The 115,343-nt window shown below is 61.4% G+C and carries 90 protein-coding genes (1 of these 90 running past the window's edge); 52 read left to right on the top strand and 38 right to left on the bottom strand.

What is annotated here, in order from left to right:
* Positions 1–27: the start of a glycosyltransferase family 2 protein gene (locus tag VB618_RS08830; protein ID WP_329796514.1), read on the bottom strand. The gene continues 708 nt to the left of window position 1, outside the view; 27 of the gene's 735 nt are visible here — the first part of the coding sequence; its start codon is at positions 25–27; its stop codon lies beyond the left edge, outside the window.
* 47 nt (positions 28–74) lie between these two features.
* Positions 75–1,784, bottom strand: coding sequence for an ArnT family glycosyltransferase (locus VB618_RS08825; RefSeq protein WP_442931720.1), 1,710 nt, complete (start codon positions 1,782–1,784; stop codon positions 75–77).
* A 194-nt stretch (positions 1,785–1,978) separates the two neighbouring features.
* Between VB618_RS08825 and VB618_RS08820 the strand changes: the two genes are divergently transcribed.
* Entirely contained in the window at positions 1,979–2,272 is a 294-nt protein-coding gene (locus VB618_RS08820) for a hypothetical protein (RefSeq protein ID WP_329796256.1), read from the top strand.
* A gap of 88 nt (positions 2,273–2,360) precedes the next feature.
* On the opposite strand, the gene VB618_RS08815 is transcribed toward VB618_RS08820, so the two are convergent.
* On the bottom strand, positions 2,361–2,792 hold the full coding sequence (locus VB618_RS08815; protein ID WP_329796255.1) for a hypothetical protein: 432 nt from the start codon (positions 2,790–2,792) through the stop codon (positions 2,361–2,363).
* A 223-nt stretch (positions 2,793–3,015) separates the two neighbouring features.
* Positions 3,016–3,735, bottom strand: a complete 720-nt coding sequence (locus VB618_RS08810) for a sigma-70 family RNA polymerase sigma factor (RefSeq protein ID WP_329796254.1) — start codon at positions 3,733–3,735, stop codon at positions 3,016–3,018.
* A gap of 193 nt (positions 3,736–3,928) precedes the next feature.
* Here VB618_RS08810 and xylB point away from each other — a divergent pair, with 193 nt between their 5' ends.
* The 3 genes from xylB to VB618_RS08795 all read left to right on the top strand — a co-directional run bounded on the left by xylB (position 3,929) and on the right by VB618_RS08795 (position 7,748).
* Positions 3,929–5,413: a xylulokinase gene (gene xylB / locus VB618_RS08805; protein ID WP_329796253.1), complete on the top strand. Its 1,485-nt coding sequence runs from the start codon at positions 3,929–3,931 to the stop codon at positions 5,411–5,413.
* A 113-nt stretch (positions 5,414–5,526) separates the two neighbouring features.
* Positions 5,527–6,477, top strand: coding sequence for a carbohydrate kinase family protein (locus VB618_RS08800; protein WP_329796252.1), 951 nt, complete (start codon positions 5,527–5,529; stop codon positions 6,475–6,477).
* Between the two features lie 17 nt (positions 6,478–6,494).
* Positions 6,495–7,748 carry an AGE family epimerase/isomerase gene (locus VB618_RS08795; RefSeq protein ID WP_329796251.1) on the top strand — a complete coding sequence of 418 codons (1,254 nt, stop codon included), beginning with the start codon at positions 6,495–6,497 and terminating at the stop codon, positions 7,746–7,748.
* Here VB618_RS08795 and VB618_RS08790 read toward each other — a convergent pair.
* Entirely contained in the window at positions 7,739–8,680 is a 942-nt protein-coding gene (locus VB618_RS08790; protein ID WP_329796250.1) for a ribokinase, read from the bottom strand. The genes VB618_RS08795 and VB618_RS08790 overlap by 10 nt on opposite strands.
* Before the next feature lie 405 nt (positions 8,681–9,085).
* Here VB618_RS08790 and VB618_RS08785 point away from each other — a divergent pair, with 405 nt between their 5' ends.
* Positions 9,086–9,820: a PhoH family protein gene (locus VB618_RS08785; protein WP_442931718.1), complete on the top strand. Its 735-nt coding sequence runs from the start codon at positions 9,086–9,088 to the stop codon at positions 9,818–9,820.
* A gap of 45 nt (positions 9,821–9,865) precedes the next feature.
* Here VB618_RS08785 and VB618_RS08780 read toward each other — a convergent pair whose 3' ends face one another.
* Entirely contained in the window at positions 9,866–10,450 is a 585-nt protein-coding gene (locus tag VB618_RS08780; protein WP_329796249.1) for a cold-shock protein, read from the bottom strand.
* 893 nt (positions 10,451–11,343) lie between these two features.
* On the opposite strand from VB618_RS08780, the gene VB618_RS08775 reads away from it, so the two are divergent.
* Entirely contained in the window at positions 11,344–11,727 is a 384-nt protein-coding gene (locus VB618_RS08775) for a response regulator (RefSeq protein WP_329796248.1), read from the top strand.
* A gap of 93 nt (positions 11,728–11,820) precedes the next feature.
* Here the strand turns inward: VB618_RS08775 and VB618_RS08770 are convergent, their stop codons facing one another.
* Positions 11,821–13,197: a cytochrome P450 gene (locus tag VB618_RS08770; protein ID WP_329796247.1), complete on the bottom strand. Its 1,377-nt coding sequence runs from the start codon at positions 13,195–13,197 to the stop codon at positions 11,821–11,823.
* Between the two features lie 208 nt (positions 13,198–13,405).
* Here VB618_RS08770 and VB618_RS08765 point away from each other — a divergent pair, with 208 nt between their 5' ends.
* Complete coding sequence (locus VB618_RS08765; protein ID WP_329796246.1) at positions 13,406–13,837, top strand: SET domain-containing protein; 432 nt, start codon at positions 13,406–13,408, stop codon at positions 13,835–13,837.
* A 3-nt stretch (positions 13,838–13,840) separates the two neighbouring features.
* Here the strand turns inward: VB618_RS08765 and VB618_RS08760 are convergent, their stop codons facing one another.
* The 6 genes from VB618_RS08760 to uxaC are packed head-to-tail and all read right to left on the bottom strand — an operon-like array spanning position 13,841 to position 20,833.
* Positions 13,841–15,319 carry a mannitol dehydrogenase family protein gene (locus VB618_RS08760; RefSeq protein ID WP_329796245.1) on the bottom strand — a complete coding sequence of 493 codons (1,479 nt, stop codon included), beginning with the start codon at positions 15,317–15,319 and terminating at the stop codon, positions 13,841–13,843.
* 7 nt (positions 15,320–15,326) lie between these two features.
* The gene (locus VB618_RS08755; RefSeq protein ID WP_329796244.1) at positions 15,327–16,169 is read right to left on the bottom strand and encodes an ABC transporter permease; all 843 of its coding nucleotides are present in this window, start codon (positions 16,167–16,169) and stop codon (positions 15,327–15,329) included.
* 4 nt (positions 16,170–16,173) lie between these two features.
* Complete coding sequence (locus VB618_RS08750; RefSeq protein WP_329796243.1) at positions 16,174–17,085, bottom strand: ABC transporter permease; 912 nt, start codon at positions 17,083–17,085, stop codon at positions 16,174–16,176.
* Positions 17,085–18,170 carry an ABC transporter ATP-binding protein gene (locus VB618_RS08745; protein WP_329796242.1) on the bottom strand — a complete coding sequence of 362 codons (1,086 nt, stop codon included), beginning with the start codon at positions 18,168–18,170 and terminating at the stop codon, positions 17,085–17,087. The genes VB618_RS08750 and VB618_RS08745 overlap by 1 nt, the downstream gene beginning before the upstream one ends.
* Before the next feature lie 21 nt (positions 18,171–18,191).
* A complete protein-coding gene (locus VB618_RS08740; RefSeq protein WP_329796241.1) occupies positions 18,192–19,379 on the bottom strand; it encodes an ABC transporter substrate-binding protein in 1,188 nt (395 codons plus the stop codon).
* Between the two features lie 50 nt (positions 19,380–19,429).
* Positions 19,430–20,833: a glucuronate isomerase gene (gene uxaC / locus VB618_RS08735; protein ID WP_329796240.1), complete on the bottom strand. Its 1,404-nt coding sequence runs from the start codon at positions 20,831–20,833 to the stop codon at positions 19,430–19,432.
* Between the two features lie 119 nt (positions 20,834–20,952).
* On the opposite strand from uxaC, the gene VB618_RS08730 reads away from it, so the two are divergent.
* Both VB618_RS08730 and uxuA read left to right on the top strand, forming a co-directional pair.
* On the top strand, positions 20,953–21,681 hold the full coding sequence (locus VB618_RS08730; RefSeq protein ID WP_329796239.1) for a GntR family transcriptional regulator: 729 nt from the start codon (positions 20,953–20,955) through the stop codon (positions 21,679–21,681).
* Between the two features lie 44 nt (positions 21,682–21,725).
* Entirely contained in the window at positions 21,726–22,922 is a 1,197-nt protein-coding gene (uxuA, locus tag VB618_RS08725; protein WP_329796238.1) for a mannonate dehydratase, read from the top strand.
* A 14-nt stretch (positions 22,923–22,936) separates the two neighbouring features.
* Here the strand turns inward: uxuA and VB618_RS08720 are convergent, their stop codons facing one another.
* Positions 22,937–24,085 carry an amidohydrolase gene (locus VB618_RS08720; protein ID WP_329796237.1) on the bottom strand — a complete coding sequence of 383 codons (1,149 nt, stop codon included), beginning with the start codon at positions 24,083–24,085 and terminating at the stop codon, positions 22,937–22,939.
* A 199-nt stretch (positions 24,086–24,284) separates the two neighbouring features.
* On the opposite strand from VB618_RS08720, the gene VB618_RS08715 reads away from it, so the two are divergent.
* The 11 genes from VB618_RS08715 (at position 24,285) to VB618_RS08665 (ending at position 35,762) form a co-directional block, all read left to right on the top strand.
* Positions 24,285–25,166, top strand: a complete 882-nt coding sequence (locus VB618_RS08715; protein ID WP_329796236.1) for an SDR family oxidoreductase — start codon at positions 24,285–24,287, stop codon at positions 25,164–25,166.
* Between the two features lie 221 nt (positions 25,167–25,387).
* Positions 25,388–26,164: a FadR/GntR family transcriptional regulator gene (locus tag VB618_RS08710; protein WP_329796235.1), complete on the top strand. Its 777-nt coding sequence runs from the start codon at positions 25,388–25,390 to the stop codon at positions 26,162–26,164.
* Positions 26,154–27,215: an ABC transporter ATP-binding protein gene (locus tag VB618_RS08705; RefSeq protein ID WP_329796234.1), complete on the top strand. Its 1,062-nt coding sequence runs from the start codon at positions 26,154–26,156 to the stop codon at positions 27,213–27,215. Before VB618_RS08710 ends, VB618_RS08705 begins: the two co-directional genes overlap by 11 nt.
* Entirely contained in the window at positions 27,212–28,315 is a 1,104-nt protein-coding gene (locus VB618_RS08700) for an ABC transporter ATP-binding protein (RefSeq protein WP_329796233.1), read from the top strand. The genes VB618_RS08705 and VB618_RS08700 overlap by 4 nt, the downstream gene beginning before the upstream one ends.
* A gap of 39 nt (positions 28,316–28,354) precedes the next feature.
* Positions 28,355–29,854 (top strand): ABC transporter substrate-binding protein, encoded by a 1,500-nt coding sequence (locus tag VB618_RS08695; RefSeq protein WP_329796232.1) that lies wholly within the window; start codon positions 28,355–28,357, stop codon positions 29,852–29,854.
* 73 nt (positions 29,855–29,927) lie between these two features.
* Entirely contained in the window at positions 29,928–30,875 is a 948-nt protein-coding gene (locus VB618_RS08690; protein ID WP_329796231.1) for an ABC transporter permease, read from the top strand.
* Complete coding sequence (locus VB618_RS08685; protein WP_329796230.1) at positions 30,872–31,747, top strand: ABC transporter permease; 876 nt, start codon at positions 30,872–30,874, stop codon at positions 31,745–31,747. Before VB618_RS08690 ends, VB618_RS08685 begins: the two co-directional genes overlap by 4 nt.
* A 24-nt stretch (positions 31,748–31,771) precedes the next feature.
* Positions 31,772–33,565, top strand: coding sequence for a gamma-glutamyltransferase family protein (locus VB618_RS08680; protein ID WP_329796229.1), 1,794 nt, complete (start codon positions 31,772–31,774; stop codon positions 33,563–33,565).
* 12 nt (positions 33,566–33,577) lie between these two features.
* Entirely contained in the window at positions 33,578–34,303 is a 726-nt protein-coding gene (locus VB618_RS08675) for a DUF1028 domain-containing protein (RefSeq protein ID WP_329796228.1), read from the top strand.
* Positions 34,304–34,383: 80 nt separating this feature from the next.
* Positions 34,384–35,235 (top strand): sulfite exporter TauE/SafE family protein, encoded by an 852-nt coding sequence (locus tag VB618_RS08670; protein ID WP_329796227.1) that lies wholly within the window; start codon positions 34,384–34,386, stop codon positions 35,233–35,235.
* 47 nt (positions 35,236–35,282) lie between these two features.
* Positions 35,283–35,762, top strand: coding sequence for an opioid growth factor receptor-related protein (locus tag VB618_RS08665; RefSeq protein WP_329796226.1), 480 nt, complete (start codon positions 35,283–35,285; stop codon positions 35,760–35,762).
* A 24-nt stretch (positions 35,763–35,786) separates the two neighbouring features.
* On the opposite strand, the gene VB618_RS08660 is transcribed toward VB618_RS08665, so the two are convergent.
* The 6 genes from VB618_RS08660 to VB618_RS08635 form a co-directional block, all read right to left on the bottom strand.
* Positions 35,787–37,310: a carboxypeptidase M32 gene (locus VB618_RS08660; RefSeq protein WP_329796225.1), complete on the bottom strand. Its 1,524-nt coding sequence runs from the start codon at positions 37,308–37,310 to the stop codon at positions 35,787–35,789.
* A 15-nt stretch (positions 37,311–37,325) separates the two neighbouring features.
* Positions 37,326–38,330, bottom strand: a complete 1,005-nt coding sequence (locus VB618_RS08655; RefSeq protein WP_329796224.1) for an ABC transporter ATP-binding protein — start codon at positions 38,328–38,330, stop codon at positions 37,326–37,328.
* On the bottom strand, positions 38,282–39,301 hold the full coding sequence (locus tag VB618_RS08650) for an ABC transporter ATP-binding protein (RefSeq protein WP_329796223.1): 1,020 nt from the start codon (positions 39,299–39,301) through the stop codon (positions 38,282–38,284). The genes VB618_RS08655 and VB618_RS08650 overlap by 49 nt, the downstream gene beginning before the upstream one ends.
* Positions 39,298–40,209 carry an ABC transporter permease gene (locus VB618_RS08645; protein ID WP_329796222.1) on the bottom strand — a complete coding sequence of 304 codons (912 nt, stop codon included), beginning with the start codon at positions 40,207–40,209 and terminating at the stop codon, positions 39,298–39,300. Before VB618_RS08645 ends, VB618_RS08650 begins: the two co-directional genes overlap by 4 nt.
* On the bottom strand, positions 40,206–41,180 hold the full coding sequence (locus tag VB618_RS08640) for an ABC transporter permease (protein WP_329796221.1): 975 nt from the start codon (positions 41,178–41,180) through the stop codon (positions 40,206–40,208). Before VB618_RS08640 ends, VB618_RS08645 begins: the two co-directional genes overlap by 4 nt.
* A 147-nt stretch (positions 41,181–41,327) precedes the next feature.
* Positions 41,328–42,899 carry an ABC transporter substrate-binding protein gene (locus VB618_RS08635; RefSeq protein ID WP_329796511.1) on the bottom strand — a complete coding sequence of 524 codons (1,572 nt, stop codon included), beginning with the start codon at positions 42,897–42,899 and terminating at the stop codon, positions 41,328–41,330.
* A gap of 225 nt (positions 42,900–43,124) precedes the next feature.
* Here VB618_RS08635 and VB618_RS08630 point away from each other — a divergent pair, with 225 nt between their 5' ends.
* From VB618_RS08630 to VB618_RS08590, 9 genes are all read left to right on the top strand, one after another.
* Positions 43,125–44,081, top strand: coding sequence for a GntR family transcriptional regulator (locus VB618_RS08630; RefSeq protein WP_329796220.1), 957 nt, complete (start codon positions 43,125–43,127; stop codon positions 44,079–44,081).
* Positions 44,078–44,773 (top strand): creatininase family protein, encoded by a 696-nt coding sequence (locus VB618_RS08625; protein ID WP_329796219.1) that lies wholly within the window; start codon positions 44,078–44,080, stop codon positions 44,771–44,773. The genes VB618_RS08630 and VB618_RS08625 overlap by 4 nt, the downstream gene beginning before the upstream one ends.
* Positions 44,773–45,789: a ketopantoate reductase family protein gene (locus VB618_RS08620; protein WP_329796218.1), complete on the top strand. Its 1,017-nt coding sequence runs from the start codon at positions 44,773–44,775 to the stop codon at positions 45,787–45,789. The genes VB618_RS08625 and VB618_RS08620 overlap by 1 nt, the downstream gene beginning before the upstream one ends.
* Positions 45,786–46,541 (top strand): SDR family NAD(P)-dependent oxidoreductase, encoded by a 756-nt coding sequence (locus VB618_RS08615; RefSeq protein WP_329796216.1) that lies wholly within the window; start codon positions 45,786–45,788, stop codon positions 46,539–46,541. Before VB618_RS08620 ends, VB618_RS08615 begins: the two co-directional genes overlap by 4 nt.
* 49 nt (positions 46,542–46,590) lie before the next feature.
* Positions 46,591–47,487 (top strand): polysaccharide deacetylase family protein, encoded by an 897-nt coding sequence (locus VB618_RS08610; RefSeq protein ID WP_329796215.1) that lies wholly within the window; start codon positions 46,591–46,593, stop codon positions 47,485–47,487.
* On the top strand, positions 47,487–48,542 hold the full coding sequence (locus VB618_RS08605; RefSeq protein ID WP_329796214.1) for a DmpA family aminopeptidase: 1,056 nt from the start codon (positions 47,487–47,489) through the stop codon (positions 48,540–48,542). Before VB618_RS08610 ends, VB618_RS08605 begins: the two co-directional genes overlap by 1 nt.
* A gap of 4 nt (positions 48,543–48,546) precedes the next feature.
* Positions 48,547–49,521, top strand: a complete 975-nt coding sequence (locus tag VB618_RS08600; protein ID WP_329796213.1) for an isoaspartyl peptidase/L-asparaginase family protein — start codon at positions 48,547–48,549, stop codon at positions 49,519–49,521.
* Positions 49,522–49,616: 95 nt separating this feature from the next.
* Positions 49,617–50,471, top strand: a complete 855-nt coding sequence (locus VB618_RS08595) for an oxidoreductase (protein WP_329796211.1) — start codon at positions 49,617–49,619, stop codon at positions 50,469–50,471.
* A gap of 125 nt (positions 50,472–50,596) precedes the next feature.
* A complete protein-coding gene (locus tag VB618_RS08590) occupies positions 50,597–51,091 on the top strand; it encodes a YbaK/EbsC family protein (RefSeq protein ID WP_329796210.1) in 495 nt (164 codons plus the stop codon).
* Between the two features lie 28 nt (positions 51,092–51,119).
* Here VB618_RS08590 and VB618_RS08585 read toward each other — a convergent pair whose 3' ends face one another.
* Positions 51,120–52,268, bottom strand: coding sequence for a glycerophosphodiester phosphodiesterase (locus VB618_RS08585; RefSeq protein WP_329796209.1), 1,149 nt, complete (start codon positions 52,266–52,268; stop codon positions 51,120–51,122).
* A gap of 105 nt (positions 52,269–52,373) precedes the next feature.
* Positions 52,374–53,111, bottom strand: a complete 738-nt coding sequence (locus VB618_RS08580; RefSeq protein WP_329796208.1) for an FCD domain-containing protein — start codon at positions 53,109–53,111, stop codon at positions 52,374–52,376.
* A gap of 375 nt (positions 53,112–53,486) precedes the next feature.
* Between VB618_RS08580 and aldA the strand changes: the two genes are divergently transcribed.
* From aldA to VB618_RS08545, 7 genes are all read left to right on the top strand, one after another.
* The gene (gene aldA, locus VB618_RS08575) at positions 53,487–54,959 is read left to right on the top strand and encodes an aldehyde dehydrogenase (protein WP_329796207.1); all 1,473 of its coding nucleotides are present in this window, start codon (positions 53,487–53,489) and stop codon (positions 54,957–54,959) included.
* Positions 54,960–55,034: 75 nt separating this feature from the next.
* Positions 55,035–56,015, top strand: coding sequence for an ABC transporter substrate-binding protein (locus VB618_RS08570; RefSeq protein WP_329796205.1), 981 nt, complete (start codon positions 55,035–55,037; stop codon positions 56,013–56,015).
* 71 nt (positions 56,016–56,086) lie between these two features.
* Complete coding sequence (locus VB618_RS08565) at positions 56,087–57,613, top strand: sugar ABC transporter ATP-binding protein (protein WP_329796204.1); 1,527 nt, start codon at positions 56,087–56,089, stop codon at positions 57,611–57,613.
* Complete coding sequence (locus tag VB618_RS08560; RefSeq protein WP_329796203.1) at positions 57,606–58,607, top strand: ABC transporter permease; 1,002 nt, start codon at positions 57,606–57,608, stop codon at positions 58,605–58,607. The genes VB618_RS08565 and VB618_RS08560 overlap by 8 nt, the downstream gene beginning before the upstream one ends.
* A gap of 8 nt (positions 58,608–58,615) precedes the next feature.
* The gene (locus tag VB618_RS08555) at positions 58,616–59,590 is read left to right on the top strand and encodes an ABC transporter permease (protein WP_329796202.1); all 975 of its coding nucleotides are present in this window, start codon (positions 58,616–58,618) and stop codon (positions 59,588–59,590) included.
* A gap of 33 nt (positions 59,591–59,623) precedes the next feature.
* Positions 59,624–60,712: a mandelate racemase/muconate lactonizing enzyme family protein gene (locus tag VB618_RS08550; RefSeq protein ID WP_329796201.1), complete on the top strand. Its 1,089-nt coding sequence runs from the start codon at positions 59,624–59,626 to the stop codon at positions 60,710–60,712.
* Between the two features lie 42 nt (positions 60,713–60,754).
* Positions 60,755–62,443 carry a GMC family oxidoreductase gene (locus VB618_RS08545; protein ID WP_329796199.1) on the top strand — a complete coding sequence of 563 codons (1,689 nt, stop codon included), beginning with the start codon at positions 60,755–60,757 and terminating at the stop codon, positions 62,441–62,443.
* A 47-nt stretch (positions 62,444–62,490) separates the two neighbouring features.
* Here VB618_RS08545 and VB618_RS08540 read toward each other — a convergent pair whose 3' ends face one another.
* From VB618_RS08540 to VB618_RS08530, 3 genes are all read right to left on the bottom strand, one after another.
* Positions 62,491–63,801, bottom strand: coding sequence for an HlyD family type I secretion periplasmic adaptor subunit (locus VB618_RS08540; protein ID WP_329796197.1), 1,311 nt, complete (start codon positions 63,799–63,801; stop codon positions 62,491–62,493).
* 15 nt (positions 63,802–63,816) lie between these two features.
* Positions 63,817–65,556 (bottom strand): type I secretion system permease/ATPase, encoded by a 1,740-nt coding sequence (locus VB618_RS08535; protein WP_442931717.1) that lies wholly within the window; start codon positions 65,554–65,556, stop codon positions 63,817–63,819.
* A gap of 130 nt (positions 65,557–65,686) precedes the next feature.
* On the bottom strand, positions 65,687–72,853 hold the full coding sequence (locus VB618_RS08530) for a peroxidase family protein (protein ID WP_329796193.1): 7,167 nt from the start codon (positions 72,851–72,853) through the stop codon (positions 65,687–65,689).
* A gap of 523 nt (positions 72,854–73,376) precedes the next feature.
* Between VB618_RS08530 and VB618_RS08525 the strand changes: the two genes are divergently transcribed.
* The 3 genes from VB618_RS08525 (at position 73,377) to VB618_RS08515 (ending at position 76,302) form a co-directional block, all read left to right on the top strand.
* Positions 73,377–74,660, top strand: a complete 1,284-nt coding sequence (locus VB618_RS08525; protein ID WP_329796192.1) for a sensor histidine kinase — start codon at positions 73,377–73,379, stop codon at positions 74,658–74,660.
* The gene (locus tag VB618_RS08520) at positions 74,650–75,309 is read left to right on the top strand and encodes a response regulator transcription factor (protein ID WP_329796191.1); all 660 of its coding nucleotides are present in this window, start codon (positions 74,650–74,652) and stop codon (positions 75,307–75,309) included. The genes VB618_RS08525 and VB618_RS08520 overlap by 11 nt, the downstream gene beginning before the upstream one ends.
* 324 nt (positions 75,310–75,633) lie before the next feature.
* On the top strand, positions 75,634–76,302 hold the full coding sequence (locus tag VB618_RS08515) for a response regulator transcription factor (RefSeq protein ID WP_329796190.1): 669 nt from the start codon (positions 75,634–75,636) through the stop codon (positions 76,300–76,302).
* A gap of 448 nt (positions 76,303–76,750) precedes the next feature.
* Here VB618_RS08515 and fdhD read toward each other — a convergent pair whose 3' ends face one another.
* From fdhD to VB618_RS08485, 6 genes are all read right to left on the bottom strand, one after another.
* Positions 76,751–77,566 carry a formate dehydrogenase accessory sulfurtransferase FdhD gene (fdhD, locus tag VB618_RS08510; protein WP_329796189.1) on the bottom strand — a complete coding sequence of 272 codons (816 nt, stop codon included), beginning with the start codon at positions 77,564–77,566 and terminating at the stop codon, positions 76,751–76,753.
* Positions 77,563–79,875 carry an FdhF/YdeP family oxidoreductase gene (locus tag VB618_RS08505; protein ID WP_329796188.1) on the bottom strand — a complete coding sequence of 771 codons (2,313 nt, stop codon included), beginning with the start codon at positions 79,873–79,875 and terminating at the stop codon, positions 77,563–77,565. Before VB618_RS08505 ends, fdhD begins: the two co-directional genes overlap by 4 nt.
* Before the next feature lie 124 nt (positions 79,876–79,999).
* Positions 80,000–80,206 (bottom strand): hypothetical protein, encoded by a 207-nt coding sequence (locus VB618_RS08500; protein ID WP_329796187.1) that lies wholly within the window; start codon positions 80,204–80,206, stop codon positions 80,000–80,002.
* Complete coding sequence (locus VB618_RS08495; protein WP_329796186.1) at positions 80,197–80,898, bottom strand: DMT family transporter; 702 nt, start codon at positions 80,896–80,898, stop codon at positions 80,197–80,199. Before VB618_RS08495 ends, VB618_RS08500 begins: the two co-directional genes overlap by 10 nt.
* 6 nt (positions 80,899–80,904) lie before the next feature.
* On the bottom strand, positions 80,905–83,298 hold the full coding sequence (locus VB618_RS08490) for a PIG-L family deacetylase (protein WP_329796185.1): 2,394 nt from the start codon (positions 83,296–83,298) through the stop codon (positions 80,905–80,907).
* The gene (locus tag VB618_RS08485) at positions 83,288–84,541 is read right to left on the bottom strand and encodes an ROK family transcriptional regulator (RefSeq protein ID WP_329796184.1); all 1,254 of its coding nucleotides are present in this window, start codon (positions 84,539–84,541) and stop codon (positions 83,288–83,290) included. The genes VB618_RS08490 and VB618_RS08485 overlap by 11 nt, the downstream gene beginning before the upstream one ends.
* Positions 84,542–84,695: 154 nt before the next feature.
* On the opposite strand from VB618_RS08485, the gene VB618_RS08480 reads away from it, so the two are divergent.
* From VB618_RS08480 to VB618_RS08455, 6 genes are read left to right on the top strand one after another with little or no spacing between them, the layout of a single operon-like run.
* The gene (locus VB618_RS08480; protein ID WP_442931716.1) at positions 84,696–85,961 is read left to right on the top strand and encodes an extracellular solute-binding protein; all 1,266 of its coding nucleotides are present in this window, start codon (positions 84,696–84,698) and stop codon (positions 85,959–85,961) included.
* A gap of 25 nt (positions 85,962–85,986) precedes the next feature.
* On the top strand, positions 85,987–86,913 hold the full coding sequence (locus tag VB618_RS08475; protein ID WP_329796181.1) for a carbohydrate ABC transporter permease: 927 nt from the start codon (positions 85,987–85,989) through the stop codon (positions 86,911–86,913).
* Positions 86,913–87,764, top strand: coding sequence for a carbohydrate ABC transporter permease (locus VB618_RS08470; RefSeq protein WP_329796180.1), 852 nt, complete (start codon positions 86,913–86,915; stop codon positions 87,762–87,764). The genes VB618_RS08475 and VB618_RS08470 overlap by 1 nt, the downstream gene beginning before the upstream one ends.
* A gap of 5 nt (positions 87,765–87,769) precedes the next feature.
* Positions 87,770–89,278 (top strand): argininosuccinate lyase, encoded by a 1,509-nt coding sequence (argH, locus tag VB618_RS08465; RefSeq protein ID WP_329796179.1) that lies wholly within the window; start codon positions 87,770–87,772, stop codon positions 89,276–89,278.
* Complete coding sequence (locus VB618_RS08460) at positions 89,278–90,345, top strand: ABC transporter ATP-binding protein (RefSeq protein ID WP_329796178.1); 1,068 nt, start codon at positions 89,278–89,280, stop codon at positions 90,343–90,345. The genes argH and VB618_RS08460 overlap by 1 nt, the downstream gene beginning before the upstream one ends.
* Positions 90,342–91,241, top strand: coding sequence for a carbohydrate kinase family protein (locus VB618_RS08455; protein ID WP_329796177.1), 900 nt, complete (start codon positions 90,342–90,344; stop codon positions 91,239–91,241). The genes VB618_RS08460 and VB618_RS08455 overlap by 4 nt, the downstream gene beginning before the upstream one ends.
* A 46-nt stretch (positions 91,242–91,287) precedes the next feature.
* On the opposite strand, the gene VB618_RS08450 is transcribed toward VB618_RS08455, so the two are convergent.
* Complete coding sequence (locus tag VB618_RS08450; RefSeq protein ID WP_329796176.1) at positions 91,288–92,370, bottom strand: D-TA family PLP-dependent enzyme; 1,083 nt, start codon at positions 92,368–92,370, stop codon at positions 91,288–91,290.
* A 235-nt stretch (positions 92,371–92,605) separates the two neighbouring features.
* Here VB618_RS08450 and VB618_RS08445 point away from each other — a divergent pair, with 235 nt between their 5' ends.
* The 4 genes from VB618_RS08445 (at position 92,606) to VB618_RS08430 (ending at position 99,324) form a co-directional block, all read left to right on the top strand.
* On the top strand, positions 92,606–93,940 hold the full coding sequence (locus tag VB618_RS08445) for an alpha/beta hydrolase family protein (RefSeq protein WP_329796175.1): 1,335 nt from the start codon (positions 92,606–92,608) through the stop codon (positions 93,938–93,940).
* A gap of 267 nt (positions 93,941–94,207) precedes the next feature.
* A complete protein-coding gene (locus tag VB618_RS08440; RefSeq protein ID WP_329796174.1) occupies positions 94,208–95,995 on the top strand; it encodes an adenylate/guanylate cyclase domain-containing protein in 1,788 nt (595 codons plus the stop codon).
* A 33-nt stretch (positions 95,996–96,028) separates the two neighbouring features.
* Positions 96,029–97,228: a phosphatase PAP2 family protein gene (locus VB618_RS08435; RefSeq protein WP_329796173.1), complete on the top strand. Its 1,200-nt coding sequence runs from the start codon at positions 96,029–96,031 to the stop codon at positions 97,226–97,228.
* Positions 97,229–97,266: 38 nt separating this feature from the next.
* A complete protein-coding gene (locus VB618_RS08430) occupies positions 97,267–99,324 on the top strand; it encodes a hypothetical protein (RefSeq protein WP_329796172.1) in 2,058 nt (685 codons plus the stop codon).
* A gap of 90 nt (positions 99,325–99,414) precedes the next feature.
* On the opposite strand, the gene VB618_RS08425 is transcribed toward VB618_RS08430, so the two are convergent.
* Complete coding sequence (locus VB618_RS08425) at positions 99,415–99,771, bottom strand: DUF2934 domain-containing protein (RefSeq protein WP_329796171.1); 357 nt, start codon at positions 99,769–99,771, stop codon at positions 99,415–99,417.
* Positions 99,772–99,989: 218 nt separating this feature from the next.
* On the opposite strand from VB618_RS08425, the gene VB618_RS08420 reads away from it, so the two are divergent.
* The gene (locus tag VB618_RS08420) at positions 99,990–100,217 is read left to right on the top strand and encodes a hypothetical protein (RefSeq protein WP_329796170.1); all 228 of its coding nucleotides are present in this window, start codon (positions 99,990–99,992) and stop codon (positions 100,215–100,217) included.
* Positions 100,218–100,283: 66 nt separating this feature from the next.
* On the opposite strand, the gene glgB is transcribed toward VB618_RS08420, so the two are convergent.
* From glgB to otsA, 4 genes are all read right to left on the bottom strand, one after another.
* A complete protein-coding gene (gene glgB, locus VB618_RS08415) occupies positions 100,284–102,491 on the bottom strand; it encodes a 1,4-alpha-glucan branching protein GlgB (RefSeq protein ID WP_329796168.1) in 2,208 nt (735 codons plus the stop codon).
* Positions 102,488–105,802 carry a maltose alpha-D-glucosyltransferase gene (treS, locus tag VB618_RS08410; RefSeq protein ID WP_329796167.1) on the bottom strand — a complete coding sequence of 1,105 codons (3,315 nt, stop codon included), beginning with the start codon at positions 105,800–105,802 and terminating at the stop codon, positions 102,488–102,490. The genes glgB and treS overlap by 4 nt, the downstream gene beginning before the upstream one ends.
* Positions 105,803–105,804: 2 nt before the next feature.
* Entirely contained in the window at positions 105,805–109,053 is a 3,249-nt protein-coding gene (locus VB618_RS08405; protein ID WP_442931738.1) for a maltotransferase domain-containing protein, read from the bottom strand.
* A gap of 287 nt (positions 109,054–109,340) precedes the next feature.
* Entirely contained in the window at positions 109,341–110,780 is a 1,440-nt protein-coding gene (gene otsA / locus VB618_RS08400) for an alpha,alpha-trehalose-phosphate synthase (UDP-forming) (RefSeq protein WP_329796508.1), read from the bottom strand.
* A gap of 438 nt (positions 110,781–111,218) precedes the next feature.
* Between otsA and VB618_RS08395 the strand changes: the two genes are divergently transcribed.
* Positions 111,219–113,726, top strand: a complete 2,508-nt coding sequence (locus VB618_RS08395; RefSeq protein ID WP_442931715.1) for a glycogen/starch/alpha-glucan phosphorylase — start codon at positions 111,219–111,221, stop codon at positions 113,724–113,726.
* Between the two features lie 511 nt (positions 113,727–114,237).
* Positions 114,238–114,447, top strand: a complete 210-nt coding sequence (locus VB618_RS08390; protein WP_329796166.1) for a DUF2945 domain-containing protein — start codon at positions 114,238–114,240, stop codon at positions 114,445–114,447.
* 101 nt (positions 114,448–114,548) lie between these two features.
* Here VB618_RS08390 and VB618_RS08385 read toward each other — a convergent pair whose 3' ends face one another.
* Entirely contained in the window at positions 114,549–115,160 is a 612-nt protein-coding gene (locus VB618_RS08385) for a hypothetical protein (RefSeq protein WP_329796165.1), read from the bottom strand.
* Positions 115,161–115,343 lie beyond the last annotated feature (183 nt).

The raw sequence follows: 115,343 nt of genomic DNA, 5'->3' as shown, positions 1-115,343 counted from the left end.
GCGCGGGCTGGTGGAAAGGTCGGTCATCCGTCCAGGGCCATTCTCGGCCACCTCTTCGAAGGGCATGTTGGGCTCTAGAACCCGGTCGCGTAGGCCGCGATATCGACCTGCCGCCCGCTGTTGATATTGAATCCCTGAACCCTGGTCGAGAGCACGGGCTGCTGCCGCAGGCGCTCGTTCTCGACCTGGAATTCGCCCTCGAAGCGCTTGTCCACGAAGACGACGCGGCAGCCGCCCTGTCGCAGGAACCGGGAGGCCTCGGCTCCGCTGTCGAGCATGTCGAGGTTCGTGCCGGTCAGGAAGACGAGGCTGGGCTCCCGATAGCCGAGGGTCGCGACCTGCGGATTTCCGCAGGGCAGGTTGCGAGCCACTTCCGCGAGACGATCCGAAATCTTGAGAGAACGCAGGTCGAGCTGGGCGAAGCCGAACACGCCAATGGCCAGGAAGGCCGAAGATAGGAAACCGGCCCAGAGGGTCGGCACCATCCGGTTCTTCACGAAAAGCCACCAGGCTGTGAGGGCCAGGAACGACGAGATGACAAGCGCCGGCAGCGCGCGGAAGGGCGGCAGGCCATCGAAAGACCAGGCCACCGCCGACAGCCCGATAGTGAGGCCGACTGGAATGAACGGGATCAGCACCGTCGCCAGCTTCGCTGCCGGCCGATGAGGCCCCACGAAATGCCGGGCGATGGCCATCACCGTGATGATCGCCACCGCCGGAAACAGCGGCATCGTATAATGCGGCAGCTTCGTCGGAACCGCCTCGAAGATGACCCAGGACGGCACGATCCACGCGAGTGCGAAGGCCACCGGCTCCTCCCGGCGGTGGATCCAGGCGAAGGGAACCGCAATGGCGGCCAGGATGGCGCCGGGCCAGAAGGTCGCAAAGAACGAGAGCAGATAGAAGCCAGGCGGCGCCCAATGGTACTTCTGCGCCGTGCCGACCTTGCCGAGCATGTCCTTTCCGACGGAAGCCGCGAAGAACTCGCCGCCGCTCTTGATGGCGATGGCGACGAACCACGGCAGCACGATTGCAAGCGTGAAGAGAAGGCCGAGCCAGGGCCGCAGCGTCAGCAGCCAGCGGGCGGAGCGTTCCTTATAAGAGAGAACCGCCGCCGCGAGGCCGGCAAACATGAGGACCAGAGGCCCCTTGATCAGGATCCCGAGGGCAAAGCCGGTCCAGAAGATCAGGAGCGCCCGCCGCGGCAGGACACCGGCGCCCCGGCTCAGATAAGCCCGGGCAAGGCCTCCCATCACGGCCACCGAACAGGCGGTAAGCATCGCATCGGTCTTGGCGAGCCGCGCCTCGACCATAAGGATGACGCAGGTCGCCATCAGGGCGGCGGTCAGGAAGGCCCCTCGCCTCCCGAAGAAGGCAAGAGCCGCCCAGTAGGTCAGCAGGACCGTCGCGATGGCTCCGAACAGGGAGGGAATTCGGTAGAGCGCAATGGTGGTGTGCGCCTCTGGCACGCCCAAAGCCTCGCCGAGAGCGACGCTGGCGCTCTGAAGCCAATAGATGCCTACCGGCTTCTTGTGCCTGGCCTCATCCTGGAATCGGATGTCGACGAAGTCGCCCGTCTCCAGCATCTGCTTGGAGGCCTGGGCATAGCGCGGTTCGTCCCGGTCCATGGGCTGGAGGGTCGTGAAGCCCGGCAGGAAGCAGACGAGCGACAGCAGCACGAGCACGGCACAAAGCCGGGCATGGCTCCGCTCGATGACGCTCGTCAGTTGGGTCACGGAGAAGTGGCCCAAGGTCATCCGCTGCTGGGGGACAGAACCGTCCATCAATCACTCCGGAGGCGGGAAAGCCGTCGTGCCAGTAAGGGATTCCTATGGGCACAGGGCCGTCAAACCGCGTGATGTCCTCCAAACCCGCCGGGAAGTCAAATTGACGGAAGGTAGCGGCTTGCTCCTTTAAGGAACACGCGCGCTCAAGCCGGCATTGCAAGAGAGGTCTGGTTCAACCCTGGAGGAGCCCTATGAACAGGTCTGCCTGCTGGCTCACCGCTGCTCTTGTGGTGCTGCTCGCCCAGCCGGTTGCGGCCCTCGACCGGCCCGTCGTCTGGCGGGACGAGGATACCGGCTGCGCCTATCTGCTTACCCCGCAGGGCGGCATCACGCCCCGGCACCGGCGGGACGGAACCCTCGACTGCCCCGACGTGGCCGCCAGTACGGGGGTGGTCGAAAACATGGGCCGGGACATCGCGCGTGGCTTGGATGCCCTCCAGCGCGAGGTCGAGCGCCTGCGCGAGCGCTACAACAACCGTCCATAAGGCAATCGAGCACAGCTTGAGCCGTCGCCATGGCAGGCCCCGGCGGGTTCGATCCCTACAAGGATTGACCTCCGCCAGGGCTGCAGACTTATCGGAACCAGCCGAAATAGAGCCCCCAGAGGCTCGGCGACCGGATCCCACGCACCCGGCGGGCCGCCTCGTCGGCGCTCATCGATTCACCGCCATGGCATGAGCACAGGACGATATGGGCGTCGTGCTCGGAGATCTGGAAGAAATCGACGGCATCCCCGAATGTGTCGCTGCGCAGCCCGGCTTGCCGCAGAACGGGATCCGAATAGGCCACCGTGAGGGCAGATCCGTCGGCCCGCATGGCAAGGCGTTGGGCCTTGGGCTTCCATTCGATTTCGTCGAGGGTTTTGAGCTCCCGGTCGGGCTCCCGTTCCAGGAGTTCGATCCAGCGATCCAGGCGTTCCCGTTTCGACAGAACCGGAGCCTTGACGTCTTCAGGGGCCTTCAGGTCGGCGACGCTACTGAGTTCGGAAAGAGGCCTGTGTTCCATGCTCCCCTCCTTGGCAGAAGAGCGGTTTCGAGCCACCCAGCTACAAGCTCAACCTTGGAGCACATGGAAAAGTTCGAGGAATGGGCTGTGGAGTACCGCTGATATTTTGGGCAAGCGCATATGCGCTTGCTGTGCCCGTCTTAAGGCCGCACGTCGGGCAGGAGGTCAGAATATATAGGCTTCAGCGAAAGCCCGACGCCTGGGCGGCATCGGGCGCGATAGGTCAAGCAATTGCCGAGTGATCGTGATCGGCAGTCCTGGGTGTCCCCATGAGCTCGGCCAGACGATTGCGGGCGCGGTTCACGCGGCTCTTGATCGTTCCGACTTTCACCCCCAGCGCTTCGGCGGCATCCTCGTAGGACATGCCTTCGGCACCAATGAGGATGATGGCCTCGCGCTGCTCCTGAGGCAGCTTGTCGAGTGCCGAGGAGAGGTCCTGAAGGGCGAGCTTATCCTCCTGGTCGGGAATCGCGATCATGCTGGCGGCATGGGTCCCGTCCCCGTCCTCGACCTCGCGGCTGGTCTTGCGGTGGGTCGAGTAGAAGCCGTTGCGCAGGATCGTGAATAGCCAGGCCTGGAGATTGGTGCCGGACTCGAAGGTGTCCTGCTTGGTCAGGGCCTTGAGCACCGTATCCTGCACCAGATCCTCTGCCTGATCGACCTTTCCGGTCAGCGAGAGGGCGAAGGCGCGCAGGTTCGGCAGCGCGTCCATCACACCGTTGACGAATTCCTGATCCACAGGCTCCGTGTGGGCACGGATGACCTGGGCGACGCGGTCGACCAGCCGCGCGAGGTCGCGCGGCAGCTTGTCTTCAGCGGGGTCGCCGTAAAGGGCCCGCAACTGCTTTCCGAGATGCAGCCGGACGTTGGCGCTCAGCGCAGCCGCCGGGGATGGCGCATCAGAATGGGTCGGGTGAGACTGGTTGTTCGATTTCTCGGGCATGGGCAATATTTGGGGCATGCCCCCAGGTTTTAAATATCCTGGCGACGATTCGACCGTGAGATTTTTTATAGTCGAGCCTCTGGATTTTATTGCTCATGTGCACCATGGAGGCGATTGAGCCAGGGGATCGCCGCAACGGCCAAGTCTTCAGCCGACCACTATCCTTGGGCCGGCCACTATCAAGGAGCGCGAAGTGCCTCACTACCTCGGGATCGATGTTGGCACATCGGCCGTGAAGGCGATCCTTGTCGACGAGCGCCAGGCGACCGTTGCGGAGGCGGACGTCCCTCTGGCGATCTCCCGCCCGCAACACCTCTGGTCGGAACAGGACCCGGAGGCCTGGTGGCAGGCCGTACAGTCGGCCATGGATGGTTTGCAGAGAGACGCGGCATCGGCTCTCGCCGATGTTCGCGGCATCGGCCTGTCGGGACAGATGCACGGGGCGGTGTTGCTGGGCCAGGACCACAGACCGCTGCGCCCCGCTATCCTGTGGAACGACAGCCGGTCGTTTCGTGAAGCGCACGAGCTGGAGGATAAGCATCCCGGGTTCTCGCGCATCGCCGGCGTCATTCCGATGCCGGGCTTCACCGCGCCTAAACTCCTCTGGCTGGCAAGGCACGAACCCGAGACATTCCGTGCAATCCGCAAGATGATCCTGCCGAAGGACTACATCCGCCTGAAAATGACTGGTGCGATTGTCACCGACATGTCCGATGCGGCGGGCACCTGGTGGCTCGATGAGGCGAGTCGCGACTGGTCGGACGAGGTGCTGGCTGCGACCGGTCTCACCCGTGGTCACATGGCAAACCTCGTCGAGGGCTCGCACGCCTCGGGTATCGTACGAGCCGAGATCGCTCACCGATGGGGTTTGCGCAGCGATGTCGTCGTCGCCGGTGGGGCGGGCGATGCGGCGGCGGGTGCCGTTGGCCTCGGCGCCATCAAGGACGGAGCGGCCTTCATCTCACTTGGAACATCCGGGCAGCTTTTCGTCACCACGGAAACCTACAGCCCAGCGCCGGAAGCCGTCGTTCACTCGTTCTGTCACGCGCTGCCCAATCGCTGGTTTCAGATGGCCGCAATGCTGAACGGAGCAAGCTGCCTGTCCTGGGCGGCTGATCTCCTGAAGCGGGAGATCGGCGAACTCCTGCGCGAAACGGAGACTGCTTACAAACGGCCGAGCGCTCTTCTCTTCCTGCCCTATCTGACAGGAGAGCGAACACCACACAACGATCCTTATGCATGCGGCGTGTTCTTCGGTCTTTCGCCGGACACACGGCAAGCGGATTTGGCGCAGGCCGTTCTCGAAGGTGTCGCGTACAGTTTCGCCGACGCGAAGCGGGCGCTCGAGCAGGCCGGAACACCCCTAACGCAGGCTGGCATCATCGGGGGAGGTTCGAGAAGCAGTTTCTGGACGCGGATCTTCGCCAATGTGCTGAACATCCCCATCATGCGCTATCAGGGCAGCGACAAGGGCCCGGCCTTCGGCGCGGCGCGCCTGGCGCGGCTTGCCGCGACAGGTGAGGCCCCGGAAGACGTTTGCACTGCGCCAGACGTTCTTGAGACCATCGCGCCGGAGCCGCACCTGGTCGAACTCTACCAGCCTCGAATCCGGGCTTTCCGGAATCTCTATCAAAGTCTCAAAGCAGAATTCACACGTGGCGCAGAAGGACGGATCTGAGGATACCGGCCATCGGGCGGCCGAATCCTCTTGGATTTGCAGCCCGTACATGCTGCTTAAAGTACAGCCACTTCTCATTTGGATGCTGCCATGACCGCATCAGGAGCCAGTCTATGATCTTGGTTACGGGCGAAGCCTTGGTCGATCTCTTCATCGGAACCGCCACGACGACAGGTTTTCCCGCAGAGGCGGTGGCCGGCGGTTCGCCCTACAACGTGGCGATCGGGATCGCTCGCCTCGGTCGCCCTGCAGCCTTCCTGTCCACCTTGTCAGAAGATGTCTTCGGGTCTTTTCTAGCCGACAAGCTCGCCGAGGTTGGCGTGAGCTCCGCCTATCTGCAGCGCTGCCCGAACGTCACGACGCTCAGTGTGGTGGCGACCGACACCGCAGGACAGCCGCAATACTCCTTCTATGCGCCGGACAGCGCAGATCGTGCCCTCAAGCCCGAGGCCTTGCCCGCCCAACTGCCTGCGGACGTGAACGCCATTGCAGCGGGCTCCTACGCGCTTGGTGTCGAGCCCATCGCGACTGCCATCGAGACCCTGGTGCAGCGGGAAGCTGGATCACGCGTGATTTCTCTCGACCCCAACGTTCGGCCACGAGTTGTCGGTGACCTGACTGCTTATAGGGAGAGGTTCGAGCGCCTGCTGGCCTATGCCACCATCGTGAAGGCAAGCGACGAAGATGTCGAACTGCTCTACTCGACGCATGATCTCACATCGGCAGCGCGCACCTGGCTCCAGCGCGGGCCCAAGCTCGTGGTGATCACGCGGGGCGAGAAAGGATCCATGGCGGCGTTCGGCGACACGATCGTGGAGCGCCCTGCCCCAAGGATCGACGTTGTCGACACAGTCGGTGCCGGCGACACTTTCCATGCCGGCCTGCTCGCTTGGCTCGATGCCAAAAGTCTGCTGACGCCTCGGGGTGTCACAGGATTGAGCGAGGCGCAGGTCACGGATGCCCTCGACTTTGCCACCGCGGCCGCGGCCATCGTCTGCACCCGCCGCGGCGCCAACCCACCGTCCTGGACCGAGGTCGAGCGGTTCATGACTGAGCGCGCCTGAGCCAGATGGAGGGCATCATGACAACCCAACCTGTTCTGCCGCCGCTCGGCACGCCATGGCGCTCCAATCGCTTCCACCGGCAATGGCTGTTCGAGCAGGCCAACAACCTGTTCGACTTCTTTCAGCACGGTGTCATCAATCCGGCCGGCGGCTTCTTCAATCTCGACGAAACGGGACACCCTATCGAGGCCGCCAATCCTGTCCGGCAGATCCACAGCACCACCCGCATGGTGCATTGCTTTGCCATCGGCACCCTACTCGGCCGGCCCGGCTGCGATGCCATCGTCGACCATGGAATAGAGTATCTCTGGAAGGCGCATCGGGACGCACAGAACGGAGGCTATGTCTGGTCGCTCGACAATGATGGACCGAAGGATGACACCAAGCAGGCCTATGGCCATGCCTTCGTGCTGCTGGCAGCCTCGAGCGCCAAGGTGGTGGGCCATCCGCTGGCGGACCACCTGCTGGAAGACATCACGCAGATTCTGGAGGAGCGCTTCTGGGAGGAGCAGCACGGAGCGGTGACGGAGGAATTCACGCGCGACTGGCAGCCCCTGAGCCAATATCGCGGCCAGAATTCCAACATGCACCTCACTGAAGCCCTGATGGCGGCCTTCGAGGCCACAGCCGATCGCACCTATCTCGACCGAGCGGGGCGGATCGCCGGCCTCGTCATCGGCCGCCATGCGGCTGCCCTGGGCTATCGGGTGGCCGAGCACTTCCATGAGGACTGGAGCCTCGACAGAGACTATCGCGGCGACGACATGTTCCGCCCCTCCGGCACGACGCCTGGCCATTGGCTGGAATGGGCCAGGCTCCTTCTCCAACTCTGGTCCCTGGGCGGACAGCGTCACGCCTGGATGCCGGAGGCTTCCCGTGAGTTGTTCCGGCAATCCATTGAACTGGGATGGGACAAGGACAAGGGCGGGCTCTTCTACGCCCTCGACTGGGACGACAAGCCGAGGCTGTCGCTGAAGCTCTGGTGGCCCTGCGCGGAAGCCATCGGCGCGGCGGCGTTCCTAAGCGAGCACAGCCCAGGCGACTTGCACGAGCAGTGGTACCGCACTCTCTGGGGCTTCGCCGACCGCTACCTGATCGACTATGAACATGGAGGCTGGCGGCCTGAACTTGCTGAAGATCTGATGCCCGGCTCGACCCTGTTCGCTGGCAAGCCGGACCTCTACCACGCGCTCCAGGCCTGCCTGATCCCGCTCTTTCCAGCCACCGGCAGTCTGACAAAGGTCATCGCGGAAGCCGTTGCTCAGGGCTGAGCAAGAGAGCGCTCCAGCGCATCGCGGTTAGGCATCCCGGCCTGCGCGCCGGGTGTCAGGCAGGACAGGGATGCGGCCGCACAGGCCTTTTCCATCGCAGACCCCATCTCCAGGCCCTCCGCAAGACCGCTCGCCAGCACGCCGACAAAGGTGTCGCCCGCGCCGGTGGTATCGACCGGCGCGATCGGGCAGGCCGCGGCATGGATCCGTGTGCCATCGCAGGAAACGCCATAGGCTCCCCGGGCACCGGCCGTCACGATGCAGGTTGGGCCGAAATCGCGCGACAGGACAGTGGCGGCCTTGAGATAATCGTCACCCGTACCCGTCGCCTCGCCGGCGACCGCGGCGATGGCGAGCGCCTCGTGCTCGTTGACGACCAACACATCCGCCGCTTGCAGCAGTTCAGCCATGCCTGAACGTTCTTTGACGGGCGGGACAGGAGCGAAGTTCCAGATCACCCTTGCCCCTGCCCGACGCGCCCGTGCAGCGGCATCGAGGCTATAGGCCAGGGAGACCTCCATCTGGAGCACCAGCACGGAGGCCTTCGACAAAAGGCTATCCGGAAGATCCATGGAGCACAGGGCCATGTTGGCGCCGCTCGCCACCGTAATGGCGTTCTCGCCGGTATCATCGACCGTGATGAAGGCACAGCCTGTCGGCTCAGCCACAATCCGCATAGCCTGAACATCAACGCCGTTGTCTTCGAGGTTCTTGAGGCAGGCTGCTCCGAAGGGATCATCTCCGACGGCGCCGACCATGGCGACCCGGCCGGGTCCGCCCTGCCCTATCCGTGCTGCGGCAACCGCCTGATTGGCTCCCTTGCCACCGAAGAAGCTGTCGGCGCGGCGCGAAAGAACGGTTTCGCCCGGTCTGGCGATGCGCTGCACCCGCGCGACGAGATCCATGTTGATCGAACCGAAAACAACGATCATGCCGCTCATCCTTTGAGGCGCTTTCCTACCATCGGCGGTTTGGGCCCGGCGGGGGGTAGCTCCTGATTTCTTTGAGGAGCAACGAGAGAGCCATCCACAGCTATTTCCTCCTCAGCACCACAGAGGGATTATGCCCTGGAACCAAGCAGCCTGCCTCAACATTTGACTCGCAGGTAGGCGTAGCAGCGGTAAACTGTCATCAGAATCAAAGATAGTTTGCCTCTCGCAGGTAGAAGAACAGGCTTTGATGGGCAGGCAGGCTGATCCTCACATTCTGGATCGCGGACATTCACCGCCCGCAACGACGCGCTCTCGTATCTCCACTTCGCTCGCAAGTTTTTCTCCAGACGCCTCTGCGCGGCGCCTGGATGATTGGTGTGCGCAGTTTCAACCCGGAGTTGGTCATTGAGCAAGCATCATGAAAAGCAGAGACGCAAGACCCGCCGCTCCCATGAAACAGCGCAGGTTTTCGACCTCACGGGCTCCAAGTTCCAGGGAGAGCGCAGCCCTCCGCCCATCAAGCCGCTCAATGCCACACAGGATGATTATCTCGACGCTTTGAAGACCAGCTCCCAGGTCGTGGTGCTCGGGCCCGCAGGCACCGGCAAGACCTGGATCGCAGCGACATACGCGGCGGATCTTTTCCGCCAGCGGCGAATCCGCAAGATCATTCTGACCCGCCCCAATGTCCCGGCCGGTCGTTCCCTCGGCTTCTTCCCGGGAAGTCTCGAAGAGAAGTTCGGTCCTTGGGCCGCGCCCGTGATCGAGGCCATCAAGGAGCGCATCGGCACGGCGGCTTTCGACATCGCGATCAAGAACGGCGATATCGAAATGGTACCGTTCGAAGTGATGCGCGGCCGCTCATGGCGCGACGCCTTCATCCTTCTCGACGAGGCGCAGAATGCGACGCCGGCCGAGATGAAGACGTTCCTCACCCGCATCGGGGAGGAATGCAAAGTGGTGATCAACGGGGATGTGAGCCAGTGCGACCTGCGCGAGACATCGGGTCTGCGCACGGTGCTTCACCTGATCAAGTCGCAGATGCTGCCGGTGCCGATCGTCGAGTTCACCCTCAACGACATCGTGCGGTCTGGAATCTGCGAGATGTGGGTGCGCGCGTTCGAAGAGGTCCACTGCTGACGCAGTGAACCCGGATCTTTTCACAAAACGCTGAGGCAGGGCCTCTTAGGCGAGTTCGATGGCGCCGACTTCGGCGCCCTTGCGGCCCTCGACGATCGCAATGCGAACCGCTTGTCCTTGGTCGAGCTGGCCGAGACCGGCACGCTCCACGACGGAGATATGCAGGAACAGGTCCTTGCTTTCACCCTCGACGGACACGAAGCCGTAGCCCTTCACGGAGTCGAACCACTTCACGGTGGCGGGCACCTCCGGGGGGCCGCTCACGGGACGGGTGCTGGGGCCGCTCGGGCGGGAGAACCCGCCGGACTGGCCGCCTGGGCCACCCGCACGCGGCGGACGCGCCGGACGCGCACCGCGCGGCGGCTCCGGCTCGGCCGTGCTGGTATCCACGCTGACGATTTCCTGGACCTGCGGACCCTTCTGGCCCGTGCCGACCTTGATGACCAGGGTCGTGCCGGATTCGAGGGCGGTGTGACCCGCAGCCTCGACCTGCCGGACGTGCAGGAAGGCCTCGCCCGAGCCATCGGTCATCTCGACGAAGCCGAAGCCCTTGTCGGGATTGAACCATTTCACCCGTGCTTCAGTCTCGGGTCCTGCGGCTGAGGAGCCGTAGGATGTCTGCTGCCGCATGGGCCGTTCAAAAGATGTTGGCGGAGCGAATTCGCCCCAGTGATCTTCGGGTTGACCGCCAAATTGACGTCGGCGATCACGGTGATCATTTCCCCGGCCCATCAGGACTGCCTTCTAAAGTCTCAAGTTTCCTAAACGCCATAGGCGTACAGCCCCCAACCATTGAGGGCAAGAAGATAACTACTCATACCTAAACGTTTCACGCAAGGTCCCAAAATGGTGGTTCTGGCGAATTGTCAGGTTTCACGTCGGGAATTTCGGGCTTCCATCAGGCTTTTAGGACCTATGTCCACCCGAGCCCTCAAAAATGGCGGAAGCAGCAGATCCTGAGATCTGTCGGGAGGCGAGCAATGGCAAAGCCGCCCTCCGCCGGCTCAGCTTGATCCATGAGGCAGCCGAGATGACTGAGCCGCCAAGCCTTCAACTGCTCTATCGCGTCTCCGGGACACCCAGCTTGGCCGGGAGCGCGGTTGGCCTCCCTCCACGCGCCGGCAATTCGAAGCCGGCGGGGTCTGCGCTGCCTTGGGTGTCGGTAGCCTGCAGGCAATCACCGACAAGATCTGTTCCAGCATGAGCTTTTCCGCCATGCCTGCTACTTGGCTCAGTTCAGCGTCGGCACCATGCCGCATGAGCAGATCATGCGCTCCATTGAGCTTATGGGGACTAAGATTACATCAGTCGTTCGCGTGAAAATCGCTCGCAGAAAGGCTGCTTGAGAAGCATGAACCCAAGGTATTTACTTTAGCTTGTCGGCAGGGTTACGATACCTTCCAGAATTCCTAATAACATAAGATAGCGAACGGAACAGACGTTAAGACTAGAGTGATTGCAACTGATTCGTGCAACGACGCCGAAAAGGCGCTGCGTCAGATGTAATCCGGCCAGGAGGGGCTATGCTTGAAGATCGAAGAAAGCGAGTCCTGATCGTCGAAGACGAGGCCATGATCTCGATGCTGATCGAGGACATGGTTCTGGATTTCGGTTGCCAGGTCGTGGGCCCTGCCGCTCGTCTGGATCATGCCCTCACCCTTGCCCTTCAGGCCGAGATCGACATCGGCCTCCTCGACATCAACGTGGACGGGTCTGTCGTTTTCCCGGTCGCAGACGTGCTGCGCTTCCGTAAAATTCCTTTCATCTTCTCGACAGGCTACGATTTCCGCTCGCTCCCAGAGCGTTTCCGCGACTGTCCGACCCTGTCGAAGCCGTTTTCCTACCAGAACTTCGCCGACACGCTGCAAACTGCTCTAGCAGTTCAGGATATTCGGGCGGCTGTTTGATTCCACTGGCGCAGGATACAGGACGACTTTTTGAGCTGCCGCTCCGATGAGAATGAAGGCCGCTCGGGCGCATAATCCTGAACGGCTGTTCATTTAGGAACGTGTTTCCACCAGCATCTCGGCATCTGCCCTCGGCCTCAGCGTCACCTTCATGATTGGCGCCGGCATGGAGCCTGATCTCGGCCGCATACGAACGGCCTTCAGCATGATGGCCAGGATGGCGAGCGCCTCCATCTGGGCGAAGGCGCTGCCGATGCAGATCCGCGGACCCGCGCCGAAAGGCATGTAGGCGTAACGATGCCTCGACTTCGCCTGCTCCGGCGCAAAGCGCTTGGGATCGAACCGCTCAGGCTCGCCCCAGAGTGCTTCATGGTGGTGCACTGCGTGAATGGGAACAACGATCACAGCACCATCCGGAACCATGAACCCGCCGAGCGGGAAGGCACGTGTTGCCGTTCTGGTAATGATGGGAGCCGGCGGATAGAGCCTCATGGCCTCCGAGAATACCTGCCGTGTATAGGTCAGCTCGGAAATATGCTCCGGGCGAACCGGACCATTGCCTGTGACCGTGTCAATTTCTGAAAGCACCCTCGCCTCGTGCTCCGGGTGATGCGCCAGAAGGAGAAAGGTCCAGGCAAGTCCAAGGGCCGTGGTCTCATGTCCGGCCGTGATGAAGGTCAGGAGATTGTCGGCAATGTCCTCATCCGTCATCACGCGCCCGGTTTCGGGATCGGCTGCTGCGAGGAGCAGCGCGACCAGGTCCTCACGCACCTCTCCGTTGCGACGGCGTTCGGCGATCATGCCGGTGATCGCCGAGCGAAGATAACCTGTCGCCGCCCTCGCCCGGCCGCGCCCCGGGTATGGCACCCAATCGGGCGCGTTGAGGATGCTCAATGCGAAGATCCAGCCGGTCGGTTTCAGGTAATCCGTGATGCCCCGCTCCACCCGGACCACGTCGATCCCGCTAGGCCCCGACATCATGGTCTCCACGATGATGTCGAAGGTCGTGCGCATCATCTCGTGGCCGATCCGGATTGTTGCGTCGGGGCCGGCAGCAAGCCAGCGGTCGCGGGTCCGCTCCGCGGCCGAGATCATCGCGGGAAGCAATCCGACGAGCTTCTCATGCCGGAAGGCCGGCGCCACGGACTGGCGCTGCCAGCGCCAATGGGCGCCGTCTGCCGTGAGCAGGCCCTGGCCGAGAGCCGGGCCCAGAGCCCGCCGCACATCCTCCCCCTTCGACAAAGAGTCAGCATTGCGAACCAGGGCCTCTTGGATGAGAGACGGATCCAGCAGGAAAACCCTCTCTCGGCTGGCGACCCGCGAATAAACGAGCGGTTCTCGATAGACCTCCGGCGGCAGCGCCTTAAGCGGGTCCCGAACGAGCGCGGGCAGGACAGAGAGTGGAGAGCGGCGGCTGACCGCGATGCCGGGGCTCTGCTCCGACAGCATGGGAAGGGCATCGATGCTCATGCGATTCCTTTTTGAGACGACTCACGTACCCTCTGATATGCCGGAACCGATCAGAGCTTGTCCGGCATTGGCAGGGCAACAAGAGGCACAACGCAGAAACGCGACTTTGGATCTGGAGAACTTCGCGTAGTGACCCATTTGATCAATCGATGATTTTCAGCCATGGAACTGACAACTTCTCTCGGATGTCGCGGAGCATTTGGTGAATATGAGTACCAAGCGGGCGGAAGGCCCCTTTCGCATCAAGCGCTCGGAAACAGGTCTTGGGCTCTTCGCAACGGATGTAATTGAGAAGGGATCCTTCATTATCGAATATGTCGGACCTCGGATTACGAGCGAAGAGGTCGAGAGGCGCCGGAACACCCGCTACCTGTTCGAGATCAACAGCCGCTGGACCATCGATGGATCGCCGCGCTGGAACACTGCGCGCTATATCAATCACTCATGCCGTCCGAATGCCCAGGCGACGATCTCGCGGGGCAAGATCCGCATCAAGGCGATCAAGCGCATCAAACCAGGCGACGAGATCACCTACAATTACGGAAAGAATTACTTCGAGACCTTCATCAAGCCGCATGGCTGCCGATGCCACTCGTGCCAGAAGAAGCGTGAAAAGGAAGCCGCTGCTTCGGCCTTGTGAGGCTCAGCCCGCCTTGAACTCGGAAACCGTGCGCCTCGCGCCAAGCTCGTAGAGCCGCGTGAGGTGTGCCGCGACTTCGCCGGTGAAGCGAGCACCAGCCGGCAGGTCGTCCCCGAAGATCCCACGAATGGCAAACAGACCACGCGCCAGCATTTCGGCCGATCCGCCTGCCCTGTCGGCCACTTCTCTTAGCTGCTCCGCCATAGGGTCGCGAACGTCGATGGTCCCGCCCTTCTCGTCGATCCCCGTCACATAGCGCATCCAGGCCGCGACCCCGAGGGCCAACCGCCCGATGGGTGCGCCGCTGCGCAGACGGTCGCGGATCGTGCCGAGAAGGCGCTGGGGCAGCTTCTGCGATCCATCCATGGCGATCTGCCACGTGCGGTGCTTCAGGGCCGGGTTCTTGAACCGCTTGATGAGGGCGCTCTTGTAGGATTCCAGATCGGCACCCGGCGGCATGTGGAGCGTCGGCGTGACCTCCTCGTCCATGAGGCCCCGGATCAGCCGGACGAAGGCCTCATCGGCCATGGTGTCGGCAACCGTCTCGTAGCCGGCGAGGTAGCCGAGATAGGCAAGCGTCGAGTGACTTCCGTTGAGCAGCCTGAGCTTCATATGCTCGTACGGCTCGACGTCGCTCACGAACTCCGCGCCTGCTTTTTCCCAGGCGGGGCGTCCCTGAGGGAAGCGATCTTCGATCACCCATTGCGTGAAGGGCTCGGTGACGACGGGCCATGCATCGGTCGCGCCGAGCACCTCGCCGATCCGCTCACGATCCTGATCGCTCGTGGCCGGTACGATCCGGTCGACCATGGTCGAAGGGCACGAGACCTCGTCGGCAACGAACCGGCCGAGTTCCGGATCAACCAGTTCGGCAAAGCGCGTGAGAACGCGCTTCACGGTGCGGCCGTTGGAGGGAAGGTTGTCGCAGGTCAAAACGGTGAAGGGCGGCACGCCGTTCATCCGGCGGCGGCGCAGGGCCTCAACGATGAAGCCCGGGGCGGATTTCGGGTTCATCGAATAAGCTAGATCGTGCACGATATCGGGATGGGCCTCGTTCAAGGTGCCTGTCGCCGGGTCGTGGCAATAGCCCTTCTCGGTGACGGTCAAGGTCACGATCCGGGTCTGAGGATCCGCCATCACGTCGAGAAGATCCTCGATCTCCCGAGGAGCCACGATAACGCGCCGGATCGATCCGATGACCCGGAGCGTTTCGCCTTCCTGCGAGCGCACGGACAAGGTGTAGAGCCCGTCCTGCGGCTGCAGCGCGTCGTAGGTGTCCGGGCTCCGCAGGCTTGCGGCCACGATGCCCCAGTGCGGATCCTGTGCCACGACATCGTCCGTATAGACGGCCTGGTGCGCTCGGTGGAACGCACCCACGCCGAGATGAACGATGCCTGTCTTCAGAGCCTTCCGGTTATAAGCGGGGCGTTGAACTCCGCCCGGCAAGTCCGCAAGGTTATCATCGTTCAGGCGATCTGACATTGGACCCTCAATGCGCCGGCTGCTGCTTTGCACGGGTGACGATCTGCGTCGGGTTGACGAAACGCAGGGCGATGATGAGCCAAATCAGCGTCGTCACCATGTAGATCACCGCCATCGCGTCGATGGACTGTACCGCACGCACACCGGCTGCGAAGACGGAGTAATAGAGCGCCACCACGAGAGTCTGGCTGGTCGGGCCGGCCACGAGGAAGGTCAACTCGAACATGGCAATGGTGCGCACCAGAACCAGCAGCAGGGCCGCCAGAATGCCCGGCAGTAGCAGCGGCAGAAGCACATAGATAAAGAGCTTGAAAGTGTTAGCCCCGAAGACGCGGGCAGCCGCCTCGATCTTCGGATCGATCTGCTCGATAAAGGGGATCATGACCAGGATCACGAAGGGCACGGTCGGCACGAGATTGGCCGCCACCACGCCCCAAAAGGTGCCCGCCAGACCCGTCTGGTAGAGCACCGTCGCCAGAGGGATGCCGAAGGTCATCGATGGAATCAGGAGCGGCAGCAGGAAGAGCAGCACCAGTAGGCGCTTGCCTGGGAAATCACGGCGCGCCAGTGCATAAGCGGCCGTCACGCCGAGGGCGCCTGAGATGAAGACCACGGCGCCGATAACCTGAAAGGTGACGACCAGAACGTCCCAGAGCTGGAACTCGCTCCAGGCGGACGAGTACCAGCGCGTGGTCCAGCCTGCCGGGAGCCAGGTGCCGAGCCAGCGGGTGGCGAAGGAGCTCGTCACCACCGTGGCGATCATGGCGAAAAGGTTGACGACGAAGAAGCCGACGGTTGCCCAGATGGCAGCTGCCCAGAGCTTGGAGCCGATTGTGGTATCGCGGATCATCGGCTTACCCTTTCGCGCCGGAGGCCGGACCGCGGTAGAACAATCCGCGGGAGGCGAGCACGACCACGACGATGGCGAGTTGGACGAAGCCCATAATCATCGCAATCGCAGAGGCCATGGAGTAGTCGTATTCCTCGAAAGCAGCCGTTGCTGCTGCAATCGATATGACGCGGGTGACGCCTGCGGGTTCCCCGAGCAGCACCGCCGAAGGAAAGACCGAGAAGGCCTGCACGAAGGACAGGCAGAAGGTGATGGCAAAGCCCGGCATCAGCAGCGGCAGGTACACATGGCGGAAACGCTGCCATGCATTGGCGCCGAGGGTCGCCGCCGCCTGCTCGAGTGCCGGATCGATGCCCGTGACGTAGGAGAGGGTCAGCAGGAAGGTGAACGGAAAGCCCGTGATCACCAGCGAGGCGAAAACGCCCCAGTAATTGTGAACAAGCTTCAAGGGCTGCGAAATCAGGCCGATGGTGAGCAAGGTACGATTGAACCACCCCTGCGGTCCGAGATAGTTCAACAGTCCTTCAGCCACGAGAACCGTGCCGAGAGTGATCGGAAGAACGAGGATCGTGGTCAGAAGGCGCTGGCGTCGCATGAGACGCACGCGGAACGCGATCGGCACAGCCAGCAAAAGGTTGACGAGCGTGACGGGAATTGCGAGCCAGAGCGTGTTGGCAATCGTCTTGTAGAGAAACGGATCCGAGAAGAAGCGTCTGTAATTGGCGAGCCAGTCTCCTCCGGCCTTGGGCTCGAACGATAGAACGAAGCCGAAGGCGAAGGGATAGACGAAGAGCAGCAGCGTGAAGATGGCGGCAGGAATGACGAGCAGGGTTACGGCATCAATCCCCCTGGCGGCCAGACGCTGGTGCAGGCTGGGACCGTGTTCAACGGCAGGCGCGTGAGCAACGGCGTCCATCACTGCCTCCCTTGAACCGGCTCCGCGAAGACGAGAATGCGCTCATCTTCCGTCCGCAGATGAATCCTGGATCCCAGTTCCACCGGCACATGAGAGCGGAAGACGAAATCGAGCCCACCGGCCGAATGGGCGGTTCCGACGAATTCGCGGCCGCGGTACTCGATGGTGTCGACAGTCGCCGCGATGGCGTTCGGCCCGGCCTCACCCACCTCAAGATCGTCGGACCGGATGGCCGCATAGGCCGTCGAGCCGACGGAAACCCGCTCACGGGCAACGCCGCTGATCCTCGCACCCTCCACGTCGAGGATGGTGCGGTCGCCCTCGATGGCGACGACCTGCCCTTTAAGCTTGTTGCGGAAGCCCATGAAGTCGGCCACGTCGAAATGGGCCGGCGCCTCATAGAGCTCCTTCGGCGCGCCGACCTGCCGGACGACACCGTCACGCAGCACGACGATCCTGTCGGCAAGCGACAGGGCCTCGTCCTGATCGTGGGTCACGTAGATGGTCGTTGCCCCAAGCTCGTTGTGAATGCGCCGGATCTCCGCCCGCATTTCCAAGCGCAGCTTGGCATCCAGGTTGGAGAGCGGCTCGTCCATCAGCACCAGGGGCGGCTCGATGACTATTGCGCGGGCAATCGCCACACGCTGCTGCTGGCCGCCCGAGAGCTGGCCCGGCAGCTTGTTCTCCTGCCCTCGGAGTCTGACAAGATCCAGAGCCTCGTCGACCTTGCGGTCGATCTCGGCCTTCGGCCGCCCGCGCATCTTGAGGCCGAAGCCGATGTTCTGGCGGACGTTGAGATGCGGGAAGAGCGCATAGTTCTGGAACACCATGCCGAACCCGCGCTCCTCGGGACGCAGCGTGTCGACCCGGTTCTTGTCGAGCCAGATCGCTCCACCGGTCACAGGAAGAAGACCCGCGATGCAGTTCAATGTCGTCGACTTCCCGCAGCCGGAAGGCCCGAGCAGGGCGATGAACTCGCCCCGACGGATGGTGAGGGAGACGTCGCGCAGGGCATTGAGCGCCCCGAAATCGCGGCTCACACGATCGAGCCGGACTTCGTCGAATTGGGAAAGGGCTATGGTCATCGCGGGTCCTTGGTTTTCGATTTACTTGCGCTTGCCGCCGGCGACCTGCTCGTCCCACATGCGGAAGGCGACGACCATCTGCTCGGGCTGAAGCGGCAATTCGATCGGATTCTCGGCGATCCACTTCTCGTATTCGGGACGGCCGAATTCCTTGATGGCGGCCTGGCTCTCGGGCGGTGCCATATCGAGGGTCACGCCCTTCACGGCCGGACCCGGATAGAAGTAGCCTTCATCATAGGTGTAGGCCTGCTGCTCCTTGGTGAGCAGGAAGTTCATGAGGTCGAGAAGCACCGCGACCTTCTCGTTGGCCAGGCCCTTGGGCACGCACATGTAGTGCGCGTCCGCCACCCAGTGGAAGCCCTTGAGAGCCGCCACCTTGGCCTCCTTCGGCACGACGCCGAGGACGCGCGGGTTGATGTCCCAGCCGGTGGTCGACACGGTCATGTCGCGGGAGCCTTCGCCCAGCTCCTTCATCACGGCACCGGTGCCGGACGGGTAATACTCGATGTTCTGCCCCAGCTCCTTCAGATAGGCCCAGGTCTTGTCCCAACCCTTGGCAGGATCCTGCGGGTTGCTGTCGCCCAGGATGTAGGGCAGGCCCATGATGAAGGTGCGACCCGGACCGGAATTGGCAGGGCGCGCATAGATGAAGCGTCCCGGATTGGCCTTGGTGTAGGCCAGCAGTTCCTCGGCCGTGGTCGGAACGGTCTTGACCTTGTCCGGCATGTACTCGAGCAACGGACCCGACGGATAATAGGTCACGACGACGCCCTGCCCCTTGGCCAGCCCCTGCATCTTCGCCGCGGCAGGAAGATAGATGTCGTCGAGTTTCGGCAATGCGTTGGAATGACTTCCGATCAGATCGACCCACAGCTTCTGCTCGATGCCGGCGGAGAGCGCATCGGTGCCGGTGAGCACGAGGTCGATATCGACGCGGCCCGCATCCTGCTGCGCCTTGATCTTGCCGGCGAGTTCGGGCGCAGTCGCCTTGGTGAAGCTGATGCGCGAGACGAGGTTCGGCTTCGCCTTGCGGTAGTTCTCGATGGCTTTCTGGGTCAGCGCGAGATTGCCGGCCACATCGATGACGTTGAGCGTGACCGGACTCGTCGGCAGAGCCGTCTGGGCAAAGCCCGTGCCGCCAAAAGCGGCAACGCCTGCGGCGCCGGCAACGCTGCCGACAAAGGTACGCCTGGTGATCAGGTTCGTCATGTTCTTCCTCCCGTTCTGTGCGACATGGCTCTTGTGATCCATGTCCCGTGTCACAGCTTGTAGGCCTCTTTTGCGAGGCGATAGGCGAGATCGTAGGCCACCTCGTGGGCTTCATCCTCATCCAGACGATGCGTCACCACGAGATTAGCCAGATAGGCGCAGTCGACCCGGCGGGCCACATCGTGCCGGGCCGGAATGGAGAGATACGCCCGTGTGTCGTCGTTGAAGCCGACCGTGTTGTAGAAGCCGGCTGTCTCCGTGGTAAGTTCGCGGAAGCGGCGCATGCCTTCCGGCGCATCGAAGAACCACCAAGCGGGACCGAGCTTCAGAGCCGGATAGTGACCCGCGAGCGGCGCCAACTCGCGGGAATAGCTCGTCTCGTCCAGTGTGAAGACGATGATCGTCAGGTTCGGCTCGTTGCCGAAACGGTCGAGAAGCGGCTTGAGCGCGCGGACGTAGTCGGTCTGCGAGGGAATGTCGGCGCCCATGTCGCGGCCGAAGCGGCGGAAGAGCGCCTCGTTGTGATTGCGGAAGGAGCCGGGATGGATTTGCAGGACCATGCCGTCTTCCACGCTCATGGCCGCCATCTCGGTCAGCATCTGAGCGCGAAACAGCTCCGCATCCTCAGGCGTCGCATCTCCCGTCGAGACGCGACGGAACAGGGCCTCCGAATCTGCCGGCGGGAGATTGGCGGTCCGGGCGGTTGGGTGCCCGTGGTCGGTGGAGGTCGCGCCATAATCGCGGAAGAATGCACGCCGTGTGCGATGCGCCTCGAGATACCCGCTCCAGGTGGAGGTGTCGCAGCCCGTGATCTCGCCGAAGCGGGCAAGGTTCTGCCGAAAGCCCTCGAACTCAGGATCCACGACCGGATCGGGCCGGTAGGCGGTAAGCACCCGGCCCTTCCAGCCCGACTGTCGGATGGTCTCATGATGCTTCAGCGGATCGAGAGGGCTTTCCGTCGTGGCGATCGCCTCGATCCGGAAGCGCTCGAAGAGCGCACGAGGGCGGAACTCCGGCGTGCGCAGGGCCTCGTCGATCCGGCCATAGTATGCATCTGCATTCGCAGACGAGAGGCGCTCCGTGAAGCCGAACAGCGTTGCGAAGGTATGGTCGAGCCAAGCTCGCGTCGGTGTGCCGCGAAAGAGATGATAATGGGCAGCGAAGCGGCGCCAGATCGCCCGTGGATCACGCTCAACAGCGTTGCCATCCTTCACAGGAATCCCAAGATCTTCGAGGCGCACGCCTTGGCTGTAGAGCATGCGGAAGATGTAGTGGTCGGGGATGACGAACAGTGTTGCCGGATCAGGAAACGGCTCGTTCTCCGCATACCAGCGAGGATCCGTGTGACCGTGCGGCGAGATGATCGGCAGATCCCTGATCTCAGCATAAAGCCTGCGCGCCATCTCGCGGGTAGCGGGCTCTGCAGGAAACAGCCGGTCGGGATGGATCAGCATCAAGTTCCTCCTGGGCACCCTCCCGGCATTTCCTGCCGGTTCCGGACACCTCATTGACCAAACCTTAAAGCCATCCGGAACCGTTTGCAATGGTCTACTAGTATGGTAGTGTGCCACTTATGAATGAGAGAAACACTCTTGCGAGGCTCGATGTCAGCCGCGAATCCATAGCCCGGCAGGTCACGCGCGCCTTACGTCAAGCCATAGTCAGCATGAGGATTTCTCCCGGCGAGATGCTTTCAGAGCAGGACCTTGCGCAACGGTTCGGTGTCAGCCGCTCACCCGTGCGGGAAGCACTAATCAAGCTGAGCGAGGCAGGACTGGTGCGGGTTCTGCCCCAGCGCGGCAGCCAAGTTGTCAAGATCTCACGGGCTGCGGTCGAGGATGCACGATTCATTCGACAGGCTGTCGAGTGCGCGGTCGTACGCGAGGCCGCACTCAAGGCTAGTCCCGCCCTACTTGCTGAGTTGAATGCAAGCCTGACCCGGCAGCGCCGCGCCCAGCGCGCTACCTCCTCGGACGACTTCATGGCTCTCGACGAGGAGTTCCACCGGCTTCTGGCAGAGGCGGCCGGTAGGCCGGCGGCCTGGCGCATGATCGAGGATGTGAAGCCTCAGATGGACCGGGTGAGATATCTGGACGTGAAGCAGGCGACGCCACGCCATACTATCGTGGCGCAGCACGCGATGATCGTCGATGCCATCAAGGCCTCCGATCCCGTCGCGGCGGATAAGGCCATGCACCAGCATTTGAGCGAAATTCTCCGCACGCTGCCGGAACTTGCCGCGCAGTATCCCGACTTGTTCGAACCGGAACACGCCGCTGTGGCAGAGGCTCTCAGCGCGTGAGATCGGCGAAGGCGCAATCGAATCTATTCTGAAGAGGCAAACCCATGGAACAGGCTTGGCGCTGGTTCGGCCCTGAAGACGTCATCAAGCTGCCCCATGTCTGCCAGACCGGCGCAACGGGGATCGTCACAGCCCTGCACCACATTCCATACGGCGTAGTCTGGAGCATCGAAGAGATCGAAAAGCGCAAAGCGCTCATCGCAGCCGATCCCTCGCTCGGCCTGCGCTGGAGCGTGGTCGAGAGCCTGCCCATCCACGAGAGCATCAAGATCGGCGACGGCGACTTGACGCCCCTGTTCGATAATTACCGGCAATCGCTGCGCAATCTGGCCCAATGCGGCATTACCACAATCTGCTACAACTTCATGCCGGTGGTAGACTGGACGCGCACCGAACTCGCCTACCCTCTCCCCGGCGGCGGCACGGCTCTGCGCTTCAACGCGCATGAATTCGCTGCCTTCGACTGCTTCATGCTGCAGCGTGCCGGTGCAGAGGCGGATCATTTGCCTGAAGTTCTGAAGCGGGCGAGGGAGTGGTATGACCGCTCGTCGGAAGCGGACCGGCGCCAGCTTCTATCGAACATCATGGCCGGCCTACCCGGTGCGTATGACCGCTATGATATCCCCGGTTTGCGCATCATGCTCGACCGCTACCACGACATCGACGCCAAGGCCTTGCGCGAGAACCTTGCCCGCTTCCTGCGCGAGGTGATCCCGACGGCGGAAGAAGTCGGCGTGCGGATGTGCATCCATCCCGATGATCCGCCGCGCCCGCTCATGGGCCTGCCGCGCATCGCGTCCAATGCGGACGACATCGCCTTCATGCTCAAGGCCGTCGACTCGCCTGCAAACGGGCTCACCCTCTGCAGCGGCTCCCTTGGGGCCAATCCGATCAATGACGTTCCGGCTATCGCCAAGCGCTTTGCCAAGCGCATCTGGTTCGCCCACCTGCGCAACGTGACCAAGGAACCGGATGGCTCCTTCATGGAGGCGGAGCATCTCGGCGGCGATACCGACATGGTGGCTCTGGTCACGGTGCTGCTGGAGGAGCAGAAGCGCCGCAAGGATGCCGGAGACGTGCATTGGCGCATCCCCATGCGTCCCGACCACGGCCACGAGCTTCTCGACGACGTGGGCAAGCCCACTCACCCGGGCTACCCGGCCATCGGCCGCCTACGTGGCCTTGCCGAGCTTCGCGGCGTGATGAAAGCCGTCTCGGCCCTGCGCAACCTGCCGCTCTGAGGGTTGGGCCGGGCCTATCCGAGCAGGTTGCGCAATGTCCGCATGAACACGCGGGTGCCAATGGGGATCAGGTCGTCGGGAAAGTCATAATCAGGATTGTGCAGGCTGGGATGCTTCTCGCCGGCGCCGAGGAAGAACATGGCGGCAGGTGCCTTCTGGCCGAAACGGCCGAAATCCTCTGAGGCCCGCATCGGCAGATCACCGCGGTCATAGGGCACACCCTCGGCCTCGAGCGCCTGGCGCAGATGCGCAACCGCTTCCGGCGCATTCTCGCAATGGTGGAAGATGTCGTCATAGGACACCTCGACCCCGAGCCCCTGCTCCCGCGCGGCGCTCAGCACCAGCTGATCGGCGCTCGCACAGAGGTCCTCCATTCCTGCATCAGTGAGCGTCCGCAGGGTCACCCAGATCTCACCATGGGCAGGAGCCACGCCGAAGGCCGGCTCGCCGATCCTGGCATGCGTTACCGTCACCATTGAGAAGCTCTCCTCCAGCGGACCGCCCTTCCCAAGGGCGGTAAGTCTGGGCATCAAATCGGCAACGACGTTCACAGGCGAGAGGCCGGTCTCGGGCATGGAGGCATGAGCGGTCTTCCCCGTGAGCACGATTCGCATGCCGCGCGAGGCACAGTTGACGGGTCCCTCCGTGAGCGCCACATGGCCGAAGGGCAGACCCGGCACATTATGCAGGGCGAACGCGAAGTCCGGCGCGACTTGGCGGAAGCGCGGATCGGCTACGACGGCTGCCGCACCGGAACCATCCTCTTCCGCCGGTTGGAACATCAGGATGGCGCGGCCACGTTGCGGGCGCTGCCGACCAAGTTCCCGCGCCAGCGCCGCGAGAATGGCCATATGACCGTCATGCCCGCATAGATGACCTTTGCCGGGCGTGGTGGAGCGATGAGGCGCATCAGAAATTTCCTGGATCGGCAGCCCATCGAGTTCGGCGCGCACCATCACGGTCGGCCCCGGCTCCCGGCCCTCGTAGACGGCGGCAATGCCATGGCCGCCAAGGTCGGTGAGGGTCCAGTCGGGATGCGTCGCTTTGATGAAGACCTGAACCTCGCGGGCGGTTTCTGCCTCCTGCCGGGAGAGTTCAGGCATGCTGTGGAGCTTACGCCGGAAGGCTACCAGCTCGACTATGTCTTGGTTGGACAGGACCATCGATCACCTCCACGTAGATATCGTCGGAAAGGCAAAGCTCAACGGCTCACTCTGCCTTGTTGATTTCAGGGTTATGGCGGGAGTCCGAGGCGTGATCAACCCAAACGAGAGTGGCACTTTGCACCTATCCTTGCTTGGCCGCCGATTGCCGCGTGTTGATAGGGCCGCTAAGTATCCCTGTAGAGGGCGCTCCAATCTCATGAACCTGTTCATCTTCGGCCTGGGTTACACTGCCCTGCAGTTCGTTCACCATTACCGGCACAGATTCACGAATGTCTGTGGCACCGTTCGCTCGGCGGAAAAAGCGGAGGTGATCCGGGGATCCGGGATCCAAGCCTTCCAATTCGACGGTCCGACCTTTGATTCTGCTATTGTGCAGCATCTGGAACGAACGGACGCTCTGCTGATCTCCGCGCCGCCGGCAGACGGAAGGGACCCTGTTCTGGAGCAGTTTTCCAGAGTCATTGCCGAAGCCCCCTGCCTGCGCTGGGTCGGCTACCTGTCGACTGTCGGTGTCTATGGTGATGCGGGCGGTGCATGGGTCGACGAGACGACGCCGCCCAATCCGGCAACAGCGCGAGCACGCCACCGCATTGCCGCCGAACGGCAATGGCTTGAGATGGGAGAAGGCGCTCCCTTCGCCGTGCAGATCTTCCGGCTCGCCGGCATCTACGGACCTAGCCGGAGCGCCCTGACCAAGGTGGCGGACGGTACAGCCAAACGGATCGTCAAACCGGGACAGGTCTTCAATCGGATCCATTCGGAAGACATCGCCCAAGTCCTGATGGCTTCCATCGTGCAGCCGGCACGGAATGCAATCTACAATGTCGCAGACGATGAGCCCGGGCCGCCTCAGGATGTGATCGCCTTTGCGGCGGAACTGCTCGGCCGCGAAGCGCCGCCTGAGATTCCCTTTGACGAGGCCGACCAGACACCGATGGCCCGCGCGTTCTACGAAGACAACAAGCGCGTCCGTAATGTCCGCATCAAGTCGGAACTGAGCGTGATGCTCCGGTATCCGACCTATCGTCATGGCCTTCAAGCGCTCCAAAAGGCTGGCGAAGGGCTTTCTGCTGCATAAACCTTGGGCAGATTTGTTAATGGTCTGCGTGAGCGCGGCCTTAGGCTCAAACAATCCATTGACCACCGAAGAAGCAGTATCGACTAACGAACCATCATCGAACCACTTGCAAATTGGTTCGGGATCAGGCTAGCCTTGTTTCGTTGAGGCCCTCAAGGGCGCAACAAGACGTCGCTGCTGCCGATCCAGCGGCAAGATTGCTTTACAGGGAGCTGGATTTCATGTCCAACCCGGATTCTTCAGCAGACAGCTCCAACTTCGCTCTCGGGCGGTTGCGGGCTCTCCTGGACGAGAACTCCTTTGAGGGGGAGCAGCGGCTCCCCGCCGAGCGGGTACTTGCGGCCAAGATCGGGATCGGACGCCGCGGCCTGCGGCGGGCGCTCGAAGTGCTGGAGGCGGAAGGACGGATCTGGCGGCATCAGGGCAAGGGAACCTTCGTAGGGCCGCGACCGGCTCGTACGCCTACCAACCTTGAGGAACTGTCGAAGCGCACTCACCCGCTTGAGGTCATGGATGTACGCCTGGAGATCGAGCCTGCCCTTGCCCGGCTGGCGGCCATGCGAGCAACGAATTTCGACATCGAGCGTCTTCTGCGCCTGGCCGAAAAGACAGCCTCCTCCTCGGATGCGGACGGGCGCGAGCTCTGGGACAGCGCCCTGCACCGGACAATTGCGGAGGCGGCGGGCAACTCCCTGCTTCTTGCTATTTTCGACATGGTCGACCGCATTCGCCAAGATACCGTATGGCGGCTCCTAAGGGAGCGGGCACGCACGGGCGAGCGCCAACAGGCATATGTCGAGCAGCACCGCCGTGTGATCGCAGCCATCTCCCAACGGGAGGCTCACGCAGCCGAACGAGCTATGCGCGAGCATCTCGAGCACGTGCGCGAGGGCCTTCTCAAGGTCATGACCAGTCCCCAGCCCGACCAGATGGGCGGACAGATTCCGGAAACACCCGTGACAGCAAACACCAAAAAAGAGATTCGCCATGGGACATGAGGCAATCCGACAAGCGAGTGGAGAGGCTCATCATGCCGGCAATGCCGCCGTAGCCTCCGAGCCGCCGCTGCTCAACGTCCAAGGACTGTCCGTCCGCTTCGATGGCACTCCGAAAGGCGTGAATGTCGTCGACGATGTCAGCTTCTCGGTGCGCAAAGGCAAGACCCTATGCATCGTCGGTGAGTCCGGCTGCGGCAAGAGCGTGACGTCGCTGGCCCTTATGGGGCTCCTACCGACCCCTCCGGCGAGAATCGTGGCAGGCTCCGCCACCTTCGACGGACAGAACCTGCTGACGCTCACCGAGCGTGAGCGGGCGGATCTGCGGGGCGACCGGATGGCGATGATCTTCCAGGAGCCAATGACCTCCCTGAACCCGGCCTTCACCATCGGCGACCAGATCGCTGAAGGCATCGTCCGGCACCGCAAGGTTTCCAAGGCCGAGGCCATGGGGCGGGCTCTCGACATGCTCAAGAAAGTGCGCATTCCCGCACCGGAGAAGCGTCTGCACGCCTATCCGCACGAGATGTCCGGCGGCATGCGCCAGCGCGTCATGATCGCGATGGCGCTCGCAAACGATCCGGAGCTTCTGATTGCAGACGAGCCGACGACCGCGCTTGACGTGACGATCCAGGCGCAGATCCTCACCCTCATCAAGCGCCTGCAGGAGGAGACCGGCACGGCGATGATCCTCATCACGCACGATCTTGGTGTCGTTGCCGAGGTCGCTGATGAAGTGGCCGTGATGTATGCCGGGCATGTTGTCGAGAGCGGGCCGGTCGAGGCCATTTTCGAGGATCCGCAGCACCCCTACACCATCGGTCTCATGGGCTCCGTTCCGTCGCTCGGCCGCCGTCAGGGGCGGCTCGCCACGATCCGCGGCACGGTTCCTCCGGCCGAGTTGATGCCCAAGGGCTGCCGCTTCACGCCGCGCTGCCCCTTCGCTGACACCCGTTGCGGCAATGAGCTCCCGCCGCTTGGTGAGATCCGACCCGGTCATCGTGCACGGTGCTGGTACGCACCTCTCGAACAGAAGCTCGGAGCAGCCGCATGAGCGTCATGGCAACCACCAGCGACGTCATCCTTGAAGGCGTGGACCTCAAGAAGCATTTCGGCAGTGGGGGCTTGCTGTCCTCTCCCACAGTCGTTCGTGCGGTCGATGGCGTGTCCCTCGACGTTCGGCGCGGTGAGACCTTCGCAATCGTGGGCGAATCCGGCTGTGGAAAATCCACCCTCGGACGCCTCCTCCTCCGCCTGATCGAGCCGACCGCCGGCGATGTGCGCTATGAGGGCCGCTCAATCCTGAAGCTCAGTAAGAGCGAGCTACGTAAGCTACGCCGCGAACTTCAGATTATCTTTCAGGACCCTTATGCCTCGCTCAATCCGCGCATGAATGTCGGCGACATCATCGCGGAACCCATCTGGCTGCATAATCTGGCGCGCGGCTCCGAGAAGCGCGACCGCGTTGCCGATCTCATGCGCACGGTGGGTCTCCTGCCCACCCACGCGGATCGCTACCCGCATGAGTTCTCCGGCGGCCAGCGCCAGCGCATCGGCATTGCCCGGGCACTTGCGGGAGATCCGAAGCTGATCGTCGGTGATGAGCCGGTTTCAGCCCTCGACGTGTCGATTCAGGCGCAGATCATCAACCTGTTGGAGGATCTGAAGGATCGCTTCGGCCTGACCCTCGTCATCGTGGCGCATGACCTCGCGGTCATCCGGCACATGAGCGACCGGGTGGCGGTCATGTATCTCGGCGAGATTATGGAACTCTCGGAGACGGATGCGCTCTTCGACAACCCACTGCATCCCTACACACAGGCGCTTCTGGCCGCGATCCCGATCCCAAGCCCTGCCGGTCGGCAGCCGAAGGCGCTCCTGCAAGGCGACGTACCGAGTCCCGCAGCCCCGCCATCGGGATGCCGCTTTCATACCCGGTGCCCTCATGCGCGTGCCGTCTGCAAGGAGCAGCATCCCGCTCTTGAGGCTGCGCCCGACGGACGGCGCGTGGCTTGCCATTTCTGGCGCGAAATCCAGGGAGCGGGCGCTGGTTCCATCAGCGCACCGCCCCCGAGCGCGGCGCTCGCTAAGCGCCTGGCGCTCTACCAAACTTGGCGTGAACGGCAGGATAAGCCCGTCGCGACGAGCCCCTGAAAGAAGACTAGTCCAGAGGACTATCGGAGGACGACACAAATGAAGAAAAGACTGCTCCTAGCTATGGCTGCCGGGCTCCTTGTGAGCACCGCCGCCTCCGCGCAGACCCTGCGCATCGGCCTGAACGAAGACCCGGACGTGCTCGATCCCCATCGCGCCCGCACCTTCGTCGGCCGCATCGTGTTCACGTCGCTGTGCAACAAGCTCGTCGATATCACGCCGGATCTGAAGTTCACCCCGGAACTCGCCACCGAGTGGCAGTGGGGCGATGACGGAAAGTCGCTGACCTTCAAGTTGCGCCCCGGCGTGAAGTTCCACGATGGCGAGCCCATGAATGCCGCCGCCGTGAAGGCTAATATCGACCGCGCACGCACGCTGCCGGACTCGCTTCGCAAGAGCGAGCTGACATCCGTCGACAATGTCGAGGCTGTCGATGATCTGACTGTGAAGGTCAACCTCTCCCGCGCCGACGCGACCCTTCTGTCGCAGCTTTCCGACCGCGCCGGCATGATGATGTCGCCGAAGGCGATCTCATCCGCCGATTTCGGCCAGAAGCCCGTCTGCTCGGGTCCCTATAAGTTCGTCGAGCGCGTGCAGAATGATCGCATCGTGCTTGAGAAGTTTGCCGACCATTGGGATGCGAAGAGCTTCAACTTCGAGCGTATCGTGTTTCAGCCGATTCCCGACACCACCGTGCGTCTGGCCAACCTTCGCTCCGGCAATCTCGATCTGATCGAGCGCCTTGCGCCGAGCGATGTTCCCGCAGCCAAGGGCGATTCCAATCTGGTGTTTGCGCCTATTTCAGGCATCGGCTACCAGGGCCTGACCATCAACACGAATAACGGCCAACGCGCCAAATCCCCGCTGGGCCAGGACAAGCGGGTGCGCCAGGCTTTGGAGCTGTCGATTGACCGCAACGTCATCAACGAAGTGGTCGGCGCCGGGATCTATCCACCGGCCGGCCAGCCCTTCCCGGAGGCGAGCCCGTACAATAACCCGAAGTTCAAGGCTACCCAGCGTGACGTCGCCAAAGCGAAACAGCTTCTCAAGGAAGCCGGTGTCGACCGTGTGAAGCTCGAGCTGACCTTCGGCACCGGCACGACCGCTCAGCAGATCGCCGAGATCATCCAGGCTATGGCGGCTGAGACCGGGTTCGACATCACGCTGCGCCCGACCGAATTCGCAGCCATGCAGAAAGAGGCTCAGGCGGGCAACTTCGACGTGAACGTGATCGGCTGGTCCGGCCGCGTCGATCCGGACGGCAACATCCATCCCTTCGTCACCTGCAAGGGTGCCCTGAACGATGGCAAGTACTGCAATGAGCAGGTCGACAAGCTCCTGAACGATGCCCGCGTCATCAACGACGAGGCTAAGCGCAAGCAGCTCTACGATCAGGCTCAGGAGATCCTGAAGCAGGATCTGCCGATCATCTACACCTACTACCAGCCCTGGCCCTTCGTTCACACGAAGAAGGTTCAGAACTTCAAGCCCTATCCCGATGGCATGATCCGTCTGAAGGGCGTCAAGTTCGCGTCCTGACAATGCAACCTGCGTGCCCGGTCATGAGACCGGGCACGCCCCTCCTCTACTCTGATGCAGGTTCCTTAGGCTGATGCTGCGCTACATCGGACGACGAATACTCATTGCCATCCCGACGCTGATCATCGTGTCGCTGCTGGTCTTCGCCCTGCAGAAGCTTTTGCCCGGCGATCCGGTCCTCACCATGGCGGGAGAGGAGCGCGACCCGCAGGTGCTGGAATATCTGCGTCAGAAGTACCGTCTGGATGATCCTATCCCGGTTCAATATTTCGCCTGGATCGGCTCAGCCCTGACAGGAAACCTGGGAATATCGCTCCGCACGGATATCCCGGTCCTCGATCTGATCATGAGCAAGCTCCCGGTTACCCTTGAGCTTGCCATCATGGCCATGATCGTTGCGCTCGCGATTGGGATACCGGCCGGCATCATCTCGGCCGTGAAGAAGGGAACCGCCGTCGACTATACTGCCAACGTGATCGCACTCTCCGGTCTGTCGATCCCGAATTTCTGGCTCGGCATCATGCTCATCATGCTGATCTCAGTGCGCTGGCAGCTCCTGCCGGCTTCCGGCTATGTGCCGCCGACAGAGGATCTCTGGCTCAACATCAAGACTATGATCATGCCGGCCTTCGTGCTCGGCACGGGCCTTGCCGCGAGCCTCATGCGCCACACCCGCAGCGCCATGCTCGGCGTCATGCGCTCCGATTATATCCGCACCGCCCGTGCTAAGGGCCTTCTGTCGCGAAAGGTCATTCTGAAGCACGCTCTGCGTAATGCACTTATCCCTATCGTGACGCTTTCCACCCTGCTGTTCGGTGAGCTTCTTGCGGGTGCAGTGCTGACCGAGCAGATCTTCACCATTCCGGGCTTCGGCAAGCTCATCGTCGACGCAGTCTTCAACCGCGACTATGCCGTGGTGCAGGGGGTGGTTCTCTGCACCGCCGTGGGGTTCATCTTCATGAACCTCCTGGCCGATGTCCTCTATGTCCTCGTCAATCCCCGCCTGAGGCACTCAGCATGACCGCTACAGCCGTTATCGCCGACGAGGTCGCACTCCCGAGAAAGCGCAGCCGGGTACTCTCCAAGTTTCTGAAGAACAAGAGTGCCGTGGTTGGTGGCGCCATCGTGTTGTTCTTCATTCTGGCTGCCCTCATTGGGCCCTATCTTGCGCCATACGACCCAATCAAGCCGAGCTTCACCAGCATCCGCAAGCCACCCTCCGAGTTATTTTGGTTCGGGACTGACGAGCTAGGACGCGACATGCTCTCCCGCATGCTCTGGGGCGCACGGGCCTCCATCATGGCCGGCGTAGTCTCGGTTTTCATCGCCATCGTGCTCGGCGTGCCCTTCGGTCTCATCGCCGGCTATTTCGGCGGCTGGATCGACGCCAGCATCTCGCGCGCCACGGATGCCATGCTGGCAATCCCGTTCCTGATTTTCGCCATCGCGCTTGCAGCCTTCCTCGGGCCGAGCCTCACCAATGCCATGATCGCCATTGGTCTATCAGCCATGCCGATCTTCATCCGCCTGACGCGCGGACAAGTGCTGACCGTCAAAGCGGAGGATTTTGTAGAAGGCGCGCGAGCCATTGGTCTTCCGGATTTCTGGATCATGGCACGGTACATCTTCCCGAACGTCCTGCCGCCGATTCTGGTCCAGGGCACGCTCACCATCGCCACGGCTATCATCGCAGAGGCGAGCCTGTCCTTCCTCGGGTTGGGCCAGCAACCGCCGAACCCCTCCTGGGGCTCCATGCTCAACACGGCCAAGAACTTCATGGATCAGGCGCCCTGGATGTCGATTTTCCCCGGCTCGGCGATCTTCCTGATCGTGCTCGGCTTCAACCTTCTCGGCGACGGCCTGCGCGACGCACTCGATCCCCGCGAACAGTAAAACACGCAATATTGGATAAGAGATATGTTTACGACTCGGCCCGAGATCCTCGGCACTTTCGGCATCGTCACCTCGACCCATTGGCTGGCTTCCGCTGCCGGCATGGCAATGCTGGAAAAGGGCGGCAATGCGTTCGATGCCTGCGTCGCCTCCGCTTTCGTCCTGCAGGTGGTTGAGCCACACTTGGTTGGACCGTCCGGCGAAGTGCCTGCCGTGTTCTACTCCGCCAAGACGAAAAAGGTCGAGGTACTCTGCGGCCAGGGTACGGCGCCGAAAGGTGCCACCATCGAGCACTACAAGCGTGAAGGCCTCAAGCTCATCCCTGGCAACGGCATGCTTGCAACCGTCGTCCCCGGCGCCTTCGATGCCTGGATGCTGCTGCTGCGCGATCACGGCCTTTTGTCTCTGCGAGAGGTGCTGGAACCAGCCATCTACTATGCCGAGCAGGGCCATCCGCTGTTGCCGCGCGTGGCCGACACCATCACGGGCCTGAAGGATTTCTTCGAGACGGAGTGGCCGACCTCCGCTGCGGTCTACCTGCCTGGCGGCGAGGTGCCCAAACCTCGCCAGCTCTTCCGCAATCCGCAACTCGCCGATACCTGGAAGCGCATCATCCGCGAGGCTGAAGGCAAGGGCAGCGACCGCGAGGTACAGATCGAGGCGGCGCGCAACGCCTTCTACAAGGGCTTCGTGGCTGAGGCCATCGATGCCTTTGTGCGCAAGACGGAAGTGATGGATCAGAGCGGCTCGCGCCATCGCGGCGTGCTCACCGCCGATGACATGGCGAACTGGCAAGCCTCCTACGATGCGCCGCAGACCTACGAATACCACAACTTCCGGGTCAACAAGATCAGGCCCTGGGGTCAGGGGCCCGTCTTCCTGCAGACTCTGGCGCTGCTGAAGGGCTTCGATCTTGCTGCCATGGGGCCGACCAGCGGCGAGTTCGTCCACACGGTGGTCGAAGCCATGAAACTCGCCTTTGCCGACCGTGAGGCCTATTACGGCGATCCAGATTTCGTTGACGTGCCGATCCAGACGCTGCTGTCGGAGGCCTATAACGATGAGCGCCGCAAGCTCATCACCGACAAGGCCTCCCTTGACCTCCGTCCCGGCAGCGTCGACGGCTACGAGGCCCAGGTCGAGCGCACTCTGAAAGCGCTGCGCGATCTTTCCACCACGGACAAGAAGGTTTCCGGTGGCGAGCCAACGCTGGCTTCCATGCGCTCGGCCCGCCGCGGCGACACGGTGCATATCGATGTGGTCGACCGCTTCGGCAACATGATCGCCGCAATGCCCTCCGGCGGCTGGCTGCAATCGTCGCCCGTCATTCCTGAGCTCGGATTCATGCTCAATTCCCGCGCCCAGATGTTCTGGCTGGAGGAGAACCTGCCCGCGAGCCTGGCGCCGGGCAAGCGCCCACGCACCACGCTCACGCCGAGCCTCGCAGAGAAGGACGGCGAGCCTTACTTGGTCTTTGGCTCCCCAGGAGGCGACCAGCAGGAGCAGTGGCAGATGCTCCTCTTCCTGCGCCATGCCCATCACGGGCTGAACCTGCAGGAAGCCATCGACCTGCCGATGTCGCATACGGCGCATTTCCCCTCGTCCTTCTATCCTCGCGAGCAGAAGCCCGGTCACCTCATGGCCGAAGAAACCTACGGTGCGGAGGTTCTCGGCGATCTGCGCGCCCGCGGTCATGAGGTCGAGGTCGCGCCTGCTTGGACGGTTGGTCGCCTCGTGGCGGCAAGCCGCGACAAGGATGGCCTGCTGCACGGGGCCGCCACGCCGCGCCTCATGCAGGCCTATGCGGTCGGCCGCTGAGGAGCCCGGATTATGACCTGGTCGATCATCGCGAAGGATCCCGAGACCGGCTCGTTCGGGGTCGCCGTCACCACCAAATTCTTCGCCGTGGGGGCGCTCTGCCCCCACGGCACGGCCAAGATCGGCGCTCTTGCCACGCAGGCACTCGTCAACCCGCTCTACGGCATCGATGGCATGCGATTCCTGGCCGAGGGGCGGAGCACCGAGGAGATCGTGGCGGTGCTCACAGCGCACGATCCCGGACGTGAGTCCCGCCAGCTTCACGTCATCGACCGCGACGGTAAAACCGCGGCTCATACGGGGCGGGATTGCATCGATTGGTGCGGACACCTGACGGATGACGGTGTGTCGGTGGCCGGCAACATGCTGGCAGGTCCAACGGTGATCGAGGACACCCTCGAAACCTACAAGCGCCGCATGGACCTGCCCTTTGCGGAGCGTCTCCTCGCAGCGCTCGATGCGGGACAGGCCCAAGGCGGCGACAAGCGCGGCAAGCAATCGGCCGCCATCAAGGTCTGGCGCGATGAGCCCTACCCGATGCTCGACCTGCGCGTCGACGATCACCCCGAGCCATTGGACGAGTTGCGCCGCCTCTATGGCGTTGCCCACGAGCGCTTCCTAGCCTTCATGGATGCCATGGCAACCCGCGCCAATCCCGGTGGCATCACAGATCGCTCTTGGATCGACCAGAGGGCAAGCGAGTATCAGGCGCGTCTGACCGGCAGCAAGTCCTCGTAGGGCGCTTCTGCAACACTCTTCCTTGCCGTAGGGTCGAGAAGATCCTACGGCCGTTCTGCTTTTTTATGGTGGATCTTCCGATGTTCGGCATACCTCTGTTCGATTTGGCGTGGCTTGTGGTGGCGCTTCTGGCGGCTGGCGCCATCACCGGCCTGCTCGCGGGGGTGTTCGGCGTCGGCGGCGGTGCGGTCGCCGTGCCGATCCTCTACGAACTGTTCCGCATCCTGGAGGTGCCGGAGGAAGTGCGCATGCCGCTCTGCGTCGGCACATCGCTCGCCATCATCATCCCCACCTCCATCCGCTCCTTCAATGCCCACAAGGCCAAGGGTGCCGTCGACATGACGATCCTGCGCGTCTGGGCCGTGCCTGTGGTGCTCGGCGTCGTGGTCGGCAGCGTCATTGCCCGCTATGCTCCCGCCGACCTGTTCAAGGCTGTCTTCGTGGTGGTGGCCGGCCTCTCTGCCATCCGTCTGCTCTTCGGCAAGGACACTTGGCGCTTCGGCCTCGACATGCCCGCCAAGCCCATCATGATCGCCTATGGTTGGCTCATCGGCATCCTCTCGGCGCTGATGGGCATCGGCGGCGGGCAGCTCTCTAACCTGTTCATGACCTTCTACAACCGCCCGATCCATCAGGCCGTGGCAACCTCGTCAGGCCTTGGGATCCTCATCTCGATCCCGGGCGCCATCGGCTACATTTATGCCGGCTGGCCGCACATGGCGGACTACCCTAACGTGGTCGCCTTCCAGCTGCCCCTGGCCCTGGGCTATGTCTCGCTTCTCGGTTTCGTGCTGTTCATCCCCACCAGCACCTGGATGGCGCCAGTGGGCGCGCGTCTCGCGCACCGCCTCTCGAAGCGTCGGCTCGAAGTGGCTTTCGGCATCTTCCTCCTGCTTGTCTGCGCCCGCTTCGCCGCAAGCCTCCTCACCTGAGCCATGAGCGGTCTCCAATCTGGAATGCCGCGTAGGGAGACGGCACAATGACTGAAGCTCCCGCAGGACCACTACATGCATTCCTTGCTGGCGTGGGGCGGGATGGTCGCGGGCGTCTGGCTGCCGATGTGCTCAGCTTTTCCGATGCAGAGCTCGAGGCTGTTCACGACTACATTCAGTGGCTGTTTCCTCTAACGACTCTCAGCGCGGCACAGCCTCACTCGCCCGTTCTGACACCGGCAGAGATCGCAGTGATCAGATCCGATCCCCGCTCGATTGCGACGCTGAATGTAGCGGCCGAACGCATGCTCCGCTTCTACCAGAGCACACGCTGGTGGCTCACTCCGCATGACCATAACCACCTCCGGATCACCCGGATCCTTCACAGCCTGAGGCTGCTCGTCGGGCAGGCAGAAGCCCGGGCTTTCCACAAAGCAATCCTGGACCTCCACGAGGCAGGTGGAGCTCCAGTCAATGCTCGCAGCATGCGCTACTGGGCAGAAGCCGCAGGCGATGTGACGCTCTGAAGGTTCCGTGTTCGGCCGAACCTATCAGGAAGCGTACTTACTCTTGAGATATGCAAGATATGGTGCGGGATCGAGACGGCGGCCGGTTTCCCGCTCCAGCAGCTCGTCGCGCATGAAGCGGCGACCATGCTGCCAGATCCGGGCTCGCAGCTCTTCGGCCAGAACGCCGTACTCGCCCGCCTCGATGGAGGCATCGAGGGAGGGGTTTTGCTGACTCAGGGTCTCCATCACTTGCGCGCCCATGACGTTGCCGATGGTGTAGGTCGGGAACGATCCGATATAGCCAGTTGACCAATGAACATCCTGCAGCACGCCCTTGGCGTCGTTCGGAACGGTCAGACCGAGATCGCGCTTGATAGCGGCGTTCCAGGCACCGGGCAGTTCGGAGACGGGGAGCGAGCCGTCCATGAGCGCGCATTCTATATCAACGCGCAGCATGATGTGGAGATCGTAGGTGAGCTCATCCGCCTCAACCCTGATAAAGCCAAGCTCGACCCGCGTAACGGCGCGATAGAACTCCTCGGCACTTACATCGCCAAGCTGCTCCGGGAAATGCCCCTGCAGATCCGGGAAGTGCTTCTGCCAGAAGGTACGGCTGCGGACGATGTGGTTCTCCCAGAGACGCGACTGGGACTCGTGAGCCCCAAAGCTGGTGCCGCCGACTGCGTAGAGACCCACTAGATCCGTCGCAAGCGTCGTACGGGTATGGGCTGGATCGACGCCCTGCTCGTAAAGTCCATGACCGGTCTCGTGCGCCGTGCCGAAAATGGAGGCGGGAAGGTAATTGCGATTGTAGCGGGTGGTGATCCGCACGTCGTTACGGGTAAACGACACCTCGAAGGGGTGCACGGTGGTATCAAGGCGGCCGCGCTGGAGATCATACCCGAGCTTCTCGGCGAGGCTTAGACCGAAGGCGCGCTGCCCCTCTTCCGCAAAGTCCCGGAAGAGAAAATCCGAACGAGGCTGCGGCCGGGACCGGGCGGTATCGAGGATCGGCAGCAATCCGTCCCGGAGCGTCGAGAACAGAGCCTTGAGGCTAGCGGCGGTTTCTCCCGGCTCGTAGATCGACACCATGGCGTCGTAAGGGTGCTCGCTCCAGCCGATGCAGTCAGCATAGGCACGCGACAGCTCGACGGTCTTGGTAAGATGCGGCGCGAAGATCGAGAAGTCGCTCTTCGAGCGTGCCTCGATCCAGGCCGACTGCGCCACTGTGCGAAGGGCGGCCCGCTCCTGGATGAGCGAGGCGGGTACACTGCGATGGTGCTCGAACGCATGGCGGGTCTGCTGCACCATGCGCCGCTCAGCCGCATCGTCGGGCAATCCTTGGGTGGCCTGCTCGGCCTGCTCGAGCGCCCTTTCGGTCTCCGGCGCAAGAAGGAGGTCCCACGCGATACGGGTCAGGGTCGCGATCTGATGGCCCCGAGTTTCCGCGCCGCCAGTCGGCATCATGGTGCGGGAGTCCCATGTGAGCAGAGAGGTTGCGTTCAGCACGTCGTTGACGGCGGCAATGCGCTCCTGGAGCGCCGTAAAGGAGGCTTGCTGGGTCATTTATGATCTCTGATGTTAGTCTGTACCGCCGTCATTGAGATGGCAGGCGGAGAAGCGGCCGGGCCCGATGGCGGCCAGTGGCGGGGCTTCCCGCCTGCAGCGCGGGCCTGCGAAGGGGCAGCGCGGGTGGAAATGGCATCCGCTCGGAGGATTGAGCGGGGATGGAATTTCGCCGGCGATCGGGCGGAAGTTCTTTCGGCCCACACCCACCCTTGGAACGCTCTCGAAGAGCGCCCGAGTATAAGGATGGTTCGGTTGAGCATAGAGCTCCGCCGTCGGCGCCAGTTCGACGATGCGGCCGAGATACATGATCGCCACCCGGTCGGAGACGTGCCGCACCACGCCGAGATCGTGACTGATGAAGATTCCTGTCAGGTCGAGATCGCGGCGCAGGTCCATGAACAGGTTGAGCACCTGAGCCTGGATGGAAACATCGAGGGAAGCCACCGGCTCGTCGAGAACCAGGAGATCCGGCTTCATGGCCAGCGCACGCGCGATGGCGATGCGCTGCCGCTGCCCTCCAGAAAACTGGTGCGGAAAGCGCCTGCGATAGGTCGGATCGAGCCCCACGCGTCCGAGCAGATCGGCGACGTATGAATCTGCTTCGCGCCCTTTCACGATATTATGGGCCACCGGCCCCTCGGCCACCGTATCACCAATCCGGATGCGTGGATTGAGGCTGGCAAAAGGATCCTGGTGGATCATCTGGACGCGCGTGGTCAGCTTCTGCGTGCGCCGTCCCTGCTCTTTTGCCACGGGCGCATTGCCGAAGAGGATCTTGCCATCGCTCGGTGTATAGATCCCGGCAATCATGCGCCCGAGCGTCGACTTTCCGCAGCCGGATTCGCCGACGAGACCCAGGACCTCGCCTTTGTCGACCGTAAGGCTGACATCCGTCACCGCGCGCACGATCTCGGTTGACCGGCCTGCGCCGAGAAGACCTGCGATCCGCTCCCCGAGATTGGGGTGCTTTACGAAGCGCTTCGATACGTGGGCGATGTCAAGGAGAGCGGCTGGCATGAAACGGGCTCGATCGGATAATGGCAGAGGGCGGTGCGCCCATCCTCGAAATGCTGGACAGGCGGCGTGGTGGTGCAGGCAGGGCCCGCCTTGGCGCAACGAGGCGCGAAGGCGCAGCCTTGCGGGAGGTTGGCCAGAGATGGGGTCGATCCGGGAACCTGCGGGAGCTTTGTGCCGGGCTCGTGCTCAGCCGGAACGGAGGCCAGAAGCCCTGCCGTGTAGGGATGGCGCGGCGCGGCGATGACTGCGTCCGCCGGACCGCTCTCCACCACGCGGCCCGCATACATGACGCAGATGTCGTCCGCGAGGCTCGATACGACGGCCAAATCGTGGGTGACCCAGACGAAGGCGGTGCCGGTCTCGTCCGCCAGGCGGCGAACCTCGGCGAGGATCTGGCCTTGGATCGAGACGTCGAGAGCCGTGGTCGGCTCATCGGCGATGATGACTGCCGGGCTGTGCAGAAGCGCGATTGCGATGGCCACACGCTGGCGCATGCCGCCGGAGAGCTGATGCGGATAAGAATCGAGACGCTCCTCCGGACTCGGAATGCCGACCTTGGCCAGAGCATCGCGGGCCCTGGCCCGGGCAGCCTTGCGAGAGACCCTGGCGTGCGCCCGCACCGCGGCGATCATCTGCGTCCCGATCTTGAGAACCGGGTTCAGCGTCATCATCGGGTCCTGAAAGACCATGGCGATCTGAGCGCCACGAACTTGGCGCATGGCATCGCCCTTGAGGCGCGTGATGTCCTTGCCGTTGAGAATGACCTCTCCGCCGGCGACCTTGCCGGGCGGCTCGACCAAGCCGAGGATCGAATAGCCGGTGACGCTCTTGCCGGAGCCGGACTCGCCGACGAGACCGAGGATGCGACCGCGTCCGACCTCGAAGCTGACGCCGTCCACAGCTTTGAGAACGCCGGCCCGTGTCTGGAACTGCGTCTGAAGATTGTTGACGCGAAGAACCGCATCGCTCATCGGCTGTTCCTCGGATTCAGGACGTTGCGGACCTGATCGCCCACGAGGTTTATCGCGACGACCGTCAGCATGAGGGCAATACCGGGATAGATCGAGATCCAGTAGCGACCGGACAGCAGAAACTGGAAGCCGTTGGAGATCAGCGACCCGAGCGAAGGCTGGGTGATCGGCAGGCCCAGGCCCAGGAAGGACAGGGTCGCCTCGAGAGCGATGGAGTTCGCCACCTGCACCGTCGCCACTACGATCAAGGGCGGCAAGGCATTGGGAAGAAGGTGGCGGAACAGCACATAGCGGGCAGGAAGCGGTGTCGAGAGTGCTGCTTCGATGTAGTCCTTGCGCCGCTCGGCGCTGGCCGCACCGTGGGTAGTGCGGGCGAAGTAAGCATATTGAGCCGCCACCAAGGCAGCGACCAGCTGCATGAGCCCCTGCCCCAGCATGGCAACCAGCACCAGCGCAAGCAAGATTGCCGGCAGCGAGAGTTGAAGGTCAATGACGCGCATGATGAGCGCCTCGATGCGCCCACCATAATAGGCTGCGATCAGGCCGACCGTGGTGCCGAGCACAAGGGCGAAGGTACCGGCCATGACCCCGACAATAAGGCTCGTGCGCAACCCGTATAGAATGGCGGAAAAGATGTCTCGTCCAGCAGCATCGGTACCGAGCCAGTGAACATAGCCACCGGAGCCGGTTTCACCTGGCTCAAGCCTTGCGTCGAATAGATCCAGCATTCCCTGGTTGTAGGGATCCTGTGGCGCCACGAAAGGTGCAAAGACGGCCATGAGGACGACGACAACGACAACGATGAGCGCCGCCACGGCAACAGGACTCTGCCGGTAGTCGGACCAGAAGTTTGAAAGTCGGATCAAACCAGTTTCGGCGGGTGCCGCCAGGGCGGGAGAACTGCTCATGACGCGGCCTTTACGCGAATGCGCGGATCGAGCTGGCCGTAGATGAGATCGACCACGAGATTAATCATGACGAATAGGAACACCACAAGAATAAGGTAGGCGACCATTACGGGACGATCGAGCACGGTGATGGAATCGATGATCAGCTTGCCCATCCCGGGCCAGTTGAAAACGGTTTCGGTGACCACTGCGAAGGCCAATGTTGACCCGAGTTCGAGGCCAAAGACCGTCACGATGGGGATCGATATGTTCTTCAGAACATGCAGGCCAACAACCTTGCCCTCGGAGAGGCCCTGGGCGCGTGCGAAGCGCACGTAATCCGAACTCATAACCTCGACAGTTCCGGCGCGCGTTAGGCGGATCAGCAGGCCTAACTTGAACAATGCGAGGTTAAGCGCCGGAAGGAAGATGTGGCTCCACCCTTCAAGCGAGGTGATTGACAGATTCATGCCAAAGACCTCGGTGGTCGGACCACGCCCACCTGAGGGCAACCATCCTAGTTCGACCGCGAACACCATGATGAGCAGCAGTCCGACCCAGAAGCTGGGCACGCTGAAGCCGAGAACCGAAAAGCCCATGATGGCTCTCGCGGATAAGGAGTCCGGCTTGTAGCCGGCCCATAAGCCGAGCGGGATTCCAAGCCCGGTGGCAATCAGCATCGCCGTCAGCGCGAGCTCCAGCGTTGCCGGCAGGCGCGACAGGATAAGGTTCAGCACAGGCAACCGGTAAATGAAGGATTCGCCCAGATCTCCGTGGAGCATGTTGTTCATGAAGATGAAATACTGCTCGATCAGTGGACGGTCGAAGCCGTAGCGCTGAATCAGCGCCTCGCGCAGCGCCTGATCGGAGGCAGGGTCGATCATCACGTCGATCGGGTTTCCGATGGCATAGACGCCGAGGAACACGATGATCGACATGGCGATCACGACCATCAGGGCCTGCAGAATGCGTTGAATGAGAAAACCGATCATGGTGTATCGTGAATGGCCTTCAGACACATGAGAGCCAGATAGGATTGCCTAGCACTCGATGAACATCATCAATCAAAAAGCCGGAGGGAAAGAACTTCCCTCCGGTAGAGATGGATCAGCCGGCTCTCCCGGCTGATAGCTTCGAAATCAGCTTTTCGGTTTGATCTCGTAAGCCAGGGTTTCTTGATCAACCCGCGGCGGGATGGTCACCGTGCCCTTCTTGGCAGCCCAGACCGTCTGGATCTGAACGGTCGGGATCAGGGCCCGGTCGTTCATGGAGACTTCCGTCACCTTCTCGAAGAGGGCACGGCGCTTCGTGTCATCCATGGTGCGGCTTCCTTCCTGAAGCAGCTTGTCCACTTCCGGGTTGGAGTAGCCCTGCTTGTTGAAAGCGCCTAAGCCGATCTGCGGATCTGCCGTATGCACCAGGGAGCCGTAGGTGTAGCTCGCCTCGCCCGTCAGCGTGCCCCAGCCGCTCATCCATAGGGAGAACTCGCCCTTCTGCTGAGCCGGGAAGAACACCGTGCCGTTCAGCGCGTTCGCGTTCACCTTCAGGCCGGCGCGAGCCCACATTTGCGAGAGCGCTTCGCACACCGCCGCATCGCCAGGCAGGCGATTGTTGGTGCAATGGAAGTCAATCTCAAAGCCCTTCGGATAACCAGCATCGGCGAGAAGTTGCTTCGCCTTAGCCAGATCGTAGGGACGCTCCGGCAGGTTCTTGTTGCCGCCGAAGAAGCTGGATGGCATCAGCTGATTGGCCGGACGGCCCAGGCCTTCGAGCACGACGCGAACGAGCGTTTTGCGGTCAATGGCGAGGTCCATGGCCTCACGCACTTTGGGATCGCGCAGCGGGTTGGCGTCGATCTCCTTGCCATCCACCTTCACCTTTTTCGGAAGCGTTTCCTTCACGTTCGGCGTAAGGTTCAGGAAGTATACCGAGTCGGCCACGAAGGTGTCGACTGACTTGTCCTTCTGCATCGACGCATAGTCGGTCGCCGGCACGTAGTTGACGAGATCGACCTGCCCGGACTTCAGGGCCGCCATGCGGGCCGGATCGCTCGGGATCTCCTTGCGGACAACCTTCTGCCAGGGCTGCTTGGCGCCCCAGTAGCCATCGAAGCGCTCGACGACGAAGTCACCCTTCGGCTCCCAGGAGACAAACTTGTAGGGGCCGGTGCCTATGGCCGCCTTGCCGGAGTTGAACTGCTCGTTGCGGGCTTCCATGCCGACCGACTTCGACACGACGAAGAGGCGGATGAAATCGTTCGGCAAGGTCGGCGCCGGGGACTTCGTCTTCACGTGCAGAGTGTACTTGTCGGCGACCTTCGTCTCCGCAACCTGCTTCGTGTAGATCGTCATGCTCATCGGCCCGGTGACCACCGGAATACGGTCGATCGAGAACTTTGCGTCCTCGGCAGTCAGCTCGGACCCGTCGTGGAATTTCACACCTTCCCGGATCTTGAACTCCCAGGTCGTCTCGTCGATCGGCTTCCACGAGACCGCAAGACCCGGCTTCAGCCCCAGGTTCTCGTCCGACATGACGAGGGTATCGAAGATGTGGCGCAGGGTCTCGGCTTGGCTGCCCAGGGTCGACCAATGCGGGTCGATGGAGTCGGGGCCCGCCCGTACACCCATGGTCAGTGTCTGTGCCGACACCGCACCGCTGAGGGCGGTTCCAAGAATGAGAGCTGCAGAGAGCGATCCACCAAGTTTGAACATTTGTTTCAATTCACTTCCCCTCTTGCTAAGGCCCTGGCTTTTCGTCCAAGGTGTTCTTATCGATTAGAACGGTAGGTCACTCTGTTTAGAAAAGTCAACAAGGCAGTGCCTAAACCTCAATCAGCCACTGACGCTTATGGAAGCAGCTGTTATGTTGACACAGAACAGACGCCAGAAGAGCGCATCCTGGCCAATCTCGCTGCTGCCTTGGATCGCTCGCTGCCGGTGCCACTGGGCGTTCAGCTGCGAGGGCTGATCGAGTTCGGCATTGCCCTTGGCGAATTGCCGACCGGGCAGCGTCTTCCCTCGGTCCGGGAGTTGGCAGACCGGGCCGGCATTGCCCACATGACGGTCGCAACCGTGTACCGGGAGCTGCGCGAGGCCGGTCTCATCGAGGCGAAGCCGGGGGCAGGCACCTATGTGGGGGATGGGCACAACAGCGACGGTCTGCGCTCCAATGCCATCCGAAAGATCCAGCGCCGCATTGAAATGCTCTTCAATGAAGCAGAGCAACTGGGCCTCGCACCATCGGTCGTTTCGTCGTTGGTCAACGCGCGCGCCGCGCGAGGGCGGACGATGTCCAGGCCCGTGCGTCTCGTCATGGTCGGCAACTTCGTCGAGACGACCCAGCAATACGCCAACCGGATCCAGGAGCATATCGGTTCAGGCGATACCATCGTAGTGACGACGGTGGATGCCCTGCACGCCGGCGAGGCCTTTCCCCTGCCCTGCGATATCTGCGTGACCCTGGCCCATCGTCGCGGCGAGGTCGAGCACCTCGTGCCGAGCGGCATTCCAGTTGTCGGCTTGAGCTTCATCCCGTCCGAGGAGACGCGAGCGCAGCTCGCCATGATCGACCCGATGGCCCGCATCGGCATCATCTCGATCTTTCCCGAGTTTACCGCCCTGATGAAACCTGGCGTGCTGCGCTTTGCCCCCCACGTGTCGGCTGTCGATGTGCGCCTGATCACGGCTCCCGATCTCGCGGCGTTTCTCGCACAGGTCGATGTGGCCATCTATGCCAGCGGCGCTGAAGCCACAGTCAGACAGCTGCTCCCCCCGGATCGTCAGGCCATGGAATTCCGCTACGTGCCCGATCCTCATGCGATCCGGGCCACGCTGCTGCCTGTCATCGAGCGGCTGCGCTCGTCTACCAATCCGCAAGAGGAAGACCCTTCATGAAAATCAGTGAGATGAACTGGCTTCAGGTCGAAGAATACCTGAAGTCGGATGATCGCGCCGTTGTTCCGCTTGGTTGCACCGAGCAGCACGCCTATTTGAGCCTGTCCGTCGACAGTATCCTGGCCGAGCGTGTCGCCGTTGAAGCCGCCGCACCGGCGGGGATTCCCGTCTTCCCGGTTCAAGCCTACGGCATCACACCTTACTTCATGGCCTATCCCGGCACGGTCTCGCTGAAGGCCGAAACCTATTTGCGGATCATCACGGACATTCTGGATTCGCTGAAGCGCACGGGCTTTCGCCGCATCCTCTTCGTCAACGGTCATGGCGGGAACACGCCGGGCCATACGGCGGCTATCGAATGGATGGGCGAGAATCCCGAATGCCGGGTGAAGTTCCACAATTGGTGGAATGCTCCGCGCACCTTTGAAAAGGTGAAGGAGATCGATCCTGTCGCCTCCCACGCGTCCTGGATGGAGAACTTCCCCTGGACACGCCTGCCCGGCATCGAACAGCCATCGCATCAGAAGCCTATGGTCGACCTGGACCGCATGCGGACCTTCGGCCCGGAAGGTGTCCGGGAGATCCTGCAGGATGGAAATTTCGGCGGCTACTTCCAGCGTTCCGACGAAGACATGAACGCCATCTGGTCTGTGGCCATCGATGAAACTCGTGCTCTGATCGAGAACTGGTGATGAACGAAAACACAATCCTGATCTGGGGTGCCGGCGCGATCGGCGGCACCCTCGGTGCCTATCTCGCCCATGCTGGCCAGGATGTGCTGCTCGTCGATATCGTCGAGCCGCATGTGGAGGCCATGAAGCGCGACGGCCTCTTCATCGAAGGCCCCGTGGAAACCTTCCAGCAGCCCGTTAAGGCCGCCTTGCCGAGCGAGGTGGTGGGCCAGTTCAAGCGCATCATCCTGGCGGTGAAAGCCCACCATACCCGCGAGGCGGTACGCGCCCTGCAACCCCATCTCGCCGAGGACGGAACTGTCCTGTCGGCGCAGAACGGGCTGAACGAGATCATCATCGCGGACGAAGTCGGCCCTGAGCGGACAATCGGCTGCTTTGTGAACTTCGGAGCCGACTGGCTGGAGCCCGGTCGCATCCTCTTCGGGAATCGAGCTGCCGTAGCAGTAGGCGGCCTTGATGGACAAGCGACGGACGCGGTGCGCGACTATCACCGCTTGCTCTCGATCTTCGAGCCGAAGGCTGTGCTCACCGACAATATTTGGGGTTATCTCTGGGGCAAGCTCGGTTATGGTTCCCTGCTCTTCGCGACCGCATTGACGAATGCCTCGATGTCGGAGAACCTGGCATCGGAACGTCACTTCCCGGTCTATCATCGCTTGGGCCAGGAGGTGATGGCGGTCGCGAAAGCCCGCGGCGTTAAGCCTCTGGGCTTCAACGGCTTCGACCCGGATGCCTTCATGCCGGGAGCGGACGAGGCTGCCGCAAGGCGGTCCGTCGCCGACATGGCGGAGTTCAACCGGCATACGGCCAAGACCCACTCCGGCATCTGGCGAGATCTGGCCGTGCGCAAGCGCAAGACCGAGGTCGATGCCCAGATCGCTATTATTGCGATCCTTGGCCGCGAGGCTGGTATTCCCACACCTGCAATCAGCAAGCTCGTCGATCTGATCCACGACATCGAGGACGGGCGCCGTGAGCAATCCTGGTCCACTCTCGATGAGTTGCTACAACCATGAACCTCGACTTCACGAACCGCCGCGTCGCCGTCACCGGAGCGGCGCAAGGCATCGGGCGCAGTATTGTCCAGTCTCTTGTGGCTGAAGGTGCCCATGTGTGGGCCCTGGATATGGACGAAGCCGGGCTCCGCATTGCCACCGAGGCTGGAGCCAAGGCCGCCCGCACCCTCGATCTTGCGGACCGTGCCGCCGTTACCAGCGTCTTCGACGATATGGCGGAAGCCATCGGCGGCGTCGACATTCTCGTCAACTGTGCCGGTGGTGTTCGGGGGCAGGTGGCGAAGCCCATCGAAGAGGTGAGCGAGCAGGATTGGCTCGCTCTGTTCGAGGCCAATGTGCACGGCGCCTTCTGGTGCTCGCAGGCAGTGGCCCCGCATATGAAGCGTGGGAAGTTCGGTCGGATCGTCAACATATCGTCCGGAGCAGGTCTTCGCCCGAGCCTCACGGGTATTCAGGCTTATACCGCCTCGAAGCATGCACTTGTTGGCCTGACGAAGCAGCTCAGCTTCGAACTCGGCCCGTTCGGCATCACTGTTAACAGCGTTGCACCAGGATTCGTGCTGTCGAATCCGGCAACGCAGCGTCAGTGGGAGAGCTATGGGCCAGACGGTCAGGCTCGCCTCGTTGAGAGCATCCATACACGCCGATTGGGCTATCCGCAGGATATAGCCGATGCTGTGATGTTCCTGGCTTCCGATGCGGCGGCTTGGATCTCGGGGCAGATTATCTCCGTAGATGGTGGACGTTCCTGAGAACCATTGCCGACCCTCAGATCCCTTCAGACAAGGAATTGAGAGCACCATGGACGATATGAGCAGCCAACCCTGGACTTGGGATGAGCAGATCTGGCGCAACAAGGTGGACCATGTGCGCGCAGGGCGCTCACTGAAGCCTGCCAAATGGAAGAACGGTGCCCGCTGCGCCGTTGCGCTCTCCTTCGACTCGGATCACGAAACGAACGAATTGCGCGATGGCGGCAAGTCCATCGGCCGCATGTCCCAGGGCCAATACGGCAACCGCCAGGGCGTGCCGCGCATCCTGAATGCTCTTGCCAAGTATGATGCCAAGGCAACCTTCTTCGTGCCTGCCGTCGCCGCCCTTCTCTATGAAGAGGAGCAGCGCCGGGTCGTGGCGGAAGGTCATGAGATCGGCATTCATGGCTGGATCCACGAGCTCAACAGTGAGCTTCCGTACGAAATTGAACGCGACCTGATGTTCCGGGCAGCCGATACCCTGGAGAAGATCACAGGCGTGCGTCCGGTTGGCCTGCGCACTCCCTCCTGGGACTTCAGCCCCAGCACGCTGCGCATCGAGCGTGAGCTCGGCTTGCTCTACGACTCGTCTCTCATGGCAGATGACGATCCTTATGAACTCGTGGAACAGGGCGAGCCTACCGGTATCGTGGAGTTGCCGGTGGAGTGGATCCGCGATGATGCAGTCTATTTCAACATGCATCGCTTCAACGGCTTGCGCCCGCACACACCGCCGACTGCCGTCTACGACATCTTTTTCCGGGAGTTCGAGCGAGCTTATGAGGAAGGTGGCCTTTTCCTTCTCACCATGCACCCTCATGTGACCGGTTACCGCTCCCGCATTTGGATCCTGGAAAAGCTTTTGGAGGAGATCACGCAGCGCTCGGACGTGTGGGTGGCAACCCATGCGGAGATTGCGGCATTCGTGAAGGAGCAGTGCACCTGATGAAGTCTCCCGCACGGGCTAGAGATTTCGGCCTCGCCTGCGGCAGCCTGCCTGCAGGTGAGCTGAACAGCATCGCTGACATCCCAGGTGTTCGCGTTGGCCATTGCACTTTGGCGCATGGCGGGATCCGTACCGGGGTGACAGCCATCGTTCCCCATGGCGGCAACCTCTATCGTGAGAAGCCCGTAGCGGGCGTTCATGTGCTCAACGGCTTCGGCAAGAGCGCCGGTCTGGTTCAGGTGGAAGAACTGGGCAGCATCGAGACCCCTATTCTCCTTACCAACACCCTTTCCGTCGGCACTTGCTGTACGGCCCTGGTGCGCCATGCGATTGAACATAACCCGGATATCGGTCGCAAGACCGCCACGGTGAATCCGGTCGTATTCGAGTGCAATGATGGTTATCTAAATGACATCCAGGCTCTCGCTGTCACCGAAGAGGATGCGCGTGCGGCTCTGGTAGATGCGTCCTCCCATTTCGAAGTCGGTTCGGTGGGCGCTGGCTGCGGCATGAGCACCTTCGGCTTCAAGGGTGGCATCGGCACGTCATCCCGGCGCCTCGACCTCGACGGACGCACCTACCATTTGGGTGTGCTCGTCCTGTCGAACTTCGGGCGCTCCGGAGACCTGCGCCTGCCCGACGGCAGGGTGATCGCCCCGCCCGAGGCAAGGGCGGAGCCGGAGAACTCTGAGAAAGGCTCAATCATCATTGTCGCGGCAACAGACATTCCCCTGAGCGACCGGCAACTCAAGCGCATCATCCGCCGCTCCGGTGTCGGCCTTGCACGGCTTGGATCTTTCTGGGGGCATGGCAGCGGCGACATCGCACTCGGCTTCACGACGGCTAATGTCCTCTCCCACGACGAAAAGGGAGCTCTGGTCGATATCCGTATTCTCAACGAGAATCGCATTGACCTGCTCTTTGAGGCCATGGCCGACACCACGCAAGAGGCCGTTCTCGATGCACTTGTCGCGGCCGGCTCTATGACCGGCTGCGACGGTCACTATCGTCCAGCTTTGGCCAATGTTCTTTCACCGCCCTCATCGGATTCCTAAACTCATGACCAGCAACACAATATCCGAGAACGACTTTGCCCTTGCCGTTCATGGTGGCGCGGGAACGATCCTGCGCAGCAAGATGACGCCGGAGCGGGAGGCTGCCTATCATGCAGGCCTACGCCGCTCCCTTGATGCGGGACGGGCTGTTCTAGCGGATGGCGGCAGCGCGCTCGATGCCGTGTCCGCCGCCGTGATGGCTCTTGAGGACGAGCCTCTCTTCAATGCCGGCCGCGGTGCGGTCTACACCTCCGCCGGCAAGCAGGAGATGGATGCAGCTGTCATGGACGGGCGAGACCGGTCTGCAGGCGCCGTTGCCGGTATCAGCGGCCCGCGTAATCCGGTTCTCGCCGCACGCGCCGTGATGGAGCATTCCGGCCACGTGCTGCTGATTGGCGAAAGTGCGCTGGAGTTTTGCCGCCGACAAGGCTTGGCCTTCGAGGAACCTTCCTACTTTTTTACCGAGCAGCGCTGGCAGGCCTTGCAGGAGACCCTTGCCATGCGCAAGAGCGGCGCTGAGGACCAGGACGAGTCGCGTAAGCATGGCACGGTCGGTGCAGTCGCTCGCGACAAGCACGGCAATCTTGCAGCAGCCACATCCACAGGTGGCATGACGGCCAAAGCGCCTGGACGGGTGGGTGACAGCCCTGTTATTGGTGCCGGAACATGGGCTGACAATGAGACCTGCGCCATCTCGGCGACCGGCCATGGCGAGATCTTCATCCGCTATGCGGCAGCGCACGAGATCGCCTCACGCATGCGTTATGCAGGCCAGTCCCTGGATCAGGCGTCTCGCGCGGTCGTGATCGATATGCTGGCTCCCGCAGGTGGCACGGGCGGCATCATCGCGGTGGATCAGGAGGGCAACGTGTCCCTACCCTTTAACTGCTCCGGCATGTATCGCGGCGTTGTGCGAGGAGACGGCAGGCTCCTGACCGCGATCTATGATGAGCCTCTCATCGAGAGCCAAAAGGCTTAGCTTGTCTGTGAACTGAAAACGGAAGAAACCCGTTCACGGCTGTAGTTCTGACCCTATATGCCCCCCAGCACCTATCCGCGCAAAGGAGAATCAGCATGCCACTGAGCGACAACCCTGTCTGGTTCATCACGGGTTGCTCAACCGGGTTCGGGCGGGAGCTAGCTCAATTGGTGCTGCGCAAGGGTTGGCGGGCGGTGGTGACGGCCCGCGACACTGGCAGGGTGCAGGACCTGACACACGGATATGAGGACAGAGCCCTCGCCCTGTCCCTGGACGTCAACAAGCCTGACCAGATCGCCGCAGCGGTCAAGGAGGCGGAGGACCGCTTCGGGGCCATTGACGTACTGGTGAACAACGCCGGCTATGGCTACCAGTCTTCCATCGAGGAGGGCGATGATGCCGAGATCCGCGCCCAGTTCGAGACCAACGTGTTCGGTCTTGCGGCCATGACCCGTGCCGTGCTTACCGGCATGCGTGCCCGCCGTCGTGGGCATATCGTCAATATCTCCTCCCAAGCTGGCTTCATCGGCTTCGAAGGTTCCGGCTACTACGCGGCGACCAAGCATGCGGTCGAGGGGCTCTCGGACTCGCTTTCCAGGGAAGTCGCTCCGCTCGGCATCAAGGTGACCTGCGTCGAGCCAGGACCGTTCCGCACCGATTGGGCCGGTCGATCACTGCAGCAGCGGCGCCCGATGATTGCCGATTATCAAGGCACGGTGGGTGTTCGCCTTGAGGCGACAACCAATTACAGCGGCAAGCAGCCCGGAGATCCCGTACGGGCTGTGGAGGCCATCATCAAGGCCGTCGAAGCGGACAACCCGCCCAAGCATCTGGTGCTGGGCTCGATTGCCCTCGAAGGCGTTCGGAACAAGCTGAAGGAAACTCTGGCCGAGATCGACGCTTGGGCCGAGACGAGCCGCGGCGCAGATTATCCTGAAGGTGAACACTAGACGGGTCCTTAGACATCCCACGGGCTGGCAGCTATCATCGGATGAGCTTCACATTCCATGTGAGGGCCATTTTCATTCGGACGTGCTCCTCACGCTCCAAGTCATCCGAAAGGAATCCACCGGCCATGAGCCTTGAATCCGTTCGCGCTTTCCTTGCCCAGAATGCACCTGATCTCGAGGTCATCGAGATGGGCACGAGCACGGCAACAGTTGCTCAGGCGGCGGAAGCCCATGGCGTCGGGCCGGAGAAAATCGCCAAGACCTTGTCCCTCCGCGTTGGAGAGAAAAGCTTCCTTGTCGTCACAAGCGGCATCGCGCGGCTGGACAACAAGAAAGTGAAGGCGGCCTTCGGCGGCAAGGCATCGATGCTCGATGCGGAGCAGGTCCAGTCCCTGACCGGACATCCCGTAGGTGGAGTCTGCCCTTTTGGGTTGGCAACGCCCCTGCCCGTCTATTGCGACATTTCGCTCAAGGCGTTCGACGAAGTTGTCCCGGCTGCGGGCTCCATCCACGCAGCCGTGCGCATCAACCCGAAGCGCATGGCCGACCTTGTGAATGCCGGTTGGGTCGATGTGTGCCAGCAAGGCCCTGCACCAGCAGAAAACCCGGCATCAGAGTAATGCCGGGTTTCCGGTGATATCCTAACGATCAGCGCGCCTTCACGGCGGTATCGGGGAAGTCGCTGAAGAGACCGTCAACCCCAAGAGCATAGAACGCATTGTACTCAGCCGCCGGATCGCCCTTGAAGGTCGAGGCTAGGCGCTTGGGCTCGTTGCGGAAGGTCCAGGTGAAGACCTGCAGGCCCGCGGCATGGGCGTCCTTCACGACGTTAGACGGCTGGGCGAGAACACGGTCCTGCTCGTCGGCTTTTCCATCGCCGTTGAGGTCGTCCGCCTTGCCATCGTTGTTCTGGTCCACCTGCTTGGTAGGCAGGATGTAGGGCTTCCACGGCGCGAGGATGTCAGCATAGGACTTGACCTCGGCCAGACCTTCCTTCGTCAGCAGGTCCTTGTAGGTGCGCTTGTCGCCGACCACCACGAAGTCATAAGGCTGGGCATAGGGCGCAGTGAGGACGATGTTGCCATCCTTGTCCACGTCTTCCGCATCGAGCAGCTGCGCCAGCTTCACATCGATCCGGGTGTTCAGGTATTTCAGGTTCGCCACCTCAAAGCTCTGGATGACGACAGGCGCAGAAGCATCGGACCAGCCGGCCTCCTTCAAGACGTTCACCAGACGATCCTCAATCGGCAGTCCCAGGGCCGCATGGAAGGTCGAGTGCTTGGTTTCCGGGGCGATGCCAACGACCTTCCCTCTTGCCGCGCCCTCCTTCTTGGCGAGATCAATCACTTCCTGAAGAGTCGGGACCTGGAACTGACCGTTCTTCGATTGATCGCGGTCGGACATAGCCTGCTTGGCGCGAAGCTGCTTGATCTCGGCAAGGGTGAAGTCGCTGGCGAACCAATCACTCGTATCGACGCCGTCGACCTTGCGGGTGGCCTTACGGGAGGCGAATTCAGGCCGGTTCGCCACATCGGTCGTGCCGCTTAGCATCGGCTCGTGCCGGGCGATCAGCACGCCGTCCTTCGTGACGACGAGATCGGGCTCGATGTAGTCCGCCCCCATATCGATGGCCATCTTGTAGGCTTCGAGCGTGTGCTCTGGCAGATAGCCGCTGGCGCCGCGATGGGCGACGACGATGGTCGGCGCTCCGGTCAGCGTCTTCTCCTGAGCCAGGGATGATCCGATCATCGCGGGCAGAATGGCGGTAACGGATCCGAGCAGTGCGAGATAGTTCATGGTCTCTCCTCCTGGAAAGGTCTCTAGCGACGCTTCTGTGACGCCTTGATGACCTTCGCACCATTGCAATTATCGCGTCCACTTCTCGGTGCAAGAAGCGGCAGTTCAGTTATCGGATGGAAAGGTCGACCTGACGAACTCCCACGCCGCGACCAGATGGCGACGCATGGCCTCCTCGGCGTTGTCGGGGTCGCGCGCGAGAATGGCCTCGAAGATCGCTTCATGCCCGGCGTAGTTCATCTGATCGATTCCGGCACCCCGCTTCATGGAGCGCCAGTGCTGGGTCAACCACTCCACATAGGCCTTGTGAATCGCCGGATAGATCGGATTGCCCGGCATCCGATACATAACCGCATGAAAGGCGGCATCGGTCTCGTCGAACAGGGAGGAGTTTCCAATCGCTTCGCGGTTGGTGTCGAGCGCAGCACGGAGCTCTTCGAGGTCATCGCGCCGTGCATGCTTGGCGGCCCAGCGGGCGAGCGCGGTCTCCATGAAGATCCGGGTCTCGAACAGGTTCCAGACACCCTTGCGGTCGACCACGAGATGACCAACAAGATTGCCGACTCTATCGACGGCGATCTCGTAGTCGGGCTTTCGCACGATCGGGCGGTGCCCCAGGCGGGTTTCAATGAGGCCGCGATTGGCCAGCGATACGATTGCCTCACGAACAGCGGCCCGGCTCACCCCGTAGCGCTGCATCAGATCACGCTCGGCAGGAAGGCGCTCACCTTCCTGAAGTCCGCCTGTCTGAATCATAGTTGCTAGTTCGGCAGCCACAGCATCCGACCGGCGTGCACCTACCCCCATCATCCCGTGGCCATGCAGCTTTTCGCTCTGGTCCATGGTCACCTCGTTCGTGTCACGCAGTTCCTGGCGTAAGATCCAGCACAGGCCAAAGCTGATCCGCTGCCTTCAAACAAGTAGCATATGGTCCGACCATAATCTATCGCCTCGGAATTGCAGCGCCCTAGAACCGCCGAAATCGGCTGGCAACTCTGCTCAATCGGAGCTTAAAGGCCAAGTTGATCGGCCTTGACAGCTCCTGACTGTCCGATCATCCTAACTTCGGTCGAACCAAATAGATCAGAAATTGACGTTTGGTTTGACACTGCTCCGATTGAGCAACCAGGGAGAGAGACTGGTGACGCCATCGCAAGGCACTCCGCTGTCGAACTCTAACCCGCAACTCCCCGCAAGGGGATTTGGCGAGGGCCGGCCATGACCAACTCGGTCCAAATTGGCCGCACCGAGGCGGTGACCCATTACCAGATGTACATCGACGGGGCTTGGACCGACGGCCGGTCAGAAGGACGGTCCGAGGTCGAGAACCCCGCCAATGAAGCCGTCTTTGCCTCCGTGCCGGCCGGAACGGTCGAGGACGCAATGGCCGCTCTGGAGGCAGCGCGGCGGGCGCAGCCGGCCTGGGCTGCACTACCGCCAATCGTCCGCGCCGGTTATGTGAACGATCTCGCTGCCGCGGTGAAGCGGGAGAAGGCTCACCTCGCCCGCGTCGTTGTCCTGGAACAAGGCAAGCCTCTGAACCAGGCTGAAGGCGAGATCGATGCGGTTATCACCTTCCTCACCTTTGCGGCCGAGAGCGCACGCCGCATCGAGGGCGACATCCTTCCCTCCGATTTTCAGAACGAGGAAGTCTGGATCCGGCGAGTGCCCTTCGGTGTGGTTGTCGGCCTGACCGCATGGAACTACCCGGCCGCCTTGGCAGCCCGCAAGATCGGCCCTGCGCTTGTTGCCGGCAACACCATGGTGGTGAAGGGGCACGAATCCACGCCCCTGTCAGCTCTGGAGATCGCACGCCTGGCGCACGAAGTCGGCATTCCGAAAGGCGTGCTGAACGTGGTGACGGGTGACGGGCGCACGGTGGGCGATGCGCTGGTGCGCTCGCCCATCAGCGCCATGATCACCATGACGGGCAGCGTTCGAGCCGGGCGCGAGATCTACGCGGCAGGCGCCCATGAACTGAAGGTCGTGCGCCTCGAACTCGGCGGCAAAGCACCTTTTATCGTTCTAGATGATGCCGATATCGAAGCGGCCGTGGAAGCAGCCATCGTCTCGCGCTTCACCAATTGCGGTCAAATCTGCACCTGCAACGAACGCATGTATCTGCACAAAGCCATCGCGGAGCCATTCCTCGACAAGTTCGTGACCCGCGTGAAGCAGATGCGCCTCGCCGATCCCATGACCAGCCCCGACATGGGCCCGAAGGTGAACCGGCCCGAGGTCGACAAGGTCGAGGAGATCGTGAACGACGCCATCGCGGCCGGTGCCGAGGTCCTCGCAGGTGGGCGTCGTCTGACGGAAGGCGAATTCTCCCGCGGACATTGGTTCGAGCCAACGGTTCTGCGCGTGGACAGCAACAAAGCGTCCGTTATGCAGCGGGAGATCTTCGGTCCGGTTGCGCCGGTCATGACCGTCGACAGCTTCGAGCAGGCGCTGAGCTTCGCCAACGACAGCAGCTATGGGCTTTCGGCCTATGTCTACACGAACGATCTGCGCCGGGTGATGCGCCTCACGCGGGAGCTCTCCTTCGGCGAACTCTATGTGAACCGCCCCTGCGGAGAGCTCGTGCAAGGCTTTCACAACGGCTGGAAGCACTCGGGCCTCGGTGGCGAAGACGGCAAATACGGTTTCGACGGATACCTGCGCAAGCAGACGACTTACGTCCGTTGGTGAAGCCCCGCAGCCATAAAGGGCTGCGGCAATACTCTAAGAACCCCAAAAAGGGGCATAAAAACAACATGGAGGAAGATGATGCTGAGAAGGACTTTCCTTGCACTCGCAACGGGTGTCGCAGCCGTTAGTTTGGGCCTTAGCGGCGTGTCCGCGCAGGATCTGCCCAAGCTGAAGCAGAAGGACAAGTACAAGGTCGGCTTCGCGCAGACCGAGTCGAACAATCCGTGGCGCATCGCGCAGACGGAGAGCATGAAGGCCGAAGCCGCCAAGCTTGGCCATCAGCTCGTCTATACCGATGCGGCCGGTTCCGCCGCCAAGCAGGTGGCCGACGTCAACTCGATGATCGCTCAGGGCGTCGATCTGATCTTCCTGGCGCCCCGCGAGGAGAAGCCCCTAATCCCGGCGGTCATGGCCGCCAAGCGCGCTGGCATTCCGGTCGTCCTGCTTGATCGCAATGTGGACCAGAGCCTTGCCAAGGCAGGCCGTGACTACGTGACCTTCATCGGCTCGGACTTCGTGGACGAAGGCAAGCGCGCGGCCGAGGCCCTAACCAAAGCGATGAACGGCAACGCCAAGATCATCCAGCTCGAGGGCACCACGGGCTCCTCGCCGGCCAACGACCGCCGCAAGGGGTTTGAGGACTACATCAAGGCGCATTCCGGCATGAAAGTCGTGGCCTCCCAGTCCGGCGACTTCGCCCGCGACAAGGGTCGTCAGGTGGCCGAGACGCTGCTGCAGGCTCATCCGGATGCAACGGCCATCTACGCGCACAATGACGAGATGGCCATCGGCGCCATCGCGGCCCTCGAGGCTGCCGGCAAGAAGCCCGGCAAGGATGTGATCGTCGTCTCGATCGATGGCACCCGCGACGCGCTCCAGGCCATTATCGACGGCAAGATGCTCGCTACCGTGGAGTGCAATCCTAAGTTCGGACCGAAGGCCTTCGAAACCTTGGCTCGCTACGCCAAGGGCGAGCAGATCGAGCCGTGGGTGGTGAACACCGACCGCTTCTTCGACAAGTCGAACGCGACCCAGCTCATCGCGGACGCCTACTGAACCCCAAAGGCGCTGCCCATGATACCGGGCAGCGCCTTTCTCATCTGGTTGAACCGATGAACGGAGCTTCCATGGCGCCGCTTCTTTCCATGCATGGCATCGACAAGCGCTTCGCCGGCATACCGGCTCTGCGCTCGGCCGAGCTCGTGGTGGAGAAGGGCGAAATTCATGCACTGATCGGCCAGAACGGCGCCGGCAAATCCACGATGATCAAGATCCTGACCGGTTACTACAGGAAGGATGCCGGCGAGGTTCTGTTCGACGGCAGGCCGGTGGAGTTCTCCTCACCGCAGGAAGCCCAGCGGGCCGGCATCAGCACGATCTACCAGGAGATCAATCTCGTTCCTTATCGGTCCGTTACGGAAAACATCTGCCTCGGACGGGAGAAGCGCCGCTTCGGTCTCCTCGACTGGACGGCCATGCATGCAGAAGCCCGGGCGCTGCTCGCCCGGTTCAAGGTCGACATCGACGTGCGCCGCCCGCTCATGGTTAATCCCACTGCCGTGCAGCAGATGGTCGCCATCGCCCGCGCAATCGGTTTTGAGGCCAAGCTGGTCATCATGGACGAACCCACCTCCTCCCTTGACGAGCGCGAGGTCGAGGTCTTGTTCGGCGTGATCCGTCAGCTCAAGGAGGCCGGCGTCTCGGTCATCTTCGTGAGTCACAAGCTCGACGAACTCTATGCCGTGTGCGACCGGGTCACCATCATGCGCGATGGCCGCACCGTGCAGGTCGCATCGATGGACCAGCTCTCCCGGCTCGATCTCGTCACCTCCATGCTCGGGCGCGAGCTGTCGCAGGTTCTGCACGAGGGCCACGACACGGCCGATGCCGATGGGGTGCGTGAGCCTGTGCTCAAGGTCCGAAATCTCGCCGTCGGCCGCAAGGTCAGCGATGTCAACTTCGATGTCAGGCCCGGCGAAATCGTCGGTCTTGCCGGGCTGCTTGGAGCCGGTCGGACGGAGTCGGTGCGGGCTGTTTTCGGAGCCGACAAGCCGGATGCCGGCTCTGTCGGCTTTGCTGGATATGACAATGCCATCGCGACGCCTTCGGATGCGATCCGGGCCGGCATGGGCTTCTGCTCTGAAGATCGCAAGCTCGAAGGCATCATTCCCGACATGTCCGTGCGCGAGAACCTGACGCTCGCCCTCATGCCGCAGCTGGCTCGGCGTGGCATCGTGGACGAAGCCCGTAGCCGGGAGATCGTCGACCGCTTCATCAAGCGTCTCAGCATCCGCTGCACCGGGCCGGAGCAGCGCATCCGCGAACTCTCCGGTGGCAACCAGCAGAAGGTGCTGCTCGCCCGCTGGCTCTGCATGAACCCCAAGCTCCTGATCCTGGACGAGCCGACCCGCGGCATCGATGTCGGCGCCAAGGCCGAGATCCTCAGTCTGATCCGGGAACTGGCCGGACAGGGCCTCGGCGTTCTGATGATCTCCTCGGAACTGGAGGAGGTCGTGGAGGCGGCCAGCCGCATCTTCGTCCTCCGCGACGGCCGCACCGCAGCCGAGTTGAAGGGTGACGCAGTAAACGAGCAGAGTGTCATGGCCGCCATGGCTCATGGGCATGAGAGCGCCCGGGAGACCGCCCATGGCTGATACGGCCACCACCCTGCCTCCGGCGCATCGAGCGCCTCGTCTCGATGTCAGAACGATCCTGACCCGCTATGGCGCCTGGATCGCGCTGGCGCTCCTGATCCTGGTCAATCTCGCCATCACGCCGAACTTCGCCACGTGGCAGACGCTCAACGTCAACCTCACCCAGGTGTGCGCCATCGTGATCGTCGGCGTCGGGATGACCCTCGTCATCGCCACGGGCGGCATCGATCTCTCCGTTGGTGCGCTCATGGCGATTGCAGGCGCGATTGCACCTCTCATCTTTCTCGGCAAGCTCTTTCCCCTGCCCCACCCAGCAATCGGAATTGCGCTGGCCTTTGTGGTTCCTGTCCTAGTCGCGGGTGCACTCGGCTGGTTTAATGGCTGGCTTGTGACCCGCCTGCGCATCCAGCCGATCATCGCCACCCTCGTGCTCTTCATCGCCGGGCGCGGCATCGCCCAGGTCTTCACCAATGGCAATCTGCAGGTGTTCAACCTGCCGAGCTTTCAGTTCATCGGCCTCGGGCGCGTCTTCGGCATCCCGTTCCAGGCTATCCTGATGATCATCATCGTGGCGGCGGCAGCCTGGATGCTGAGGCGAACTGTGTTCGGCCGTCAGATCCTCGCCATCGGCGGCAATGAGAAGGCGGCGCGGCTCTCTGGCATTCCCGTGGCATCCGTGAAGCAGCGGGTCTACCTGATCAGCGGCCTTCTCTCCGGCATCGCGGGCCTGATCGTCATTGCTCGCAACTCCGCCGCCGATGCCAACCTCGTCGGCCTCGGCATGGAGCTCGACGCCATCGCGGCCGTCGCCGTGGGCGGCACGCTCCTCACCGGCGGCCGGGCCACGGTCATCGGCACTCTGGTCGGCGCGCTGATCATCCAGCTCGTCCGCTACACGCTGCTAGCGAACGGCGTCCCCGATGCGGCCGCCCTCGTGGCGAAGGCCGCGATCATCGTGCTGGCTGTTTGGCTGCAGCGGCAGAGCCATCGCTGAGGTCGCCGATGAACGCAATCCCACTCAAGCTGTTTCAAGGCATCGGACGCTACGGCGTGCTCCTCGCCCTCGTCGCCTTGATCCTTTTCGGATGGCTGCGCTACGAGAATTTCCTCGGCGCCTTCAACGTGCTCTCGGTGCTGCGCTACAACAGCATGTTCGCCCTGGTGGCACTCGGGATGTGCTTCGTCATCATCACCGGTGGGATCGATCTCTCGGTGGGATCGACGGCAGCCCTCGGCAGCGTCGTTGCCGCCCTGCTCTCTTCCTATGGCGTCATGCCCGGACTGCTCGGAGGACTGGCAGCCGGACTGGCGGTCGGAGCCTGCAACGCCTTCATCATCACGCGGCTCAATATACTGCCCTTCATCGCCACCCTTGCCACCATGCTGGCCGCAAGCGGCTGCGCGCTGCTATTGGCCGGCAACCAGTCTGTCTCTGTCTCCTACGAGACGGGCTTCGTCGAGCTCGGCCAGGGCGATTTCCTCGGCTTTCCCATTCCAGCCTGGATCGCAATCATCGCCTATCTTCTCGGCTCCCTCATTCTCAATTTCACCTCCTTCGGACGCACCGTACTGGCAATCGGCGGCAACGAGGATGCGGCTCGCCTCATGGGGCTGCCGGCTCAGAGAGTGAAGGCGCTTGTGTATCTGGCGAGCGGCGGTCTTGCAGGCCTTGCAGGCGTGATCCTCGCTGCGCAGTTCGGTGCCGGGCAGCCCATTGAGGGCGTGGGCTGGGAGCTGTTCGCCATTGCGGCCGTGGTCGTCGGCGGCACGCTGCTGACGGGCGGGGTCGGCTCCGTCGGCTCGACGCTGGCCGGCGTGCTCCTGCTGGGCCTGATCTTCAACATCCTGAATTTCGAGAACGGCCTCGGCTGGATCAGCCTCTCGGCCTACTGGCAATCAGTCATCCGCGGCGCGTTCCTGCTGCTCGTCGTCGCCATCCAGGCCCGGCTGAGCATGCGCACGGAAGAGGCTGCCTGACGGCGACACATTCAATTATCGAGAAGGATAATCATGCCCCGGATCACCTCCATCGAACCCGGCTTCTACCGCATCCCGCTGCCGACCGTGCTGACCGATTCCATGCATGGCGAGATGCGTGCCTTCGAGCTCAACACGGTACGCATCCGCGATTCCGATGGCGCCGAGGGCGTCGGCTACACCTTCACAGTCGGGCGCAACGGTGCCGCCATCGACACGATCCTCGCTCGAGAGCTGCCCGAGATCATGGATGGTGAAGAGGCCGACGAGATCGAGCGCCTTTGGCACAAGGCCTGGTGGGCGCTCCATTACGGCGGGCGCGGCGGCCCGACGGTCCTGGCGATCTCCGCCTTCGACATGGCCCTGTGGGATCTCAAGGCGAAACGTGCCAATCTCCCGCTCTGGAAGGCTCTTGGCGGCTTTGATTCCAAAGTGCCCTGCTATGCTGGCGGTATCGATCTCGATCTGCCTCTCGACAAGCTGCTGCGCCAAACCGACGACAACCTCGGAAAGGGCTTCCGGGCCATCAAGATGAAGGTCGGTCGTGCCAACCTGTTCGAGGATGTGGAGCGGGTGAAGGCCATGCGGGATCACCTCGGTGTCGGCTTCCCGTTGATGGTCGACGCCAATATGAAGTGGAGCGTGGACGGCGCCATTCGTGCGGCGCGCGCCCTTCAGCCCTTCGACCTCACTTGGCTCGAGGAGCCGACCATTCCCGACGACCCGGCAGGTCACGCCCGCATCGTGCGCGAGGGCGGATTGCCGATCGCAGCCGGCGAGAATCTGCGGACGCTCTGGGAGTTCAAGCTCTACGTGGCCGGCGGTGCGGTCACCTATCCGGAGCCGGACGTCACCAATTGCGGCGGCGTCACCCCGTTCATGAAGATCGCCCATCTGGCCGAGGCCTTCAACCTGCCGGTCACCAGCCACGGCGCTCATGACGTGACCGTGCACCTTCTCGCCGCATGCCCGAACCGCTCCTACCTCGAAGCCCACGGCTTCGGACTGGAGCGCTATATCGCCGAGCCCTTGAAGATTCAGGATGGTTTCGCCTTGGCGCCGGATCGACCCGGCCACGGCATCGACTTCGACTGGAGCGGTCTCGACAAGATTAGGGCCTGAGGCATCGAAGATCCTCCGGCGCACGTGAAGCAGGATGCAGGAATGAGAGAGCGTTTCGACCATATTGTCATCGGCGGCGGGTCCTCCGGTTCCGTGGCCGCCGCGCGCCTCGTCAATGAAGGCAGGCGCGTGCTGCTGCTCGAGGGCGGCTACTCCCATCGCCATCCGCTCCTGGACATGCCACCGGGCATCTTCAAGATGATCAACGGCAGCAAGTACATGCGCTATCACCACACGGTCCCGCAGGAACATCTGAACGGGCGCGTGCACGACATCCCGCAGGCCAACGTTCTCGGCGGAGGCTCCTCGGTCAATGCGCAGGTCTATATGCGCGGCCGCCCGTCCGATTACGACGAATGGCACGAGGCGCTGCACGGGGAGAACGACTATCCCGGCTGGAGCTGGGCCGATGTTCTGCCCCACTTCCGCACCATGGAGGGCAACAACAGGTTCTACAACGAACTGCATGGCGCAGATGGACCATTGCTGGTGTCGGACCCCGGCCACATCAACGACATGTCGCGCTGGTTCGTACAGGCTGTTCAGGCCCTGGGTGAGCCCTTCAACCCAGATTTCAACGGCCCCAAGCAGCGGGGTGTCGGCTTCTATCAATTCATGAACCGGCGTGGCCGGCGCAGCAGCGCGGCCTATGCCTTCCTGGCACCGCTCGCCGATAATCCAAACCTCGTCATCCGCCTGCAATCGCGGGTGAGAAAGATCGACATCGAGAATGGACGCGCCGTTGGTGTCACCTATCGCGATGCCAAAGGCGTGGACCACCAGGTCTATGCCGATGGTGAGGTGATCGTGGCATCCGGTGCTCTCGTGACGCCGCAGCTTCTCATGCTCTCTGGCGTCGGCCCGGCCGATCAACTGAGGCAGCACGGCATCTCGTGCATCGCCGACCTTCCCGGTGTCGGCGAGAACCTCATCGACCACCCAGAGGTGCCGCTGATCGCGAAAGCCAACGGACCCTATGGCTATTACAAGCAGGGCGTCGGCTGGCGCATGCTGCTCAACGGCATCCACTTCCGGCTGTTCGGCTCCGGCCCGATCCTCTCGGCCGGCGTCGAAGCCGGCGCCTTCGTGAACCCGGCTGATCCTGAGGCCGAGCCGACGATTCAGGCTTTCTGCGTTCCCATCGTCTATCTGGACCGGGACACTCTCAACCTTGTCGAGGACACATACGGGCTGACGATCACCACTGTGGTGGTGAAGCCCAAGTCCCGTGGCTATGTGCGCCTGAACTCGGCTGATCCGGATGATATGCCCTTAGTGTCTCCTAATCTGCTGAGCCATCCTGACGACGCCCGTGCGATGATCGACGGTCAGCGCTTCTTCCTCCGCGCCTTCCAGACAACTCCCCTGGCAGAGCGGACAGAGCGGGTATCGATTCCTGATCCTGGCGATCTTAGCGACGAGGCTATCATGAAGCACTGCTGCCGCTTCGTGAAAACGAACTATCACCCGAGCGGAACCTGCCGGATGGGCACAGCAAGCGACCGCATGGCCGTTCTGGATTCAAGATTGCGCGTCCGTGGAATCGAAAACCTGCGGGTCTGTGATCTCTCGGCTATGCCCAACATCAATGCGGGCAACACGAATGCGCCCGCAATGATGCTCGGAAGCCGATGCGCAGAACTCATCACCGGCCGGCCGACCATCAGCACCTCTCAGTTTGGCCCTCGCCTGTCAGAACAGGGCGATATGAGCGTCGCGACAATAAGCTGAAACAAGAGAGGGAACCGGAGCTCCAAAGCCCCAGTCCCTTTTGACCATTACTCTTCCCTGAAGGCTTTGGTCATGTTGTCGGCCACAGGCTTGGTCAGGTAGGAGAACACCGTGCGGTATCCGGTCTGGATCAGACCCTCCACGGGCATGCCCGGCACCAGCTTGAGATCACCCAACCGCGCCCGCTCGCCGTCCGCAAAGGCCACGCGCACCGGGTAGTACTGCATGCCCGAGCGCTGGTCCGTCACCAGATCGGCCGCGATCATGCTCACCTTGCCCTTCAGCTCCGGCGTGGTCCGCTGGTTGAAGGCCGACAGACGCAGCACCGTGTCGAGGCCGGGACGGAGCTGGTCGATGTCCTGCGGCAGGACCTTCACCTCGATCGACAGCTCGTCCGCCTCGGGAACGACAAGCATCAGAGGCTCACCGGCATTGATCACGCCGCCGACAGTGTGCACGATCGACTGGTGCACGACACCGTCCTGCGGGGCCCGAATGTCGATGCGTTTGAGCTGATCCTCGGCCGTGGTCTTGCGCTCCACGAATTCCGAGATCTTGGCCTGCACCTCACGCAGTTCCTTGGAGACTTCGCTCCTGAGGTCCTGATCGATCTGGAGGATCTGGAGGGAAGTTTCGCTGATGCGGCCCTTGGCCTGAGCGATGCTCGAGATCAGCTGTCCGCGCTCCCCGCGCAGCCTCGTTTCCTCGCGCTTCAGGGAGGTCACGCGAGTGATCGGCACGAGGTTCTTCTTCCAGAGCTGCTCGACACCGATCAACTCATCCTGGATCAGCTGGATCTCGTCCCCCTTCGCGGAGGCCTGCAACTTGAGCCCGTCGATCTGCTCCTGCAGCTGCGCGATGCGCTCCTGCAGCTGAGCCTTCTGGCCGGCCCGGGCTTCGCGACGATCCTGGAACACATTGATCTCGCCCTGAATCAGGCTTGCAAGCTCGAGCTCCTGCAAGCGGCTCTTGAACGCAGCCGGAAAGACGACCTGCTCCGACCCGTCGCGTTCGGCCTCGAGCCGGTTCTGGCGGGCGGCCAGCTCGTCCAGGCTTTTGGACACCATCGCAAGGCTTGCCCGTGCCACCGTCTCGTCGAGACGAACCACTATGTCGCCGGCCCTCACCCGGTCGCCGTCGCGGGCGAGGATCTCACCGACAACTCCGCCGGTGGGATGTTGAACTTTCTTGACATAGGTATCGACCACGATGGATCCCGGCGCCACCACGGCTCCAGACAGCTCCGTCACGGCCGCCCAGCCTCCAAGCCCGCCGACCAGGAAGAAGGCGGAGGAGAGGCCCACCAGCGTGTAGCGGCGGATCGCCGCGCGGGCATTTGTTTTGCGTTCGGACTTCATGACAACCCCCAGATCCTAGACAGCTTTCAACGCAGTGGCGGCGGCCACCCGCGGCTCGGCACCCTGCGGAGCCGGAACCGGACGCAGCACCTTGCTCAAGACTTCGTCCTTCGGGCCAAAGCTCTGCATCCGCCCCTCGCCCATCACGAGCACCAGATCGACGCCCGCAAGAGCACTCGGCCGGTGCGCGATAACCACAACGACCCCGCCCCGAGCCCTTATGTTCATGATCGCAGCCGTCAGGGCCTGCTCGCCCTCGTTGTCGAGATTCGAGTTCGGCTCGTCGAGCACCACCAGGAAGGGATCGCCATAGAGCGCGCGAGCGAGGGCCAAGCGCTGGCGCTGCCCGCCGGACAAAGCTGCTCCCGCCTCACCCACCTGTGTCTCATACCCGTCCGGCAGTTGCAGGATCATCTCGTGGACATTGGCGGCCTTGGCAGCGGCGATGATCGCTTCTGCTTTTGGCTCCGGCTCGAAACGAGCAATGTTCTGCGCCACGGTGCCGGCGAAGAGTTCCACATCCTGAGGCAGGTAGCCGATATGGTGTCCGAGATCCTCCGGCAGCCATTGCTCGACAGCGGCTCCATCGAAGCGAACCTTGCCGCGCCAGGTCGGCCACACACCGACGATCATGCGGGCGAGCGAGGACTTGCCGGAGGCGCTGGGGCCGATGATACCCACACCACTTCCAGCCCTCAGCTCGAAGGATACATCCTGCACCGAGAACCTCTGCCCGCCGGGCGCTCCGGTACCGGCATTCTCAACAGAGAGAACGGACCGGGGCGCTGGCAGCTTCAGGGGCTCGTCAGCCCGGCCATTGGCCTCAAGAAGCGTCTTGAGGCGGCTCCAGCCCTGGCGGGAGCTGACGAAACCCTTCCAGTTGCCGATGGCGAGCTCGACCGGTGCCATGGCGCGCGAGGTGAGGATCGAGCTGGCGATCATGATGCCGCCCGTTGCCTGTCCGTCGATCACCAAGTAGGCGCCGATGGCGAGCACCATGGATTGCAGCAGCATCCGGAGCACCTTTGACATGGCACCGAAGCCGCCAGCCACGTCGGAGGTCCGTTGCTGGTGCGCCAGGTAGCTGGCATTGGCATCGCCCCAGCGCACACCGATCCGCTTGGCCATACCCATGGCCTGGACAACCTCGGCGTTCCGGCGCGCGCCCTCGGAGATTCCGTTGCGGACGAGGGCTGCGCCCACGGCTGCTTTCGATGCTTCCTTGGTCATCACCTCTGTCAGGAGTGTGATCACCACGAGAAGGCATGCGCCGCCCAAAGCCGCGAGGCCAATCCAGGGATGAAAGGCGAAGCAGATGAATAGGTAAAGTGGCATCCAGGGCAGATCGAAGAGCGCGGACGGCCCACCTCCGGCGAGGAATGCCCGTAATTGATCGAGATCACGCAGAGGCTGCTGCCCGTCGCCATCGACCTTGCCCTTCAGAGGCGCCTTGAGCTGCCCTTGAAAGATCTGCTGGCTCAGATCCTCGTCGACGGCTGCGCCGACCCGCGCCATGATCCGGCCGCGCAGCGCGTCGAAGAGACCCTGGAAGAGGTAGAGCACCACGATGATGACGGAGAGACCGACGAGTGTTGGGATGCTCTGGCTTGGGAGAACCCGGTCGTAGACCTCCATCATGAAGATGGATCCCGAGAGGTAAAGCAGGTTGATCAGGCCGCTCAATACCGCGACGCCCAGGAAGGCACCGCGACAGGAGGCCATGATACTGAGACGTTTCTTGAGAGGGTTGGTCATCGACTTGTACCTTGGGGAATTTGCGTCACAGGGGTGCCGATGGGCGGCACCGAACTTGTTTGAGTAACCCCGCCGGGAGCCTTGGGGGCATGGCTCCCGGCGAGGTCACACCGATGTCGAACCGGCAGCGTCAGAAGATGAAGTCGCTGCTGTCGAGATCGGATTCCTTGACGCCCTTCAGAACGAGAACGGCGGAGTCATGCCAGACCACGGTGCTGCTGCCGGACTGCCACGTGTACAGATCGGACATCTTGTCCACTCCGGCCAGGCCGCTCACATCCACCTTGTCGTGGCCCACTCGGAAGTCGGTCACCGTGTCCATGTCGTGCTTCTTGTTGAACACGAAGATGTCGTCGCCTGAGCCACCAGTGAGCCTGTTATTGCCACTGCCGCCGTCGAGACGATCGTCGCCGGATCCGCCATGCAGACGATCGTCGCCCTTCCCACCGTAGAGGTGATCGTCACCACGTCCGCCTTCGAGCTTGTCGTTGCCGGATCCGCCATACAGCTTGTCGTTGCCGGCCATGCCCTTGAGAGTATCCTGGCCGCCTCCGCCCTTGAGGACGTTGTTTCCGCTGTTGCCGGTGAGGCTGTTGTTGAGACTATTGCCCGTGCCGTTCAGGTCGGCCGATCCAGTCAGCACGAGCTTCTCGACATGAGTTCCAGCCAGGGAATAGGACACGCTCGCCTTGACCGTATCGGTGCCCTGGTTGTGGCTCTCGTAGACCCGATCGCCGCGATCATCGACGATGTAGGCGTCGTTGCCGCGTCCGCCCCACATCCGGTCGGCGCCGGCATTACCATCGAGACGGTCGTGGCCATTACCACCTCGGATCTGGTCATCCGCGCCGTCGCCGACAAGCCGATCGTTGCCGCGGCCTCCGTTGACCGCTACCGGCATGGGATTCGAGACGACCGGGGCAGGTTTCTCGACAGTGATTGACACTGTGCCTTCGGTGGTGCCGCCTTGGCTGTCCGACACCATGTATGTGAAGGATGCCTCACCGGTGAAGCCGGCTTTGGGCGTGAAGGTGATGGTGCCGTCGCTGTTGAGAACCGCCGTCCCATGCTCGTCTTCGTCGAGCTCGACGAGGGAAACCATGCCCCCATCAGGATCATAGTCATTGGCGAGTAGTTGTGCGGCCGTGATGCTGAGAATCTCTCCTTTCCTGATCGTGAAGCGCTCACCTTCGACGATAGGCTTCTCATTGCCCTCCGGGTTATCGTCATCCTCGTCCTCTTCGTGTTCTTTGAGGATGGGGTTTCCATCGCTCATGTAAGTGACGGAATGAGTGGCGCTTTTGAGAGTAACCGTGCCGTTATCGTTGACAATCCTTTGGTAGTCACCGATTTCCTGCCCCGGTGCCAGCTCGATCACGTCCTGAGCCCGCAACGTGCCGACGATGGTGTCGTTGCCGCCATTGGACTTAAACACGATCCGATGTGCCGACTGCAGGGAGGTGATGTCGATCGTATCGTTCCCGCTGTTGCCATCGATCGTGATGGTGCTGAAGAGGAGGCTGGTGCCGTTGAAATCCCCGACGACCTGGATCGTGTCGCCGGAACTGGTTCCGCCACCTGACCCAGCCGGTGAAGTGACCTGGAGGGTGTTGACCCGGATCTCCTCAATGTTGTCGAGTTCAGCAATCACCGCACCATCGCGAGCGATCACGATTTCAGTTCCGACGGCTAGCGTCAGGCCGGGAATGGCCGCCTGGGCCGCCGTGCGGCTGTAGATCGTGAATGTTTCCGCACCGGCCGAGCCGTTGACTTGGTAGGTGTCGACGTTGTTGCCGCCATTGACAATGTCGCGTCCGTCGGTAGCGCCGACTTGAATGATCAGGTCGTTGCCGTCTCCTCCGTTGACAGTATCGTTGCCGGAGCCACCCACCAGCACGTCATTGCCGCCGTTGGCATTGAGGGTGTCGTTTCCGCCATGCCCGAGAAGGATGTCCGTCCGGTTGGCATTGAGGAAGCCAGTACCGCCCGTCAGCGTCTGGCCCGTGTTGCTGCCATTGACGAGTGTGAACGTGTTTCCGCCAAAACGCAGCTGTTCGATCGCGGTCAGCGTGTCGGTTCCTTCTCCTCCGTCCCGATCCGCCACAGTCAACTGATCTGACGCATTGAGGCTGAAGTCGTATTCACCTGCACCGCCCGCATAGTTAGCAACATCGTTACTCAGGAGATTGCCCCCGCCGTCGATGCGGTCGTTGCCGCCGCCTCCGGTAAACACCTCACCCAAACCGCCTCCGTCGGCGATGTCGTCACCGGCAGTGCCGTTGAAGGGCTGCCCGAGGAAGCCGTCCCAGTTGACGCCGACCGGACCGGTGGGAGCAGATGTGACGGTTTCCGGATTGCCGCGAGCATCGGTGAAGCTCACTACCACTCGAAGCTGCAGGCCGGCCTGGGCGCCGAAGGCAGTAAGGGCAAGGTCCTGGGGCGTGAAGGTCCCGGAGGTTGCCCCAGCAATGTCGGTCCAGGTCGTTCCGCCGACCAGAGCCTGCCACTGATAGGAGAAAGCGCCTACTCCATTGCCATCCTGGATGGCGCTGGTATCGACCGTCAGTTGCTGCCCCTCCGTCGGCGTGACATCGCTGATAATGGGAACACCTGTCGCTGGCACGTTGAACAGTTGAGCAAGGTCGAATTCGCCGTCGGCGAACCGAAGGCGCTCGATGTTCCACAGCTTATCGGTACCGTCGGAGACCAGATTAGCTCCGTCGGGACCGTTGCCCGCATCGAAACCCGTATGGGAGACGATGTAGGATCCGTCCGTGCCGCGCGTGAAGGTGTAGTTCTCGGATACATCCGAGAACACCGCTACGTCCGTGTCTCCAGCGCCGTCATCTTTGACGATCTCGCGGACGATCGAGAGCTGGCCCGGATTCAGGGTAGCGTTGAGCATGAGCGCGTCGAGCGTCCTGCCGCCGAACTGCGCGACCGCACCCACTTTGAGCACGCCTTCCACGAAGTCGTTGGCGAGATAGACCTTACCGCCCATCCGCTCGGCCGAGTAGATCTGCCCGTTCGCCTCGATCTTGATGCGCACGTTCAGCCACTTGTCACCGTCGATCACGTCGTTGCCGCCGCGACCCTCAATGACGTCATTGCCACCGCCGCCGAGCAGGATGTTGCCATCATCGAAGGCGATGATCGCCTCCTTTTGCTCTGCGGTGAGATTTGCGGAGACCGCTGCAACCCAATCGCCCAGGAGGGCGCGCATTCCGTCGATCCGGTCAACGCCAGCCTGGGTCAGCTCTTGCTTGACCATGGTGCCTTCGGCACCCGCCAAGCCGGGCGTGCCCTCGACCTCCTCCTCGCCGTCCACCGCGGAGCCACGGTCATCACCTTTCAGGGCGTCATTCCTGTCCCAGCCCGACAACGCTTCGACCTGGTCGTAGCGGTTGCGCAGGATGTCCTGCGCGTCGGTGGTGAAGATCGGACGCTTGAGGTCTGCATCAGCCGCCTCGTTGCTGCCCTTGTGGATCGCCCAGTCGAAGCCCCACATACCCTCGTTGCGCATGACGCTTTCGCCCTGGACCATGATGTCGTCACCGGATTCGGCATCGAAATCATGCTCGTTCTGACCGGCGAACATTACGTCGTGGCCGATGATCGTGGAGTTGAAGAACAACTCAGAGTTGTCGCCGGCAGTGGTATCGAAGCCATTGCCCGCTTCGAGCCAGTCGTCGCCCTCGTTGCCAAGCAGGAAGTCGCCACCCTCCCCGCCAAGGATGAAGTCGTTGCCCGTTCCGCCGAAAGCTTCCTTTCCATCAGGACCTGTAATGATGAAGTCCTGACCCTGGTTGCCGAAGATCAGCGCGAGGCCGGAGCCGCCGTGGATGACGTCATTGCCCTCTTCGCCGTGCAGCATATCGACTTCGCCGATATCGGTACCCGAGTTGGTGATAATGTCGTCGCCCTTGCCGCCATGGATCTTGTCGACGCCATACCCGGCCTCGATCTTGTCGTTGCCGTCCATGCCCCAGACCGAGTCGTCACCGCCGCCGGCCACGATGTTATCGTTGCCGTTGGTACCCTGGATCAGGAGATGGTCGTTGGTATTGACCCGCAGATACTCGGCGATGCCATCATTGTTGTTGTCCACACGTTCGACAAGCTTGCTGAGTGCCTCGAGATAGGGATCATCATGAGTCGGATCCTGGTGGCCGAACTTAATCTGCATATTCTCGTCGACATACAGCACATGGTCCGGAAGCGAAAAGATGTCGCCGGGCACCGCGTAACCGCTCTCGCCGAGATCGGTGTTGTTCAGCACCATCTTGGCAAGCGAGTTGTTCTCCAACTCGTTGAGCAGGTTGAGACCTTGAACGCGAGACAGGTAATAGAACCGATCTGCGTTCTGAAGGTTCTCGAGCTGCAGCTCGAAGACAAAGGAGAAGGTCGAGCCCAGCATACCACCGAACGCCATCTTCTTCTCGGCCAAGCCACCTACCCAGAGATCGACATCCTCGAGCCCCCCAAGCTTACCACCAGCATAGGAACCTGTAGCATTCAGGAAATCGAGGCGGTCTTCTGGTGCTCCATTGCCACCAAAAACAAGCAGCATCGCAGCATCGCGCTTCGCCTCCATTGTCGTCGCGGACTTGATTGATTCATGTGTGCCGTAGGCCGCAATGAAGTTGACGATCGAGGCCGGGTTTTTGAGGTTCAGGGCGAAATCGGCCCAGCTTGTATAAGCTTCCAGCTGCGTATCACCATTGGCGATTTCCTGGAACTGACGGCGAGCCTCGTTCAGCGGCGGAATACCGGTTTCACGGCCACGGGCGATGTTGATCGCCGCGAGGTCGAGCGGGATTCCGACCAGCTGGTTGCGCAGCACATGAGTGACGAACTCGTCGATCTCGTTGCCTTGCTGGGACGTCATGCCACGCACGATGGCGCCAGCTGCATGATCGTGGTCGAGAACGAGCTGCGTTCCGTCGGCTTTGAGGATTGGGTTGCCATCTGCATCGAACTGAGGCCCGCCGAAAGCAAGAGGGTTCAGGAAAGCATCGAACAGATCCATGCTGCTGTTGGTGCCATCTGCCTGGGTGCTGTCGACGGTCTCATTGAGCATTGAGTGACCGAACCGATATACTACGTGAGCAAACTCGGCGAAGATCGCCGGATCGATGTCACTTTGCGGGTTGAAGACGAAGGCGTCGACGTCAGGCTGCACCTTGCGGGCAAATTCCTCGAATACGAGGTGCTGGTATTCCATCTCGTTCGTGAAGCGAGCTGCCTGGAAGAGGCGTTCGCCGTCCCACTTGAGCGCAGCGATTCCTGCAGCGTCCGTTGGAATTGCGTCGACCTCATCTCGCAGCCACTCGTTCAGGAAGTCGAGATCGCCCGAGGTCAGGGCCAGCTCCTTCACCTGTTCGACCAGACGATTGTGTTCGGAGTGGAAGACGTGGTGAACGGCCGACAAGCCGATATTCTCGTTTCCGCGTCCATCGCCGGTGATGTAGTGGGCGTCGAGCAGTTCGTCGTCGTATAGCCGGCTCAGGGCAACGAAGGGCATATTCGTCGCGCTCACCGGCTGATCGGGATCAAAGTCCCCATTGGCACCTGCCGACGGCGTCGCTGACTGGACGTAGAGCGGATTGGTCGCGCTGATCGGCTGGCTGGCGATGAAGGCAGAGTTGACCGCCAGGTAAGGCAGGTTTCCAGCGATGTAGCGCGGGTTCTCCTCGCTCACCGGCTGCTGGGAGTTGAAGGCCGGGTTCAGGGCCGGATAGGGCTCGGAGCCGGCTGTGCCACCTTCCGCATAACCTGGGTTCGTGATCGGCGTGGCGTTGATGCCGATTGCGTCATTCGCGTCAGAATACATTTTCTGGCCACGATCGTTCACGGTGTTGGCTGCGTGAGCGATGTCATCCAGGAAAGCGTGGTCCGTGCGCACCGCACCGACCGTCTGTCCAGGAGCAATGGTGATGATGGTCGAGCCTGATCCTCTCAGCAGGGTGCCGTCAGGCAAGTCGATTGCTGAGGGATTGACTGGGTTGGCCAGATTGCCTTCCACCAAGTAAGGGGATCCGTCAGGCTTGAAACCGGCAATGATCTGCGGCAGCCCGTTCGGACCACGGATGAACTCGCCATAAGGATCCATCGCGAACAGCGGGATATTGCCGACATCGGCATCGGTGAGCTCGAATCCGAGCTTCAGAGCTGCCTGTTGCTTAACGTCTGCCCAAGTTGCAAGACCGCGCACGCTCTCAAGCAGGCTGCCCGTGGCAACCGGCTTTCCGTTCTCGTCCATCTCGTATTCACGCATGAACAACTGCTTGGAGGCTGTCGAACCATAAGTCTGGTTCTGATCGACCCAAGGCGTCGTCGTGTTATCCGCATCGAGATCGGTGCGGGTCACCACCATGAAGTTGGTACGTGGGCTGGCCGGATTGTAGAGCGGGTCGTCCGGGCTGAGCGGGATATAGATCGTACCGCCCTTCTTGGCCACGAGATCGAGCCCGTGATCGAAGAACTGACCGAACAGCGTAAACCAGGAATTGTAAGGGGCGGAGAGCCCCTCATCCGGGGCTACGTTGGGCAGCAGGACGGTGTTGCCTTGCATCTCGATACCGAAGGTTGCCGCGAGGGCCTTCGCGACCGTGAGAGCGGCTGGAGCGGCGGCTTCCAATTCATCTGCGGCAGCGTCGAGAGCCGCCCATGCGACTGGATCGATGGGCTGGCCAGTAGCCGGGTTCGTTGCTGCATTGGCAGCAGCCCGAGCAATGGCTGCATCCTTAACAGGCGCATAGGCGTCCCTAATCGCATCCATTGCGCCAGTTAGAGCATTGCTGGACACACCAGCATGCACCAATCCTGCATAGACTGCTGCGGGATTGCCCAGGGTTTGATCAACGATCAGGTTGGAGATCAGGCGCGGATCGGCGTCGACTACGCTGCCCGTCTGGCCGTAATTGTTGTTCTGGTCGACCAATGGGCCGGTGGTATCAGGGATCGTAGCATCGCCGGGCACGTAGTTCGGATGCGGCATCGCATCGTCGTCCTCGTCACGCCAGTACGGATCCGTGATCCGCGGGAAGGGGTTATCGGCAGAGCCCCAATCATCGCGGTTCAGGGACAGGTTGTTGAGGCTGCCGTCGACAGTGCGCAGACCATAGGGAACAAGCGGGTCACTGATCGCCAACACTGCGCCTGGAGCATTCGCAGGCACGATGTTCCCGTTCGCGTCAACATAGATCTGCGACAGCGGCGTTCCGCCGGAATGCGCCTCAGCGATTTTGATCTGCTTCAGGATGAAATCGAGATCATGCTTAACAAGGCTAACCATAGTTGTCCCCTCCGGTTTTGTTGCCGCAAGTTTGGCGGCTCCTGGAGACATTCTGGTCAGATTTAGAGACGGTTAACTACAGGGTCTGAAGTCCTAAGAGCGGCTTCGGCACCAAGGTCCAATCATGGTCTCCCGGCCACCTCGGACCTTAGTCGGGACAAAGACTATGGTCTTACTCTCGAGCGCTTTTACGGGTCACTCTTCAGAAATCTTAGCAGCACTGATACGACGATAAGCCTATGATTTTCTTGATATCCATCAGACATGCGGCAAGCGATAGGACAATATGCGAGTCGGCGCGGCGTCCCTACCTCTTTCGGATAGTATTTACCTGTTCTTAGCTGCCGATCTACTTTGATGAAGTCTCCTTATCCTGGCAGCTCATACAAGCGCTCGGGTTTGGGACGGGGGGATCGCCACTTTGTACGCTTCGAGTGACAGAAGCCTTGATTGCGCTCGGGGGGGTATGCACACGCGTGGAAGAACCCTTTCCGGTCAATTCCTGGTTATGACCGTTGCAGTCATGGCCGTTGGAATGGTCGCCATGGGAACTCTAGTAACGTCGCGGATCGAGAAGAGCGTTACCACAGTCAAGGCTGCCTCAGTCGCTTTCTCGGTGAACAATTTCATTGCTCCCCACATCCAGGAGCTTGCCTCAAGCGAACAGCTCTCCCTAAAAAAATTCGAAGATCTGAAGCACGCTATTGATCACTCTGGTCTGCTCGCGCAAGTGACTTCTTTCAGGATTTGGAGGCGGGGCGGGTTCATCGTCTACAGCAACGAGCCTCATGTCAGCCAACAGGATTTTCTAGAGAGTTCTGGTGTGTCGCAGGCTTGGTCTGGAGCCGTTCAGGTGCAGTTTGATGATGATATCCCTCTTATCAAAGTTTTCGCGCCGGTTAGGGACTCTGCAACAGGATCGGCCCTCGCGGTCGTGGAGTCCCATGAACATGTAAGCGCACTGGACTCGGAGCTTGTAGCCTCCAAATGGCAGATCTGGCTTGCAACTGCCTTGATCACTTTGAACATGATGGGTTGCCTGTTCGTGATCGTTGCCCACAGTGGCCGGATCATTGATCGGCAACGCTTGGCCCTCGTTGAGAGAGTCTCCCAATTATCCGAGATCCTGCAGCAGAACCGTCTGCTGCAGGGGCGCATTGAACGTGCTGCCCGCAAGACGACCGAAGACAACGAGCGTCTTCTCCGCCGAATGGGCTATGATCTTCACGATGGTGTTGCCCAATTGGTCAGTCTGGCGCTCCTGCGCCTCGACAAAGTCAAGGGCTCGCCGCAGGAGCGCGATAACCTGCACAAGATTCATAAAGCCCTCTCGGACGCGCTTGGTGATATTCGAAACATCTGTAAGGGATTACTTCTCCCCGAGGTTCGGAGCATGACCCTCAAGGAAGCGTTGATGTTTATGATCCGGACGCATGAGCGTAGGACGGGAACAACCATCGAATGCACGATTGCAGAACTTCCAGATCAGGCGCCTGAATTTGTCAAGATTGCGCTATGCCGCTTCATCCAGGAGGCTCTAAACAACGCCTTCAAGCATGCCGGCGGTCAGGGGCAACGGATCGACATTGCATGGAACGGCGCCCAAATCATGGTTGAGGTCGCGGATCGAGGTCCGGGTATCGATGACATCGACCGATGCATGAGAGGACCAGGGCTGGGCTTAGCAAGTCTTCGGGACCGTATTGAAAGTATTGGAGGGGATGTGACGATGAACAGCGCATCGAATGCGGGAACTCGCATCACGGCCTCCCTTCCCCTCGTGATGGAGATATCTGATGCAGCGTAAGATCCGGGTCGGGGTTGTGGACGACCACCCTCTCTACCGTGATGGGGTGGTATTCGCGCTTGAATCGGAGATGGATATGGAGGTCGTCGCTCAAGGAGAGACGGCAAGTGATGCCTACCAAATTGCTATCGACCATGCTCCCGACGTACTCCTGCTGGATATGAACATGCCAGGAAGTGGGATCAATGCGGTTGCCAAGATAGCCTTGAAATGCCCTTCGACAAAGACGCTCATGTTGACGGTCGTTGATGACGAGGATGAGGTGCGTAGCGTTCTGAGGAAGGGAGCCCGCGGATACCTGCTGAAAGGAACGAGCAGCTCCGAACTGGCCAATGCTGTTCGTGTCGTCAGCAGGGGCCAGAGCTATATCTCCCCCAGTTTCGCCGCACAGCTCATCATGTTGAGAGGCGCAGAGGATAGCGATCCTAAAGAGGCGACAGGCAGGTTTCCCGAGTTATCAGAGCGCGAAGAGCAGATCTTGCTGCTGATCCACCGTGGTCTCAGCAACAGACTCATTGGCGATGAGGTGGGTCTGACCGAGAAGACCGTCAAGGGTTATGTCACGAACATCATGGAGAAGCTCCACGTTCGGAACCGGGTGGAAGCTGCCATGATCGTTGCGGAGCGGACTTCCGGCAGGATCCAGTAATTCGGTCTATCCGGCAATATGTTCCAGCGGATGGGGTGTTAAGGCATTGACCGACTCTGCCAGGTTTTGCAGGATGTGACCCGTCCGCTGCTCCTTCCTATGCAGTCTGTGCGCCCAATTATCCCCGCCCCAAATTCTTCTACTCCTTCCGGACTAGTACCTAAGGGGAAGGTATGACACTATTCCAGCATTATATAGTTATTGCCAAGTATCTTAAGGATTTATTATCCTAGGACTAATGGCGGTGCTTCTGACAGCACCAATAGGTGAGTGAATATATCCCTGAGCCATTTTATTATACTCTATTGGAACTGGGGGGCTCCAATGAAAGAAGGCATGCGTGTCTGTGTGGTGGACAAACACCCACTCTTCCGTGACGGCGTGATCCTGGCCTTGAATTCTCAGGCGAACATAGAAATCGTTGGTCGCGGATCCACGGTCGATGACGTGATCCAGCTGGCGCAGGAGTGCATTCCAGACGTTGTTGTGATCGACACTGCCACTGTCGGTCGGAGAATGGATGCCATCGAGGTAATTCTTCAACAGAGCCCGAAGCTCGGCATCCTGTTCTTGGCGGACAATGCGGAGGAAGAGCACGTTTACGCCGCTCTGAAGCTGGGAGTTCGCGGCTATATCCTGAAAGGTGCCGACCGTGCCGAGTTGCTTCAGGCAGTCTCTGTGTTGGGCCAAGGAAAAAGCTTCATTTCACCGAGCCTCGCGGCAAGGCTGCTCATGCGCTCAGGTCCTGCAAATTATGTGGAGATCAAGGCCAGCAGCCCAGATCTTCCGCACCTTACTCCTCGCGAGCGGCAGATCATCTCTATCCTCGTCAAGGGCCGCAGCAACAAGGAAATCGGCAACACCCTGGACTTGAGCGAGAAAACCATCAAGCATCATCTGACCAACATTCTCCAGAAGCTGCGCGTGCGCAACCGCGTCGAAGCTGCCCTGATGATGTCCAATCATCTGCCGCAGCATCAGCCCGTCTCCTGAGGCAATCCGAAGATGGTTGCGATAAGTAGGCTTTATGCCGCGGTGATTGCGAGAGGCTGGAATACGGCGCTTTCGATGCTCCTGCCATTCAGGGAAACCTCTTGAATTTCCGTGACCAAGCTATCTGATGCTCACATTGAGAACGCGCGATCTATAGAATTCGCCAGGCTGCACTGTGCCGCTAGGATTACGAAGCCGAAATAGACCTTCCCAACTTCGTCAGACCTTCGCCAGCTCGACGTCAGTTCGGATCCTATAAGCTACCGCATCAAAGGAGTGAGGATTGGGTGGATCCTAAAAGTACACCTCCGGAACCGGAGCTGTACGTCCAGTCCCGTGTGCGATACAGCAAGTCCCATTAGACCGGCAGCCCAGGCGCAAAGCTCAAATGGATTGGGTGGAGAATGCCAACTCTCTCACATTCGAGATGCTATGCGGCGCTTTCCGCTCAATACCCGGGATGCTGGACGCGCTCGGGATGGGTGAAGACCTCGAAGGAATCCTCGCGCACTATGCCCACTAGTGTAAGCCCGCAGCCCTCCGCGACCCTCACGGCCAGGGCTGTGGGAGCGGAAATCGCAGCAATGATCGGGGCGCCCATGCGGGCTGTCTTCTGCACCATTTCCACCGACACGCGACTCGTCAGAAGCACCATGCCGGCGGAACAGGTTTCGTTGGCCCTCGCGAGGGCTCCGGCCAATTTATCGAGCGCATTGTGCCGCCCAACATCCTCCCGGATCTCGATCAAGCCCTGATCAGGACGCCAGAGAGCCGCGGCATGGATAGCTCTCGCCTCCCTGTTGAGCCTTTGCGCCTCGGACAGGTCGGCGATGGCGGCAGCAATGGCCCCTGGATGCAGTTGGAGAGTGCCGGCCACTTTCGGCGCCGGCCTTATTGCCTCTGCCAGGGATTCCACTCCACATATTCCGCAACCGACGGGTCCAGCCATGGCACGCCGCCTGGTCCGGTAGGCCCCGCTGCAGGTTTCCGACAGCCACATCCTGATCTCGCAACCAAGGTCATGCTCGATGATCTCCATGGAGAGCAGGTCATCCGGCCCGGCAATAATCCCTTCCGACTGGCTGAAGCCGAGGGCGAAGTCCTCCAGATCTGCGGGGCTCGCCATCATCACCGCGTGGGTCGATCCATTGTAGGTGAGCGCCACTGGCGTTTCCTCCGGCAACACACGGTCTCCAGCGGCAAACGTTCCTTTGGCCACGCTCGTCCGGGCTAAGCGAATGACAGGCTCGAGGTGAAGGCTCATTCCGCTGCCTCCGGTATCTGCTTCTGCTGAAGCGTGATGCGGATCGGAATCGATTTCGCCGCCGGCACCTTGCTCTTGTCCGCATAGTGCCAGACCGGAATTAGCGGATTGCACTCAGGATAATAAGCTGCGCAGCATCCTTCCGGGATCTCGTATGGAGTGATCCGCAATCCGCTCACCTGACGTACGACACCGTCATCGACGGCCGTCGTGAGGGTGACCATGTCTCCCTCTTCCAGATTCAGGCGGGCGATGTCGTTGCGGTTCATGAAGAGCACCATGCGGGTGCCTCTGACGCCCCTGAACCTGTCGTGATAGCCATAGACTGTCGTGTTGAACTGGTCGTTAGAGCGCACTGTCATGAGCTTGAAGATATCGCGATCGTTCTCGGCGATGCCGAGATCGGTCTCCAGGCTCTGGGGTACGACGAAGTTCGCTTTGCCGGTCTTGGTCTTCCAGCGGCGCTCGCGCGCCGCGATCGGGCGGTGGAAGCCGCCGGGCGTCCGCATGCGCTCGTTGAAGGCGCGGAAATCCTCCGGATAGGTTTCCTCGATGGCATCCCGGACGCGGGCGTAATCGGCGACCCAGTCGTCCCACGGCACCTTTGGATTGGGCGGAAGGGTCGCCTTCGCGATCTCGGCCACGATCCGTGGCTCGGAAAGAAGATCGGGACTTGCGGGCTTCGCGATGCCCTTGGAGCCATGGATACAGGCGGTGGAATCCTCAACCGCCACGGCCTGAGGTCCTGTCGCCTGTTCGTCGATCTCGATCCGCCCGAGGCATGGAAGGATATAGGTGACCTCGCCCGGGATAAGGTGATTGCGATTGAGCTTGGTGGAGATCTGCACCGACAGACGCATACGAGGCCAGGCTTCCTCCAGGGCTGCCGTCTCCGGAGCGGCGCGCACGAAGTTGCCGCCAAGGGCGACGAATGCCTTGACCTCGCCCTTGATAATGCCTTCGCAGACCTCCACCGTGGTCATACCTTTCCAGCGCGGCGGCTCGAAGCCATACTGCTCCTTGAGCTTGTCCAGAGGCACGAGTTCGGGCTTCTCCGCAATGCCGACCGTGCGCTGTCCCTGAACATTGGAATGGCCGCGCACCGGGCAGATGCCAGCGCCCGGCTTGCCGATATTTCCACGCAGGAGCAGCAGATTGACGAGCATCTGCACGTTCTCGACGCCCGCCTTGTGCTGGGTGAGTCCCATGCCATAGATACCGATGACGGCGTTCGCTCGAGCGTAAGCCGTGGCTGCCGCCTCCAGGGTAGAGCGGGAGAGGCCGGAGCGCCGTTCAAGCTCTGGCCACTGAGCCTGTCGGGCGGCTTTCGCGAACTCCTCGAAGCCGTAGGTGTGCTCGGCGATGAAGGCATGGTCCAGGACGGGCCTTCCTCCAGTGGCGCGCGCCTTGTCGTCGGTCTCTATCAGGATCTTGGCCAGCCCCATGAGCGCCGCAACGTCGCCGCCGATCTTCACCTGATGATATTGCGACGAGATGCGGGTCTCCGAGCCGGTCAGCATCTCAGTCGGCGCCTGCGGGTTGGTGAAGCGTTCCAGGCCCCGCTCCTTCAAGGGATTGAAGGTGATGATGGGCACACCGCGCTTGGAAGCCTCCTGGAGCGGGTGCAGCATGCGCGGGCTGTTGGTCCCGACATTCTGACCGAAGAACAGAATGCAGTCTGTCAGCTCGAAGTCGTCGAGAACCACCGTACCGACGGAGACGCCGATGCTCTCCGGCAGCGCTACTGAGGTGCTCTCGTGGCACATGTTGGAGGAATCCGGCAGGTTGTTGGTGCCGTAAAGTCGGGCGAAGAGCGCCCACATATAGGATGTCTCGAGCGAGGCGCGGCCGGAGGCGTAGAGCACCACCTGACGCGGATCGAAGGTCTTCAGCTCCTGCCCGATCTCCTGGAAGGCCTCGTCCCAGCTAACCGGGACGTATGTATCGGAAGCACTGTCATATCGCATGGGGTAGGTCAGACGGCCGGCCTCCTCGAGATCGTGATCCGACCATGTCCGCAGTTCGGAGAGCGTGTGCTTGCCGAAGAACTCGGGCGTCACCCGCTTCGTGGTGAGTTCCCAGGCAGTCGCCTTGGCGCCGTTCTCACAATATTCGAAAGGATGCGGGTCGGCGGGCTTCGCCCAGGCGCAGCTGACGCAGGCATACCCGTCAGGCTTGTTCTGCTTGAGCAGAATGGCGTTGCCGCTGACGAGGCGCCCCTCCTTGGTTAGGATACTTTCGACAGAACGGACTGAACCCCACCCACCTGCAGGACCTGGATAGGGCTTGATCTTGGGCTTATCGCTCATCTGGGGCAGCCTCCCGCTTGCCGCCGTTCATCTGCGGCGTTCGACGTAACCCATGTAAATGATCGGGGGACATGACCATTCAAGTAGGCTCGAAGCCGTCAGATGCAGCAGTGCTCGCAGGATACTAGAGAGCCCGTCTGCTCTCGAACCAGCGCTCGATCGGCGTAACCAGAATGGTCGTCAGAACGACGACCCCGGCACCGATGCACAGCGACAGCGTGGGAACCTCCGCAAAGAAAAGCCAGCCTGTGAGACCGGAGAAGAGGATCCACAGATATCCGATCGGGGCGAGCAGCTTGGCTTCCTGCTTCTGGTAAGCTCTCAGCAGCAATATTGGCCGAGCTGTGCCAGGGCACCGATGAGGACGATGGCTGGTGCCTCGCTCCAGGTAACCGGCACCCAGACGATGGCAGCCGGAATCGCAGTCAGGAACGTGAGTCCAACCGTGTAGAACAGCATCAGCACGACCGTGCTCTCACCGGCGAGCCGCCTGGTCTGCACGGCTGCCATGGAGCCGAAGATCACGGATCCGAACGCGGCGAGCAATCCCGCATTCCATGCAATGGAATCCGGCCGCACCATGATCAGGACGCCAACGAAACCCACACCCGCCAGAGCGAACCTGATTCTGCTCACCTTTTCCCCGAGCATAACGACCGCCATGGCCATCAGCACGAGCGGCCGGGTGAAGCCGATGGCCGTGACCAACGCCAGCGGAAGAGCGGCAAATGCCGCAAAGTTGAACGTAAGCGCTGCCGAATTGAACCCAACCCGGATCAGATGCCCCCGGAGATTCGACAGATTTGTCAATTCAGCGCGGTGACGCCAGACAAGCGGCGCGACCGACAGGAGTCCCACGAGAGACCGGAGGAAGACAAGCTGGACGGCCGGATAGGTTTCGCCCTGGACCTTGACGATGGCCTGCATCGTCGTGACGAGCGCCATGTCGAGCAGCAGCCATCCTGCGCTGTGCCAAAGCGGGACGGCAGGTGCCCGCGAAGCGCTCTCTACGTCAGCCGACATGTTCCTTTAGGCCGGCTGAACTAGGTTCGCTAGAAGCCGGAAAGCTCCGGGAACGAGCTTGTCTATCTGATGATGCAGCACGAGAGCTACATGGGTGTGGCGTCCTCGCCCGATCCGGGCTGAGACCAGTGAGCCCTTGAGAGGGCTCTCACCCGGATCGCTCAGGGAAAGCAGCTCCTCATAAGCTGGGTCATAGTCGGATGCGAAATAGAGCCCCCGCTCCTTGTCCCAGCCCTGCCAGTCTGCGGGTTCGATCCGGTTCGGGTAAGTCAAGAGCGGACTTTCGGGCTGCAGCACCGTTACAGGAGCCGAAGGGTCCGTCACACGCCACCGGAGCGACGGCGTTCCGATGGCAAGCCGACGCGGCGGCGTATGATCGGGATCCCAGGCATCGGTCGGACGATGGTAGAGTGTCACCAGATGCCCCCCGCCTTCCACGAACCGGTGCAGCCGTGTCGTCGCGGCTTTCAAGTCCCGTCTCAGTCCGAACGCAAAAATACCTACCACGATGGTGGTGTACTCCGACAGGGAGCCGGCTTTCAGCTCGGCCTCGCCGAGATCCGTTACGTCAAGACCAAGGCGGCGCATGTGGGCACCCACATTGTCACTGCCGCCACCGATATAACCGATCCGAGCACTCTCCGGCAGCGCAACATCGAGAGTAAGAATCTTGAGTTCCGCCGGCGTAACGAAGGAGGTCGGCCGGATATGAGGATAGGCAATGGTCTGCACCTGACTTGCCGGTCTCCCATCCACGAACGGGACGAGCGTTGAAACGCCGGCGCTGGCCTGCTGCGGCAGGTCGATAATCCAATCGGCGCAATCCTTTCGGACAGTCCATCCGTCTGGCGCCTGCCAACCCTCGGGCTCGGCCCCCACGGCTTTAATCCAAATGCTGGATGCATCGTCTCCGATCTTGCGGATAACTGTGATTGGATCGAGCACCAGGGATTGCGAGGGGTCAATCCTGAGAGGCTCCTCAGGATCGAGATCAACCCTGATGGTTCGCTCGCCGACCTGAGCCGACACGATGACACCGACCTCGCCGTTGCCGCCTATGGGGTCGAAAGCTTCGGGATAGTTTCCCGTATGAGATACCGATTTTGGAATCGTGATGGCGTATTCTACATGCCCTGCCCCACTCAGCCTCTCCACGGCATCCATGCCGATCGGGAGCCGGGGTACCACCGTGATGTCCTTGAGGCCGGACGCGTGAATGTGAACATCCAGAGCCACCTTCGCTCCCGGATGACACGCGCCTTTGAAGACTGCACGCGCATGTGCCTGCAGCTCGAAGAGAACTGCATCGATCTCCCGCAGCTTGCGATCAAGGCGATGCACGATCTGGTCAGACCGCTCGTCATCGCTATTCTTCTTGGCCTCTTCGATCAGATGCGCCGCCTGAGCGAGTTCCCGGCCAATTCGCTCGCGGTTCGGGAACGCTGCGATTGCAGTCCCGATATGCTCCTGCGCCTCCCGCAGGGCTGCCGCGGCAGCACCTGCCAAACCCGACGTGGCAGCAAGATCGGCGAGGTTCGTCGGCAGATGATTGCGAATATCGCTTTCCGGCTCGGCTGGACCGCCGGCGCGGAGCTTCAGATGAAGGCTCCACCGATCGACAGGATTGTCGCGCCACACACCCATGCCCTGCGACGCATGGGCCGCCCGTGACCACTCACCGAGCTGGCGATACGCCAAACCCGTGACGTCATCACGCCCGGCAACCTGAAGGCTGAGCGTCTCCGGCGGCGGAGGCGCCTCGTCGTCATAGGCATAGCCTGCCCCCGACCATGCCGGGAGGTAGAATTTTGAAATCTGCCAGGGTTGGAGGCCCAGCTTCGCATGCTCCGGAAATGCCGTGGGATCGGCGGCCATGACGAACGCCTTTTCGGCAGCTCGCGTCATCGCACGGTGATGGCCGTGCTGGCCTGGCACGTCCAGAAATGTCGGAATGACGATGTCAGGCTGATACTTGCGATAGGCGCGAACGAGGCGCTCGACAATGCGTTCCTCCCCCCATCGCCTGAGCGTATCATCCCCGTTCTTGGAAAAGCCGAAATCGTGAACCGGATCGTCTGGTCCGTGACCAAGCCAGGCAACGTCGACATCGATGCGCCGGGCCGCTTCCTCCATTTCCGCCGTCCGGAGAACGCCCAGTACCCCCCCGCGCTCCGGACCGAGGGCGTTCTGGCCGCCCTCACCCCGGGTGGAGCAGGCAACGACGACACGCATGCCATAGGCGAAGCGCAGGGCCGCCAGCATGCCGTTGATCTCGTCGTCAGGATGCGCCCCCGTGTTCATGACGGTCAGCACCGATTGCAGCCGGCTCAGGGCACGATGCAGGCGGACGAGTGCCGGCTGATGAACGGCGCGGGCAAGGCGGCTGTGGTCATCCAGCAAGGGAGATCTCCTCGTTCGATTGTTCACGTCGGGCCGCATGAGCCGTGTCGAGGCGCGGGGTCATTGTCTCGAGGAGCGGCAAGGCGGCCGCGCCCAGGGCTGCAGTAAGTCGTCCCGTCCGCCCATGGATCAGGCGCGCTTCGCTCCGGTTCCTGCGTCGGGCCACGGACAGGGGGAGCGGCTGCATGGCCTGCGTGAGATCCTCCAGCAAGCCCGGCGGAAGAGCCCCTCCGATCACGACTGCTTCCGGATCGAAGAGGTTTTCAAGCATGGCGATTTGAGGCGCGAGATAATCTGCTGCCTCCTGGATCCACGCCGTAACGACCGGATGCTTCTCACGGTGCAGCCGCTCCAGGTGTGCATAATCGACGCCCTGGACCCCTGCCGCGGCCAGCCGCTCGGTCAGGGCCTGGATGGAGGCATAGGCCTCGAGGCAGCCGTGCTGGCCGCAGGAGCAGAGACGCCCGCCTTTCTCCACGAGCACGTGTCCGACCTCGCCCGCATTCCCATTGGCCCCACGATAGGGTCGACCGTCGATCATGATCCCCAGGCCTAGACCCTGCCCGAAATAGATCAGACAGAAGTTCTTCAGGTCCCTGGCCGCGCCGTGAAGGCGCTCGCCGACAGCCGCAGCCGTGGCGTCGTTTTCAAGGGTGATGGGCACATGCAGCATCGTCCCGATACCCGCGACTGCGTCGAAATCGAACCAGCCCGACAGGGTCGTCGGTCCGACCGACGTCATGCCTTCGACGTTGAAAGGGCCCGGCATCACGACGCCGACCCCAAGGAGTTGCGGGACGGGTGGCTTCAATTGCGCCTGTGCAGCCGCGATCTCAGCTTTGATAACCGGAAGCACCGTTTCGGGATTGTTCCGTTGGATAGGAACACTGCGCTGCGCACGGACACGGCCTCCCATATCGACAAGAAGTGTAGAAACGTGATCGGCCGCGATCTCGATGCCTGCGGTCATGCCGCCGTTCGGATTGACCGCAAACTGGATCGGCGGCAGGCCGCGCCCGGCCCTGAGCCGACCTGTCCTGATGAGAAGCCCATCAGCGACGAGTTCCTCGACGATGTTCGAGACGGCCTGGGTGCTCAGATGGGCATGGCGCGAGATCTCCATGCGCCCGACCGGCCCCAGCTGACGAACGACGTCCAGAACCACACGGCGGTTATGGGAGCGATTCCGCTCTGGATTGCTTCCAATCGTCGATCGCGCGCTGGCTTTGGATTTCCTCGGCATCTCCACCACTCCACCGAGTAACGATGGCTTGAGACAATGAATAACTCAAGTGAATTATCTTATTGACAGCTCATTCACACTAAGGGAGCCTTGCATCCGGACGGTCCTCTGAAGGCCGCGACCAGAGAAGCGCGGGCGCTCGGCGCCAGCAATAATGGAGAGGGATATGCGTTTTCGTTATTTACTTGCGAGCGTCGCCCTGAGCTTCGCCACTTTAGCCACTTCCGGAGCCAAAGCGGTCGAGATCGAATACTGGCAGTACGTCTTCGACACCCGCGTGAAGGCGATGAACCAGCTGATCGCCAAGTTCCAGGAGGCCAATCCCGACATCAAGGTCAAGCAGACGACCTTCCCCTACGCCGATTACCAGACGAAGGTCGCCGCTGCGATCCTGGCCGGTCAGGGTCCCGACGTGGTGCAACTATTCTACGGCTGGACTGATAATTTCATCGCCGGCAAGATGATCCGCCCCCTCCGCGCGGAGGCATTCCCGAGCGCCGACATCGAACGCGACTTCTTCCCGATCGTGAGCGCCATGAAGCGCGGGAACGAGTATTACGGCCTTCCGACCGCCGTGCGCTCTCTGGCGCTGTTCTACAACAAGAAGGCCTTAAAGGATGCGGGCCTTGATCCGAACAATCCGCCGAAGACCATCGACGAGCTTGTCGCAGCTGCGGAGAAGACCACCAAGCGCGATGGCAGCGGCAACATCATCTCTGCTGGCATGACTCTCGACATGGGCGGGCAGGACCACCAATGGTGGCGCGAAGTCCTGATCCGCCAGTTCGGTGGCGAACCATATACGGATAGCGACACCAAGGTTGCCTACAACAGTGAAGCCGGCTTGAAGGCATTGACCTTCTACACGGACCTGCAGAAAAAGCATAAGGTCGGACAAGCGGGCTTCATGGACGAAGGACAAGCCGCCTTCCGCGCAGGCCTTGCCGCCATGACCATTGACGGCACTTTCCGTCTCGGCTCCTTCGGCACGATCAAGGCCTTCGAGTGGGGTGTGACGGAACTCCCGGCCAACGCGCAGGGCGTGCGCAGCAACTACGCCAGCTACTTCGCCAACGCCATCACCACGAGGGCCGACGGCGAGAAACTTGCGGCTGCCGAGAAGTTCCTGAAGTACGTCTCCTCGCCCGAGGCCATGAAGGTCTGGATGGAAGTTGTCGGCGAACTGCCGGCGCGCCGCACTGCGGCTCTCACGCCTGAGAACATTGCGCACCCGATCTATGGACCGTTCTTGAAGGGCCTGGAATACGCCCACACCACCCTCTTCAAGGATGAGGCCGCTCAGCGTCAGGTTGCCATCGACATGGCGAACCGTGTTCTGATCGGCAACGAGGACCCCAAGACCTCGCTCGTCAAGGCGGCGGAAGCCGAGCAGGCCATCCTCGACCGCGCCAAGCGCTAAGAGAAGCTCCGCGAGGACGAAGCAGATGTCCGTTGCTGCACATCGAGAGGTCGCCTCCGGCGGCCTCTGGTCGAGGATCAGCCTTGGCCAGAAACAGCTGATATGGGCTTGGGGCTTCCTCGCGGTTCCCCTCCTCTTCTACATCGTCATCCGGTTCTGGCCGACATTCCAGGCCTTCTACCTGTCCGTAACGGACTGGACGATCACGCGACCTGCTTCCTATGTCGGCCTGGAGAACTACCAGAGACTCTATGCGGATCCGCTCTTCTGGCAGGTGTTTCGCAACACCTTCCTGTATCTGATCCTCGGCACGCCGATCAGCCTGCTGATCTCCTTCGTCGTGGCCTATTACCTCGATCGGGTGCGCTTCATGCACTCGTTCATCCGAGCGCTATATTTCCTTCCGTTTCTCACGACAGCGGCCGCGATGGCATGGGTCTGGCGCTGGTTCTACCAGCCCGTGCCCATCGGCGTGATCAACGACGTCCTCTCGAGCTTCGGCATCCCGCAACAGCCCTTCCTTCGCTCGACATCCCAGGCGCTGCCGGCCGTGCTGGCGCCGGCCGTCTGGGCGGGGCTCGGCTTCCAAATCATCATCTTTCTCGCAGGAATCAGGGCAATTCCGGTCACTTACTACGAAGCAGCCCGGATCGACGGTTTGTCGGAAGGCGCGATCCTGCGCAAGATCACGATACCGCTGCTCAAGCCGACCCTGGTCTTTCTGGTCGTGTTCTCCTCGATCGGCTTTCTGCGCATCTTCGATCAGGTCTACAACATCAACACGAACGATCCCGGCGGTCCGCTGAATGCGACCAAGCCGCTCGTGCTGATGATCTATCAGACCGCCTTCAGCTCCTACGAGATGGGATACGCGGCAGCCCAGACCGTCGTGCTGTTCCTGATCCTGCTCGTGATCTCCCTTGTCCAACTGCGCCTCATGAGAGACCGCTGATGAAAGACGCTGTTTCCTCTCAGGCTCTTCCCATGGAGCGGGTCAGGCCGGGCAGGATCATTGCCTGGACGCTTCTGTTCATCGGCGGCGTCATCATGGTGACGCCCCTGCTTTTCATGCTCTCCACGTCCCTCAAGGATGCCTCCCAGGTCTACGACCTGCGCGTAATCCCCGCAGCGCCGACGCTCGACAACTATATCGAGATCCTGAGCGACGGGCGTTTCACGCGCTGGTTGATCAACTCGATGATCGTGGCCATCATCGTCACCCTCTCGAACGTGTTCTTCGACAGCCTCGTCGGCTACACCCTGGCGAAGTTCCGCTTCCGGGGTCGATACATCGTGTTCATCGCGATCCTGTCCACCCTGATGATCCCGACCGAGATGCTGGTTCTGCCCTGGTACCTGATGGCAAGCCAGTTCGGTTGGATCGACAGCTACTGGGGCATCATGTTCCCGGGCATGATGACGGCCTTCGGCACCTTCCTGATGAAGCAGTTCTTCGAGAGCGTGCCGGACGACTTCCTAGAGGCTGCGCGCATCGATGGCCTGAACGAGTTCACCATCTGGTGGAAGATCGCCATGCCGCTGGTGACCCCTGCCCTCTCGGCTCTTGCGATCTTCACGTTTCTTGGGAATTGGACGGCCTTCTTCTGGCCGCTTATCGTGACCACCAGCGCTGAGCTCTACACCCTGCCCGTCGGTCTCTCCAGCTTCGCGGTGGAGCAGTCGATCCAGTGGGAAAAGATCATGACGGGAGCGAGCATCGCGACGCTTCCCACCCTGATCATTTTCCTGTTCCTCCAGCGCTACATCGTCCGGGGCGTGATGCTCGCCGGGCTTAAAGGCTAAAGCCGATGACTGCAGGCACCTTCAACGACACCTCCGTCTTTCCGGATCCGGTCTACAAGGAAACTGTTCTTCGTCCGCTCTTTGATGGCGCGAGGGATCATCATGTCGAAGGATTCCGCCTGATCGACCGGGCTCACCTCGTCATGCTTCATGAGACAGGCATTCTGACCATCGAGCAGGCTCGTCCTATCGCCCAAGCTCTGGACGCCATCGACAGGGAGGTTGATGTCGGCAGCCTGACTTATACCGGCGAGGTTGAGGATTTCTTCTTTTTCATCGAGAAGCAGCTTCGCGCCCGCCTGGGCCCGGATCTTGCCGGCCGCCTGCATACGGCGCGCTCGCGCAACGATATCGACCACACCCTGTTCAAGCTAGGTCTCAGGCACCGGATCGATCAACTGCTCGAGCGCCTGGTGCAGCTCGCCGAAACCTTGGCCTCCGTCGCCGAGCGGAAAAGCAAAACCCTCATCGTTGCCTACACTCACGGTCAGCCGGCGCAACCGACCGTCTTCGGCCATTACCTCTCCGCCGTACTGGAAACCCTGCTGCGGGACATCGCCCGTCTGGAAGCGGCGCGCGACATCGTGGACCGCAGCCCCATGGGTGCCGCTGCCATCACGACCAGCGGCTTTCCCATCGACAGGGATCTGATGGCGCACCTCCTCGGTTTCAATCGTCCGCTGCAGAACTCCTACGGGTGCATCGCCTCCGTCGACTACATTACCTCGACCTATTCGGCGATCGAACTCGTCTTCCTGCATCTTGGCCGGTTCATCCAGGACCTGCAGTTCTGGACGAGCTTCGAGGTCGGTCAGGTCTACGTGCCCAACGCCTTCGTGCAGATCAGTTCGATCATGCCGCAGAAGCGCAATCCTGTTCCCATCGAGCACATGCGTCACCTGGCATCTCAGACGGTCGGCCGGGCGCAGGCTATGCTCACGATTATGCACAACACACCCTTTACGGACATGAACGACAGCGAGGGGGAGAGCCAAGGCTTCGGATACGGCGCCTTCGAGAGCGGCGGACGTGTCCTCGACCTGCTGACAGCCCTCATCCCGGCCCTGCATATTAACCCGGACAGGGTTCGCCAGAACATCCGCCGCAGCTGCATCACGGTCACGGAACTCGCTGACAGCCTCGTGCGCCTGGAAGGCTTGTCTTTCCGGGAGGCCCACGAGATCGCGGCCGAAGTGTCCCGCTCTGTTGTCGGCATCGGTGGCGATATCGGGGCAGACGGCTACGAGGCGTTCCAGAAGGCGTTCAAGCATTGCGTAGGCCGCGAATCTTCCGTTGGACGGGAGAGCTTCGCCGAAATCGTTTCTCCTGAGAACTTCGTTGCTGTCCGTGATCGCTTCGGCGGCCCGGCTCCGGGAGCCCTGACCCGGGCGCTTGCCGGCTATCGCCAGGAAATCTCAGACTTCAGGACTCGGATGACGGCAACCAAGGCACGGGAAGCCGCGTCAGCCGAAGATCTCCATTCCCGCTTCACCGCCCTTCTTGGAGCTCGCTGATGGCGACCATTGAAATCGATCGCTTGGTCAAGGCCTACGGGCGCACCACCGTGGTTCACGGAATCGATCTTGCGATCCAAGACGGTGAGTTCGTGGTGCTGGTCGGACCCTCTGGCTGCGGCAAGTCCACGACGCTGAGGATGATTGCAGGTCTTGAGGAAATCAGCGGTGGCCAGATCCGCATCGACGGGCGCGTGGTGAACGATCTTCAGCCCAAGGAGCGGAACATCGCCATGGTGTTCCAGAACTACGCGATCTATCCGCATGTGACGGTTGCCGACAACATCGCCTTCGGTCTCTACCGCTCCAACCTCTCGAAGAGCGAAAAGCGAGCCCGCGTCGAGCAGGTTGCCGAGACCTTGGGGCTAACCCACCTGCTGGAGCGCCGCCCCTCAGCTCTGTCGGGCGGGCAGCGCCAGCGCGTTGCCATCGGACGCGCCATGGTTCGAGACCCATCGGCCTTTCTCTTCGACGAGCCGCTTTCCAACCTCGATGCACAGCTTCGTACCCAGATGCGCATCGAGATCAAACGCCTTCATCACAGGCTCGGCACAACCTCCGTCTTCGTGACCCACGATCAGGTAGAAGCCATGACCATGGCGGACCGGATCGTCGTCATGCGGGAAGGCCGGATCCTGCAGGTCGGCACGCCGCTTGAGCTATACGAGAACCCGGTCGATGTGTTCACGGCGCGGTTCATCGGCAGCCCGACCATGAACCTTCTCCCAGGCGCTCTTAGGAACGGCCGGATTGAACTGTCGGCTGGAGGAAGCCTGCCGGCAACAGTAGCTACGACGACGCCTGAGATCCTCGTCGGCGTTCGCCCGCAGGATCTCATGCCGACCGGAAGCAACGCAACGGGCCTGACCCTGTCGGGCCCAGTGGTGGTCGTTGAGACCCTCGGATCCGAGACCCTTGTACACATCGAGAACGACGGGCAAACCATCATCGGCTCGGCGCCGGGCCGATTGATCCCCAAAGTCGGCGAGAATCTGACCCTGCATGCACCGGTCGACCGGCTGTACTATTTCGACAAGGCTACCGAAAAGGCCCTGGCAGCCCGATGAGCGCGGCATCCACCAGGAGAAGCAAGGTCCTGTGTCTTGGCAGAACCTACTGCGACATCATCTTCACAGGCTTGAGCGAGATGCCGGCGCTGGGCAGGGAAAGGTTCGCCAAGAATGTGACGATTGCGGCCGGCGGCGGAGCATACATCACAGCCGCCCATCTTGCTGCGCTCGGACGGCCGGCAGCCCTTCTCTCTCGCTTAGGATTGGATCCCCTGTCGCGCGCTCTGGAAGAGGAACTTGGCGCCAGCGCAATTGACCTTTCGTTCGTGGAGCGAACCGATGATGCCGGCCCCCAGCCCACCGTGGCAATGGTCCGTGGGAGCGAGAGAGCCTTCATCTCTCGCCGTGCCGGCGGCTCCAGGCCAGTCAGCCTGGAGCGGGCGCTCACGGCTCCGGACGTGAGCCATCTGCACATCGCGGAATTTGCGACGCTCAATGACATGCCTGGGGTCATCTCCATGGCTCGGGATTGCGGGCTGACGATCTCCCTCGACCCGAGTTGGGACGATCAGCTGATCCGCCAGGATGCCGGGTTCTTTGAGACATGCAAAGGGATCGACGTCTTCCTACCGAACCTTGAGGAGGGGCGTGCCCTGACCGGCGAGAACGAGCCTGAGGTTATTCTCAGGCGGCTTCGGGAGAGCTTTCCCCTGGTCGTGCTGAAATGCGGGGAGGAAGGTGCCCTCGTAGCCGACAGTTCGGGCTCAGTCTGTGCTGCAGCGCTTCCCGTCGAGGTCGTTGATACCACCGGTGCCGGCGACGCCTTCAATGCCGGCTTTCTCCATGCCTGGCTCAGTGGCGGCGACCTTCGCGAAACTCTCGCCGCTGGAATTGAATCGGGAGCCCGCTCCGTTCAGGCCGTCGGTGGCGCTCCAACAGGTGCGGCTCGTTAGGTTTCACCTTGTCGGCGTGCGAACGTCACCCTGCTCGTGGCCCCCGTCATGTCAGACGCCCTCTGGCTGCAACCGGCAACTCGCCGATGATCTCATGACCGCGCACTTCAACAAGGCGATCGACCATGTTGACCACGACACACACGTGATTGGGAACGATACGAACGATGTCGCCAACATTCGGGCGATCATTGCAGCCTGACAAATCCAGGAAGCCGTGTTCTTCCGCAAAGCGGGCGATCTTGGCCTGCGGGTGCTCGAGGATGAGGCCGTGTCCCTGCAGCCCACCGGTGTCGCTCGTCAGGGTTTTCGATCCGGAGTCGAGAATGCCCCGCTCCGGCGCTGCCCGGCTCACCACGGTGGCATAGACGGTCAGCGCACAATCCTGCAGTTGCGCGACGCCTGCTGCCAGCATCATCCGATCGTTGAACACCGATGTCCCTGCCCGGTGCTCGGTCACACCTTTGATCTTGCCCAGGTTCAGGAGGTTGGGTGTCCCGCCGGATGACACGATCTCCGGCTCAAGCCCCAGGCTACGGACACCGGCCACAGCTGCATCCAGAAAGGCCTGTGTCTCGTTCATGGCATTTTCCGGCGGGTACAGCATGAACCCGGCGAACGAAAGTCCCGGGCGCGATGCGATGTCCTTCGCCAGGGCCACGGCCTCCGCAACCGTCTCGACCCCTGCCCGCTTACGGCCGGTGTCGCACTCCACCACGACTCTTAAGTCCCGCCCGGCTATCACGGCTGCCTCCGGCAAGCCCGCCACCACGGTGGGGTTATCCGCTGCGACAGTCACCTTCGTTTGGGATAGAAGCCTGCCAAGCCGGCCGAGCTTTTCCTCGCCCAGGATATTGTAGGCGATCAGGATGTCGTCATGCCCCGCCTCGGCCATGACCTCCGCTTCGCCGATCTTCTGGCAGGTGAGGCCACGAGCGCCGGCGTCCCGCTGCATGGATGCGATGACGGGACTCTTGTGCGTCTTGATGTGTGGCCGGTTGGCCACGCCGGCTGCATCGCACAGCCCCTGCAGCCTGGCGATGTTGCGCTCGACCACATCCAGGTCGACAACTACGGCAGGTGTCCCGAACTCACGCGCGACCTTGGCCTTAAGATCCTCAATGCTCATCCTTACCAATCCATCCCTAGACGCTCGGAGAGACAATAGACAATCGCGGCGGCGCTGTCCTGCCTTGCTGGTAGTTAGACAGTATCTCGCCCTCGAGCACCGCTTTCGTTGTCAACCCTCTCTTAATTCCGGGCAGGACACCGCTATATGTGGCGATATCCAAGACCAATAAAGTTCCGGAAGAGACCTTCGTGTCCGTTCTTCACCAAACATCTAAACATCTGGAGGAAGCCTCGTGAGAAGTGCAGTTTTGGCAACCCTGATCCTGTTTACCGCCCTCTCTCCCTCATCCGCACAGGACATGACCCATTACAATCGCATTGACCTGATCCGCCCTGATGCGCCAGTCCTCGCCAAGCATGGCGAACACGGGATCGGCGTCCGCACGATTGAGGTGGTCAACAAAAATCAGATCGACGTCTTGAAGGCAGCCGCCGGTCAGGAGCCCCCACGCTATGACCGCAAGCTCACCCTGGAAGTCTGGTACCCGGCGGAGACGGATGGGAAGCAATCAGGCGCCTATCCCGGAGTGTTCCTGCGTGACGGCAAGACCCAGGTCACTCTCCACGGCAAAGCGGTGCGCGATGCCCAGCCCAAGAAGGCGTCCGGCAGTCCCTACCCTCTGGTGATCATCAGTCACGGTTACCCGGGCAATCGCTTCCTGCTCAGCCACCTTGCGGAAAATCTTGCGACCAAGGGCTATGCGGTGGCAGCCATCGATCATGCGGATTCTACCTATACCGACCAGGGCAAGTTCGGGTCGACCTTGATCAACCGGCCCCTCGACCAGGTTTTTGTGCTTAACGCCATCGATCAGTTGTCGAAGGAGAGCGGGCATTTCCTGAATGGGCTGGTTGACACCTCCCGCACAGGCCTGATCGGCTATTCGATGGGTGGATACGGCGCGGTGATTACGGCTGGGGCTGGTGTCAGCAAGGAGGCAGTTGCCTATGATTCAGGCGTGCCGACGGGCATGCTGTCCTTGCACCTGGCCAGGTCCGAGACCCACAAGAAGCTGCGGGATGATCGGATCAAGGCCGTCGTCGCCATCGCTCCCTGGGGCATGCAGCGCGGCTTCTGGAACCAGGAGGGGATCACCGGGATCACGACGCCGATCCTTTATGTCGCCGGCAGCAAGGATGATGTGTCAGGTTATGAGAAGGGCGTGCGTGCGCTCTACACCGGCACCGTCAACGCGGACCGATATATGCTCACCTTCGAGAACGCCAATCACAACGCCGCGGCCCCCATCCCGGCGCCGGTCGAAAGCTGGCAGACGGCGGAGGGTGGAAGCTCGACGCCCTTCAACCACTATGCCGATCCGGTGTGGGACACGGTCCGCATGAACAACATCACGCAGCATTTCGCCACAGCCTTCCTGGGGCGCTATGTGAAGGCGGACCAGGAACTCGGCAGCTATATGGACGTGCCCGTGGAGCGGGCGAGCGAAGGCGTCTTTTCCGCCAACAAGGACGGCTCCCTCAAACCCGAGCATATCTACTGGAAAGGCTTCGCGGCCCGAACCGCCGCAGGCCTGATCCTGGAGCGCGCTGCACGGACCGCCAACTGATTATGTCTTCAGATGAAAAGGCCCGGCACCTGCCGGGCCTTTTTACATTGGCAGGGCCTTCCCGGAGGGGGACAGATTTCGCCCCCTATGCTGGCGTAACGATCCAAGAACTCTTCCGTCGCTTCCTGAAGGAAGGTTGGGTACTCACTCCTGGACTGTCAAACCGGGACCGATTGCGTTAGGATAAAACAAAAAAGACTTCCAACATCGTTTGTTACCCCTGCTGAGCCACTCCGTGGACAGGAACAATGTTGCGAGCTTTTTTCGATGCAGATCGGCCAGCAATCCGAAGACCCTTTCCCTGCCGCCATACGGGCGAAGCGAGCGGTTCTGATTGTCGACGTGGTGGAATCCGTCCGCCTTGTCGAGCAGGACGAGTCGGAGTTTATTTCCCGCTGGCTGGGCTTTGTCGAGCACGTCCGGAGCCGTATTCTTCCTGATCACAACGGCCACTTCACCAAAGGCCTGGGTGACGGGATGCTGTTGGACTTCGACGATGTCCGATCCGCGATCTCGGCTGCATTCTCAATCCAGCAGGAACGCAATCGCCAAAACCAGGCACTTCCTCCAGCCCAGCAGATCATGCTCAGGATCGGCATCGAGATCAGCGACGTGATCATCGATCAGGCCGATCTCTACGGGCGAGGCGTCAGCCGGGCGGCACGGATCCTTACCCTTGCGGGCCCTGGCGAAATCGTCATCTCGGCCAATGTGCGCGACAGGCTCACGGCCGATCTCGATGCCGATATCGAGGATCTCGGCGAATGCTATCTCAAGCATATGCCGCAACCCGTGCGAGCTTACCGCGTCGGGCCACCCGGACCACGGCCGGTGATCGAGGCCGCGTTATTCTTAGAAGATCTGCTTCCGACACTCGCTGTCGTCCCCTTTACCACGCGCGATCTTGAGGACGAGCATCACGTCCTGGGAGAGGTGCTTGCGGAGGAGCTTATTCAGGATCTCTCGCGCTCCCCTGAACTGCACGTCATATCACGTCTGTCGACAACCGTGTTCCGCGGAAGGGAAGCGTCTCTGACCCAAGTCAGTGCCAACCTCAATGCAAACTACGTGCTTTCGGGCTTTTATCGGATTCAGAGCCGGCAAGTTATCGTCGAAGTCGAACTCGCCGAAGCGAAGTCCGGCCAGATTTCATGGGCAGCGCGATATAAGGGCCAGTTGAGCGGTATCATCTCCGGCAAACGGAACCTGATCGATGAAATCGCCGCGAATGTGAATGCCGCCGTCATGATCAGCGAGCTGCAGCGGGCTCAGTCCCAGGCTCTGCCTACCCTGAAAAGCTATACGCTGCTGCTCGCCGCCGTAGCCTTGATGCATCGCCTCTCTCCTTACGATTTCAATGAGGCGCGCAGGCTTCTCGAGGCTCTTATCGAGCGGGCTCCGCGCCAGGCTATACCCCGCGCGTGGCTTGCCAAATGGCATGTCCTGCGGGTCCAGCAAGGCTGGTCGGACGATCCCCGACAGGATGCGCAACTCGCCTTGCGCTGTACGAAGCAGGCCCTTGATGCCGATCCACAATGTTCCCTTGCGCTTGCCATTGACGGCTTCGTTCATACGAACCTTCTGAAGAAGCTCGACATAGCCATGGAACGCTATGATCTCGCTCTCTTGAACAATCCGAACGACTCCCTCGCCTGGCTGCTCAAGGGCACGCTTCATGCGTTCAAGGACGAAGGAAAACAGGCTGTGAGCTGCACACAGAGGGCGCGTAAGCTCTCGCCGCTCGATCCCCATCGCTATTTCTATGACTCCCTTGCCGCAACCGCTCACCTCGCGGCTCATCAGTTCGACCGCGCCCTGAAGCTCGCGCAGCGGTCACTGAAATCCAATTGCACTCACACCTCGACCCTGCGCGCCATGGCAATCGCGCAGTGGGAGCTCGGGCAGAATGACGATGCCCGCCGCACGGTAGGAAGGCTCATGCAGTTGGAGCCGCATCTCACCATCCGCGGTTGGCGGGAGCGCTCGCCGAGTGCCGGATACAAGATTGGGGAAGAATGGGCGTCCGTGCTGCACCAAGCGGGAGTGCCTGAATAGCGGCGAACTTCGACAACGAGGGAGTGGACCAACGTGAGCTACTTATCAGCAGGGATCGGCCCCCTCGGTGGGGTTGGCGGAGTGGGCGGTGTTGGGGGCGTCGGAGGGGTGGGCGGCGTCGGGGGTGTAGGCGGCGTTGGAGGAGTGGGTGGTGTTGGAGGCGTGGGCGGTGGCGTCTACGACTCGCCACTCATGAGCGATGCCCTCATCCGCAGCCGTGATGGGATTGTCGGGCAATGGCGCGCACCAGCGGCTATCCCCAATCAGCTGGAATTGGAACACCGCGACAATCTCGATCGCTGGTCGCCCTGGGTCCGCGCTTCGATCATCGACGCGGAGACGGTCTCACGCCTCGGGTTCACGCTGGAAGATGCCACCATGAATCCGCGTCGCATGGCGGTCTGGCACCTCGAGGTTCCGGCGCCTGCCGCGGGCAATGCACCCGCGCCGGTATACAAGCCCCTCATCCTGATGGCCCGTCCGACAAATGCCGTCTTCGAGGCACAGCTCACCTTGGTGAACCACTATGCCGAACTGCGTCCGGATCGCCAGACTGAGATCTTGGCGCAGATCGGCGGCGGCATCACCTTTCTGAGCTCCATCGCTCAACTCCACCCGGACCGGACGCCCCATACGCTGGAACTTCTAGCAGCTGTTCTCCGGCTGGCGCTCTTCGTGCACCTGCGCGTGAAGCAGGGCCTCGCGTGTCGCCGACCGCTCGAATACTCGCCGCAGATCCAACCGATGATCGTCACACCGGCTCATGGAGCACTTCCGAGCGGGCACGCAACCGAATCGTTCGCGGCAGCTCTGGTGCTGTGGCAATTAATGAAAGCCTCCGGAAGGCCCGGGTACGACAGCGCAGATTGGCGCACCCAGCTTCTTCGTCTCGCGACAAGGATCGCCATCAACCGGACCGTCGCAGGGGTGCATTTTCCCGTCGACAGTGCCGCCGGTGCGGTCCTCGGCCTGACGCTCGGCGAGTACTTCGTCAATCGCTGTTCTGGCGCAGCCGGATACAGGGCATGGCGTTTCGAAGGCGATAAGTATCCCGGTGGCAGCGACTTCATCTGGCACGATCTTTATGACGTGACGACTGAGACGCTCACATCAATGCCGGTCGCGACAGGCTACTCCGTGCAATACGCGGCCAACGATCAGGTGATCGATCCGCAGTACCAATCCTACGTGCTCACATGGCTCTGGGACAAGGCGAAGGCCGAATGGGAATGAGGACAAATCCTTCCAACTCTTGAAAGCAGGAGCGCCCCATGGCCTGGAAGCGCGTTCAACCGAAGATCGATCCCGTTTCGCGATCTGTCGTCGATCCATATTCCTACTGGGCCCTGGGTCCAGGCTTGCAGGATTTCCGGCTGCCATCAGTCGCGGAGCAGAGCGTTCCGGTCCTCTTGCGCCGCAAGGCGGAGCCATGGGACGAGGAGGCCTGGGCGCTCTGGCGGGATGTCGCTGAAAACCCTGATATGCCGGAGCGGCCACCTCGTGACGCGGACCCTTTCGACATCAAGTTTTTGCCTCTCACAAAAACCCTCCGGTTGTTCGAAGGCATTAGATTTCGACGTTTTTTTGAGAGTCTGGAGCACTTCACCCTCGGTCCGCCCCTACCCTCCTCGTCCGTGGTTCCCCATGGCTATAAAGAGGTTCGTACGCTCCAATCCCCATCGCAGACTGCGACACCGGGCACTGTCGTCATCGGCATTATCGACGATGGCATTCCCTTTGCCCACGAGCGCTTCCGTAAAGCGGACGGTACGACCCGTGTCGAGTCCGTGTGGGTGCAGCACGGCCCCTCCAATAACGTGCCGATCGGATTCGATAACGGCTTCGAGATCCCCAAGGCGGACATCGACAACTATCTCGCGACCTGCCGGCAGGGAGATTTCATCGATGAGGATGATATCTACCGTCGCGCCGGGGTTGCCGACTTTACCCTCGATGGTCGCAAAAGCGTGGCGTGGCGTGCCTCCCACGGCGCCCATGTGATGGATCTTGCCTGCGGCTGGGATCCAAATGAGGCACCGGACTGGCGGATCATCTGCGTTCAACTACCGACTGCGACAACAGCAGACTCGTCAGGCGCCAGCCTGGCGCCCTATGCCGTCAAAGCCTTGGAGTATATCCGCGACAGGGCGCAAGTGATTGCAGGACCGGGCGAGAGCCTGCCGGTCGTGGTCAATTTCAGCTATGGCCTTCTCGCCGGCCCTCATGACGGCACCCACGTGATCGAGCTGGCTTTCGACAAGATCCTGCGCGAACACAACACGACCCCCGGCAACAAGCCGATGCGAGTCGTCATCCCCTCGGGCAACAGCCATCTGGCGCGTGCCCACGCGACAGTCTCGTTCCAGGCCGCAGGCGACCAAACGGCCCTGCCTCTGCGCGTTCTGCCTGATGATCTCACGCCGAGCTTTGTTGAGATCTGGCTCCCGCCCGCCGCTGGCGCAGGAAACCGGGTAGAGCTGACCATCGCGACCCCGCAGGGCGAGGTCGGCCCTCCGCTTGAGGAGAACGACAGTTATATTCTCCAATACGAGATCGACGGGAAAGTGCTCTGCGAGGCGCGATACCATTTCTCCTCTGCGCCTACAGCGCGCGGCATGTTCCTGATCTCTCTGCAGCCGACGATCCGGGTCGAGTCGGAGAACTCTCCTGTCCCCACCGATCCGGTTGCTCCCGCGGGGTTGTGGAACCTCACTCTGAAGAACATAGGATTGTCTCCACAAGAGACCATCGAGGCGTGGGTTCAACGGGACGATGCGCCTGTCGGCTACGCGCGCCGAGGGCGGCAAACCTATTTCGATCATCCATGCTATGAACGCTATGACCATGCAGGCCGCCCCATCGAAGAGGATGACCCCACCTGTCTCGTCAAGCGAGCCGGATTGATCAATGCCATTGCGACAGGCAACGATACAATCGTGATCGGCGGCCTCCTGCGCAGGGAGTTGCGCCCGCCCGCCTATTCCGCAGGCGGGCCGATCACGACGCCGGCTGGGGCCGCCTTACCCCATCGCTGCGGGCCCGACGCGCTGACGGTGAGCGACGACTCGACCGCTCAATCCGGTGTTCTCGCAGCTGGCACACGCAGCGGCTCCGTTATTGCCATGAACGGCACGAGCGTCGCCGCACCGCTGATGACCCGATGGATTGCCGGTGAACTCGCAGCCGGACGCCGTGGAAACAGAAGAGCCGTCTGGAAGCTGGCCTATGACAAAGAAGGCCCACTTCTACCTCCCGAGCCTTCACCGGAAAGAAGCGGCGCCGGAAGGGCGCCGCTTCCGCCTGTCCGCCCTGTCAAGATCAAACGATAGATCACGTATCGGCGCCCGCTGCCAAATACCAAACGGCAGCACGCGTGACGGGCCTGTGCTGGCCTAGGCTTAGGGTCAAGGCTTTAATCTCTAGGTAGTGCGCTTGCGGCGGGCTTTCTTCTGCGCAGTCCCTTCCCCGCCAGACGATTCACTCACAGCGCCCATTGCTTCAACAGCCGCGACAGGGGGAGCCTTCTCCAGAGTTGCAAAGGACTGCTCCTGCTGGTTTCCGTTCATTTCGCGCTCCGCCCTGTACCAGTGATCCTCCGGGTCGCCGGCGCGGCCTTCCCTCTCCCATATTTCGTAGGCTCTCTGGCGGATGGCTTCGTCGCTGGCGCATGATTGCTGATCCTTCTGGTGGCTTCCGTTCGATTCATCGAAAATCTGACGGCCGAGGTCGAGTCCGATGCGAGGCGTCGCATCTGGTCCGGTTTTGTCCTGGGTCATGATGGCTCCTCTTGTTCAGACGGGAAGTCAATGCAGGTTGTCGGAACATGTTTCCTCCCAGGCGCGGAGGTGAGGCATCTTTTCAGACCTGGAGAATGCCTCGTTGACAGGCGCTCTTGTCCCATCGTTGGCTTTGGAAAGAAGCACATCACGAACCCGAGTTTTTCGTTCGCCCACTAAGAAATTTGATACTGTGGCAGGCAAGGATGGAGGCCTGAATGACCAAAGAGGATCTGGTTCATAAGCTTGACAACATGGACCCTGGAGCGAGCCTCACAGTTCCGGAGGACGTGTTGGCGCAAATGTTCGGTGAAGTCACGCTTTCGTATGAATTGCAGGAGGCTCTCAGACGGATTGCCGATTTCGCGCTCGAACACCGCTGCACGTTTTCGTTTCATGAACATGAAGGGGCGGTTCCCTGCTTCCAGAAAGACGATGTCTTCTGAGATGCGGAGCCACTTTTAACCTATGAAGCCAACTGAGAATCTCGGGATCATCTGCCAAAGGAACGGCTAACTCCACCGCAGCAGAATCGTGCTCAAGGGTGGAAGTACGAGGTTCAAGGAAAAGGGGCGCCCGTGGGATGGAACCTCTTCGGCCTGCAGAGCGCCGCCATTCCCAAGATTGCCGCCGCCGTAGATCTCCGCATCGGTGTTGAGAATCTCATGCCAGTGCCCTGCTCTCGGCACCCCGATGCGATAGGCCATTCTCGGAACGGGGGTCATATTGCTGACGGCAAGGATGATCGAACTCCCATCCTGCGCCAACCTCAGCATGGCAAAGACCGAATTCCCGGAATCATCCACAACCGCCCACTCGAAGCCGCTAGGATCACTGTCGGTTCCATGGAGAGCCTGCTCGGCAGCATAGGTGCGGTTGAGATCTCGTACGAGCCTCTGAATTCCAGAGTGCCGCAGATGGTCCAGCAGATCCCATGAGATCGAAGCATCGTGGTTCCACTCCCGCTCCTGCGCGATCTCACCTCCCATGAAGAGGAGTTTCTTGCCCGGGTGGGCCCACATGTATCCGAAATAGGCTCGGAGATTTGCGAAACGCTGCCACTCGTCACCCGGCATCTTCCGGATCAGCGATCCTTTTCCATGCACGACCTCATCGTGAGACAAGGGAAGGATGAAGCGCTCGGAGAACGCGTAGACCATGCCGAACGTGAAGGCGCCATGGTTGTAGCTCCGGTAGACGGGATCCTGCTCCACGTAGTGGAGCGTGTCGTGCATCCAGCCCATGTTCCACTTGAAGGCAAAGCCAAGCCCGCCCTCCTCAGTCGGCCGGGTCACGCCAGGCCAGGCCGTGGATTCCTCCGCGATCGTGATCGCCCCATGACACCGGTGAGCGACGATGCTGTTCAGGTGCTTGAAGAACTCAATGGCCTCGAGGTTCTCCCTGCCGCCATACTTGTTCGGAATCCACTCGTCCGCTTTCCGGCTGTAGTCGCGGTAGAGCATCGATGCGACGGCATCCACCCGAAGCGCGTCGATGTGGAAGTGCTCCAGCCAGTATAGCGCGCTAGCGATCAGGAAGCCTTTCACCTCGTTGCGGCCGAGGTTATAGATCAGTGTGTTCCAATCCTGGTGAAATCCTTCCCTGGGATCCTCGTGCTCGTAGAGCGCCGTCCCATCGAATTGCGCAAGGCCCCAGATGTCGGTCGGGAAATGAGCCGGGACCCAGTCGAGGATCACACCCAGTCCAGCCTCATGGCAGCGGTTCACGAATTCTGCGAAGTCTTCCGGTGTCCCGTACCGTCCGGTGGGGGCGAAGAGGCCGAGCGGCTGATAGCCCCAGGAACCTCCGAACGGATATTCCGTGATTGGCAATAGCTCAATGTGAGTGAACCCCAGCCCCGAGACATAAGGGATCAGGCGATCCGCCAGTTCGGTCCAGTCGAGGCTACGGTTTCCTTCCTTCTCCAGCCGCATCCAGGAGCCGGCATGGACCTCGTAGACCGAGATGGGCGAGGTCTCCGTCTGGCGCGCGGCTCTTCCAGTCATCCACTCGGAATCCGTCCACGGGAAAGGCTCCGACCGGGCTACCACAGATGCCGAGCCGGGAGCAGCCTCGGCAGCACGCGCGATGGGATCGGCTTTCTGCGGCAGCAATTGTCCGTGCGGTCCGACCACCTCATACTTGTAGCGCTCGCCGGGCCCAAGGCGTGGGATGAAAAGTTCCCAGATCCCCGCCTCCCGACGCAGGCGCATGGGATTGCGCCGTCCATCCCAGCTGTTGAAATCTCCCACCACGGAGACGCGTCGGGCATTAGGAGCCCAGACGGCAAAGCGCACGCCGCGCACGCCGTCGATGGTCATGGGCTGTGCCCCGAGCACGGAGCCAAGTTCGTAGTGAGTGCCTTGCCCGATCAGATGCAAGTCGAGATCACCGAGGAGCAGACCAAAGCTGTAGGAATCCTCCAGTTCCTGAATGGCGTCGGGCCAGTGGACCCGCACCGTGTAGGGATCCTGATGGTCGATCCTCCCGGCAAACAGCCCATCTGCATGCACGAGATGGAGCCGGTCAGACTCACCATCCGTCCCACGCCTCAGAACCTCGACGGACTTGGCACCCGGCATGAACACCCGGACAATGCTTCCGCCACCGGCAGGATGCTGACCGAGAACGGAGAACGGATCTCCATGCCGTCCCTCGACCAGAGCCTGAACACTGCCTGACTCGATGCCAGCAAGGAGATCGTCACGTCCGGGCGTCATTCATGTCCTCCGCGGCCCGCTTCTGCAAGGCGATGCACAATGTCGGACAAACCCTGGAGCGGGATCGCCAACCATTTCGGGCGATTGGAGGCCTCATACTGGACCTCGTAGGTGGCCTTCTCCAGCAGGAACAGATCAAGAAGTGAACGATGCCTGTCAGGTGAGAGCCCAAGCTGTGGGGCCTGAGCAGTAGCATCCCAGTAGGCATCCAGGAAAGCCTTCTGGGCTCCCGCGTAGAAGTTCTTGAGCAGCGATCCCCGGATGTCGCGAAACTGTGGAGACGAGATATCCTCCTCAGGTATCGATGCGGTGACGGCCACGTAGTCCAGAGAGCGCAGCAATCCGGCCACGTCCCGGAGCGGGCTTGTCTTTCCGCGCCTTTCCTCCAGCTCGCGCACGGGCTCGCCTTCGAAATCGATGATGTAGGCATCACCCTGCGCGACAAGAACCTGGCCGAAGTGGAAGTCGCCATGGATCCGCGTCAGCAGCGTCCCGCGGCCTGACTCCGCAAGCCGGTCGACCGCCGCGATCAGCTCGTCGCGCCGCTCAAGGATGCTATCGGCGAGCGCACCGGTCTCGGGATCCAGATCGCCTCGGGCCGCATTCAGGATATCGAGAGCGGACACGAGTTGCTCCTGAGCCCTCGTTTTCCAGCCTTCGATTTCACCAGCGCCGGCCTCGATCGGCGCAAAGGCCTGATCATCCGTCTGTGCGGCCAGAGCCACATGCAATTCGCCGAGGCGCTGTCCCACGACTTCGGCGAAATTCTCGAGGGTGGTGAAGATCCCCTCCTCCGGAACCGCTTCGTTCTCGATCAACTCATACTCGTCGAGGGTGCGCTTCAGGTTCTCAAGCATCCAGTTCCAGGCATCGCCCTGGTTGCGGATGGCGCCTTGAACGATGGCGAGAGTGTGAGGTGTTCCATTCCCGGACACTCGCAGGACCTCTCCGAGGAGCGGGGCAGAATTCTGATACCCGACCTTCGTCAGGTATTGCGTCATCTCCGCTTCCGGGTGGGTGCCGCCAAACACGCGGCGCACGAGCTTGATCATGGCGAAATCGCCGATGATCAGAGAACTGTTCGATTGCTCGGCCGAGAGCCAGCGGATCGGAGCATCCTGCGTGACCTGCATGCAGTCGAGTTCGGGAGTGCCTTCGAACCGGATCTCCCCGTCCGGCGTCTGCACCGTGGACCTCTCGCACAGGGCCTGCAAGACCGCGTGCGCCCATCGGTCAACCGCAAAGCCATCGGTCAGGAAGCCCACTCGGGGTCCTCTGCGGACTCGGGCTAGGGCAAGCTGCTGTGGCAGGGGCAACCCGCCGGCGCTTTCCCATGCAATGCCGAGAGGCATGAAGTAGCGCTCCGTGCGCTTGCCGACACTCGCCTCGATCTCGGCCATCAGGACATCCTCGGCGAACGGCATCGGCACCGTCCACGGGATGCGCGCCTCGTGCAGGGTCTCGTTCTTGGAGGCAAACCAGCGCCGTATCGGCAGATAGCTGGGCAGGATATCCTGTGTGATCAGCTGCTTGTGCCGCTCATCCAGACCTCCCTGCAGGCCGCTTCGCAGAACCAGGGTTTCGAACTCCGTCAGCTGCTCCGGAGGTGCCGTCCTCCATTGCGGGCTCTCGACTTCCGTCGTGAGCTGGAACCAATAGAAGCCGTAAGGCGGAAGAGTCAGCAGGTAGGTCAATTGACCAATCGGCGGGAAGGGCGATGGGCCGGTCATCTCGACCGGGACCCGGCCGGCAAAGGCCGACAGATCGAGCTCGACGGCCTGCGGGGTGCGCGACAGGTTCGCGACGCACAGGATCGTCTCACCCTCATGCTCGCGCAGGTATGCCAGGACCTTGCGGTTGGCCGGATACAGAAGCCTGAACGTGCCCCGGCCAAAAGCGTGATGATTGCGGCGGAGCATCAGCATGCGTCGCATCCAGTTCAGTAGCGAATGCTGGTCGCGACTCTGCGCCTCAACGTTGACGGACTCGAAACCATAGACCGGATCCATGATCGCCGGGAGCACGAGGCTCGCAGGATCCGCCCTGGAAAATCCGCCGTTGCGGTCGGGCGACCATTGCATGGGCGTGCGAACGCCGTCTCGATCTCCGAGATAGATGTTGTCGCCCATGCCGATCTCGTCACCATAATAGACGACGGGTGTTCCGGGCATGGACAGGAGGAGCGCATTCATCAGCTCGATGCGCCGACGGTCACGCTGCATGAGGGGCGCCAGCCTGCGACGGATGCCGAGATTAATGCGGGCACGCCTGTCAGCCGCATAGGTGTTCCAGAGGTAGTCGCGCTCCTCGTCGGTCACCATCTCGAGAGTCAGCTCGTCATGGTTCCGCAGGAAGATCGCCCATTGACAATTTTCAGGAATTTCCGGCGTCTGACGCAGAATATCCGTGATGGGAAAGCGGTCTTCCTTTGCGATGGCCATGTACATGCGCGGCATTAGCGGGAAATGGAATGCCATATGGCATTCGTCGCCATCGCCGAAATACTCCTGCGTATCCTCCGGCCACTGATTGGCTTCCGCCAGCAGAAGCCGGTCTGGATAAGCGGCATCGAGCGCAGCGCGGATCTTCTTGAGAACCACGTGGGTCTCCGGAAGGTTCTCGTTGTTGGTGCCCTCCCGCTCCACGAGATAGGGAATGGCATCAAGGCGCAGCCCGTCGATGCCCATGTCGAGCCAGAACCGCATGACACTCAGAACTTCCTTGAGAACACGCGGATTGTCGAAATTGAGATCCGGCTGATGCGAATAGAAGCGGTGCCAGAAATAGGCCCCTGCCGCCTGATCCCATGTCCAGTTCGATTTCTCCGTATCGAGGAAGATGATCCGGGTCTCCGGGTACTTCTGGTCCGTGTCAGACCAGACATAGAAGTCGCGTTCGCGCGAGCCGGGCTTTGCCTGACGGGCGCGCTGGAACCAGGGATGCTGGTCCGAAGTGTGGTTGATCACCAGTTCGGTGATGACGCGCAACCCCCGGGCATGGGCTTCGCGGACGAAGGCCTTGAACTCCTTCAGGCTGCCGTAGTCAGGGCTGACATCGCGATACTCGGCGATATCATAGCCGTCATCGAGCCGCGGCGATGGGTAAAAGGGCAGCAGCCAAATCGTATTGACGCCAAGCGAAGCGATGTAGTCCAGCTTGGCGAGAAGCCCTGCGAAGTCGCCGATGCCGTCATTGTTGGCATCGAAGAACGACTTCACATGCAGCTGGTAAATGATCGCATCCTTGTACCAGAGCGGATCGGTTCCAAGGGAGGTATCGCTCTTGAGGGACGTGTCGTTCTTCTTGAGCATTCTCAACGGTCCTTAGGGGCAATGCGCCAGATCGAGAAAGGAAGCTCGCCCGGATCGCAGCGGATGCGCTGGTACTTGCCCGACCAGGTGAAGCGGTGTTGACGCACGAGATCCTCGACGTCCAGAGACCCGTGATCCGGAAGGCCGAACTTCCAGAGAGGCAACTCCACATCGGCTTCCTGCACGTTGTGGGGATCGAGGCTAACGGCCACGAGAAGAACGTTCTCACGCCCGGGGGTCGCCTTCTCGTAGAAGAGGATGTTGTCGTTCCAGGCATCTAGGAACGAGACATTGAGGTGAGAGTGCAGGGCCGGATTGTCGCGCCGGATCCGGTTCAGGATCGAGATTTCTCGGATGATGTTGCCGGGTCTGTCCCAGTCCCAGGCGCGGATTTCATACTTCTCGCTGTCTGCGTATTCCTTCTTCTTGACGTCCGGCCGCCCCTCGCAAAGCTCGAAGCCGCTATACATCCCCCACAGCCCGGAAAGCGTCGTCGCAAGCGCCGCGCGGATCAGGTAGGAGGATCGAGGGGCATTCTGCAGAAAATCCGGGTTGATATCGGGCGTGTTCACGAAGAAATGCGGCCGAAAGAAATCTTTTGGCGCAGTCTGCGAGAGTTCGGTCAGGTACTCCGCCATTTCCCACTTCTCATTACGCCATGTGAAGTAGGTGTAGGATTGTGAGAAGCCGATCTTGGCGAGCCTGTACATGATCTTCGGCCGTGTGAAGGCTTCCGAGAGGAAGGCCACGTCCGGGTGATCACGACGTACTTCACCGATCAGCCATTCCCAGAAGGGAAATGGCTTCGTATGGGGATTGTCGATCCGGAAGAGCTTCACGCCCTGCTCGACCCAGAGCAGAATGGTGTCACGCAGCTCAAGCCACAGGGACGGCATCGCACCCTTGGCGTAGAAGTCGACGTTGACGATGTCCTCGTACTTCTTGGGAGGGTTCTCGGCGTACTTGATCGTCCCGTCCGGCCGCCAGTCGAACCAGTCCGGATGCTCCTTCAGCCAAGGGTGGTCCGGGGAGGCCTGAACCGCGATGTCCAGTGCCAGCTCCAGGCCATGTTCGGCTGCAGACGCGACGAGACGCCGAAAGTCCTCGAAGGTGCCGAGCTCGGGATGAATAGCGTCATGACCGCCCACCTCTGAACCGATAGCGTATGGGCTTCCTGGATCGTCCGGACCTGCGTTAAGGCTGTTGTTGCGTCCTTTTCGATGCGTTCGACCGATCGGGTGGATCGGCGTCATGTAGAGAACGTCGAACCCCATATCGCGGATATAGGGAAGCTTTCGGATGACATCGTCGAACGTGCCGTGACGATGGGGATCGTCGCTCATTGAGCGCGGGAACAGCTCGTACCAACTCGCGAACCCCGCCGCCGTTCGTTCGGCATCGACGGGGATCGCCCGGGAGCGCATCATGAATGGCCGCCGGTCTGCAATCGTCATGATCTCCGACGTCTCTGGAGCCAAGAGGATCTCGAGCCGCGCGTCGTAATCCGCCTCCACGAGCCTCGCGGCCAGAGCGTGCACACGATCGGCGATGTCTCCTTTGGCTTCAACCCTCGCCTCTTCGACGAGGAGGCGCCCCTCCTCCAGCTCCAGGGTCACGTCGAGACCAGCGGCGTATTTCTTCTCCAGCTCCGAGCGGAAGATCGCAAAGGGGTCACGCCAAGCCAGAACAGCGAACTCATGCCGGCCCAGCCGCTCCAATGGGAATTCCGCACTCCAGCGATCATTGACCAGGAGCGCCATGCGGGTTTCACGCCACTGCTCCTCGTCGACGGCCCTCCAGGCCAAAGCGACTGCGAGGGGGTCGTGACCATCGCCGAAGATGTCGGCTTCAACGCGAACCACTTCGCCGACGATCCGCTTGACCGGGAACTCGCCACCATCGACCGCAGGCGTGATATTCTCGATGACGAGCCGAGGCGCTACGATGGCCTGCTCGACAGCCGGTACCGACACTGCCCCTCGGATCGGCATCGGGGGATGCCCTTCGAGGATCCGGACCTCGCCTGGAGCAAGTCTGACCGTCGTTGCCGGCGTGAGTTCAAGGCCACCCTCGCCCACTTCGCGAAACGGCATGAATTGGGCTCCGCTCTCGGACACCAGGAACGCACCTGTCGCCTGGGCGGTTCGACGGAGATCGGCATTGGCAATGATCAGGCGGGCTGCCTTGCTCTGCCGCACATCCTCTGCATCGCTCCTCAGCAAAGCAGTCACGTGGGACGCCTGCCCCACGACGAGATGCACAGGCTTGCGAGCGAAGTGCTCATCATTGCGAGCAAGCAAGCGGTTCGCTGCGCGGACCTCTCCCGTGAGGTCAAAGCTGCCCCGTTCTTGCAATCCTCTCAGCCCCGCTCCATTGCCGCGGGCCGGATCGAACCGGTCCCGGCAGCCGAACTCGAAGCCCATGGGAACGAGAAGGCCGTCACCGACGGACGCAGACAGTCGCAATGCGCGGGTTGCGCGCCGCTCCAGCACATCCAGAGGTTCCACCTCATGAGTGATCCGCTTAGCGAAGGGAACCTCCGGAAAGGCGATTTCGTAGCCGATGCTTCTCAGCTGCTCGTGCTCGTCAGCGATCCAGCTTTCCTTCAGGTCCCACCAGCACAGCGAAGAAAATGTCCCGTTGAAACCGGCGCCACGGAGTGCCTGCCTCGCCTGGGCGCTCGTGCCGGGGGTCCAGGCAAGAAAACGTGTCTCGGGAGCGTCCTCTCTGACCTCCGCTATGAACCGCCTCAAAGCGGATGCGGGCACGCCGTCCCAGTGCAGGCAACGGAAGCCGGTGATCCCGGCGGCGGTGAATGCCCGCAGACTGTGGGCCAACATCCTCAGATAGGGATGATCGTCCGGATCGACGCCGGCGAACGGAACGACAAACGCTTCCCGTTCAGCAGGGTCTTGCCGTGGATCGAGAATCTCCTGGCTCAAGGGCGCGAGGCCCAGCTCGCGGGCGAAGACGCTGTCGGCGGCGACCCGGTCGACCACCAGGTCGAGCGCCAGGGCGAGCTTGCGCTCGTCAGCCTTTTCGACGAGCCGCGCGAGAGCCTCGGCCGCCTCTCCATGACCGAGGATCGGGTGAAGCCGGGTCATGTCACGTGGCAGGAAGATGCTGCCGCCATGTCCCGCCTCGAACGGCGGAGCCATCAGGATGGTGTCGAAACCCAAGGCGGCTGCGTGATCGAAGATGTCATCCCAGTTGTCCAAGGGTCCAGCCAGCAGCGGGTGTACGTAGTAAATCCGCGGAGCCTTGCCCTTGCGGCTCACGGCTTTCGTCCGCGCGGTCTGGGAGCTTGCGAGGAGACTGTCTGCTGGTGACACGGTTCGGCCCTGTCGCTGTTCGATTGGATCAACCTGGGACGAGCTCGCCACCGGTACCGGAAAGACCGAATTTTTGACCGGCAGAGCCTCCCTGTCAGAAACAAGCCCCCTTGCCTTTGGTTCCTGTTCCTAGCCAGATCACTCGTGGAACGCCCAGCAGGACACGCACCGCTAGATGCTGTGCAGCGGAAGAGACGAGAGCGACTCTAAGCCGGCGCAACCTCGGAGAAGGGGTACCGTCCATTCTCTGCGTTTGTGGCGATATGCAGTTCCGGGCCCTCTTCAGAAACGTCGCTCAGGCTGGAGAGGAAATGCTCGCACCAGGCTTCGACGGTGTTGGTCCGCAACCGAACCATCATCGAATTCCACCGCTCCCGCCTTTCCTCCAGCGGCATCCGGAGAGCCCGTGCAATCGCTGCAGCGCAAGCTTCCGTATCATACGGATTGACGAGAATGGCGCCATCAAGTTCGTGTGCCGCGCCTGCAAAGCGCGACAGGATCAGGACACCGGGATATTCCGGCTGCTGAGCCGCGACAAACTCCTTTGCAACGAGGTTCATTCCATCGCGCAACGGTGTCACGAGGCCGATCCGAGACATGCGGTACAAGCCCGCAAGGGCAGCGTGCCCTATCGTTCTGTTGACATACCGGACGGGGGTCCAATCGAGTTCACCGAGGCTTCCATTGGTCCACCCCGCCTGCTCTGCTATCTCTCGCTGCATCCGTTGGTACTCGGGAACATCCGAGCGCGACTTCGGCGTGATCTGGATATAGGTAACGCGGTTGCGAAAGTCCGGGTTGGATTTGATGAAGCAGGAGAACGCCTCGATTCTTTGCTTCAATCCTTTCGAGTAGTCGAGCCGGTCCACTCCGATGATCAGATCCCGGTCTCCCATGCTTGCCCTGGTTCGGCGCACGAGAGCATTCTGCTCGGCACCGGCAGCCGCCCGGGCAAAGCCTTCCGTATCGATCCCGACCGGGAACGCGCCGATCCTAACCTTATGGCCGTCGATCTGATGCTCCCCGGCCCCGGTCGAGGATCCGATATTCTCGCGGATCAGACAGCGCTGAAAGTTCTCCGCGTCCTGCGGCGTGTGAAAGCCGACCAGATCATAGGCGCCGAAGCCTTGAAGAAGCGGCTGATAGGCCGGCAGGGCGCTGGCCACGTCGGACGGCGGCCATGGGATATGCAGGAAGAAGCCGATCCGGTTCTTGAACCCCAGCCGCCGGAGCTCCGCTGCCAAGGGGATGAAATGGTAATCATGAACCCAGATGACGTCATCGGGCCGCAGTAATGGCGCCAGAGAGGCCGCGAAGGACCGGTTTACCCGGAAATATCCATCGAGCTCCTGCCGCTCAATCTGCATGAGATCGAGCCTGTAGTGACAGACCGGCCATAAGGCACGGTTAGCGAAGCCCGCATAATATTCGTCGTAATCCTGCTGGGAGAGATCCATGACCGCGAAGGTAATGTTGCCGGCCTGCGTAACCTTCGGCTCATTGGAGGGGTTTTCGATAGTCTCGCCGGACCAGCCGAACCAGAGGCCGCCGCTGCGCTTCAGCGCTCCCTCAAGCGCGACCGTCAGCCCGCCCGCCTTGCTTGTACCATCCTTGGGCACAGGAACCCGGTTCGAGACTACGACCAGACGCTGCTGAGGCGTCGAGGAAGGTTGCTTCCTACTCCACCGTGCCCGGGGCGACCGCTTGGCTTTTTTGAGGGATAGATCCGGCGCCTCGAGCTGGGTCTCAAATGGAGACGGAACTGCCCGATCCGGTACTTCTCGCGTAATATTTGGGATATCGGCCATGGTCTGACCTTGAACGAATGGTGAAGGTTAAACCTTTCGACCTAGAGGCAGTTCCCAACGTTCTGAAATAAGCTGTGGAGCCCTCACATCTTCCCGATATAAGCTTGGCCTCAAGGAAAACTTGCCCTTAACTGCGACGAGGCGTCACGCTCTCTAGGTGATTTGATAACTATTGTTGAGTATCATTCTGAAGTTGCTATCGGTTCAGGAAAAGGTTTCCGACAAAATACAGGCGAGGTTGCTTCTTGCTTGATAATTGAAGATTAGGGGTTGCCTGTGGAGAGTTTCGATCAAAGCTTATTGCCCTCCCCCGCTCATCGTGATGACGCGGACTCCATCTATGCGGCGAGCGAGACGGCACAGCCGACAAGGGGCACCGAGACGGAAGCGCTTCAACAGGCGATTCTAGCAAAGCTGACCTATGACGTCGGCACGAACCCGGCTCATGCGACCGACCATGACTGGTTCACCGCGACGGCCTTGGCGGTGCGCGACCGCGCCATGGATCGCTGGATGGTGTCCAAGGGGCAAAACCAGGCGGGTCACAAGCATGTCTGCTATTTCTCCCTTGAATTCCTGATCGGGCGGCTCCTGTCCGACACCCTGAACAATCTCCGCCTGACCGATTGCGTAAGGGACGCGCTTGCCGGGCTCGGTGTCGATCTGGATCGCATCCGGGTAATCGAGCCGGACGCCGCCCTTGGGAACGGTGGCCTCGGCCGGCTCGCGGCCTGCTTCATGGAGAGCATGGCCAGCCTCGAGGTTCCGGCCTACGGCTATGGGATCCGCTACGAGCACGGCCTGTTCCGCCAGGGTCTTCACGATGGATGGCAGCAGGAGTTTCCTGAAGACTGGCTCGTCCGTGGAAATCCATGGGAGTTTGAACGGTCGGATCTGGTCTATCGGGTGCAGTTTGGCGGCCGCGTGGAAGAGTTGCCCACATCGGACAGGCGAGCAGGCTTTGTCTGGAGGCCTTCTGAGACGGTTCAGGCCATTGCCTTCGATACACCGGTCGTTGGCTGGCGCGGACGCCATGTCAACACCCTGAGGCTGTGGTCGGCACGGGCCGCAGAGCCGCTGCGGCTCGATGCTTTTAATTCAGGTGATCACGTCGGTGCCCTGGCCGACCGGGCTCGGGCCGAGGCGATCTCCCGCGTGCTTTACCCCGGCGACGAGACGGAGGCAGGCCGGGAATTGCGCCTGCGCCAGGAATTCTTCTTCACGTCGGCTTCCCTGCAAGACCTGTTGGCCCGTCACATCCGGCTGCATGGGGATCTCCACACCCTGCCGGATCACGCGGCGATTCAGCTCAACGATACTCACCCAGCTCTCGCCGTGGCGGAGCTGATGCGCCTCCTGGTCGATGAGCATAATCTTGCGTGGGAAGACGCCTGGGCGATCACGACCAGGACGCTGAATTACACAAACCATACCCTCATGCCGGAGGCTCTTGAGCGCTGGCCGGTGTCGTTGATGGAGCGGCTTCTCCCGCGGCATCTCCAGATCATCTACCATATCAACTGGCTGCACTTGGAGCCTCTGATCCGCCGGTCGGCCGATGTCGAGCTCATTAAGGCTGTCTCGGTGATTGACGAGAGCCAGGGCCGGTATGTGCGCATGGGCCATTTGGCGTTCATTGGTGCCCACAAGGTCAACGGCGTGTCGGCGCTCCATACCGACCTCATGCGCCAGACCGTGTTCCGAGATCTGCACGCTCTCTATCCGGGCCGCATCGTCAACAAGACGAACGGCATTACCTTCCGCCGATGGCTTCATCAGGCCAATCCGCAATTGACGCAGCTCCTGACGCGGGAATTGGGCGAGGGGGTTCTGGATGATCCGGGAACGTTGATTAAACTCGAGAGGCTGGCTGACGACAGCGCCTTCCAGGACCGCTTCAGGAAACAGCGCAAAGCATCGAAAGTCGACCTGGCCAAGGTTGTGGCTGAGCGGACAGGGGTGCAGATCGACCCGAGTGCCCTGTTCGATGTCCATATCAAGCGCATCCACGAGTATAAGCGCCAGTTACTCAACATCCTGGAAGTGATTGCGCTCTACGACGCTATCCAGTCCGAGCCCGAGCGGGACTGGGTGCCGCGTGTCAAGATCTTTGCGGGCAAAGCCGCAGCCAGCTATCATCGTGCAAAGCTGATCATCAAGCTCGCCAACGATGTTGCAAAGATCATCAATTCCGACCCTGCCATATCCGGCCGCCTGAAGGTGGTTTTTCTTCCCAATTACAATGTCAGTCTGGCTGAGGCGATCATTCCTGCAGCAGACCTGTCCGAACAGATCTCGACGGCCGGCATGGAAGCCTCTGGCACCGGCAACATGAAGCTCGCCCTGAACGGCGCCCTCACTATCGGCACCCTTGACGGAGCGAACATCGAGATCCGGGAATGTGTCGGGGCCGACAACATCTTCATCTTCGGAATGACAGCCGATGAGGTGGAGACGCACCGCAAAGCTGGAATGCATCGTGATCGGGCAGCGTGGTCGCCTCGGTTCGAGAGGGCGATCAACCTGATTACAGCCGGGACCTTCTCGCCGGATGATCCTCACCGGTTTGACTCCCTGATGCATGCCCTTTCGTCCGATGATGCATTCATGGTGGCTGCAGACTTTGACTCGTACTGGGCAACCCAGCGGCGAGTCGATGAGATGTGGCAGGAGCCTTCCGCGTGGGGCCGCTCTAGCGTGCTGAACACAGCGAGGGTCGGCTGGTTCTCGTCCGATCGCACGATCCGTGAATATGCCGATGAAATCTGGAAGGTTTCTGTCTAACGACAGCCAGGCATGGAACTTTGATCCTGATCCCACTTTAAAGGACTCCAACACTCGTCAAAGGACGAAGATGTTGACTGGTAGCCTCATGGAGCCTGCCATGATCCATAAGTTTGAAGTCGGCCAATCCGTTGTTCCCGCAAACCCTCTGCGACCGAGCCGGAACACGTACGTTGTCGTGAGGCAGCTCCCCCTCACCTCCTATGAGCCTCAATACTGGGTCCAGGGCGTAAGAAACGGAGTGGATTGCATCGTGTGCGAATCCCAAATCGAAGCCGCTGACGATCACCAGCCACGCCTGTGGTTCGCAGCTCTGGGAGCGCTGGAAACGAGAGCTCACTCCAGAGAAACCTCATAACGGCAGGCGATTTCCCAGCGCGTATCCATAAGCCTGCGAAAAGACTCTGTTGCCCCTTCTCGACCAGCGAGCTCTCTGCCCACCGGCTCGCGGTGGAACAGAGCTTGCAGGTCCGAGTTGCCGATGGAGCCGATCTGACCAGAGGAACCAGTCATGGGGAAGTCATTGAAGGCAGGCGGCAAGGTCTCTTGGGACTCATCGGGAGGGTACAGCACGGGGAAGGTCGTGAAAAAGCAGACCAGCCCAACGCAGATCAAGGGTCATAAAGTTGCGGCCTCAAAGGAAGATCCGCAATACATCGTGCAGAGCGACAAGTGGGGAAAGCTCGCGGCCCACAAACCGGACGCACTCAAGAAAGCGTGAGCCGAACCTCAGCTAACCGCTGTGGAGAGATTCCCCATTGACCGAGGAGACAACCGGCCGAGACGAATTGGAGATCTCCGCCTCAACCGACCTGGAATGCGTCAGAAACTGTTGTTCGTGCGGCTTGCCGCCTCGATGTCGTCCCGAGTTGAGAAGCGGTGTTCTCTAGAGACCGACCGAGGTGCAGGGCGCCATGCCTGCGTGTCTATGGGACGCCGATTGGATCCGGCATGCCAAAGCCGTGCGTGAGAAGCCTCGGATGTACGCCGGCCCAGCATCCATCCCAATGCACAGCCAAGCGCTCCTATGAGGAGTACGGCAGCGACCGGATGCTGCTGCAGGGGACGGCCTATGGTTTCAGCCCCTTGCCGGTAGTAGCGCTCGGCCTCGGGCACATAGCGCCTGCCCTGCTCCAGGTAGGTTCGGCTTCGCTGGTAGAAGTCACGGGCAGTATCGGCAGCCTGTCTGGCTGTTGACTGGAGGATGGTTGACGATTGCTCCTCAATCCCCTGCCCTGGCGGCACAGGTACCTCGTTCAGTGCATCGGGCTCGCATTCCGCCGCAACACTCTTCGAGGCTGATGTGGTCCAGGCCGGTGGATCGCTTGCAGGAAAGCTGTCATCGACTGCGTCATCCACATGTCGCTGCTGGATCGGTTTAGGCTCGTTCTGCGCATCCACAGGGCGTCTCTGATCGATCTTTTCATCGGGCATTCGGAGCCTCCATCAGCTTCAAAAAGCAATGGCGCTCAGGATAAATGGTTCCGAACGGCTATATCCCCAATGACAAGCCGACCAAGTACGGGGAAAGCCCGGCTTGGCCGGGCTTCTTGCCGGCTACAGCCCGGCGATGTTGATGTACTTGATCTCGAGAAAGCCCTCGATGCCGTACTTGGA

It is taken from the genome of Microvirga sp. CF3062 (assembly GCF_036314045.1).
Taxonomy (GTDB): Bacteria; Pseudomonadota; Alphaproteobacteria; order Rhizobiales; family Beijerinckiaceae; genus Microvirga.
This window is presented reverse-complemented; position numbering and strand designations above follow the sequence as displayed.

Coding starts and splice junctions, on each gene's coding strand:
- VB618_RS08825 (WP_442931720.1), bottom strand. CDS start 1,784: ATGGACGGTTCTGTCCCCCAGCAGCGGATGACCTTGGGCCACTTCTCC.
- VB618_RS08820 (WP_329796256.1), top strand. CDS start 1,979: ATGAACAGGTCTGCCTGCTGGCTCACCGCTGCTCTTGTGGTGCTGCTC.
- VB618_RS08815 (WP_329796255.1), bottom strand. CDS start 2,792: ATGGAACACAGGCCTCTTTCCGAACTCAGTAGCGTCGCCGACCTGAAG.
- VB618_RS08810 (WP_329796254.1), bottom strand. CDS start 3,735: ATGCCCGAGAAATCGAACAACCAGTCTCACCCGACCCATTCTGATGCG.
- VB618_RS08800 (WP_329796252.1), top strand. CDS start 5,527: ATGATCTTGGTTACGGGCGAAGCCTTGGTCGATCTCTTCATCGGAACC.
- VB618_RS08795 (WP_329796251.1), top strand. CDS start 6,495: ATGACAACCCAACCTGTTCTGCCGCCGCTCGGCACGCCATGGCGCTCC.
- VB618_RS08790 (WP_329796250.1), bottom strand. CDS start 8,680: ATGATCGTTGTTTTCGGTTCGATCAACATGGATCTCGTCGCGCGGGTG.
- VB618_RS08780 (WP_329796249.1), bottom strand. CDS start 10,450: ATGCGGCAGCAGACATCCTACGGCTCCTCAGCCGCAGGACCCGAGACT.
- VB618_RS08775 (WP_329796248.1), top strand. CDS start 11,344: ATGCTTGAAGATCGAAGAAAGCGAGTCCTGATCGTCGAAGACGAGGCC.
- VB618_RS08770 (WP_329796247.1), bottom strand. CDS start 13,197: ATGAGCATCGATGCCCTTCCCATGCTGTCGGAGCAGAGCCCCGGCATC.
- VB618_RS08765 (WP_329796246.1), top strand. CDS start 13,406: ATGAGTACCAAGCGGGCGGAAGGCCCCTTTCGCATCAAGCGCTCGGAA.
- VB618_RS08760 (WP_329796245.1), bottom strand. CDS start 15,319: ATGTCAGATCGCCTGAACGATGATAACCTTGCGGACTTGCCGGGCGGA.
- VB618_RS08755 (WP_329796244.1), bottom strand. CDS start 16,169: ATGATCCGCGATACCACAATCGGCTCCAAGCTCTGGGCAGCTGCCATC.
- VB618_RS08750 (WP_329796243.1), bottom strand. CDS start 17,085: ATGGACGCCGTTGCTCACGCGCCTGCCGTTGAACACGGTCCCAGCCTG.
- VB618_RS08745 (WP_329796242.1), bottom strand. CDS start 18,170: ATGACCATAGCCCTTTCCCAATTCGACGAAGTCCGGCTCGATCGTGTG.
- VB618_RS08740 (WP_329796241.1), bottom strand. CDS start 19,379: ATGACGAACCTGATCACCAGGCGTACCTTTGTCGGCAGCGTTGCCGGC.
- uxaC (WP_329796240.1), bottom strand. CDS start 20,833: ATGCTGATCCATCCCGACCGGCTGTTTCCTGCAGAGCCCGCTACCCGC.
- VB618_RS08730 (WP_329796239.1), top strand. CDS start 20,953: ATGAATGAGAGAAACACTCTTGCGAGGCTCGATGTCAGCCGCGAATCC.
- uxuA (WP_329796238.1), top strand. CDS start 21,726: ATGGAACAGGCTTGGCGCTGGTTCGGCCCTGAAGACGTCATCAAGCTG.
- VB618_RS08720 (WP_329796237.1), bottom strand. CDS start 24,085: ATGGTCCTGTCCAACCAAGACATAGTCGAGCTGGTAGCCTTCCGGCGT.
- VB618_RS08715 (WP_329796236.1), top strand. CDS start 24,285: ATGAACCTGTTCATCTTCGGCCTGGGTTACACTGCCCTGCAGTTCGTT.
- VB618_RS08710 (WP_329796235.1), top strand. CDS start 25,388: ATGTCCAACCCGGATTCTTCAGCAGACAGCTCCAACTTCGCTCTCGGG.
- VB618_RS08705 (WP_329796234.1), top strand. CDS start 26,154: ATGGGACATGAGGCAATCCGACAAGCGAGTGGAGAGGCTCATCATGCC.
- VB618_RS08700 (WP_329796233.1), top strand. CDS start 27,212: ATGAGCGTCATGGCAACCACCAGCGACGTCATCCTTGAAGGCGTGGAC.
- VB618_RS08695 (WP_329796232.1), top strand. CDS start 28,355: ATGAAGAAAAGACTGCTCCTAGCTATGGCTGCCGGGCTCCTTGTGAGC.
- VB618_RS08690 (WP_329796231.1), top strand. CDS start 29,928: ATGCTGCGCTACATCGGACGACGAATACTCATTGCCATCCCGACGCTG.
- VB618_RS08685 (WP_329796230.1), top strand. CDS start 30,872: ATGACCGCTACAGCCGTTATCGCCGACGAGGTCGCACTCCCGAGAAAG.
- VB618_RS08680 (WP_329796229.1), top strand. CDS start 31,772: ATGTTTACGACTCGGCCCGAGATCCTCGGCACTTTCGGCATCGTCACC.
- VB618_RS08675 (WP_329796228.1), top strand. CDS start 33,578: ATGACCTGGTCGATCATCGCGAAGGATCCCGAGACCGGCTCGTTCGGG.
- VB618_RS08670 (WP_329796227.1), top strand. CDS start 34,384: ATGTTCGGCATACCTCTGTTCGATTTGGCGTGGCTTGTGGTGGCGCTT.
- VB618_RS08665 (WP_329796226.1), top strand. CDS start 35,283: ATGACTGAAGCTCCCGCAGGACCACTACATGCATTCCTTGCTGGCGTG.
- VB618_RS08660 (WP_329796225.1), bottom strand. CDS start 37,310: ATGACCCAGCAAGCCTCCTTTACGGCGCTCCAGGAGCGCATTGCCGCC.
- VB618_RS08655 (WP_329796224.1), bottom strand. CDS start 38,330: ATGCCAGCCGCTCTCCTTGACATCGCCCACGTATCGAAGCGCTTCGTA.
- VB618_RS08650 (WP_329796223.1), bottom strand. CDS start 39,301: ATGAGCGATGCGGTTCTTCGCGTCAACAATCTTCAGACGCAGTTCCAG.
- VB618_RS08645 (WP_329796222.1), bottom strand. CDS start 40,209: ATGAGCAGTTCTCCCGCCCTGGCGGCACCCGCCGAAACTGGTTTGATC.
- VB618_RS08640 (WP_329796221.1), bottom strand. CDS start 41,180: ATGATCGGTTTTCTCATTCAACGCATTCTGCAGGCCCTGATGGTCGTG.
- VB618_RS08635 (WP_329796511.1), bottom strand. CDS start 42,899: ATGTTCAAACTTGGTGGATCGCTCTCTGCAGCTCTCATTCTTGGAACC.
- VB618_RS08625 (WP_329796219.1), top strand. CDS start 44,078: ATGAAAATCAGTGAGATGAACTGGCTTCAGGTCGAAGAATACCTGAAG.
- VB618_RS08620 (WP_329796218.1), top strand. CDS start 44,773: ATGAACGAAAACACAATCCTGATCTGGGGTGCCGGCGCGATCGGCGGC.
- VB618_RS08615 (WP_329796216.1), top strand. CDS start 45,786: ATGAACCTCGACTTCACGAACCGCCGCGTCGCCGTCACCGGAGCGGCG.
- VB618_RS08610 (WP_329796215.1), top strand. CDS start 46,591: ATGGACGATATGAGCAGCCAACCCTGGACTTGGGATGAGCAGATCTGG.
- VB618_RS08605 (WP_329796214.1), top strand. CDS start 47,487: ATGAAGTCTCCCGCACGGGCTAGAGATTTCGGCCTCGCCTGCGGCAGC.
- VB618_RS08600 (WP_329796213.1), top strand. CDS start 48,547: ATGACCAGCAACACAATATCCGAGAACGACTTTGCCCTTGCCGTTCAT.
- VB618_RS08595 (WP_329796211.1), top strand. CDS start 49,617: ATGCCACTGAGCGACAACCCTGTCTGGTTCATCACGGGTTGCTCAACC.
- VB618_RS08590 (WP_329796210.1), top strand. CDS start 50,597: ATGAGCCTTGAATCCGTTCGCGCTTTCCTTGCCCAGAATGCACCTGAT.
- VB618_RS08585 (WP_329796209.1), bottom strand. CDS start 52,268: ATGAACTATCTCGCACTGCTCGGATCCGTTACCGCCATTCTGCCCGCG.
- VB618_RS08580 (WP_329796208.1), bottom strand. CDS start 53,111: ATGGACCAGAGCGAAAAGCTGCATGGCCACGGGATGATGGGGGTAGGT.
- aldA (WP_329796207.1), top strand. CDS start 53,487: ATGACCAACTCGGTCCAAATTGGCCGCACCGAGGCGGTGACCCATTAC.
- VB618_RS08570 (WP_329796205.1), top strand. CDS start 55,035: ATGATGCTGAGAAGGACTTTCCTTGCACTCGCAACGGGTGTCGCAGCC.
- VB618_RS08565 (WP_329796204.1), top strand. CDS start 56,087: ATGGCGCCGCTTCTTTCCATGCATGGCATCGACAAGCGCTTCGCCGGC.
- VB618_RS08560 (WP_329796203.1), top strand. CDS start 57,606: ATGGCTGATACGGCCACCACCCTGCCTCCGGCGCATCGAGCGCCTCGT.
- VB618_RS08555 (WP_329796202.1), top strand. CDS start 58,616: ATGAACGCAATCCCACTCAAGCTGTTTCAAGGCATCGGACGCTACGGC.
- VB618_RS08550 (WP_329796201.1), top strand. CDS start 59,624: ATGCCCCGGATCACCTCCATCGAACCCGGCTTCTACCGCATCCCGCTG.
- VB618_RS08545 (WP_329796199.1), top strand. CDS start 60,755: ATGAGAGAGCGTTTCGACCATATTGTCATCGGCGGCGGGTCCTCCGGT.
- VB618_RS08540 (WP_329796197.1), bottom strand. CDS start 63,801: ATGAAGTCCGAACGCAAAACAAATGCCCGCGCGGCGATCCGCCGCTAC.
- VB618_RS08535 (WP_442931717.1), bottom strand. CDS start 65,556: ATGACCAACCCTCTCAAGAAACGTCTCAGTATCATGGCCTCCTGTCGC.
- VB618_RS08530 (WP_329796193.1), bottom strand. CDS start 72,853: ATGGTTAGCCTTGTTAAGCATGATCTCGATTTCATCCTGAAGCAGATC.
- VB618_RS08525 (WP_329796192.1), top strand. CDS start 73,377: ATGGCCGTTGGAATGGTCGCCATGGGAACTCTAGTAACGTCGCGGATC.
- VB618_RS08520 (WP_329796191.1), top strand. CDS start 74,650: ATGCAGCGTAAGATCCGGGTCGGGGTTGTGGACGACCACCCTCTCTAC.
- VB618_RS08515 (WP_329796190.1), top strand. CDS start 75,634: ATGAAAGAAGGCATGCGTGTCTGTGTGGTGGACAAACACCCACTCTTC.
- fdhD (WP_329796189.1), bottom strand. CDS start 77,566: ATGAGCCTTCACCTCGAGCCTGTCATTCGCTTAGCCCGGACGAGCGTG.
- VB618_RS08505 (WP_329796188.1), bottom strand. CDS start 79,875: ATGAGCGATAAGCCCAAGATCAAGCCCTATCCAGGTCCTGCAGGTGGG.
- VB618_RS08495 (WP_329796186.1), bottom strand. CDS start 80,898: ATGTCGGCTGACGTAGAGAGCGCTTCGCGGGCACCTGCCGTCCCGCTT.
- VB618_RS08485 (WP_329796184.1), bottom strand. CDS start 84,541: ATGCCGAGGAAATCCAAAGCCAGCGCGCGATCGACGATTGGAAGCAAT.
- VB618_RS08480 (WP_442931716.1), top strand. CDS start 84,696: ATGGAGAGGGATATGCGTTTTCGTTATTTACTTGCGAGCGTCGCCCTG.
- VB618_RS08475 (WP_329796181.1), top strand. CDS start 85,987: ATGTCCGTTGCTGCACATCGAGAGGTCGCCTCCGGCGGCCTCTGGTCG.
- VB618_RS08470 (WP_329796180.1), top strand. CDS start 86,913: ATGAAAGACGCTGTTTCCTCTCAGGCTCTTCCCATGGAGCGGGTCAGG.
- argH (WP_329796179.1), top strand. CDS start 87,770: ATGACTGCAGGCACCTTCAACGACACCTCCGTCTTTCCGGATCCGGTC.
- VB618_RS08460 (WP_329796178.1), top strand. CDS start 89,278: ATGGCGACCATTGAAATCGATCGCTTGGTCAAGGCCTACGGGCGCACC.
- VB618_RS08455 (WP_329796177.1), top strand. CDS start 90,342: ATGAGCGCGGCATCCACCAGGAGAAGCAAGGTCCTGTGTCTTGGCAGA.
- VB618_RS08450 (WP_329796176.1), bottom strand. CDS start 92,370: ATGAGCATTGAGGATCTTAAGGCCAAGGTCGCGCGTGAGTTCGGGACA.
- VB618_RS08440 (WP_329796174.1), top strand. CDS start 94,208: ATGCAGATCGGCCAGCAATCCGAAGACCCTTTCCCTGCCGCCATACGG.
- VB618_RS08430 (WP_329796172.1), top strand. CDS start 97,267: ATGGCCTGGAAGCGCGTTCAACCGAAGATCGATCCCGTTTCGCGATCT.
- VB618_RS08425 (WP_329796171.1), bottom strand. CDS start 99,771: ATGACCCAGGACAAAACCGGACCAGATGCGACGCCTCGCATCGGACTC.
- VB618_RS08420 (WP_329796170.1), top strand. CDS start 99,990: ATGACCAAAGAGGATCTGGTTCATAAGCTTGACAACATGGACCCTGGA.
- glgB (WP_329796168.1), bottom strand. CDS start 102,491: ATGACGCCCGGACGTGACGATCTCCTTGCTGGCATCGAGTCAGGCAGT.
- treS (WP_329796167.1), bottom strand. CDS start 105,802: ATGCTCAAGAAGAACGACACGTCCCTCAAGAGCGATACCTCCCTTGGA.
- VB618_RS08390 (WP_329796166.1), top strand. CDS start 114,238: ATGGGGAAGTCATTGAAGGCAGGCGGCAAGGTCTCTTGGGACTCATCG.
- VB618_RS08385 (WP_329796165.1), bottom strand. CDS start 115,160: ATGCCCGATGAAAAGATCGATCAGAGACGCCCTGTGGATGCGCAGAAC.